Here is a 113362-nt window from a genome sequence, read left to right as displayed (position 1 = left end):
CTCGAACACGCCGCCCCCGCCGTCCAGGACGGCGATGCCGACACCGGCCGGATTGTCGACCGTGCAGCGCCGCACCGTGGGACGCGCGCTGCCGCGCACCTCTATCCCGGAGGCGGAACGCGCGACGACCCTGAGCCCCAGCAGCTCCGGCGTGCCGTCCTCCACCAGGACCGCGGGCGCCGCCGCGTCCTGGCCCTCGACGTGCAGGTCCTGGATCACCGCCGAGGCGCGCACGGTCAGCGGGACACCGTCGGCGGGGGCGATCCGTACCGAACCCTGGGCGCCCTCGGGGCCGCGCAGGGTCACCGCCCGCTGGACGACGAGGTTCTCCCGGTAGGTCCCGGGGGCGACGGTGAGGACGTCGCCGTCGGCCGCGGCCTCCAGGGCGGCGGCGAGCGATGCGTACTCACCCGTGCGGCGCCGCCACCGCGAGGTGCCGGTGTGCGTCACCTGGACCGTGCCCTGTGCCATGGCGTTGCTGTGCCCCCACCTCGTCGTACGCGGGTCGTCGCCGATTCGGTTCGGCCGGTCCACCGTAGCGTGCGCGCAGGTGGTGAGTTGACCGGAGGCCGAAGCCCGTCAACTGCCCGCCCCGGTCCTGCCCCAGTCCGGTCCCGCCCGCTCCCACTCCCGCTCCAGGCGCGCGTACCGGCGGCGGACCATGCGCCAGACCACGATCCGCCGGGCGGCCTCCACCAGCGCCGCGGCCGCCACCGCGGTGCCGACCCCGGCGAGCACGGCGTGCGTGGCCGCGGTCGCGGAGTCCAGCGGGCGGGCCACCTCTCGGCCGCGCACGTCCGTCCACATCGCGAACCGGTCGCCGCTGTCCGGGCGGTCGATGCCCACCAGGACGGGGCCTTCGTGCCGCGAGCCGTCCGGCCCGGTCCAGGCGGCGAGGACCCGGCTGCGCAACTCTTCGCCGGCGGCACCCTCCGGGTCGACGGTCAGGCGCGAACGCTCCAACGCCCGGACCACGGTGGCCGTCACCCGGTGCCGCATCTCGTGCTGTTCGCGCACCGACCGCTGGAGGGCGCTCTGCGCCGCGCCGCCCACGAGCACACCGATCAGGGGCGCCACGCACACGATCAGCAGCAGCGAGGTCAGGGCCAGCCAGGCCTCGGCCAGGTCGCTCGGGCGGCACAGCGGATTGCCTCGCCAACGCCACAGACCTCTGATCGCCCGCACACACGGACCCCCTTCCCGCTCCGCTCCACCCCCGTCGAGCCGTTCACGCGGATCCCGGGCGGACCGGACCACGGGGCGCGCCGTCCCCGCTCGTGGTCCGTCACGGCCGAGTTCTCATGAACCTCTCACGAACCCCAACGCGCGGAACCCGTACCGGGTTCCCGTTACCGGGCCGTTCGTCCGGAAACCGGGCACGGTCCGGGTGAGCGCGGGCGCCTCACTCGACGATCCGCACCGGGTCGCCGACCCGGACCGTGCCGCGGCCGAGGGGGACCAGGTTCTGCCCGAAGACCAGTTTGCCGTCGATGCGTCGGTGCCGGCCGAGGCTGTGCAGGGGCTCGGCGCCGCGGTCCGCGGTGCCCTGGTCGGTGGTCGTCACCACGCACCGCCCGCACGGCTTGGCGACCCGCAGGACGACCTCGCCGACGGCGACGCGCGACCAGGTGTCCTCGGCCCAGGGCTCGGTGCCGGAGACGACCAGGTTCGGCCGGAAGCGGTTCATGGGCAGCGGGCCCTCGTTCGCGTGCTCGCCGCCGGCGATCAGGGAGTTGAGGGCGTCCAGCGAGGCGGTGGTGGTCAGCAGCAGCGGAAAGCCGTCCGCGAACGAGACGGTCTCGCCCGGAGTTGCGTACCGGGGGTCCACGGGGCGGCGGGTGGCGGGATCGTCCAGGTGCACCAGCCGGACATCGGTGCCGAGCAGCGCGCTGCACCAGGCGTGCGCGGCCTCGTCGTCGGCGGGGACCGCCTCCACCTTGTCCCGGAAGATCTGCACCGTCACGGTGCCGACCGCGCGCGGGACCGGCACCGTCAACGGCGCCGTGCCGGGCGCGAACAGCCGTACGCCGCCGCCGGGCAGGAGCTCGGCGGCGGCCAGGGCGAGGCGCGGCTGCCCGCGTTGCGTGACGACCTTTCCCCCGTCGTCGATCAGCATCCAGCGTCGGTCTCCGGCCGGCCCCCAGGGCTCCACCACGGCCTCCTGGAGCGGAAGGCTCCGCAGGGCCTTGACCGGATGGACGTGGATCGACTGCAGTCGCGCGTACTCCATGGGGTCATCGTGCCAGGTGGCACCGACAACCCGGAGGACGGCTCAGTAGCCGCGGTACTGCTGCTGGTTGTACGGATCCTGGTACGGCGCGGGGGCCGGCCGGGGAGCCGCGGGGCGCATCGCCTCGTATCCCGCGGGGCCGGGCGCGGCCGGGCGGGGCTGCTGCGGCTGCTGGGGGCCGGGGTATCCGCGTGGCGCGGTCGCCTGGTGCGGGATGTACGCGGCGGGGGCCTGCTGCAGCGGGGCGGGCTGCGGGGCCTGCTGCGGGTATCCGTAGTTGGGCTGCGAGGGGCCCGCGGGCAGGGCGGGCAGGGCGGACGGCAGCGCGGGCAGATGGCTGCTGCTCGGCATGTCGTACGCGGCGGGGACCCGGATCGGGGCGATCTGCGGTGTGCCCCGTTCGGCCACGAGCGAGTCGTAGATCGGGGTGTCCGGGAAGGAGGCGGAGTAGTAGCCGCCGCCATAAGTGGAGCGGGGGGAGGTCATGGCCATAAGTTAAGCCCACGATGTGCTGGTTGGGGAGACCGATAAGAGGGTTGTTTTCCGTGTCCGCAGTGACCGGGCATCCCCAATGCGAGCGAACTTGGGAAAAAGGGGCGTCGGGGCGCGCGATTTTGCGGTAAAGGCCGAGTTCCGGGCGGGTTACCGGCGGTTGACCGAACCTTCTGCCGGACTCTTCTTCAAGGGCGGGCGGCCCGGAGAATAGGTTGTGCGTCAGGAACTCGACGATTCGCCGGGAGATCACCCGGCTCGGTGACACGTGATGGGGGCGGACATGTCAATGTCGAAAGGATCCAACACCCCGGTGCCGGCCACGGCACTGCGGGTCGAACTGGGCTGGCGGTCCGGACCCGGCGTACCCGACGCGGACGCCTCCGCCCTCCTGCTGGTCGGCGGCAAGGTCCGGTCCGACGCGGACTTCGTTTTCTACAACCAGCCGGCCCACGCCTCCGGAGCGGTCCGCCACGAGGGCAAGCGGGACGCCGGCGGCCGGGTGACCGACAGCCTGCTCGTCGACCTCGCGCGCGTGGAGCCCGCGATCGAGACCGTGATCCTCGCCGCGTCCTCGGACGGCGGACCCTTCGGGCGGGTGCCCGATCTGTACATCGAGGTGCGCGACACCGCGCAGAACACCGTCGTGGCCCGCTTCGACAACCCGGGCGCGAGTGTCGAGACGGCCTTCGTGCTCGGCGAGTTCTACCGCCGCCAGGGCGCCTGGAAGTTCCGCGCCGTCGGACAGGGATACGACAGCGGGCTCGAGGGACTGGCCACGGACTACGGCATCTCGGTGGACGAACCGCAGCACGCACCTCCGGCTACCCCGCCCGCGCCCGCGCCCGCGCCCGCACCGCCCGCGCCCGCCCAGCCGGCGCCGACGGCCCCGCCCGCACCGCCGGCCCACCCCGTCACGGCGCCCCCACCGCCACCGGCGACCGCGCCGCCCGCTCCGTCCGCCGAACCGGTCCGGCTGACCAAGGTCACGCTCACCAAGGCGGCGCCCTCCGTCTCGCTGACCAAGCAGGGCGGCACCTCCGGCGCCATGCGCGTGAACCTCAACTGGCAGGTGCGCAAGCAGTTCTCGGGCTGGGCCCGCAAGCTCGGCCGCCCGGTCGCCATGCACGACGACCTCGACCTCGACCTGTGCTGCCTGTACGAACTGAGCGACGGCAGCAAGGGCGTCGTCCAGGCGCTCGGCAACGCCTTCGGGGCGCTGCACCAGCCGCCGTTCATCCACCTCGACGGCGACGACCGCACCGGCGCCGTGTCGACCGGCGAGAACCTCACCATCAGCCTCGACCACCAGCGGTACTTCAGGCGCATCCTCGTCTTCGTCACCATCTACGAGGGCGCCCGCTCCTTCGCCGACCTGCACGCCACGGTCACCCTCCAGCCGCAGTACGGCGCCCCGGTCGACTTCTCGCTCGACGAGTGCACCGTGCCCTCGACGGTGTGCGCCCTCGCGCTGATCACCAACACCGGAAGCGACCTCGTCGTCCAGCGCGAGGCCCGCTACCTGGTGCCGGACCGCGGCGTGAGCCCGCAGCGGACGGTCGACTACGCCTACGGCTGGGGCATGAACTGGACACCCGGCCGGAAATGACCCGCCCCTTGGGCGCTCAGCCTGCTCGGCCCTCCTCGGGCACGGCGTCCGGACGGGCGTAGGTGCGGCCCTTCCAGGCCGCGCCCCGTCCCCGGTAGTGCTGCACCGCCGAGTCGACCGTCATCAGGAGGTAGAGGAACGCGGTGAACGGCAGCAGCGGCGCGAGCCACAGGGGCTGCCGGTAGTAGCGCAGCATCGGCAGATACGTCCCCGCCATCACCAGCCAGGCGGCGGCGCCCAGCAGGGCGGCCGGGCCCTGCCCCGCCGCCAGGCCGACCAGCACCGCCGCGGGCGGCACCAGGTACACCAGCGCCAGGCCGAGCACCGTACCGGCGAGCACCAGCGGGTTGTGCCGCAACTGCGCGTACGCGCTGCGCGAGACCATCCGCCACAGGTCGTGCAGCCGCGGATACGGACGCACGCTGTCCACCCGTTCGGCCAGGCCCAGCCAGACCCGGCCGCCGGTGCCCTTGACCGCGCGGGCGAGGGCCACGTCGTCGATGACGGCGTGCCGGATGGCGTCCGGGATCCGAGCCCGCTCGGCGGCGTCGGCCCGCAGCAGCACACAACCGCCCGCCGCGGCCGCCGTGCGCGTCGCCTTCCGCTCCTCGCGACCCTTGCTGTCCCCGCTTCGCGCGCGGCCGCCGCCGATCCACCGGAACGGGTACAGCTGGGCGAAGAAGTAGACGAAGGCCGGCACCACGAGCCGCTCCCAGACGCTCTCCACCCGCAGCCGGGCCATCTGCGAGACGACGTCGAAACCTCCGGTGCCGGCTGCCGACACCAAGCCGCGCAGACTGTCCGGAGCGTGCGCGATGTCGGCGTCCGTCAGCAGCAGGTACTCCGGCTCACGCGCGCGTGCCAGACCGATGCCGTGCCGCACCGCCCACAGCTTGCCCGTCCAGCCGGCGGGCGGCTCCCCGGGCGAGGCCACGGTCAGCGGCAGTCCTTCGTGCCGCCGGGCCAGCTCGCACGCCAGCTCACCCGTGCCGTCCGTACTGCCGTCGTCGATCAGGAAGACCTCGGCCCGCCCCGGATAGTCCTGGGCGAGCAGGGACGGCAGGCTCGCGGGCAGCACCGCCGCCTCGTCGCGCGCCGGGACGACCACGCACACCGAGGGCCAGGCTTCGGGCTCCTCCCGGGCCGGAAGTCTGACGTCGGTACGCCAGAAGAAGCCCCGGGCGAGCAGCAGCCACATCCAGGTGGCCAGGGAGAGGGCTGCCACGACGGTCACGACGGAAGTCCACACATCGGCGCTCACGTGCGCAGTCTGCCCCACGGCACCGGCCGGTAACGGCGCATCGTCTATGGTGGCCGGGTGAAGATCGCGCTCATGGACTCCGGAATCGGTCTGCTGGCGGCGACCGCCGCGGTACGGCGGCTGCGACCGGACGCCGATCTCATCCTCTCCCTGGACCCCGACGGAATGCCCTGGGGCCCGCGCACGCCGGAGGACCTGACCCGCCGTGCCCTCGCCGTGGCCGAGGCGGCCGCCGCGCATCGTCCGGACGCCCTGATCGTCGGCTGCAACACCGCCACGGTGCACGCACTGCCCGCCCTGCGCGCCCGGCTGGAGCCCGGGGTGCCCGTCATCGGCACCGTGCCGGCGATCAAGCCCGCGGCGGCCGGCGGTGGCCCCGTGGCGATCTGGGCGACACCGGCCACCACCGGCAGCCCCTACCAACGGCGCCTGATCGAGGACTTCGCCGGCGGCGCGACGGTCACCGAGGTGCCGTGCCCGGGACTCGCCGACGCCGTCGAGCACGCCGACGAGACGGCGATCACCGAGACCGTGGCCGCCGCGGCCGCCCTCACACCCGGCGACGTGACGACCATCGTCCTGGGCTGCACCCATTACGAACTCGTCGCCGAACGCATCCGCGCGGCCGTGCAGCGCCCCGACGCCCCGCGCCTGGCCCTGCACGGTTCCGCCGGGGCGGTGGCCGCCCAGGCGCTGCGCCGGATCGGAGCCCGCCCCGAGCCGGGCGCCCCGGCCGAGGGCACCCTGACCGTCCTGCTGAGCGGACGCGAGGGCACCCTGCCCCCGCCCGCGCTGGCCTACGACGAGGGCCGGCTCCTGCGCGCGGTCACCCCGGCCGGCTGACGCGCCGTTCCGCCCGGTCGGCCCAGTCACCCTGCGCGACGAGGTACCCGCGCAGCGAAACATGAGTAACCTCATAGCCATGAGGCATCGCCACGGCGAGACCGTCCCGCAGCCCAACGTCTGGACCGGCCGTGCCACCAGCCGGGTCCAGTGGTTCCTGGCGCTCATCGGCGCCGCCTGCATGGCGCTCGGCATCGCCCTGGCCGTCGAATCGGCCTGGGAGTCCGGCGTCGCCCCGCTCGCCATGGCCGTGGTCGGCTGCATCGCGGCGGGACTGCTGGTCCTGTTCGGCACGCTCGCGTTCGTGCACGTCGCGCTGAGAGTCGACGAGGAGTGCCTCGAAGTGCGCTGCGGCCACATCGGCGTGCCCCGCCGCCGCATCCCCCTTTCGCACGTCGTCGGCGCCGAGTTCGCGCCGCACGTCACACCGCGCCACTGGGGCGGCTGGGGCTACCGGTGGCGCCCGGAGCGGGGTACGGCCGTCGTCGTGCGCCGCGGTGAGGGCCTGATCCTGCGGCTGGGGGACGGCCACACCTTCACGATCACCGTGGACGACGCGGAGGCGGCCGTCCAGGTCATCAAGGACCGACTGCGTCCGAAGGCGCCGGGCCCGGCCCACTGAACGCCCCGTGGTGGGATCCGGCCGTACGGTCCTCAGCCGGGCAGCCGGCCGTCCCGCGGCCGGGTCTCCGCGCACCGTGCCGGCGGCGCCTCCGCGGTGAAGGGGCGGGCCGTGGCCAGTCCCGCGAGGAGTCCCGCGCCCAGCGGCACCGCGGTGAAGCTCAGCGCGTTGCCGACGGCGGCGATCGCCGCGAGCGCCGTGAGGGCCACACCGGCGGTGAGGACGACCGGTGTGGGACGCGGCGAGCGCCACAGCGCGTACAGCACCCAGCCGAAGGCCGCTGCCAGCAGCACGACACCCACCACCCCCTGTTCCGCCGCCTGCTGCCACACCGCCGAGTGCGGCCGGCCGTCCGGCGACGGGGCCTCGGCGGCCGTGGGGCTCAGCGCCCCGAAGCGTCCCGGTCCCACCCCCAGGGCCGGGTCCCCCCGCAGCAAGTCCAGCGCGTCGCTCCACAACCGGACGCGATGGGAGGTCAGCTGCCCCTCCAGGGACGCGGCGAACCCGTCCGGCCCGAAGCCGCCCGGAACCGCCCAGCTCAGGCCGGTCACCAGGCCCGCGGCCAGACCCAGCCCGGCGATTCCCGCGCCGCGCCGGCGGACGCGCCCCGCGGCGAGCGAGCACAGCAGCACCAGTACACAGGCGACACAACCGACCACCGAGCCCAGTACGGCCGCGGTCACGGCGATCCCCACGGCCAGCAGCCGTAACGCGACCCGCACGGCCGGCACCCCGCCGGCCCATGCCCCGCAGCACGCGGCACCCGCCGACAGCGCGAGCAGAGCGGCCGTCGCACCGGCGTGCCCGAGCGGTGCGGTGATCCGCGGCCCCGGCGCGAGATGCGGGACGGCGACCGTCAGGGCGACCCCGGCCAGCGCCGCCGCACCGGGCGCGGCGACCGGCAGCAGTGCCCCGCCGATCCGTCCCGCGGCGTAACCGGCGGCCACGGCCAGCACCGCGAGCAGCACGCCCTCCGGGCGCCCGTCGCGCGCGGCAGCGGTGATCAGCGACCAGGAGGCGCAGGCCGCGAGGACCACCATCCCCGCCGTGTCCGCGCCGCCGCGTCTCTCGCCGTCCGCGACCGCATCGGCCGCAGACGCCGTCCCCCTCGCACCCACCGTGCCCCCCGCCCGCGTCGCCCCCGACCTGACGGGCCCCCGCCGCCCGGCGGAATCGGGCCGGCGACCGGGGCTCGGCCACACCGTAACGGCTGGTCGGCGGATTGGGGACCGGTCGGCACCCGGTTGTGGCGAAACGATGCGGCACGGGCTCCGCACGGCCCCCGGCGTCCCCGGACCGTCCTGTCCGCGGCCAGGTCACCCGCCGTACACTCCGGGGGGTGACAGCCACCGCAACCTCCGTCGGCGAGTCGGACCGGACACAGCCGCGGACCACGCCCGCCTCCCGGGCCGCCGCACGGCTCGTGCGCCTCGTCCCGGCCGCCGCCGCGGCGCTCTCCGGAGTGCTCCTCTACGTCAGCTTCCCGCCGCGCACCCTGTGGTGGCTCGCGCTGCCGGCCTTCGCCGTCTTCGGCTGGGTGCTGCGCGGCCGTGGCTGGAAGGCGGGCCTCGGCCTCGGCTACCTCTTCGGCCTCGGCTTCCTGCTGCCCCTGCTGGTGTGGACCGGCGTGGAGGTCGGCCCCGGCCCCTGGCTCGCCCTGGCCGCGATCGAGGCACTCTTCGTGGCGGCCGTCGGCGCGGGAGTCGCCGCGGTGTCCAAGCTGCCCGGGTGGCCGGTGTGGGCGGCGGCGCTGTGGACCGCCGGAGAGGCGGCACGCGCGAGGGTGCCCTTCGAGGGCTTCCCCTGGGGCAAGATCGCGTTCGGACAGGCGGACGGCGTGTTCCTCCCGCTCGCCGCGGCCGGCGGCACACCGGTGCTCGGTTTCGCGGTCGTCCTGTGCGGCTTCGGCCTCTGCGAAGCCGTGCGCCTGGCCGTCCGGGCGCGCAGCGGCGGCGAGGTGCGCCGCGGGGCCGCGGCGGTGGCCCTGCTCGCGGTTGCCGTGCCCGTGGTGGGCGCCGTGGCCGCCCGGCCGCTGGTCAGCGACGAGGCGGAGGACGGCACCGCGACCGTCGCCGTGGTCCAGGGCAACGTGCCCCGTGCGGGTCTCGGCTTCAACGCCCAGCGCCGGGCCGTACTCGACTACCACGCGCGCGAGACACTGCGCCTGGCCGCCGACGTGAAGGCGGGCAAGGTGGCACGCCCCGACTTCGTCCTCTGGCCGGAGAACTCCTCGGACATCGATCCCTTCGCCAACGCCGACGCCCGCAGGATCATCGACGGGGCCGCCAAGGCGATCGGCGCACCCATCTCGGTCGGCGGCGTCGTGGAACGCGACGGCAAGCTGCTCAACGAGCAGATCCTGTGGGACCCGGACAAGGGCCCCGTCGACACCTACGACAAGCGGCAGATCCAGCCCTTCGGCGAGTACCTGCCCCTGCGCTCGCTCATCGGGGCGATCAACGACGAGTGGACCTCCATGGTCAGCCGGGACTTCAGCAGGGGTACCGAACCCGGTGTGTTCACCATGGCCGGCACCAAGGTCGGCCTGGTGACCTGCTACGAGGCGGCCTTCGACTGGGCCGTGCGCTCCGAGGTCACCGACGGCGCCCGGATGATCTCCGTGCCCAGCAACAACGCGACCTTCGACCGCAGCGAGATGACCTACCAGCAGCTCGCCATGTCCCGGATCCGCGCGGTCGAGCACAGCCGGACCGTGACCGTCCCGGTGACCAGCGGCGTCAGCGCGATCATCATGCCGGACGGCCGGATCACCCAGAAGACCGGCATGTTCGTGGCGGACTCCCTGGTCCAGGAGGTCCCCCTGCGCTCCTCCGAGACGCCCGCCACCCGCCTCGGCGTGGCGCCCGAGATCGCCCTGGTACTGGTCGCCGCCGGCGGGCTCGGCTGGGCTGTCGGTGTCGGTGTGCGCGGTCGGCGCGCCCGCGACGCGTAGCCGTACGCCCGCCGCACGCCCCGTGACATCGGCGGGAGCGGCCCACCCGTCCCGTTAGGGTCGGGCCCATGGCTACTCCCGATTTCATCCGCGACCTGCGCGCCTCGGCCGGACACCAGCTCCTGTGGCTCCCCGGAGTCACCGCCGTCGTCTTCGACGACGAGGGCAGAGTGCTGCTCGGCCGACGGTCCGACAACGGGCGCTGGTCGTTGATCGGTGGCATCCCGGAGCCGGGGGAGCAGCCCGCGGCCTGTGCCGTGCGCGAGGTCGAGGAGGAGACCGCCGTCCAGTGCGTCGTCGAGCGGCTGGTCCTCGTGCAGGCGCTGCAGCCGGTCACCTACGACAACGGTGACGTCTGCCAGTTCATGGACATCACCTTCCGCTGTCGGGCCGTGGGCGGCGAGGCCCGGGTCAACGACGACGAGTCGCTGGAGGTGGGCTGGTTCGCGGTGGACGCGCTGCCGGACATCAAGGAGTTCGGGCAGACCAGGGTCAAGCAGGCCATGTCCGACGCCCCCACATGGTTCGAACCCACTGGTTCCGTCTGAAGTATGGGGCGTGCCCACATGGGGGACGGGGTGGGCGCTGCCTAGGGTCGGGACATGACCTCGCCCAGCGTCCTCCAGGCCCCCCACGCCGCCTCGCTCGACCTCCACGGCCGCACCGCCCTCGTCACCGGCGCCGCCGGCGGCATTGGCCGCGCCTGCGCGCTGCGGCTGGCCGCCGCCGGGGCCGAGGTCAGAGCGATCGACCGGGACGCCGCCGGTCTCGAGGCGCTCGCCGGAAGCTGCGGGGACCTCGCGGGCAGTGTCGAGCCGCAGGTCCTCGACCTGACCGACCTGGACGCCGCCGAACGCGCCGCGGCCGGCACCGACGTCCTCGTGAACAACGCCGGGCTGCAGTTGGTGCGGCCCCTGGAGGAGTTTCCGCCGGACGTCTTCCACACCGTGCTCACCGTGATGCTGGAGGCCCCCTTCCGGCTGATCCGCGGCGCGCTGCCCCACATGTACGGGCAGGGCTGGGGCCGCATCGTCAACATCTCCTCCGTCCACGGCCTGCGCGCCTCGGCCTACAAGGCGGCCTACGTCTCCGCCAAGCACGGTCTGGAGGGCCTGTCCAAGACGGCCGCCCTCGAAGGCGCCGCCCACGGCGTCACCTCCAACTGCGTGAACCCCGCCTACGTCCGCACCCCGCTGGTGGAGCGGCAGATCGCCGACCAGGCCCGGGCGCACGGGGTCCCCGAGGAGCAGGTGCTTTCCGACGTACTGCTGCGGGACAGCGCCGTACGGCGGCTGATCGAACCCGACGAGGTCGCCGAAGCGGTGGCGTACCTGTGCGGCCCGCACGCGGCCAGCTTCACGGGCACCTCACTCGTCCTGGACGGCGGCTGGACCGCGCACTGAGCCGGGGTTTTCCACAGGGCTGCCGGGACGGACGGGTGATGGGGAATCCTGTGAGCATGTCCCGCGATCATGCGCAGTCCGCCGAGACGCCGTTCCTGGAGCTGCTGGCCCGCGGCGCCTCCGCCGACGCCTACGAGCAGCCCGTGCTGCTCGCCCGTGCCGAGGGCGGACCGGCCGATCGGATCGACGCGCTCGAACGGGCCAAGCACCTCGCGCTGCGGGTGCGCTCGGAGCTGGAGGGCCGACGCAGGCGCGAGGCCGAGCTGTCCGCGCTGTTCGAGACCGCCCACGACCTCGCCGGACTGCGTGACCTGGACGCCGTACTGCGGGCGATCGTGCAGCGGGCCCGCTCCCTGCTCGGCACCGACGTCGCCTACCTCAGCCTCCACGACCCGGAGCGCGGTGACACCTACATGCGGGTCACCGAGGGGTCGGTCGCCGCCCGCTTCCAGCAACTGCGGCTCGGCATGGGGGAGGGCCTCGGCGGCCTGGTCGCCCAGACCGCCCGCCCCTACGTCACCGACGACTACTTCAAGGACGCCCGCTTCCAGCACACCGGCACCATCGACGCGGGCGTGCGCGACGAGGGCCTGGTCGCCATCCTCGGCGTACCCCTCATGCTGGGCCACCACGTCATCGGCGTGCTCTTCGCCGCCGACCGGCGGGCCAGGGTCTTCGAACGCGAGCAGATCGCCCTGCTCGGCTCCTTCGCCGCCCTCGCGTCCGCCGCCATCGACACCGCGAACCTGCTCGCCGAGACCCGCTCCGCCCTCGCCGGCCTGGAACGGGCCAACGAGATCATCCGGGACCGCAGCGGCGTCATCGAGCGCGCCTCCGACGTCCACGACCGGCTCGCCGAGCTCGTCCTGCGCGGCGGCGGGGTGCACGACGTGGCCGCCGCCGTCTCGCAGGTCCTGGACGGCACCGTGGAGTTCACCGACGCCGCCGCGGCACCGGAGTACGCGCTGGAGGCGTCCCGCGCCGACGGACACGTGGTGCGGCACAAGGACGACTGGATCGCCGCCGTCGCCGCGGGCGACGAGCTGTTCGGCGCCCTCGTCCTGCGCGGCCACCCCGGCCTCGACCCCGTCGACCAGCTCACCCTGGAACGCGCCGCGATGGTCACCTCCCTGCTGCTGCTGGCCCGCCGCTCCGCCGCCGAGGCCGAGCAGCGCGTCCGCGGCGAGCTCCTCGACGACCTGCTCGACGCCCGGGACCGCGATCCGCGCCTGCTCGACGACCGGGCCCGACGGCTGCACGCCGACCTTTCCGCCGCCCATGTCGTCCTCGTCGCCCGCCTCGACGCCACCGCGGCCGACGCCGACCAGGAGGCGGTCGCGCGCCGGCGCCTGTGGGCCGCCGCCTCCCACCTCGCCGCGACCCGGCACGGCCTGGCCGCTGCCCGGGACGGCGGCACCGTACTGCTGCTGCCGCTGGAGGACGGGGACGAGGCCACCGACCTGGCCCGCCGCACCGCCCGGCACCTGGGCCGGGCGGTCCACGAGGCCGTCACCGTCGGCGCCTCCGCCCCCGTGCGGGACCTCGCCGCCCGCCCCGACGCCGTGGCCGCCGCCCACACCGAGGCAGGACGCTGTCTGGACGCCCTGCGTCTGCTGGGCCGGTGCGGGGACGGCGCGGCGGCCGAGGACTTCGGCTTCCTGGGCCTGCTGCTGGCCGGAGACCAGAACGTGCCCGGGTTCGTCGAGCGCACCATCGGCCAGGTCGTCGCCTACGACGAGCGGCGCGGCACGGAACTCGTGCGTACCCTCGACGCGTACTTCTCCTGCGGGATGAGCCCGGCCCGCACGAAGGAGGCCCTGCACGTCCATGTGAACACCGTCGCCCAGCGCCTGGAGCGCGTCGGCCGGCTCCTGGGCGAGGACTGGCAGAGCCCCGAGCGTGCGCTGGAGATACAACTGGCCCTGAAGCTGCACCGGTTGTCGGCCCCGACACGGCGCTGACCCCCGCACGCACCGGCGTACGGGGGCCGGAGACCGGGCGGCTCAGACGGTGCGCGCCCGCTGCGCACGGGAGTCGGCCACCGAACCGCTCCCGTCTCCGTCTTCGTCTCCGTCTCCGTCACCGGGAACGGGGTCGACCTCCGCGAGATCCCGGTGCCGGGTCTCACGGGCCACGCCCACGGCGATCAGCGTCAGTACGACCGAGGCGATGACATACAGGGAGATCGGCGTCGAGCTGTCGTACTCGGACAGCAGCGCGGTGGCGATCAGCGGCGCCGGCGCACCCGCCGCCACGGAGGCGAACTGGGCGCCGATCGACGCCCCCGAATAACGCATCCGGGTCGCGAACATCTCGGAGAAGAAGGCCGCCTGGGGCGCGTACATGGCGCCGTGCAGCACCAGTCCCACGGTCACCGCGAGCAGCAGACTGCCGAAGTCGCCGGAGTCGATCAGCATGAAGAACGGGAACATCCACAGCCCGACGCCGGCCGCGCCCAGCAGGTACACCGGGCGCCGGCCGATCCGGTCCGACAGCGCGCCCCACGCCGGGATGACCGCGAAGTGCACGGCCGACGCGATCAGCACCGCGTTGAGCGCGGTCTGCTTGGACACGTCGGCCGCAGACGTGGCGTAGACGAGGATGAAGGCCGTGATGACGTAGTAACTGATGTTCTCCGCCATCCGCGCGCCCATGGCGATCAGCACGTCGCGCCAGTGGTACCGCACCACGGCGACCAGCGGGAGCGGCTCGGCCTTCGCCTTCCGCGACTCCGCCTGCGCCAACGCCTGTTTGAAGACCGGTGATTCATCGACAGACAGACGAATCCACAAACCGACCATGACCAGGACCCCGGAGAGCAGGAACGGGATCCGCCAGCCCCAGCTGTTGAACGCGGCGTCCGACAGCACGGCGGTCAGCAGCGACAGCACACCGGTCGCGAGCAGTTGCCCGGCCGGCGCCCCGGTCTGGGGCCACGACGCCCAGAACCCGCGCCGCCGCGCGTCCCCGTGCTCCGACACCAGCAGCACGGCCCCGCCCCACTCACCGCCGAGGGCGAAACCCTGGACCAGCCGCAGCACGGTCAGCAGCACGGGAGCGGCCGTGCCGACGGTCGCATGGGTGGGGAGCAGCCCGATCGCGAACGTCGCCCCGCCCATCATCAACAGGCTCAGCACCAGCAGCTTCTTGCGCCCGAGCCGGTCACCGTAGTGCCCGAACACCAGGGCCCCGACCGGCCGCGCGGCGAACCCGACGGCATAGGTCAGGAACGACAGCAGCGTGCCGACCAGCGGGTCGGAGTCCGGGAAGAACAACTCGTTGAACACGAGCGCGGCGGCGGAGCCGTAGAGGAAGAAGTCGTACCACTCGATGGTGGTGCCGATGAGGGACGCGGCGACGATGCGCTTGAGGTTGTTCGGGGCTGGTGGAGCGGTTGCGGGCGACGACATCGGCACCACTTCCTGGGGATCTGCGGGGACGTTGGGTGTCGCCACACCGTAGAAACCCCGCAGGTCAGGCGCACATGTGGCGGGGCAACATAGTTCGAGGGTCGGCTATGCGCGCGGCCACCATGCCGGCTCGCGGGACCTGGCATCTGGGGATTGGTCGACTCGAAGTCGTCGTCTGCTGATGGAAGGTCACTTGCGTGCCTCTGATCTTGCGGCCAAGGGGTCCTACCGGGCACTCAGGCGTAGTGCCGGTACACGGCCTCCGCCACACACGCGGGCTTGGCATTGCCCTCGACCTCGACCGTGAAGGTCAGCTGCATCTGCACGCCGTTGCCCTTGACCTCCTTGACCTCCTCGACCGTGCCGTGGAGCCGGATCCTGGAGCCGACCGGTACCGGGCTCGGGAAGCGGACCTTCTCCAGGCCGTAGTTGACGCTCATCGAGACGTCCTGGATCTCCAGCAGGTCACTGAAGAGCGGGATGACGAGGGAGAGCGTGAGGTAGCCGTGGGCGATGGGGCCGCCGAACGGGCCGCTCTTGGCGCGCTCCGGGTCGGTGTGGATCCATTGGTGGTCGTCAGTGGCGTCGGCGAAGGTGTTCACCCGCTCCTGCGTGATCTCCAGCCAGTCGGTACGGCCGAGGTCGCGGCCGGCGAGGGCGATGAGGCCGTTGAGGCCCTGGGCGGTGGTGGTCGTCATGGAACGCTGCCTTTCAAGTGCCGAGTGTCAAACGTCAGGTGTCGGGTGACGGGTGTCAGGTGGTGCGCCGGGGCGCGTAGGTCTCGCGCACGGCGGTTTTGACGATCTTCCCCGAGGCCGTGCGGGGCAGCCCGGGAGCGAAGACGACGGTCTTGGGGATCTTGTACTTGGCGAGTCGGCCCCGCAGGTGCGCGAGGATTTCGGAGGCGTCGGCCCTGGCCCCGCCGGCCAGGACCACGACCGCGTGGCCGACCTCGCCCCACACGGCGTCCGGCACCCCGACGACCGCGCACTCGGCCACCGAAGGATGGCCCAGTAGCGCGTCCTCCACCTCGGCCGGGTACACGTTCTCCCCGCCGGAGACGAACATGTCCTTGACCCGGTCGACGATGTAGGCGTACCCGTCGTCGTCCGTCCGCGCGACGTCGCCGGTGCGCAGCCAGCCGTCGTCGGTGAAGGCCGCCGCGGTTTCCTCGGGCCGGCGCCAGTAGGCGCGCATGACGTTCGGGCCCTGCACGAGGACCTCGCCACGCTCCCCGGGATCGGCGTCACGTCCGTCGGGCAGGGCGATGCGGGTGTCGGTGAAGAAGTGCGGCACCCCGGCGGACCCGGCCTTCGCGGACGACTGCTCCCGGTCCAGGAAGAGCACGCCGGGGGAGGCCTCGGTCATGCCGTACCCCTGGCTGAAGGTAAGGCCGCGCGCCAGGTAGGTCTCGATGGTGCGCGTCGGCACCGGCGCCCCGCCGCAGTTCAGCGAGCGCAGGCTGGAAAGGTCGGCCTCGGCCCAGCGCGGCTGCGCGGCCATCGCGTCGTACATGGTCGGGACGCCGAACATGTACGTCACCCGTCGGTGCTCGATGACGTCGAGAACCTGTGCCGCCTCGAAGCTCTCCAGCAGCACCACGCGACCGCCCTTGAGGAGGGTCGGCAGACAGGTCATGCCCAGTCCGGCGGTGTGGAAGAGCGGGGCGACGACCAACGTCACCTCGTCGCCGCCGAGTTCGGTGTCGACGAGGACGTTGACGCTGTTCCACGTGATGTTGGCGTGGGTGAGCACGGCCCCCTTGGGGCGTCCCGTCGTCCCGGAGGTGTACATGATGATGCACGGGTCGTCCGGGGCGACGGCCTCGTCCAGTCCTCCGGTGCCGCCGTTGGCGAGCAGTTCCTCGTAACCGAGGGCGCCCTCCCCGGCCGCGCCGAGGGTGATGCGGTGCCGGACCGCACCGTCCGCACCTGCCGATGCCTGCGCCGCCGTCGCGGTGTGCCCGGCGCTGTGCACCAGGACGGTGCTGCCGGAGTCGGTGAGCTGGTACGTCAGCTCCGGTGCGGTCAGCCGGCTGTTGAGGGGCACGAAGATCGCGCCGAGCACCCCGGCCGCGAACAGCGTCTCCAGGAACGACGGATGGTTGGGACCGAGGTACGCGACCCGGTCCCCGCGGTCCACCCCGAGTGAGCGCAGGGCGTGGGCCAGCCGCAGGACACGCTCGTACAGCTCCCGGTAGGTCAGCTCCGTGTCCTGGTGCACGATCGCCGTGCGCTCAGGTGTCTTGCGGGCCCGGCGTGCGGGCCAGGAACCGATGCCTTGGTTCAGCACGGCGCCCTCCTTGTGCAGGCTTCAGAATCGTTGGCTTTCAGTCCGTGACCAGGCCGAGCAGCCGGGCGGCGTTGTCCTTGAGGATCTTCGGCCGTACCTCGGGCTTGACGTCGAGCTTCTCGAAGTCGGCGAGCCACCGGTCGGGGGTGATGACCGGGTAGTCCGAGCCGAAGAGCACCTTGTCCTGCAGCAGCGAGTTGGCGTACCGCACGAGTTGCGGCGGGAAGTACTTCGGCGACCAGCCCGAGAGGTCGATGTACACGTGCGGCTTGTGCGTCGCGACGGCCAGCGCCTCGTCCTGCCACGGGAAGGAGGGGTGGGCCAGGATGATCCGCAGTTCGGGGAAGTCCACGGCCACGTCGTCGACGAGCATAGGGTTGGAGTACTTCAGCCGGATGCCTCCGCCTCCGGGGACGCCGGCGCCGATACCGGTCTGCCCGGTGTGGAACAGGGCGGGGACACCGAGTTCCTCGATCGCCTCGTAGAGCGGGTACGCCATCCGGTCGTCGGGGGAGAACGCCTGGATGCTGGGGTGGAACTTGAACCCGCGGACCCCGTGTTCCTCGACCAGGCGGCGGGCCTCGCGCGCTCCCGCCCGGCCCTTGTGCGGGTCGATGCCGGCGAACGGGATGAGCACGTCGCCGTGTTCGGCGCAGCTCTCGGCCACCTCCTCGTTGGCGATGCGCGGGTGTCCGGTGGCGTGCTCGGCGTCCACGGTGAACACCACGGCCGCCATGTTCCGTTCACGGTAGTACGCGGCCATCTCGTCGATGGACGGCTGCCGGTGGCCGTGTGCCTTGAAGTACTCCTCGGAGGCGCCGAAGAGTTCGGGGCTCAGCGCGCCGTGACCGCTCTTGGAGATTTCCGCGTGGGTGTGCACGTCGATCGCGGTCAGCGCGGCGACGTCGATCGCCTGGTCGCTCATCTCAGGCCTCCGGGGCCTTCGGGGCGGGGATGCCGTATGTCTCGGGCTCGGCGCCGACGCCCTCGTGCCACTGCTCGGCGATCGTGTCGGCGCTCCAGCCGCCGTCGGCGAAGGCGACCGCCTTCTCCGCGGGGTGCGACCACAGCGCGAGCCGGTCGCCGCCGATGCCGATGGCCTGGCCGGTGACGTCCTTGGAGCCGTCGGAGGCGAGGAAGGTGATGAGGCTCGCCACGTCCTCCACGGTGCCGAGGCCCTCGTCCTTGCGCAGCCAGTCGGGGAGCGGGGCGCCGGTGCGTTCGGCCTCTTCGATGACCGGCCCGAACGCCGGAACGGTCTTGGTCATCTCGGTGGCCGCGACGGGCACGACCGCGTTCACGGTGATGCCCGCGCGGGACAGCTCCATGGCCCAGGTGCGGGCCATCGCCACGATGCCTGCCTTGGCGGCGGCGTAGTTGGTCTGCCCGAAGTTGCCGCGCTGGCCCGCGGGGGAGGAGATCAGCACGATGCGGCCGCCCTCGCCCTGCTCGCGCATCCGCACCGCGGCGGCGCGGGCGCAGGTGAAGGTGCCGCGCAGGTGCACCTTGACCACGGCGTCGAAGTCGTCGTCGGTCATCTTCCACAGCACCCGGTCGCGCAGGATTCCGGCGTTGGTGACGAGGACGTCGAGGCGTCCGAACTCGCGTACCGCCGTCTCGGTCAGCAGCTCGGCCGCCTCGCTGTCGCCGACCGCGGCCACCGCGCCGGCCGCCTTGCCGCCCGCCTCGGTGATGGCGGCGACGGCCGCGTCGACCACCTCCGCGTCCACGTCGTTGACGACGACGCAGGCACCGGCCGCCGCGAGCGCCTCGGCGTAGGCCCGTCCCAGCCCGCGTCCGCTTCCGGTGACGACGGCGACTTTGCCGTTCAGGTCCATGGCAGCCCCACTCCTTGATTGACAGGAATCCTGTTGGTTGGCTCCAGTGTTCTCATTCATCAGGAATCCTGTCAATGGCTTAGGGTGGATCGTCGTGAGAGACCGAACGGGCGGCGACGGAGGCACGGCATGACCGAGGCGGCACGGCCGGCGGCAGTGGACGAGGCCGAGGCGGGGCCTTCCCTGCTCTACCTGATCAAGCGGGCCGAACTCGTCGTACGGGCCCGCCTGGAGGAGATGCTCAAGCCGGCCGGGGTCACCGCCCTGCAGTACACCGCGCTGACCGTGCTCGAACGGCACGACGGCGTCTCCGCCGCCCAGCTCGCGCGCGACTCCTTCGTCACCGCCCAGTCGATGGCCGACATGGTCCGTGCGCTGGAGAGCCGCGGCCTGGTCCGGCGCGAGCCGCACCCGCGCAACCGGCGCGAGAAGGTCATCCGGCTCGCGGGCCCCGGGCGCAGACTCCTCGCCGACTACGCCGAGCCGGCCCGGCGCCTCGAGGAGCGCATGGTCGGTGAACTGGTGCCCGCCGACGTCGAGCGGTTCCGGGACGCGTTGAAGAGCGCGCACCGGTCACTGTCCTGACGTACCGCCGCGGCGCTCACGGCCCGGAGCGCTTCACCTCGTCCAGCCTGCGCGCCCGCGCGGCCCGCTCGAAGGGGGTGTCGCCGTGGGCCCTGCGGTCGCCCAGGGAGGCGTACAGCTCCGAGACGGCGGCCGAGTCGTGGTGCGAGGCCAGTTCGGCCAGCTCGGGGGAGACCGTGGCGAGGATCTGCCGGAAGCGCAGCTCGGCGAGCGGGCCTAGGCGGTCGTAGATCTGCACGAACACCTGCTGGGCGCGGGGCCGGTCCCACTCCTGCGGCAGCAGCACCGCCGGCAGGTCCGGGTCGCTCTCCGGGAAGTTCCGCCAGGCGACCCGCAGTTCGGTGCGGGTCCGCAGCGCTTCCGCCGGGCTTATCCGGCCCGCGTCCAGGTGGTCGAGGACCGAGGCGTAACGGTCGATGAAGGCGCGGTACTCCTTCGTCAGCGCCGTCAGATCGAAGGCGGACACCGGATCGCCCTCGGCGGGGCCGCCGGGGACGGTGGCACAGCGCAGGACGGTCGCGGTCGCGATGCCGAGGTCGCGCAGCAACTCCTGCGCCTCGGTGCCCAGGTCGTGCGGGGAGACCCACAGCCCGTCGTAGAGGGCGGCGAAACCGAGCACGCGCAGCCGGGAGCGGAGGCTGGTGCGCAGGCTGCGGGCCTGCTCCGGAACGGAGAACGCCACGACCGTCCACTGCCCGTCCCACTCGGGCGCGACGGTGCCGAACGTCAGCATCCGGTGCGTGCGCTCGACGATCACTTCCGAGGTGCGCGGCGGAATGCCGTACGCCGTCGTGCGTCCGTTGCGCGAGGTGTCGAGCAGGCCGCGGGCCACGAGCCGGCGCATGGCCGCCCTGGCACCGTCGGAGGTGACGTCGAAGTCGGCGAGCAGGCGCACCAGCGCGGTGGCCGGAATGTGCTCATTCCGCCAGTACCAGAAGTCGCCCAGCAGGGAGGTGAGCAGGAGCTGGGGCTCCGCCCCGGTCTGAGCCCGGGGCAGCTCGGCCTTCCGCGGGTCCTTCCCCATGGCACCTCGGTTCCTCGATGGCCTTCGCGTCGCACCGAAGTATCGCACGACTCTTGTCATAGGCGACACCTCGTGCGACGCTCGGCAACGATACCGACAATGACGCGGATCTCACTTCATGCAAGGGAACACCTTCATGTACAACTCTCGATCCCACCGACGGTGGCGACCCCATGGCACGCTGAGTGCCGCGCTCGTGGGCGTGCTCGCCCTCGCCGGCTGCGGCGCGTCGGACGAGGAAGGCGCGGGGACCCCGTCCCTCGACGCGGTGCCTGCCCTGCACGACGCTCTGCCCCAGTCCGTCAAGGACGCCGGTGTGCTGCGTTTCGCGGGCGACTCCCACCCGCCCTTCCGCTCGGTGGCCGCCGACGGCTCCGTGACCGGCATCGACGCCGACCTCCAGAAAGCCCTCGGTCAGGTGCTCGGCGTACGCACCGAAGTCAAGATCGTGAACAACCTCCCGGCGGCGCTCCAGGGCATGCTCAGCGGCCGCTACGAGGCGTTCAACGGGCCCGTTCAGGCCACCGCCGAGCGGGAGCGCCAGTTCGACACCATCACCTGGATGACCAGCCGCACCTCCTACGTCCTGCCGAAGGACTCCAAGGCCGGTGTCGCCTCCGCCGACGACCTGTGCGGCAAGAAGGTCGCCGTGGTCAAGTCCAGCGTGGTCGAGGGACAGTTGAAGAAGCTGTCGGCGTACTGCACCGCGAAGGGTGACAAGGCCGCCACGGCGATCGGTCTGGACGACACCAACGCCACCCTCCTCGCCGCGCAGTCCGGCCGCGCCGATGCCGCCGGGATGACCCAGGCCGCCGCCATCGACGTCGCCGAGACCCAGAAGGACAAGTACGGCTACGTCACCCAGACCGAGGCCCAGGGTGCCACCACGGACCACCTCGCCCTCCTCGTGCCCAAGCACAGCGGGCTCGGCCCGGTGCTCCAGAAGGCCTTCGAGAAACTCGTCGACGACGGTGAGTACCAGCGCGTGATGAAGCACTGGGGACTCACGGACGTGATGGTCGACGAGCCCGTCCTGAACATCGCCGGCAAAGAGGGCTGAACCGTGCCCGGATCCCTTTCCCCGACCAAACGCCCCGCCGACGCCGTGACCGACACCATGATTGACGACGTCGCCCGCTCGACGCGGCGCGTCCGCCCGTGGCGAGTGTTGGGCGGCGTGGTTCTCGCCCTCGTCGCCGTGGTCCTCGCCCACTTCCTGGTGACCAACGAGCGCCTTGAATGGGATGTGGTCGGCGAGTACCTCTTCGACCCCTCGGTCCTCTCCGGCCTCGGCACCACCGTCTGGCTCGCGCTCGCCGCCACCGTCATCGGCGCGGTCGTCGGAGCGCTCCTCGCCGCCGCCCAGCTCTCCGACTTCGCGCCCGTCCGCTGGGCCGCCACCCTCTACATCGGCGTCTTCCGCGGCATCCCGCCGCTGGTGCAGCTCATCTTCTGGTTCAACCTGGCCTATCTCCTGCCGCGCATCTCCATCGGCATCCCCTTCGGTCCCGAGTTCGCCTCCTGGGACGCCAACGAAGTGATCACCCCGGTGACGGCCGCCGTGATCGGCCTGTCCCTGGTGGAGTCGGCGTACATGGCCGAGATCATCCGCGGCGGCCTCATCGGCGTGGAGCAGGGACAGCGCGACGCCGCCCGCGCCATGGGCCTCACCCCGGCGCAGACCTTCTTCAGGGTCGTACTGCCGCAGGCCATGCGGGTCATCATCCCGCCGGGCGGCAGCCAGTTCATCAGCGTCCTCAAGGGCACCGCACTGGTCTCGGTGATCGCCATGGCCGACCTGCTCCACTCCGTCCAGGTCATTTACAACCGCACCTACGAGATCGTCCCCATGCTCATCGTGGCCTGCCTCTGGTACCTCGCCGTGGTCACCCTGTTCACCTTCGGACAGCGCTGGCTGGAGCGGCACTTCTCCCGCGGCCACACCACGGGCGGCGGCCGTGCCCGCCGGCCCAAGCCCACCCCCGACGGAGCGACCGCATGACCGGTGAGCCCGCCCTGCGCGTGCGGGGCATACGCAAGAACTTCGGCGACCACGCCGCCCTCGACGGCGTCGACCTGGACGTCGCAGACGGGGAGGTCGTCACCGTCATCGGCCCCTCCGGCTCGGGCAAGTCGACCCTGATCCGCTGCGTGCACCAGCTGGAGACCATCGACTCCGGGGCCATCTACCTGGACGACGAACTCCTCGGCCACGAACGCCACCGCGGCGGCCTGCGCCCGCTGGGCGCCCGCCGGGTCGCCGCCCAGCGCAGCCGGATGTCCATGGTCTTCCAGCAGTTCCACCTCATCCCGCACTTCACGGTCCTGCGCAACATCACCGAGGCCCCGGTCCGCGTCCACGGCCGCTCCCGCGCCGAGGCCGAGACCGAAGCGCGCGAACTCCTCGAACGGGTCGGTCTCGGCGACCGCGCCGACCACTACCCGCGTCAGCTCTCCGGCGGCCAGCAGCAGCGCGTCGCCATCGCCCGCGCCGTCGCCGCACGCCCCCGCGTCATGCTCTTCGACGAGCCCACCAGCGCTCTCGACCCGGAACTGGTCGACGAGGTGCTCAGCGTCATGCGGCAGCTCGCCGCCGAAGGCATGACCATGGTCGTCGTCACCCACGAGATCGCCTTCGCCCGCGAGGTCGCCGACCGCTGCGTCTTCATGGAGGCCGGCCGCATCGTGGAGAGCGGCAGGCCCGACGAGATGCTCACCGCCCCGCGCACCGCGCGCCTGCGCGCCTTCCTCGCCCGGCAGGCCCGGCACGGCGAGGCGGGACAGCGCGAGAACCAGCACGGCCAAAGCCTCCCCACCGCCCAGGAGCACACTTCGTGATCACCGTCGCCTCGGTCGGGGACCTCATCCTCGACGAACCCGACCCCGCCTCCTACCTGGCCCCCTCGGCCGCCCTGCTGAAGGCCGCCGACGTCACCGTCGGCCACGTGGAGGTACCGCACTCGACCACCACCGTCCAGCAGAGCACCGACGTCCCCGCACCCCCGGCCGACCCGGCAGCGCTGGCCGCCCTCGCCGACGCCGGCTTCGACGTCGTGACCCTCGCCGGCAACCACATCCACGACGCCGGAACCGAGGGCATCACCGACACCCTCGCCCACGCCCGCGCCGCGGGGCTCCTCCCGGTCGGCGCGGGCACCAGCCTCACCGAGGCCAGGACCCCGGCGATCGTGGAGCGCGGCGGCCTGCGCGTCGGCGTCCTCTCCTACAACTGCGTGGGCCCCCGCGAGTCCTGGGCCACCTCGGGCAAGGCGGGCTGCGCCTACGTCCACGTCCTCACCCACTACGAACTCGACCACGCCAGCCCCGGCGGCCCGCCGAAGATCTACACCTTCGCGGCCCCCGAGAGCCTCGCCGTCCTGGAGGCGGACGTGGCCCGACTGCGCGAGGAGGCCGACGTGGTCCTCGTAGGGCTGCACAAGGGCGTCGGACACACCCCGGCCGCCGTCGCGATGTACGAGTCGCCGGTGGCGCGCGCCGCCATCGACGCGGGCGCCGACGCGGTCTTCGGTCACCACGCCCACATCATGCGCGGCATCGAGACCTACCGAGGCCGGCCGATCTTCCACGGCCTGGGCAACTTCGTCACCGTCACCCGTGCCCTCACCCCGGACGCGAGCAGCCGCTCCAGCGCCGAACTGACCGAGTGGGCCCGACGCCGCAAGGAGCTGTACGGCTTCTCGCCCGACCCGGACATGCCCGCCTATCCCTTCCATCCCGAGAGCCGCAACACCGCGATCGCCTTCTGCCGGTTCGACGGCGACGGACAGGTCGAGGCGGGCTTCGAACCCTGCTGGATCGACGACGCGGGCCGCCCGGTGCCCTGCGGCGACACCGAGACGGGCCGCCGCGTCACCGACTACATCGAGGACATCACCCGCCGGGCGGGCCTCAACGGCCGGTTCGTCCGCAAGGACGGCCGCGTACTGATCCAGCTGACCACCGAAAGGGCATCATGAGCGACCAGCCACTCGCCGGACGGACCGTCATCGATCTGACCACCGCGCTCGCGGGCCCCTACGCGACACTGCTCCTCGCGGGTCTCGGTGCCACGGTCATCAAGGTCGAGAACCCGGCCACCGGCGGCGACTCCTCGCGCAACAACGCCCCCTACGCGGGCGCCGACGGACTCTCCGTGTCCCGGCAGGGGCCCGACGACATGTCCGTCTCCATGCTGGCCCGCGGCCGCAACAAGCTGAGCGTCACCCTCAACCTCAAGGACAAGCGCTCCCAGCGGGTCTTCGCCGACCTGGTGCGCGACGCCGACATCCTGGTGGAGAACTACAGCCCCGGCGTCACCGGCCGCCTCGGCATCGACTACGCCGCCGTTCACGAGCTCAACCCCCGCCTCGTCTACACCTCGATCACCGGCTTCGGCAGCCAGGGCGGCCCCGGCTCGGGCAAGGCCATGGACTCCATCATCCAGGCACTCTCCGGCGTCATGCTCACCGCCGGCGAACCCGACGAGGGACCGGTCCGCTTCGGGCTGCCCGTCGGCGACATGCTCGCCCCGCTCTTCGCGGTCATCGGCACCCTCTCCGCGCTGATGCAGGCCGACCAGAGCGGCGAGGGCCAGCACGTCGACGTCTCCATGCTCGGTGCGCTGACCTCCCTGGTGGCGTGCGAGCCCTTCGACGCCTTCGCGGCCGTCGGCATGGAGCAGCGCACCGGCGCGATGGTGCCCCGCCTCGCCCCCTTCGGCATCCTGCCGACCAGTGACGGCCACCTCGCGCTGTCCGCGCCCACCGACGCCTTCGCACACGGCGCGCTGCGCGCCGTCGGCCGTCCCGACCTCATCGACGACAGCCGTTTCCACAGCCGCGACCAGCGCGTCCGCAACGCCGACGCCATCCACGCCCTCATCCGGGAGTGGACGTCCCGGCGCACCACCGAGGAGGCGCTGCGCCTGTTCACCGCCGAGGGCGTGCCGGCGGCCGAGGTGCGCGACCCCCGCGAAGCCGTGCACGACCCCCTGGTGCGGGCACGCGAGGAGGTGGTGCCGCTGGCCCACCCCGTCCACGGCACGGTCGAGGGCCTGGCCACCACCGGTGTCCCCATCCGCTTCTCCGGTGCCCGCGCCGGGTTCGACCGGCCCGCCCCCGCCCTGGGCGAGCACAACGACGAGGTCTACCGGGGAAAGCTCGGCTACAGCGCGGACGACGTCGCCGAACTCGCCGCGGATTCGGTGATCTGACCCGCGCCGCACCCTCGCACCATCTGGAGGAACAGTCATGTCCGCTGCCCTGGCGCAGCTCCTCTCCCACCACACCGGCGGCCGGGGGGCCCACCCGGGACCGGTGATCGGGTACGTCGGCGCCGACGTACCCGTGGAGTACCTCACCGCCGCCGGCCTGCTGCCCGTACGGCTCGGCGGCGACCCGCACACCCCGAGCACGACCGGCGACCGCTATCTCGGAACCGGCCTCGACCCGGCCGCCCGCTCGGTCCTCACCCGCCTCCTCGACGGCGGCCACGGCCCCCTGGACGGCGTCGTCGTGTCCCGGGACTGCGAGGCGTCCACCCGTCTGTTCTACGCGTTGCGCGAGCTGCGCCGCGTCGAACCGTCCCGGGCGCTTCCGCCGGTCCACCTCGTCGACGTCCTGCACCTGCCGCACCGCACCACCACCCGCTACGTGCGGGCCAAACTGGCCCAGCTGCGCGCCACCGCGGAGACCTGGGCCGGACGCACGGTCGACGACACCGCGCTCGCGGCGGCGATCACCGCCCACGACCGGCTCAGAGAACTCCTCGCCCGGGTCGCGGACCTGCGCCGCGCCCGCCCGGCCCGCCTCAGCGGCACCGAGATGCTCACCGTGGTGGCCGCGACCACGGCCCTCCCCGTCGACCGCGCCACACGACTCCTCGAACAACTGCTCGCCGAAGCGGACGGGCTGCCCGAACACGAAGGGACGCGCGTGTTCCTCACCGGAAGCCCGCACGACACCGCCCACGTCTACGCGAAGATCGAGAACATGGGCTTCCTCATCGTCGGTGAGGACCACGACCGGGGCGACCTGCTGTACCGGCGCAGGACCGGTACGCCGACCGAGACCGCGCTGGCCGAGCGCTACCAGCACAACGGACCCGCCGCGCCGCGCGCCGCGATCCGCACCCGGGCCGAGCACACCCGCCGGCAGGCCGAGGCATGCGGCGCCGAGGTCCTCGTCGGCTACGCCCGGCTCCGGGACGACGCGCCGGCCTGGGACTACGCCGCCCAGGCGGCCGCGACAGGGCTGCCGTCCGTCTTCCTGTCCCGGCAGCCCTACGGCGGCCTCGACGACGGGGCAACCGAGGCCCTCGCCGCCCTGCGCCCCGCCGCGCCCGCGGAGGCACTGCGATGAGCACCCGCCTCAACTCCGCGTCCACGGCGACCAAGTACCAGCGAGAGTGGTTCGCGCAGCTGCGGCAGGAGGTGGCCGACGGCGCGCCCCTCGCCCTGGTCAACGCCGACGCCCCGCAGGAAATCTTCCGCACCATGGGCATCCCGTACGTCGTCAACCAGTGGTGGTCCTCGGTCGTCACGGCCAAGCGCCGTGCCCAGGACTACCTCGCCCTGCTGCGCGAGCGCGGCCTGCCCGACGACAGCGAGCAGTACAGCTCCATCCCCCTGGCCTCGATCTACGACCCGGCGCCCGCGAACGCGCCCTGGGGCGGCCTGCCCCGTCCGTCGATCGTGCTCGCGGAGACCACCGGTGACACCTCGCGCAAGGTCTTCGACATCTGGGACGACCAGCCGGGTGTCTCCTTCTACCCGCTGGAGAGCGCCGCCGAGAACGACGTCCCCGCCCGCTGGTGGGAGTTGATGCCGCGCAACTGGGAACAGGCCGTCGGCAGCGACCGCCTCGACCTGATGACCGGCGAACTCGAAGGGCTGATCCGCTTCCTGGAGCAGACCACCGGCCGCACCTTCTCCGAAACCCGGTTCGCCGAGGTCATGGAGCTCACCAACGAACAGCAGGAGTGGAACCGCCGTACCCGCGATCTCATCGCACGGGCCCGCCCCTGCCCGCTGCCCGTCAACGACTCCATCCCGAGCGTGATGGTCCCGCAGTGGCACCGCGGCACCGTCTGGGCCCGCGACGCGGCCCACGCCTTCCACGACGAGGTCGCCGAGCGCGTCGAGGCCGGTACCGCGGTCGCGCCCGCCGAACGCGCCCGGCTGATGTGGATCGGCCGTGGCCTCTGGTTCGACCTCGACTTCTACCGGCGGTTCGAGGAGAGCCACGGCGCGGTCTTCGTCTGGTCGATGTACCTCGCCATCGCCGCCGACGGCTACCTGCGCTACGGTGACGACCCGCTGCGCGCCCTCGCCGCCCGGTTCGCCGCCTTCTCCGACCAGCTCTACACCCCGCCCTGGTCGGCGGAGTGGTACGTCAAGGAGGCCCGGCACCACGGGGTGGACGGCGTCGTCCACCTGGTCTCCGACGACGCGCGCGGCAGCTACTTCACCACCCGCGCCCTCGAAGCCGCCGGCATCCCCGTCCTCGAACTGCACGCGGACAACGTGGACGCGCGCGGCGCCGGTCCCGAGGAGCTCACCCGTACCGTCGGCGACTGGCTCGAGGCGCGTGTCCGTCCGGCCGCCTGAGCCGGCACCGTCGATGCCGGCAGTGCTCGCCGGCGCCCTGGCCGCCCTCTTCGTCGGTTCGCTCACCAACACCGTCGTCGGCATCGCCCTGCCGACGATCGCCGGCGAGCTGGGCGGCCAGGACCAGGTGCCGTGGGTGGCGAGCGCCGCCCTGCTCACCATGACGGTGGCGACGCCACTGTGGGGCAAGGCCGCCGACCGGCGCGGACCGAGGGACCTGCTCCTCGCCGCCCTCGGTGTCTTCGTTGCCGGGTCGCTCCTTGCCGGGTGCGCGCCTGCCATGGGCGTCCTGCTGGCCGGCCGCGCCGTACAGGGCGCCGGGGCGGGCGGCATCCTCGCCCTCACCAACGCGCTCGTCGCCGGACTCGTCCCGGCACGCGAACGCGGCCGGTACACCGGCTGGTTCGGGGTCTCCTTTGGCACCGCCTCGGTGGCGGGCCCGCTCGTCGGCGGCCTGCTGGTGGGTGCGCCGGGTCCAGGCTGGCGCTGGTGCTTCCTCGGCGTGATCCCCGTGGCGCTGGGCGCGGCGGCCCTCGTCCGCCTCGCGCCGCACCGTGTTCCGGCCGCGCCCCGCGGGGGCGTCGACCTGCTGGGCGGCGCCCTGCTCACCACGGGCGCCTCCGGGACGGTCGTCCTGCTGTCGGCGGGCGGCCGCACCTGGCCGTGGGCCTCGTGGCCGACCGCTGCCCTCGCCGCCGCCGTCCTGGGCGCGGTCGCCGCGGGGGTACGGCAGGAGCGGCGTGCCGCCGACCCGATCCTGCCGCCCCGGCTGTTCCGCCGCCGCGGCCTCACCGTGGCCTGTGCGACCGGCTTCCTGGGGGGCGCGGTCATGTTCGGTGGCGTCATCTACCTGCCGCAGTACCTCCAGGTGGTCCGCGGCCACGACGCCACCGAGGCCGGTCTCCTGATGCTCCCGCAGGTCGGCACGATGATCGTCGCCTCGACGCTCGCCGGACGACTCATCACCCGTACCGGCCGGTGGAAGGTGTTCCCGGTGACGGGCTGCGCCCTGGTGACGGCCGGCGCCGTGCTGCTCTCACCCCTCGCCCCCGACACCCCGGCGTGGTGGCTCGCCGGGGCGATGGCCGTCCTCGGCGTGGGCACGGGCCTGACCCAGCAGGTGCTCGTGCTGGTGGCGCAGAACGCCGTCGGCCCCGGTGACGTGGGGACGGCAGGAGCGGCGGCCACCTTCAGCCGCACCCTCGGCGGCGCGGTCGGCGTGGCCGCGTTCGGCGCGGTGCTTTCGGCCCGGATGCGCTCCGGGACACCACCCGGCCAGGAGGGCCGCGACCTGCTCGGCACTCCCGAGAGCGTCGCCGCCCTGCCGGCCCACCTCGCCGAGAGCGTGCGGGCCTCCTACACGGACGGCCTCTCCTCGGTGTTCCTGCTGACCGTTCCGCTCGCGGCCGCCGCACTCGTCGCGGTCCTGCTGGTACGGGAGACGCCGCTCGAGGGCCGCGACTAGGACACGGGACCGGGGCCGTACCGGATGATGTGTCCCGTACGGCCCCGGTCCCGCTGTGCGGTGTGTTCAGCCGCCGAAGTAGGGCCGGTTGAAGACGGCCGGCCGATAGTGCGTGTAGCGGCCGGGCGCGTCCTGCGCCGCCCCGGTGAGCCGGTTCAGGCCCTGCGGTGTGGTGCTCGCCGACCAGCGTCCGGTCCTCAGCCGCTCGGTCATGGCGGTGATCGCCGCGACCTGCTCCCCGGGAGTGAAGGTGCAGTGCCCCACCGTGCTGAGGTAACTCTGCCGCAGCAGCGCCCCGTTGCCCGCCCTACGGACCGCGAAGCCGTACGACTGCTGCTGGGCCACCGTGGAGATCTGATCGCCGACCGGGTTGACGGTAAGGACCGGGATGCGCAAGTCGCCGTCGAAGACGATGCCCTTCTCCAGGTATCGCACCGCGTCCGGATCGGCCGTGATCCGGGGTTCCTCGGCCAGCGTCCGCAGGTCGGCGTCGAGGTCGAGCCCGGCGCGCGCGTACATCTCCCGTACCGTACGCCGCTGTTCGGGCTCCGCCGCCGCGTACTGCTCGGCGTAGTCGATCCCGGTGTTCCACGACGGGTTGCCGCCCGCCAGCGTCTCGATGGAACGGCGGCTGCTCATCGCCTGCCCGATGTACGGTTGCCTGCCGCCGGCCAGGGCGAGGAACATCCCCTCCTGGATCGCGTCGGCGTCGCCGGGACGCGGCCGGGGTGTGGCGTCGCCGTCGGCGTCCTGGCCCCATCCGGGAAGCTGCCCGACGGCCGCGGCCAGCGCTATCCGCGCCCGCCCCCGGGGCGTGGCCTGAGCTTCGGTGAGCGCCGCAACCCAGTCCCGGGTGGCCCGCTCGGTGTCGGCGGGAACACCGGTCACCGGCAGGGAGCGATCGGCGAACAGCAGGGACTTGAGTGTGAAGACGGTGTCGAGCTTCTGGTTCCACTGCCCGACCGCGCCGCCGAGACCCCCGCAGAAGGGCACCGCCGCGTCGAAGACATCGGGGTGGACCTGGGCGGTGCCGGCCGAGACGAAACCGCCCATCGAGCGCCCGGAGGCCACCGCCCAGCGGGGCGTGCCGACGGCGTCCTCGAACCGTTCCAGGGCTGCCGCCTGGTTGTCGATGGCGGCCGCGATGTTCCAGCCGGTGACCGTGCGGGTGGTGCCGCCGACCGCGTACCCGCGGTCGGTCAGCTCCCCGGTCAGTGGCTCGTCGGCGGCCCGGCTCGCGAAGTCCAGGTCGACGACGACCACCCCGTTCCAGCGGTTCGGCACCGCGAACCGGTACGGCGTGCCGTCGGCCAGTTCACCGCCGGTGCAGGTCACCCCCGAGGGGGAACCGGCGGGACACGGCCCGGTGTCCCGGCCGCCGGCCGCCGCGCTCGGCGCGGCGAGCGCCGCCGCTCCCGCCACCGCCATGCTCACGGCGATGGTCCGGCGTACTCGTCCTGACGACATGATGCTCCTCTTCGGCCGGTCCATCAGCGCACGACCGGCAGGGTGATCGACGACGGCTGGGCGGACGTGCGCCGCACGGTGTAGACGGGGGCGGGGCCGGTCTCGGCGCGTGCGCTCTCGCGCACATCCGCTCCGGTGACCGTGACCCGCAGCCGGTGTCCGGCCGGGACGACGGAGGACAGCGGCAGCATGTCGAGGTCCACGCGCTGCGTCCTGCCGTACGTCGGCATCGGTGCCGCGTCCCGCTCGTTGCTCCGGTGCCAGGGCGTGCCCAGCACGGCGTACGGGGCGTGCTGGGTGGAGCGCAGCGCCAGGCGGAGCCTGCCGTCGGTGAGGATGCGGACGGTGCCGTCCGGGGCGACGTCGGAGAGGTACACGAAGACGTTGCCGTCCGGAGCGGAGGAGGACATCCTCAGCGAGACGACCGGATGCCCGGTCAGTTCGGTGTCCTTGCCGAGCGGTGCCGTGGTGTAGGTCAGCCCCTTCTCGTCCTGCGGGCAGGTCTGTTCCTGGTCCAGGGGCTCGGGGCAGCTCACCGAGTAGTCCACGGTGTAGTCGTCCGCGCCGCCGTGACCGCGCGGCCGGGTGCCGGTGAGCGTGCCGTCGTTGACCGATTCGACGGTGCCGGTCGCACCGCCGCCCAGGTAGTAACGGGCGCCCTTGGCGCGCGAGTCCACCGGCCACCGCTCGGCGTCGCGCCAGGTGCCGGAACCGCCGGCGACCCCGGTGTAGTAGTGCACCGGTGGCTCCTCCATGACGCCGTTGTCGACGCCCTTGAGCCAGTGGTCGAAGAAGCGGTGGCGCTCCGCCACGATGTCGAACCCGTCGTACTCGCAGTGGTGCCACGGCCCGATGAGCACCTTGCTCGGATTGGACAGGGTCGCGGCGCTGACGAGGGTCTCCTTGCGGAAGTCGTCGTCCCAGCCGTCGAAGCTGTAGATCGGCACACCGGAGCGCTCGATGGCGTCCCGGTAGGTGGCCACGCTGTACTCGTTCCACGGGGCGGTGCCGACCGCGTCGACGTGGCTGTCGCGGAAGGGGGCGGCCTTCCACATGTCCCTCAGGGACGTGTTGGCCCGGTGCTGCTCCACCGCCTGGTTCAGCAGCTCACCGTCGAAGTCCGCGTCGACCGGCAGGTTGCGCAGGTCCTCCTCGCGGGTACGGGTGGGCCCCGCGCCCCAGTTGGCGCGGATTCCGCCGCGGTTGAACGCGTCGTACTTGTGGAACGAGTAGTTGCCCGCGAAGACCGCCTTGAGGTGGGGTGAGCCGGCGGTTGCCGCCTGCATCGCGGCGTCACCGGTGTTGGAGCAGCCGAACACACCGATCTGCCCGTCGCTCCAGGACTGCTCTGCCAGCCAGTCCATGACGTCGTAGGCGTCTTGGGACTCCTGCCGGGAGTGGTAGCCGGTCATGGTGCCGAACGAGGCGCCGTTGCCGCGCCGGTCGACGAAGGCCACCACGTAGCCGTACTTGGTGAGTTCCGCCATGCCGCTGGTGATGCCGCGCAGGCTGACCGAACCGTCGTCGGCGCGCGAGGCCCGGCTGAGCTGGTGCTCCCAGACCACCGGGAACGGCCGCTGTACCGGCTTGCCGTCGACGGCCGGTCGGTACAGGTCCACGGCCAGGCGCGTGCCGTCCCTCGCGGGCAGGTACTGCGAGGTGCGCACCCACTCGTCGTACAGGACAGGGGAGTACCCCGCGTACTCCCCGGGCCGTGAGACCCGTGGCTCGGTGCCGGCCACGGCCGGGGCGGCGGCGGTGCCGGTCATGAGCAGTACCAGGAGCGTGATGAGGATCCGCCTCAGCTTCACCGGTTCCCTCCCGCACCGTTGAGCGGGGTGCTGTGCGGTGCGGTGGTGTCCGGTTGGTTCAGCACGGCGGTGGCGGTGACGACCGGCGTGGTGGCCAGTGCGGCGAGCACGGGAGAACGCACGGAACGTTTCACGGTCTTTGACCTCTCGTCGAACGTGGCATGCCCGCAACACGATGGTCTCTGTGTGATACGACCGTCAATATAAGTGTCGCGTTTATTTTGGACGTGCCGGTCTACGACACCCGAGGTGCGAAGGAGCGCTGCCACACGATGGCCAACTCACGGTCCAGGGAGACGCCCACCGAGGAAGGATCAACCGCATTTCGCTCATGATCGTGCTACCGGCGAAGTCCGCCGGCGTCGGCCCGCGGTCTCAGACGACGAGCCATTCGTCGGCGCGGACGGTGCTCTGTATATGTCCACCCGTGCGAGTGAGCTGTACAGGGATGACTGTCGACCGGGACAGGGGCAGCCTCGGTCACGGCCGGGCACGAGAGCGGGGCTCTCGTCTGTGCAGACCCGAAGTCCGGCGAGCGCGGGCTGTGTTGCAGGCCGACTTCGGTGCGAAGCGACTGCCTCGATCTCTGGGTCTTCGACTTCTGTTACCGCCCCCTCGGCACCGCGCTCCTGCGGGAGGGCAGCGCGCGCGGCTGCCGGGTGATGCACGGGGGCGGGGTCCTGGTGAACCAATCGGCCCGGGCATTCCGGCTCGTCGCCGGTCCGTCCCCGCACACTGCCCGTATGTACGGGGACTTCGCCGACCTGACGGCCGGGCCGCAGGCACACACCTGACCAAGGCGAGCCACATGTGCTCACCGCCCGGTGAGCGACGTCGTCAGCCGCCGGTGGATCCGCGTGCCGCGTGCTGCGCCGCCAGGCGGACCGGTGCGTTCGGGGCGCCGTAGCCGCGGTAGTCGCCGTCCCGCTGGACGAGTTCGAAGAAGACCCGGCCGACGGTGTGCGTGTAGCAGTGCCGGAAGGTGCCGTGGTCGTCGCGGTCGTAGAGGATGCCCAACTCCCGGTACGTCTCCAGCTCGCCGTCGGGGAACTCGAAACGGGCCGCGAGGTCGGCGTAGTAGTTGTCGGGGATCGGCAGCAGTTCGCCCCCGGCCGCCCGGTGGGCGCGGGCCGCGGCGACCACGTCGTCGGTGGCCAGGGCGATGTGCTGGGCGTGCGCGGTGTCGTCGACGGGTGCCGCGCCGACGGTCAGCACGATGCGGACCGCGCCGTCGTCGGTGGTGACGGCGCGGCTGCGCAGCAGGCCGTAGGGGTCGGCGACGTCCACGCTCTCCTGCGGCCGCAGCCCGAGGACGGCGCGGTGGAAGAGTGCCGCCTCGTCGAACTGGTGCCAGGGCTGGGTGAGGGAGAGGTGGTCGACGCGCCAGCCGGCGTCGTCGCCGGGAGTGGGCGCGGATTCCCCGACTTTCTCGAAGTCCGCGCGCCAGTCGGGCAGTTGGGGGTGTCCGGTGGCGCAGAAGAACAGCTCCGTGCCGTCGGGTGCGGCGACCGCCTCCAGCGGTGCGTCCCCGGGACTCCGGCGGCGCGGCAGTACCGGTGCCAGCAGTGCCTCGGCGCGATGGGCAGCGGCGGCGGGGTCGGGTGACTCCAGGCCGACGGCGGCCAGCCGGGTGCCTTCACGGCGCTCGGCCGGTCCGGTGTTGACCAGGATGCGGGCGTCGCCCCGCTGCCACAGGTCGACGGGCTTGCCCCGGTGCCGTGCGGTCCGGGCGAAGCCCAGGGCGCCGAGCACGGCCGAGACGGGGGCGGCGTCGGGCGTGACCAGTTCGGCGAAGGCGACGCCGGTGGGCGCGGTGAGCGGGGGCAGTGCGGCGGTGGCGACCTGTTCCTGGAGGACCAGCAGGGAGCGCCGGGCGTCGACGGCGGTGGGACCGGCATCGGACTGCCGGAAGACGTCGTTGAAGACTTCCAGGGAAAGGGGCCCGGTGTATCCGGCGCGCAGGACGTGCCTCAACAGCCCGGCGAGGTCGAAGCCGCCCTGCCCGGGGAAGCAGCGGTAGTGGCGGCTCCACTGGAGGACGTCCATCGCGAGCAGCGGGGCGTCGGCGAGCTGAAGGAAGAAGATCTTGTCGCCGGGGATGTCCCCGATCCCTTCGAGGTCCTTCGGGTCGCCGTACCGGGAGAGGATGTGGAAGCTGTCCAGGCAGGTGCCGAGCGCCGGGTGCCCGGCGGCCTCGACGACGCGCCAGGCGTGGTCGTAGGTGCTGATGTGCCGGCCCCACGCCAGCGCCTCGTACGCGACCCGGATGCCGTGGTCCTGCGCCAGACCGGCCAGTCGGCCGAGCTGCTCGGCGGCGAGGGCGTCGTCGTCCACGGCGTGCGGCGAGACGCTGGAACACACCAGGACGGTGTCCGCGCCCAGCCTGCGCATCAGCTCGAACTTGTGCCGCGCACGACGCAGGGCGCGGGCGAACTCCCGCTCGGGCAGTGCCTCGACGTCCCGCATGGGTTGGTAGAGGTCGATGGTGAGCCCGAGGTCGGCGCAGCGGGCGCGGATCTCCTCGGGGGCCAGGGAGGAGGCCAGCAGGTCGTTCTCGAAGATCTCCACGCCGTCGAAGCCGGCCCGGGATGCTGCCGTGAGCTTCTCGGTGAGGGAGCCACTCAGTGAGACGGTGGCGATGGACGTGCGCACGTCGTACCTCTTCCTACTTCGGGGCGCCCACGGCCCCGGCCAGGTCGGTGATGTCGGCGAGCATCCGAGCGGCGTCCGGCTCCCGCCCGGTGAACAGCTGGAACGCGTCTGCGGCCTGGAAGACGGCCATGCCGCCGCCGTCGAGCGTCGTGCAGCCCAGGGCGCGTGCGGCGCGCAGCAGTTCGGTCTCCAGCGGGCGGTAGACGACCTCGGCGACCCACAGCCCGCGATGGAGCAGTTCGGCGGGCAGTGGCAGCCCGGGGTGTGCGGCCATGCCGGTCGGGGTGGCATGGATGACGCCGTCGGCGGCCCTCAGCAGCCCGGGCAGCCGGTCGGCGGCGGCGTGGCCGGCCCGACCGTTGCCGAAGTGCCGGTTCAGCGAGGCGGCGAGGCCGGCGGCCCGGTCGGGCACGGCATCGACGACGGTGACCCGGCCGGCGCCGAGGTTGAGCGCGGCGTGGGCCACGGCCGCGCCCGCGCCGCCCGCACCGAGCTGCACGATCCGCTCCAGGGGTGCGTCGGGCAGTCCGCGGGCGAAGGACGCGGCGAAGCCGGTGACGTCCGTGTTGTGTCCGGTGGTGCGGCCGTCGTCGTCGAAGACGACGGTGTTGACGGCTCCGAGCGCCTCCGCCTGCGGAGCGAGGGCGTCCAGGTGCCCGATGACGTGCTGCTTGCACGGGTGCGTGATGTTCAGTCCGTCGAAGCCCAGGTCCCGGGCGGCGCGCAGCAGGTCGCCCACGGCTTCGGGCGGGACGCCGAGGGTGTGGATGTCGATCAGCCGGTACACGTAGCGCAGACCTTGCCGGTCGGCCTCCCGCTCGTGCAGTGCCGGGCTGAGCGACGGGCCGATGCCGGAACCGATCAGTCCGACGAGATACGAGTCCTTGGCCACCGGGGACGACCTCCTGAACGGCTCGGGCTGTCATCCGAGCGGGATAATGTACGAACCAGTACGTTAGTCATAGCAGGAGGTCGGGTCCGACGGGAAGAAGCCAGGTGGAAAAGTGGGAGCCTTCTACAATCACCGACACGCCAGCCCCGAGCCCCGCCCGCAGCCGAAGGAATGTGATGACCAGCGTCGACGAACCGGCACGAAGCGGCGCGCGCACCCGCGACGCCGCCCGCACCCAGGCCGAGATCCTCGACGTCGCGACGCGTGAGTTCGCCCGGGCCGGCTACGACGGAGCCCGTGTCGACGAGATCGCCGCACGGACCCGCACCACGAAGCGGATGATCTATTACTACTTCGGCAACAAGGAACAGCTGTTCACGGCCGTGCTGGAGCGGGCGTACGGCGTGATCCGGGAGGCCGAGCAGGAGCTCGACGTCGACCACCTGGACCCGGTGGCCGCCATCCGGCGCCTCGCCGAGCTGACCTTCGACCACCACGAGCGGCACCCCGACTTCATCCGCCTGGTCAGCATCGAGAACATCCACGACGCGGCGCACATCGCGTCGTCGGAGATGCTGGCCAGCATCGGCTCCCCGGCACTCGACGTGATCCGCCGCATCCTGGAGGAGGGGCAGCGCACCGGCCTCTTCACGGCCGACGTCGATGCCGTCGACCTGCACGCCATGATCAGCTCCTTCTGCTTCTTCCGCGTCGCCAACCGGCACACCTTCGGTGCCCTGTTCGGCCGCGACCTGGTCGCCCCGGAGCAGCGGGAACACTACCGGGCGATGCTGGGCGACATGGTGATCGCGTACCTGACGGCGGAGCGCACGGCGGGCTGAGCGGCACGGCCGCAGGGCGGGGCACCTCTTGACACGCGGGAAACCTACGCGCAACATCCCTTCCCAACCGCGACTAACTACCCAGTGGGTTAATTAGCGTGCGGCAACCCCCTCCGCTCCCTCCGCCCACGGCGGAGTCCCCCGAAGGAGTACGCCGTGTCCGTCCCCGCCCCCGCGTCCCAGAGCGCCGCCTCGCCCGGCCAGCCGAAGAAGGCCGCCACCGCCGCCTGGATCGGCAGCGCGCTGGAGTACTACGACTTCTTCATCTACGGCAGCGCGGCCGCGCTGATCTTCCCCGACGTCTTCTTCGACGAGTCCGACCCGGCCACCGCGACCCTGCTGTCACTGGCCACCTTCGGCGTCGCGTACGCCGCCCGCCCGGTCGGCGCCTTCTTCCTCGGCCACGTCGGCGACCGCACGGGCCGCAAAAAGATCATGGTGTTCACGCTGATCCTCATGGGCGTGTCGACCTTCCTCATCGGCTGTCTGCCCACACGCGACCAGGTCGGCACCCTCGCCCCCGTCCTGCTGGTTGTCTGCCGTGTCCTCCAGGGCATCTCGGCGGCGGGGGAGCAGGCCAGCGCCAACTCCATGACCCTGGAACACGCGCCGCCGCACAAACGCGGCTTCTTCACCAGCTTCACCCTCAGCGGCACCCAGGGCGGCCAGCTGCTCGCCACCCTGGTCTTCCTCCCCGTCGCGGCGCTCCCCGAGGACCAGTTGCTGGCCTGGGGCTGGCGCGTACCGTTCTGGCTGAGCGTGGTGGTGGCCGCCGTCGGCTACGTCATCCGCCGCAAGCTGGACGAGACTCCGGCCTTCGCCCAGCAGGCCGCGACGGAGGGCGTGGCGAAGATGCCGCTGGCCGTACTGGCGCGCGACCACTGGGCGGATGTCCTGCGGGTGGTCGCGGGCGCGCTCATCGCCTCGGTCAGCACCATCTTCACGGTGTGGGCGCTGGCGTACGCCACCAGCGACTCGGTCGGCATGTCCCGTACCGCCATGCTGTGGGTCGGTGCCCTGGCCAACGTCGCCGCGCTCGCCGCGATCCCGCTGTGGGCGACACTGTCCGACCGGATCGGCAGGCGTCCGGTGTTCCTGATCGGCGCGGTCGGCAGCGCGGTGACCATGTTCCTGTACCTGTGGGCCATCTCCACGGGCTCCTACCCGCTGACGTTCCTGATGGGCATCGTCGCATTCGGCGTCGTCTACAGCGCCGCCAACGGCGTGTGGCCCGCCTTCTACGGCGAGATGTTCTCCACTCGGGTCCGGCTGTCGGGCGTGGCGATCGGCACGCAGATCGGCTTCGCGGTGGCCGGCTTCGCGGTCACCTTCGCCGCGCAGATCGCCGGTCCGGACGGCGACGACTGGGTCGCGGTGGCGCTGTTCACGGCGGCGCTGTGCGTCCCGCCGGTGATCGCCGCGCTCTCGGCCCGCGAGACCCACAAGGTCCCGACCGAGGAGCTGGGTGGGCAGGCCCGCCGGGAGGCCGCACGGCCGGAGTCGGTGACGGCCTGACACCGGATGCCCGGGGGCCCGGACGTGTCTCCCCACGCCGCGCCCGCCCGCACTCACCGGTCGGCGAACCCGGTGTGCGTCATGGTGGCGACCACCCCCGCCACCTTCACGTCCACGACGACCTTGCCCCTGGTCCACCTGGTCGACGTGCCGTCCGGCGCGCCCAGCGTCTCGAGGACCGACACGGGAAGGCGCTCCCGGTCGCCGGGCTCGGGATAGAAGGCGATCAGGCACAACCGGCCGCGGGCGTTGAAGGCGTACTGGGCGTCCATCGTGACCCCGCAGAACGTCTCGGGGCCTCGTCCCGTGACCCACCACTCGCCGTTCTCCTGCGCCGCGCCCGGGAACCTCGCCCGGAAGTCGGCGACGCCCGCTCCCCAGGCCAGGCCGTTCCAGCCCTGTGCGAGGGAACGCTCGGGGGCGGTCGTGCCCGCGTGGTCCGGGGTGTCGCGGCCGTCCCTGCGGCGGGTGGGGATCAGTCGCGCCAGCCCGCGGCGCCGCTGCGGAGAAGGGGGCGCCGGCGGGGCGTCGGGTGCGACCCCGGCCTCGTAGGTCTTCGTGTCGCCGTCGGCAGGAGTGCCCGCGAACGTCGTCCCGGCTGCCCCCGGGGTGGTGTCGGTGTCGGTGTCCGCGTCCGTGGCCCCGCCCGGGGCGGTGTCGCCGTCCGTTCCGCCGGTGCCGACGCCGTGCGCGGCCTCGAACTCGCTGATCATGCGGGTGATCGCGGCCGGGACCCAGTGGTCCGTCACGGTGTCGCCGGACAGGGAGTCGAGGATGCCGGCCGCGGTGGGACGGGTGTCCGGGTCCTTGGCCAGACAGGCGGCGACCAGGCCGCGCAGTTCGTGATCGACCAGTGCGAGGTCCGGCTCCTCCTGAACGATCCGGTAGAGCATCGCCGCGGGATGCCCGTCACCGAACGGGGCGCGACCGGTGGCGGCGAACGTCAGCACCGAACCGAGGGCGAACACGTCGCTGGCCGGCCCGATCCCGCGGTCCCCACGCGCCTGTTCGGGCGACATGTAGGCCGGGGTGCCCGCGACGACGCCGCTGACCGTGTGCGACGAGGCTTCCAGCGCCCGCGCGATGCCGAAGTCGATGACGCGCGGTCCGTCGGCCGCCACGATGACGTTGCCCGGTTTGAGGTCGCGGTGCACGAGACCGCAGCGGTGGATGGCGTCGAGCCCCTCGGCCAGACCGGCCGCCAGCACCCGCAGCGCACCGGCCGGCAGTGCGCCGTGCTCGCCCACCACCGTGTACAGCGAGGGTCCGGGTACGAAGGCACTGACCAGCCAGGGGCGTTCCGCGTCCGGATCGGCGTCGACGACCTGCGCGGTGAAGAAGCCGCCGACCCGCCGGGCCGCCTCGACCTCGCGGGCGAAGCTCCGCCGGAACGCGGCATCGGCTCCGTACTCCGGGCGGATCACCTTGACGGCCACGGGTCTTCCGCCCGCCGACCGTCCGAGGAACACCTGGCCCATGCCACCGGCGCCGAGCCGGCCCACGAGTCGGTACGCGCCTATGCGCTCCGGATCCCCTGCCTTCAGTGCCTCCATCGGCCCCCCTGGTCGCCCGACTTCGGAGATCTTCCCAGACAGCGGCCCGATACACAGGCGGTTGGCGCCTTCGTGGCCCGACTCGCGCGTCAGTCGGCCAGATCGGCGGCGCGCCGGCGCAGGGCGTGCACCAGTGCCCCGGTCGGTGCCGTGGCCCGGCCCGGCAGGCAGACCATGTCGATGCGTCGTACCTCCTCGGCGACGCCGGTGACGTCGACGAAGCGCACGCCGCGCGGGACGACGGGCAGCAGTGCCGGCGAGGCCGTGGTGATGCCCGCACCGGCCGCCACCAGGTGGAGCTTGGTCAGCCAGTCGCGGGCGGTGTGGGCGATCCGGGGGCGGCCGGGCAGCCCCGGCCAGACGCCGAGCAGCGGATCGCCCATGCCGCCGGGACCGGCGATCCAGGCTTCGGAGGCGATGTCCGCGACGTCGGCGGTGCCGCGTTCGGCGAAGCGGCTGTCCGCCGGAACGGCCAGGGTCAGGCGCGTCTCCAGCAGGGGTTCGACGTGCAGGGGCGGGTCGTCGGTGTCGGGCGAGCGGTGCGGGGGCCGGGAGGTCAGCAGTGCCAGGTCGAGGGTGCCGCTGCGCAGCGCACGTACCAGTGCGGGGGTACTCCCCTCCCGCGTCGCCACCCGCACGCGGGGGCGTTCGGAGCGCAGCGCCGTCAGGGCGTCGGCCACCACCACCGCGCCCGCCGCGGGGAAGTACCCCAGGCGGACCCGGCTCGTGGCGTCCTCGACCCCGCGCAGTTCCCGGTCGGCCGCCTCCAGTGCGTCCAGGGCGGCGACGGCGTGGCGCAGCAGGGCCCGGCCCTCGCCGGTGGGCCGTACGCCGCCGGGGAAACGGTCGAACAGCCGGGCCCCCGTCGCCTGCTCCAGCGAGGCCACCTGACGGGAGACCGCCGACTGCGTGTACCCGAGACTGTGCGCGGCCGCCGTGAAGGTGCCCCGCTCCGCCACCTCGCGCAGCACCCGCAGCCCGATCAGCGTCACATCGGCCATCCCCATGAGGTCGCAGCATATCCGGCATGCCCAACATTCGCTGTCGGAATGGCCGGTGGGCTCCTAGCGTCGGTGCCATGCCTTTGATCAGCATCTCCCTGCGCCAGGGAACCACGCCCGAGCACCGTCGTCTCGTCTCCGAGGCGCTCCACGAGTCCATGGTCGACGTCCTGAAGATCCCGCGGGACGACCAGTTCCACGTCTTCCACGAGGTCCCGGACGACAACTTCGTCATGCAGCCGGTGGTGTTCGGCATCCGGCGCAGCCGGCGGACCCTGTTCATCCAGCTGTCCTTCAACGAGCGCAGCGCGGAGCAGAAGGCGGAGCTCTTCCGGGCGATCGTCGACAACCTCCGGCTGCGCGCGGGCGTCCCCGAGGAGGACGTGATGCTGATGGCCGTCGAGACGGCGCGGGAGAACTGGTGGGCCGCCGGCCGCGTCGTCGATCCCGTCACCGGCTACGACGAGCGCATGACCGACGGGCCCCACCTGCCCGACGGCCGCGGCGACGCGGGCCGGTAGCTGCAGCGGCCCCCTTCACCCACCGGCGCCGCCGGGCGCCCGCCGTACCGCGCCCGGTGGCGCCGTGCTCTGCCGTACGACGAGATGGGTCGCCAACTCGATGCGGCGGCCGGCCCGGCCGGGGTCGTCCGGGTGGAAGAGCATGCGGGTGGCCTCCTCGGCCATGTGCCGCAGCGGCTGGTGGACGGTGGTCAGCGGCGGGCTCGACCACTGGGCCAGCGGCACGTCGTCGTAACCGACGACCGAGAGGTCCTGAGGGACCCTCAGACCGCGGACGCGGGCCGCCTCCAGCACCCCGAGTGCCTGGAGGTCGCTGCCCGCGAAGACCGCCGTCGGCCGGTCGGGACCGGCGAGCAGGTCCGTGCCGTGTGCGAAGCCGCTCTCCACGCTGTAGTCGCCGTACCGGACCAGGGCCGGGTCGATCGGCAGGCCCGCCATGGTCATCGCCGAGCGGTAGCCGTCGAGCCGGGCCAGTGAGCACAGCATGTCCTCGAACCCGGTGATGATCGCGACGCGTTCGTGCCCGTGGTCGGTGAGGTGCCGGGTCGCCGCCAGCCCCCCGGCCCAGTTGGCGGAGCCGACGGACGGGACGTCGGGGTCGGGGTCGCCGGCCGGGTCGACGATGACGAAGGGGATGTCCCAGGACCGCAGCCGGTGCTTGACCTCTACGGGGAGCGAGGAGAAGACCAGCACGACACCCAGCGGCCTGCGCCTGAGCACGCCCTCGATCCAGTCCGGCGCGGGTGCGTGCCGGGTGCCGCTGCGGGTGAGCACGACCTCGGTCCGGTTGGCCTTGGCGACGTCTTCCACGCCCCGGACGAGTTCCATCGCCCAGACGCTGTCCAACTCGTGGAAGACGAGTTCGACCAGGGGCGAGCGCGGTGGGCTCGCGGTGCGGCGGCGGTAGCCGTGCACCTCGAGGAGCCGCTCCACCTTCGCCCGGGTGGCGCTGGAGACATCCGAACGACCGTTGAGGACCTTCGAAACTGTCGGGGGCGAGACCCCCGCCTCTTTCGCCACCTCGGCCAGGGTGACTCTGGCGCTCACCTCAACTTCATCGTGCATGCAGGCAGGATAGGCCATGCGATCGATAACGTTTTGAGACGGCAGCCGCACGGCCATTGACCAGAAATCCGGTCTCACTTTACTGTCCGACCAGCATGGACTTTCGGTGATGGCGCCGAAACTTTCGAAAGGCGAACGATGAAGACACGTGCGCGCTTGCCCAGACTGGTCGCCACCGGTGCGACGCTCGCCCTGGCGCTGAGCCTGTCGGCCTGCGGTGACGGGAACGGCGGGGCGTCGTCGGACGACGGCAAGATCCATGTCCTGGTCTACGGGGACGCCAGCAACAAGGTCGAACAGCAAGTCATTGATACTTTCAACAAGACGTCCGACGTCAAGGCGGTGCTCGACACCATCCCCGGTGCCGACTACCAGACGAAGCTCCAGACCATCATCAACACCCCGCAGGCCCCGGACGTCTTCTTCAACTGGGGCGGCGGCAGCATCAAGCCGTTCGTCAAGGCGGACCTGCTGCTGCCGCTCGACGACTTCATCAAGAAGAACCCGGACCTGGAGAAGAAGTTCCTGCCGTCCGTCTTCGAGAGCGGCGTCGTCGACGGCAAGCCCTACGGCGTCCCGATGCGCGGCACCCAGCCGGTCCTGCTCTTCCACAACAAGAAGGTCCTCGAGGACGCGGGCGTCCAGCCGCCGAAGACCTGGGACGAGCTGCTCGCCGCGGTGGACAAGCTCAAGGACGCGGGAGTCACCCCGATCGCCCTCGGCGGCGGCGACGTGTGGCCCACCCAGATGTGGTTCCAGTACCTCTACGACCGCATAGCCGGTCCGGAGCTGTTCGCCAAGGCCGTCGGCGGCGACAAGAGCGCCTGGGAGAGCGCGGACAGCAAGAAGGCCCTGGACATGATCAAGGAGCTCGTCGACACCGGCGCCTTCGGCAAGAACTACGACTCCGTCAAGTACACCAACGGCGGCTCGGTCCAGCTGGTGGCCTCCGGCAAGGCCGGCTTCGAGCTGATGGGCTCCTGGTACTACTCCCAGCAGCTCACGGACCACCCGGACTTCGCCGAGAAGGGCCTCGGCTACAGCGCCTTCCCGACCGTCGAGGGCGGCAAGGGCGACGCGGCCAACGTGGCCGGCAACACCAACAACTACTACTCGGTGATGAAGAAGACCAAGCACCCCGAGGCGGTCGCCGAGTTCCTGAAGCTCATGTACTCCGACGAGTTCGTCAAGGCGCAGCTGGACATCGGCAACCTGCCGACCACGACCAACACCGACAAGTTCATCGACGGCTCGGGCACCCCCGAGTACTCGCGCTTCCAGTACGACCTCGTGTCCAAGGCCCCGTCCTTCCAGCTGTCCTGGGACCAGGCGTACCCGCAGAAGGCCAGCTCGGACCTGCACAAGGCCATCCAGCAGTTCTTCAACGGACAGCTCGACACGGACGGCTTCATCAAGGCCATGCAGGCCCTCCCGACCGAGTGACGAACGGCTCATGACCACACACCTCACGAGCGCTCGGCCCGCCGCCGGACCCCGCAAGGAGTCCCGGCGGCGGCCGCCCGCCCCGTCCGCGACGACGGTGGGCCGCCCCGGCTTCGGCTGGGCGGTGCCCGCCGCACTGTTCTTCTTCCTCTTCGCGATCGTCCCGCTGATCATGGTGGCGGTGCTGTCCTTCATGAGCTGGGACGGCATCAGCTCGCCCGAGTTCGTCGGCACCGACAACTGGTCGCGCCTCATCGACGACCCGGTCATGCTCAAGAGCATCTGGCTGACCCTGCTGCTGACCGCGCTCGGCGTGGTCCTGCAGACTCCGCTGAGCATCCTGCTCGGCGTCTGGGCGGCCGGCCACCAGCGCAACCGCGCCGTCCTGTCCGTCATCTACTTCATCCCGCTGCTGCTGTCCGCGACGGCCGTGTCCGTGCTGTGGCGGGCGCTGCTCGACCCGAACTTCGGCATTCCGGCCGAGGCGGGCTGGCTCTTCGGCGACGGCAACCTCTTCGGCGAACAGAACACCGCCATCGGGGTGCTGGCCTTCGTCAGCACCTGGCAGTTCACCCCGTTCCACACGCTGATCTACCAGGGCGCCGCCCGCGCCATCCCGCCGGTGCTCTACCAGGCCGCGGAGATCGACGGGGCGGGCCGCTACCGGCAGTTCTTCCACATCACCCTGCCGCAGCTGCGCACCTCCATGATCACCTCGATGATCCTGATGATCGTCGGCGGACTGACCACGTTCGAGACGGTCCTCATCCTGACCCAGGGCGGTCCCGGCACCGACACCACCATCAGCGCCTACTACATGTACGACAAGGCGTTCAAGAGCTTCGACTACGGCATCGGCTCCGCCATCGCGCTGGCCCTGGTCGTGGCGGCCACGATCATCTCGCTGATCGTCGTCCGGGTCTCCGGCTACGACAAGATGCGCAGCTCCATGGAGGGTGTGTCATGAGGCGCCGACCCAACTACGTGGCCGGCGTCGGCTCGCTCGTCTGGCTCGTCCTGGTCGGACTCCCGCTGTACGTGATGCTCGCCGCGACCCTGCGCACCCGCCAGGACTACGCCGAGAACGGCCCGGTCTCGCTCCCGGACAGCTTCACGCTGGACAACTTCACCGGCGCCTTCGACTCGGGCTTCGGCCAGTACTTCCTCAACACGCTCGTCGTCACCGCCTGCGTGATCGGCATCGTGCTGCTGCTGGTACCGCCGCTCGCCTACGCCATCGTCCGCAGCCGCGGCCGGGCGACGTCGGCGATTTTCCGGCTGTTCCTGCTCGGCCTCGCCATCCCGGCCCAGGCCGTGATCGTGCCGATGTTCTACCTGATCAGCGAAGCAGGGCTGTACGACAACCTGCTCGGCGTCATCCTGCCCACGGCCGCGTTCTGCCTGCCGATGTCCGCGCTCATCCTCAGCGGCGCCATGCGCGACATCTCCCCGGAGCTGTACGAGGCCATGGCGATGGACGGCGCCAGCCCGCGGCGCATGTTCTTCCAGCTCGTCGTGCCGCTGTCCCGCGGGGGGCTGTCCACGATCGTGGTGTTCTCCGCGCTCCAGGCGTGGAACGGCTTCCTGTTCCCGCTCGTGCTGACCCAGTCCGAGTCCACCAAGGTGGTCACCCTGGGCCTGTACAACTTCCAGACCGCGCACGGCATCGACATCCCCGGTCTGCTGGGAGCCGTGGTGCTGTCCATGGTGCCCATCCTGCTCGTCTACCTGTTCGCCCGTCGTGCCCTGGTCCAGGGGCTGATGGGTGTCGGAGGAAAGTGACTGCCGACGTGGCCGTAGAGACCACCCCCGAAATCCCCCTCTGGAACGACCCCACCCACCCCGTCGCCGCCAGAGTCGACGCGCTCGTCGCCGCGATGACCCTCGAGGAGAAGATCGCCCAGCTGTACGGCGTGTGGGTGGGCGCCTCCGACAAGGGCGGCGAAGTCGCCCCCCACCAGCACGACATGGAGGAGGCCGTCGACCTCGACGCGCTGCTCCCCACCGGACTGGGCCAGCTGACCCGCCCGTTCGGCACGGTCCCCGTCGACCCCGCGCTGGGTGCTCTGTCGCTCATGCGCAGCCAGGCCCGCATCACGTCGGCCAACCGGTTCGGCATCCCCGCCCTCGCGCACGACGAGTGCCTGGCCGGCTTCGCCGCCTGGGGCGCCACCGCCTACCCCGTCCCGCTGTCCTGGGGCGCCACCTTCGACCCGGACGCGGTGCGCCGGATGGCCGCCGCCATCGGCCGCGACATGCGCTCCGTCGGCGTCCACCAGGGCCTCGCACCCGTCCTCGACGTGGTCCGCGACGCCCGCTGGGGCCGGGTCGAGGAGACCATCGGCGAGGACCCCTACCTCGTCGGCACCATCGGCACCGCGTACGTGCGGGGCCTGGAGTCCGCCGGGATCGTCGCCACCCTCAAGCACTTCGTCGGCTACTCCGCCTCCCGCGCCGGACGCAACCTCGCGCCCTCGTCCGTGGGCGCCCGCGAGCGGGCCGATGTCCTGCTGCCGCCGTTCGAGATGGCCGTCCGCGAAGGCGGCACCCGCTCCGTGATGCACGCCTACACCGACATCGACGGCGTGCCGGCCGCGGCCGACGAGACGCTGCTGACCGGTCTGCTGCGCGACACCTGGGGCTTCGAGGGAACCGTCGTCGCCGACTACTTCGGCATCGCCTTCCTCAAGACGCTGCACGGCATCGCCGGCGACTGGGCCGGCGCCGCGGGTGCCGCGCTGGGGGCGGGCGTGGACGTCGAGCTGCCCACCGTCAAGACGTTCGGCGCGCCGCTCGTCGAGGCGGTCACGGAGGGCCGGGTCCCCGAGGCGCTCATCGACCGGGCGCTGCGCCGCGTCCTCGCACAGAAGGCGGAACTGGGACTGCTCGATCCGGACTGGAGCCCCGTCCCGCCCGCGCTCGACGGGGTGGACCTCGCGGATCCGGAGGCGCTGCGCGGCAGCATCGACCTGGACCGGTCCGAGAACCGGGAACTGGCCCGCGAGATCGCCGAGAAGGCCGTGGTCCTGCTCAGCAACGACGGCACCCTGCCGCTCGACCGGCCCCGCCGCATCGCCCTGGTCGGCCCCAACGCCACCGAGGCCACCGCCGTACTCGGCTGCTACTCCTTCCCGCGCCACGTCGGGGTGCAGCACCCGGAGGTCCCGGTCGGCATCGACCTGCCCACCCTGCACGACACCCTCACCGCCGAGTTCCCCGAGGCGGACATCACCGTCGCCCGCGGCACCGGAGTCGACGACGGAGAGGTCTCCGGCATCGGCGCGGCGGTGGACGCGGCCCGCGGGGCGGACGTCGTCGTGGCCGTCCTCGGCGACCGCGCGGGCCTGTTCGGGCGCGGCACCAGCGGCGAGGGCTGCGACGCCGAGTCCCTCGCGCTGCCCGGCGCCCAGCAGCAACTCCTCGACGCGCTGCTCGACTCCGGCACGCCGGTGGTCACCGTGCTGCTCGCCGGACGGCCCTACGCGCTGGGCCGCGCCGTGGCGGAGTCCGCCGCGATCGTGCAGTCGTTCTTCCCCGGCGAGGAGGGCACCGCCGCGATCGCCGGCGTGCTCGGCGGACGGACCAGCCCCACCGGCAGGCTGCCCGTCAGCGTGCCCGGCAGCGCGGGTGCCCAGCCGACCACCTACCTCGGGGCGCGGCTCGCCCAGGCCAGCGAGGTGTCCAACATCGACCCGACACCGGCCTTCGGCTTCGGGCACGGGCTCACGTACACCACGTTCGCCTGGAGCGACCTCGTGGCGCACACCAAGGAGGCGCCGACCGACGGCGAGTTCTCGCTGGAACTCACCGTCCGCAACACCGGCGAACGGCACGGCACCGAGGTGGTGCAGCTCTACCTGCACGACCCGGTCGCCTCCGTCGTCCAGCCGGTGCAGCGCCTCGTCGGCTACACGCGGGTGCCACTGGCCCCCGGTGAGGCCCGCCGAGTGCGCGTCGTGGTGCCCGCCGACCTCGCCTCGTTCACCGGCCGCGACGGCCGCCGCGTCGTCGAACCGGGCGACCTGGAGCTGCGGTTCGCGTCCTCCAGCACCGAGCCGCGGCTGACGGCGACGGTCGCGCTCACCGGGCCGCAACGGCCGGTCGACCACACCCGGCGGCTGCACGCGGTGTTCACGCACGAGGCGCAGGAGACACAGGAGGCCGTCGAGGGCGCCTGAGCCGCCGGCTCGGGAGCCGAGCGGTGGTGCCGGGTCCGTGTTCCCGGCGCCACCGCTCGCCGCGCGGTTCAGCGCACGACGTCGAAGACGTTCTTCTGGATGCCGTTGGCGTAGGCCTCGTGCTCGACGAGCCTCAGCTTCTGGGCGTCCTTGTCCGTGTCGCTGAACAGCCGCTTGCCCGCACCGAGGAGGAGCGGGAAGACCAGCAGGTGGTAGCGGTCGATCAGACCGGCGTCCGACAGGCTCCGGTTCAGGGCGGCACTGCCGTGGACGATGATCGGGCCGCCCTCGGTCTCCTTCAGCGCGGCGACCTCGTCGAGCGAGCGCAGGATCGTCGTCTCGCCCCAGTTCGTCACCAGGTCGTCCTCGGTGAGGGTGGTGGAGACGACGTACTTCGGCATCTTGCGGTACTCGGGAAACTCCTCCATGTCCGGCCACACCGGGCTGAACGCCTCGTAGCTGACCCGGCCGAGGAGCAGTGCCGCGGCTTCGCCCTGCTCCCGGCCCTTGATCTCGTACGCCTCGGGGAGGAAGTCCACGAGCTTGAAGGTCCAGCCGGAGTTCCGGTAGCCGGGCTCGCCGCCCGGGGCCTCCACGACACCGTCGAGCGAGACGAAGGCGGTGCTGATCAGAGTACGCATGCGGGGATCCTCAACGTTTCGTGTCCGGTCTGTGTACCCCTACGACCCGGGGCCGGGGAAAAACTCATCGGTCCCCCCTCCGGGGCGGGTGTTCGAGGGTGCTCGCAGCGCGTCGACCGCGTGCAGGGCCACGTGCAGTTCGGTGCGCTGCTCGCCGGACTCGAGGTCACTGCCGAGCAGCCGCTCGATGGTACGCAGCCGTTGGTAGACCGTCTCCCGGGACAGACCGGCCGAACGGGCGGCCACCGTCTTGTTGCCCGCGGCTTCCAGATAGCCGCGCAGGGTCGCCACGAGGTCGGTGCCGTGCCGGGCGTCGTGGTCGAGCAGCGGGCCCAACCGCCGTTCCGCGTACTCCTGGACGCGGAGGTCGTCGCGCAGCGCGTACAGCAGGCGACGCAGCCCGATGTCGGACCGCTCGTGGAAGGAACGGCCGGCCGGGAGGGGACGCCCGGGTTCGGTGGCCTCGGCCACTCGGGCCGCCTCGCGGAACGAGCGCGCCGCGTCGGCGAGGTCCTCGGCCGGCGCGCCCGCGCTCACCGTCGCGCCCGGGACCGCGGCCAGGGCGGTGCGGCTCACCTGCTCGACCGCCTCGCGCCACGGCCGGGACGGGCGCAGCGCCAGCAGTACGCCCAGGCGGGTGGAGGAGAGGAGCCCGACGAGGGCCCGCGCCCCCGTCGCGGTCAGCTCCTCGCAGAGCCGGGTCTCGACCGCCCCGGTGTCCGGTCCGGGCGGCAGGTCGGCGAGGACGGAGACGAACCGGGCGTGCTCCGTCGGCAGCCCCAGGGCCGAGACCCGGGCCCGCGCGTCCGCGGGGGAGCGGTGCCGCCGCTCGACCAGGTCGCGCAGGGCGTTGCGGTGGGCGGTGCGCTCCCAGGGCGTGGCGTGGGTGAGACGGGCGATGGTGAGCGCCATCGCGGTCCGCTCCAGCACCGTGGCGTCCTGCGGTCCGAAGGTCCGGCCGGCGAGCGCGCCGGGGAGCATGACCACCCGGCCCCACCGCTCGCCCCGGTACTCCACCGGGGCCGTGAGCCAGCCCTCGGGGCCGGACACCCCGGCGCGGTCGGTGGCCGGCGTGGTGCGTGAGCGCCGTTCCCAGTCCGCGAGCGCGTCCCGGACCGGGGCCCCGGGCGGCTCGCAGACCAGCGCCAGGTGGACCAGGTTCTCCAGCACGACCGTACGGCCGCTCATCTCCGCCGCGGCGCGCAGCACCTCCTCGGGCCCCGCACCGCGCAGGGTGAGCGCGGTGAACGCCTCGTGGACGCGCTGGGTCCGGCGGATCGCGTCCGCCTGGTGGCCGACGATCAGGGTGTGCACGACCTGGGTGACCTCCAGGAAGTTGACGTCCCTGGCGAGCGTGACGAGCGGCAGCCCGCGCGCACGGCAGGCCCGGACCAGAGCCTCGGGCGGCCGGTGATAGCGGCGTACCAGCTCGATGACGAGGGCGGCGGCACCGACGGCCGCGAGTTCGTCGACGTAGCGGCGGACACCGGCGGGGTCGTCGGGCAGGGGCATGCCGGTGGTGAGGACGAGTTCGCCGCCCTTGAGGAAGGAAGCGGGGTCCGTCAGCTCGGTGACGTGGACCCAGCGGACCGGGCGATCGAGGTGCTCCTCACCGGTCACCACCCGCGGTTCGCCCCCGGCCAGGACCGGCAGGGCCAGCACGTCGGCCACGGTGGGCGGCCGGTCCGACGGGCCCGGCTGCCGGTGCTCGCTCACGCTGCCTCCCTGTGCACCCAGGTTACGCCGAACGCCTGACACATCGTCCGGACACGCTGCCCCGGCCGGACAGATCACGCGTTGCCGCGCCCGCCGGGGCGGGAAGGCTGGCAGGACCGCAGGAGACCGACGAACAGGCCGGGAGACGAGCATGACCGCACTGTCGCCGCACCTTCGCCAGGCCACCCCCGTGGTGGCGGTCCGGGGCGAGGGCGTCCACCTCGACGGCGAGGACGGCCGCCGCTATCTGGACTTCACCGCCGGTATCGGCGTCACCAGCACCGGCCACTGCCACCCCAGGGTCGTGGCCGCCGCCCAGGAGCAGGTCGCCACCCTGGTCCACGGCCAGTACACGACCGTGATGCACCCGCCGCTGCGGCGCCTGGTCGACAAGCTCGGCGAGGTGCTGCCCCAGGACCTGGACAGCCTGTTCTTCACCAACTCCGGCAGCGAGGCGGTCGAGGCCGCGCTGCGCCTGGCCCGGCAGGCCACCGGACGGCCCAACGTGCTGGTCTGCCACGGCGGCTTCCACGGCCGCACGGTCGCCGCCGCCTCCATGACCACCTCCGGCACCCGTTTCCGCTCCGGGTTCTCACCGCTGATGAGCGGCGTCGTCGTCACTCCCTTCCCGACGGCCTTCCGCTACGGCTGGGACGAGGAGACCGCCACCCGCTTCGCCCTCAAGGAGCTCGACTACACCCTCCAGACGATCTCCGCGCCCGCCGACACCGCCGCCGTGATCGTCGAACCGGTCCTCGGCGAGGGCGGCTACGTCCCCGCGAACCGCGCCTTCGTCCAGGGCCTGCGCGAGCGCGCCGACCGGCACGGCTTCCTGCTGATCCTCGACGAGGTGCAGACCGGTGTGGGCCGCACCGGCCGGTTCTGGGGCCACGAGCACTTCGGCGTCACCCCCGACATCCTCGTCACCGCCAAGGGCCTGGCCAGCGGCTTCCCGCTGTCCGGCATCGCCGCCCCGGAGGAGCTGATGCGCAAGGCGTGGGCGGGCTCGCAGGGTGGGACGTACGGCGCCAACGCGGTGGCGTGCGCGGCGGCCTGTGCCACGCTGGACGTCGTACGCGACGAGAAGCTCGTCGAGAACGCCGAGACGATGGGCGCCCGGCTCCGCCGGGGCCTGGAGGCGGTGGCGTCCCGGACCCCGGCCATCGGCGACGTACGGGGCATGGGGCTGATGCTGGCCAGCGAGTTCGTCACCGGGGACGGCGAGCCGGACCCCGAGACCGCCGCCCGGGTGCAGCGGGCCGCCGTCGACGAGGGATTGCTCCTGCTGCTGTGCGGGGCCTGGAACCAGGTGGTCCGGATGATCCCGGCCCTGGTGATCGACGAGGCGGGCGTGGACGAGGGGCTTCGGGCGTGGGCCGCCGCCGTCGAGGCCGGTACGTCGGGAGCGGCGGGACGATGACGGCCGCCGCGCACCGCTTCACGCGCCCCGCGGGGACAACGCACCGGCGATCAGGAGGGACCCCATGACCGACATCCCCGACACCCCCACACAGCTCTTCCTCGGCGGTGCCTGGGTGGACGCCGCGGACGGCGCCGTCATGCCCGTGGACGACCCCGCGACCGGCGAGATCCTGGCCCACGTCGCCGACGCGGGACCCAAGGACGCCCGGCTGGCCGAGGAGGCGGCGGTCCAGGCGCAGCAGGAGTGGGCCCGGACGGCGCCGAGGGCGCGCAGCGAGATCCTGCGCCGCGCCTACGAGATCGTCCTGGAGCGCACGGACGCGCTGGCCCGCCTGATGACCTCCGAGATGGGCAAGCCGCTGGCCGAGGCCCGGGGCGAGGTCGCCTACGCGGCGGAGTTCTTCCGCTGGTTCTCCGAGGAGGCCGTCCGGATCGACGGCGGGCACGGCGTCCTGCCCGACGGCCGCAACCGCATGCTGCTGTCCCGGCGCCCGGTGGGCCCCTGTCTGCTGATCACCCCGTGGAACTTCCCGCTCGCCATGGGCACCCGCAAGATCGGCCCGGCGGTCGCGGCCGGCTGCACCATGGTGCTCAAGCCGGCCCCGCAGACCCCGCTCTCCAGCCTGGCCCTGGCCTCGATCCTCAAGGAGGCCGGGCTGCCCGACGGGGTGCTGAACGTCGTCACGACCTCGCGGGCGGGGGAGGTGTGCGAACCGCTCCTGCGCGGCGGGCGCATCCGCAAGCTGTCCTTCACCGGTTCGACGGCCGTCGGCCGGCTGCTCCTGGCACAGTGCGCGGACACCGTCGTGCGGACCTCGATGGAGCTGGGCGGCAACGCGCCGTTCGTCGTCTTCGACGACGCGAATCTCGACGCGGCCGTGGACGGCGCGATGGTCGCCAAGATGCGCAACATGGGCGAGGCGTGCACCGCCGCCAACCGCTTCTTCGTGCACCGCTCGGTGGCGGGGGAGTTCGCCGACCGGCTCGCCCGCCGGATGGGCGCGCTGGTGGTGGGTCCCGGCACCAGCGACGGCGTCGACGTCGGACCGCTCATCGACGCCGCCGGGCGGGCCAAGGTCGAGGAGCTGGTCGCCGACGCGGTGGAGCGCGGCGCGCGGGTACTCGTCGGCGGCACCACGCCGGAGGGTCCCGGCTGCTTCTACCCGCCCACGGTGCTCACCGACGTCTCCCCGGACAGCCGCCTGACGGCGACGGAGATCTTCGGCCCGGTCGCCGCGATCCTCACCTTCGACGACGAGGACGAGGTGGTCCGCCGGGCCAACGACACCCCGTGGGGGCTCGTCGGTTACGTCTTCACCGAGGGCCTGGACCGTGCCCTGCGGGTCAGCGAGCGCCTGGAGGTCGGCATGGTCGGCCTCAACACCGGCCTGGTCTCCAACCCCGCCGCACCCTTCGGCGGCGTCAAGCAGTCGGGGCTCGGCCGGGAGGGGGGCCGGGTCGGGATCGAGGAGTTCCTGGAGTACCAGTACGTGGCGCTGCCGACCGGGTGACACAGACGATGCGGAGCGGGGCTTTGCATGGTCATGCGTAATCATGCATACTCTTCCTATGTCCAAGGTCCTCACCTCCCTCCCCACCGGCGAGCGCGTCGGTATCGCCTTCTCGGGCGGCCTCGACACCTCGGTCGCGGTCGCGTGGATGCGTGACAAGGGCGCCGTCCCCTGCACGTACACCGCCGACATCGGCCAGTACGACGAGCCCGACATCGCCTCGGTGCCCGACCGCGCGAAGACGTACGGCGCCGAGGTCGCGCGCCTGGTCGACTGCCGCGCGGCGCTGGTCGAGGAGGGGCTGGCCGCGCTCACCTGCGGGGCGTTCCACATCCGCTCGGGCGGGCGCGCGTACTTCAACACCACGCCGCTGGGCCGTGCCGTCACGGGCACCCTCCTCGTCCGGGCGATGCTCGAGGACGACGTCCAGATCTGGGGCGACGGCTCCACGTTCAAGGGCAACGACATCGAGCGGTTCTACCGGTACGGCCTGCTCGCCAACCCGCAGCTCAGGATCTACAAGCCGTGGCTTGACGCGGACTTCGTGACGGAGCTCGGCGGGCGCAAGGAGATGTCGGAGTGGCTGGTCGCCCACGACCTGCCCTACCGGGACTCCACGGAGAAGGCGTACTCCACCGACGCCAACATCTGGGGCGCCACCCACGAGGCCAAGACCCTGGAGCACCTCGACACCGGCGTGGAGACCGTGGAGCCCATCATGGGCGTGCGGTTCTGGGACCCGTCGGTCGAGATCGCGCCCGAGGACGTGACCATCGGCTTCGACCAGGGCCGCCCGGTGACGATCAACGGCAAGGAGTTCGCCTCCGCGGTCGACCTGGTCATGGAGGCCAACGCCGTCGGCGGCCGGCACGGCATGGGCATGTCCGACCAGATCGAGAACCGGATCATCGAGGCCAAGAGCCGCGGCATCTACGAGGCGCCCGGCATGGCCCTGCTGCACGCCGCCTACGAGCGCCTGGTCAACGCCATCCACAACGAGGACACCCTCGCCCAGTACCACACCGAGGGGCGGCGCCTGGGCCGGCTGATGTACGAGGGCCGCTGGCTGGACCCGCAGTCGCTGATGATCCGCGAGTCGCTGCAGCGCTGGGTCGGCTCGGCGGTCACCGGCGAGGTCACCCTCAGGCTGCGGCGCGGCGAGGACTACTCGATCCTCGACACCACCGGCCCGGCCTTCAGCTACCACCCGGACAAGCTGTCCATGGAGCGCACCGAGGACTCCGCGTTCGGCCCGGTGGACCGGATCGGCCAGCTGACCATGCGCAACCTGGACATCGCCGACTCCCGCGCCAAGCTCGAGCAGTACGCCGGGCTCGGCCTCATCGGCACCGGCAGCCCCGCCATCGGCGCCGCGCAGGCCGCCGCGACCGGGCTGATCGGCGCCATGCCGGAGGGCGGCGCGCAGGCCATCGCCTCCCGCGGCGAGGTCTCCGCCGACGACGAGCTGCTGGACCGCGCCGCGATGGAGTCCGGCACCGACTGATCCGGCCGTCCCCGCGACCCGGGGACCCCGCACCGGCGAGGGCCGGCTCGACGCCTGAGGGCGTCGAGCCGGCCCTTCTGCTTGCCCCGTCCGTTGCTGCTCCTCGTACGCGACTTGCGCGACTTGCGAGCCCGGAGCAATCCTTCTGGCATCCCTTGTCTCTTCGTTGCCTGTTCAAGTGCTACGCAAGCGCTTCGCAAGTGGTGTAAGTCGTTTACGCGCCAATTCCCGCCTCAACCGCGACCGTTGACAAACCGGTGACGCGCTAGAAACCTGATGACGCACTTTCCGCAAAGAATCGACTGTCCTGCTCAATTGGCGCGCAGAGTCGGTGCTTCCCCCCAACTGCCGGACCTCCGCGCCCTCCCCGACTCCCCACGGAACAAGAGGACCCCATGAGACGGAGATCTCTCGGCCGACGGACGCTCACGGGCGCCGCCGTCGCCGGGCTGATGACGGTCGGGCTGCTGCCACTGCCCCTCGCCGCCACCGCGCAGGCGGCGACGGCGCCGGTGACGGCCGCCGCCGACGTCAATCTGGCCCTCGGCCGACCCGCCAAGGCAGGCGGCTCGCACGGCGCCTACCCGGCCGGCAACGCCACCGACGGACAGCAGGCCACCTACTGGGAGGGGCCTGCCGGTTCCTTCCCGCAGTGGCTGCAGGTCGACCTCGGCACCGCCCGCGACGTCGACCGGGTGGTGCTCAAGCTGCCGGCCGGCTGGGAGAGCCGGACCCAGACCCTGTCCCTGCGGGGCAGCACCGACGGCTCCACCTTCCACAGCCTCGACGCCTCGGACGGCCGGGCGTTCGGCCCGGCACAGGCCGGCACCGTCGCCATCGACCTCGACTCCCCCTCCGAGGCCCGTTACGTCCGCGTCGACATCACCGGCAACACCGGCTGGAACGCCGCACAACTGGCCGAGCTGGAGGTGTACGGCGACGGCGTCGACACCGGCCCGCCGCCCACCGGCACCAACCTCGCCCGCAACAAGCCGGCCGAGGCCACCTCGACGACCCAGAACTACGTCGCCGCCAACGCCACCGACGACTCCACCTCCACCTACTGGGAGGCCGCCGGCAACCCGGCCGACCTCACCGTCAAGCTCGGCGCCGACGCCGACGTCAGCGGCGTGGTCGTCAAGCTCAACCCGGACCCGGTCTGGTCCGCCCGCACCCAGAGCATCCAGGTGCTCGGCCGGGCGCAGGGCGAGAGCGGCTTCACCTCGCTGCGCGAGCGCGCCGACTACGCCTTCAGCCCGGGGCAGGACAACGCGGTGACCATCCCGGTCAGCGGCCGGGTCTCCGACGTACGGCTCAGGTTCTTCTCCAACACCGGCGCCTCCGGCGGCCAGGTCGCAGAGTTCCAGGTCCTCGGCACCGCCGCACCCGCGCCCGACCTCACCGTCACCGGCCTCGACTGGTCGCCCGCGGCGCCGAACGAGCGCGACGAGGTCACCGTCAACGCCACGGTCCGCAACGCCGGCACCGCGCCCTCGGCCGCGCTCGACTGGTCGCCCGCGGCGCCGAACGAGCGCGACGAGGTCACCGTCAACGCCACGGTCCGCAACGCCGGCACCGCGCCCTCGGCCGCGACCACCACCGAGGTCACCGTGGAGGGCACCACGGCCGGCAGCGCCGCCGTCCCCGCGCTCGACCCCGGCGAGTCCACCGAGGTCGCCGTCTCCACCGGTACCCACGCGGCCGGCAGCTACGCGGTCGCCGCCGTGGCAGACCCGAAGGACACCGTCGCCGAACTGGACGACACCAACAACAGCCGCTCCGCCACCGACCGCCTCGTCGTCGACCGGGCTCCAGGACCGGACCTCGAGGTGCGGTCCATCACCACCAACCCGGCCAACCCGGCGGTGGGCGCCGAGGTCTCCTTCACCGTCGCCGTGCACAACCGCGGCACCAGCGCCGTCGAGGCGGGCACGGTGACCCGGGTCCAGGCCGGCTCCACCACCCTGGACGGCACCACCGGACAGGTCGCGGCGGGCGCCACGGTGAACGTGCCGGTCAGCGGCACCTGGAAGGCGACGAGCGGCGGGGTCACCCTCACCGCCACCGCCGACGCCACCGCCCGGGTCGCCGAGACCAACGAGAACAACAACGTGCTCGCCAAGTCCCTCGTCGTCGGACGCGGCGCCGCCGTGCCGTACACCGAGTACGAGGCGGAGGACGGCCGGTACGACGGCACGCTGCTCAGCACCGACGCCAAGCGGACCTTCGGGCACACCAACTTCGGCACCGAGTCCTCGGGCCGCGAGTCCGTACGGCTCGACTCGACCGGCGAGTACGTCGAGTTCACCTCCACCACACCCACCAACTCCATCGTAGTGCGCAACTCCATCCCCGACGCCCCCGGCGGCGGCGGAGCCGAGGCCACCATCAGCCTCTACGCCGACGGCGAGTTCGTGCAGAAGCTCAACCTGTCGTCCAAGCACAGCTGGCTCTACGGCAGCACCGACGACCCGGAGGGCCTCACCAACCGGCCCGGCGGCGACGCCCGGCGCCTCTTCGACGAGTCCCACGCGCTCCTCGACCGGACCTTCCCGCAGGGCACCGAGTTCCGCCTCCAGCGCGACTTGGGCGACTCGGCCGCCTACTACGTCATCGACCTGATCGACCTGGAGCAGGTCGCGCCCGCCAAGACCAAGCCCGCCGAGTGCACCTCCATCACCGAGTACGGGGCCGTCCCCGGCGACGGACTCGACGACACCGACGCCATCCAGCGCGCCGTAACCGACGACCAGAACGGCAGGATCGACTGCGTGTGGATCCCCGCCGGGCAGTGGCGCCAGGAGCAGAAGATCCTCACCGACGATCCGCTCAACCGCGGCCAGTACAACCAGGTCGGCATCAGCAACGTCACGGTCCGCGGCGCCGGCATGTGGCACTCCCAGCTCTACACCCTGACCCCGCCGCAGGAGGCCGGCGGCATCAACCACCCGCACGAGGGCAACTTCGGCTTCGACATCGACGGCAACACGCAGATCTCCGACATCGCCATCTTCGGCTCGGGCACCATCCGCGGCGGTGACGGCAACGCGGAGGGCGGCGTCGGGCTCAACGGCCGCTTCGGCAAGGACACCAAGATCAGCAACGTGTGGATCGAGCACGCCAACGTCGGTGTCTGGGTCGGCCGCGACTACTCGAACATCCCCGAACTGTGGGGCCCCGCCGACGGCCTGGAGTTCACCGGCATGCGCATCCGCGACACCTACGCGGACGGCATCAACTTCTCCAACGGCACCCGCAACTCCACCGTCTACAACTCCTCCTTCCGCACCACCGGCGACGACTCGCTCGCGGTCTGGGCCAACAAGTACGTCAAGGACCCGTCCGTGGACATCGGCCACGACAACCACTTCCGCAACAACACGATCCAACTGCCGTGGCGGGCCAACGGCATCGCGGTGTACGGCGGTTACGGCAACACCATCGAGAACAACGTCGTCTCCGACACCATGAACTACCCCGGCATCATGCTCGCCACCGACCACGACCCGCTGCCCTTCTCCGGGCAGACCCTGATCGCGGGCAACGCCCTGCACCGCACGGGCGGCGCGTTCTGGGGCGAGGCGCAGGAGTTCGGCGCCATCACCCTCTTCGCGCAGGGTCAGGACATCCCGGGCGTGACCATCCGGGACACCGAGATCCTCGACTCGACCTACGACGGCATCCAGTTCAAGACGGGAGGCGGTGCGATGCCGGACGTGAAGATCCAGAACGTCCGCATCGACAAGTCGAACAACGGCTCCGGCATCCTCGCGATGGGCGGCGCCCGCGGCAGCGCGACCCTGACCGACGTCACGATCACCAACTCGGCCGAGGAGGACATACGGATCGAACCCGGCTCCCAGTTCAAGATCAACCAGTAGGAGCCGCCCAGTAGCAGCCCGACCGGTAACGGCCGACCAGGCCCGAGCCGGTCACCGGGAGGCCGCCCGGCGGCGCGGAGCACCACCGCGCCGCCGGGCTTCCGCCGGGTCCGGGAGCCGGCCGGGAGTGCGCTCGACGGGGACGCGGGCGTCGTCCTTGCGGCGTTCGGCGTTGAGTTCGTTCACCGCGCCCAGCGCGTCGCCGATCGTCGCGTAGTCCACCGCGATGAAGTTGACCGGTCTGCCGCGCTGCCGCTCACAGGTGTGCGCCCGCTCCAGCACCCGCTGCCGGGAGTTGACGACCCCGGCGTCGAGCCGCAGCCCGCCGCCCGCCGTGACGAAGTGGTTCAGCAGGAACAGCCGCTTGTCCGAGCCGCCCCGGTTGGGCAGGCAGGACATCTCGTCCGGGCTGCGGAAGGCGAACGGCGTCTCCATGCCGTACCGGTAGAGGTTCCGGTACCAGGGCGCGGGCCCGTCCGCCTGCTCCGCGAAGACGACCAGCCGCCGACCGCTGTCGATCATGTCCTCGAGCTTCGGCCACGGGCGGTCCGGGTCCCGGTCCGGCTCGTACAGCAGGTCCGAGAGGCCGGCCCTGGCGAAGGCGTCCTGGGTGGTCACCGCGTCCACCCCGTCCTGGAGGATCAGCGTGACGATCTCCGTGGGGTTGTCGCGCAGCCACTCTCCGATCTGCCGCAGCGTCGGCTCCAGTTCGAGGGCCCCGGCGCCGCACACCGAGTGACACAGCCACAGGCCCGGATGGGGCGGGTTGACCTGTTTCAGGATCGTGGTCAGCCGACGGCGCTCGGCGGGGGAGAAGTCCGAGGTGCTCAGCCGCTGGGCCACCTCCTCGGGCCGCTCCCAGCGGTGGGTGTCGAGCAGCAGGACCCGCGAGCCCGCGCCCAGCTGACCGACGATGTCCGGGTCCTGCAGGGGGCCGATGAACCGGTCCGCCGTCGTCGCCATCGCGTTGTGCGACGCGAGCTGGGCGATCTCGTCGTAACGGGCGTCGCACAACTCGGCGCTGCCCTGGCAGATCCGCGGCGAGGAACCGCTGATCGCCACCGGCGCCAGCATCGTCCCGACGAGGGCGACGGCGGTGACGGTGAAGGTCAGCGCCGGAACGTGCCGCGGATCGGTGAGGACCGGCACACTGGGCCGGGTCTGCCACACCCAGCCGACGGTGATCAGCAGGGCGCCCGCGGCGAGCAGGATCACCGCGACGACCACGGCGGTGTTCAGCAGCCGGTCGAGCGCGGCGGCCTGGACGTCGGCGAGCAGTCCCGACGCCGCCGGCGGCCACGACGTCGGGGTGCCGAACAGCGTGTCGCCCAGCGTCAGCCGCAGCAGGAGCACGGTGAGCGCCAGCACGGAGGCGGCCGCCGCCGGCACCCAGCCCAGCGGCATCAGCCGGCGCTTGGCGGGCGACGGCGTCAACAACCACAGCAGGGTGAGCGCGGCGGCGCACAGCACGGCCGCCGCCGGTTCCACCACGTCCTGGAAGAGCCGGGTCACGTTCCGGGCGCGGTCCAGCGGGGCCAGCGCCTCGGTCCCGGGCTCGACGTCGACGGTGACGACCCAGGTGCCCTGCCTCGCCTCCCGCAGCAGTTCCTCGGCGGCGTCCCGGACCTGGTCGGTCAGCGCGACCGGGGCGATCGCGGCCAGGGCCGAGGCCACGTCGCCCCGGTCCAGCGCCGTGCGCACGGTCGATCTGACGCCCTCGTGCGTCGTGCCGTCCGGGACCAGCCGCATCAGCGCGTCCGTGGCGGCGACCGCCTGGCTGTGCGACAGCGGCAGCGTCGGCAGCTCCTCAAGCGGCGCCTCACCGGCCACCACCCGCGCCACCAGCTCGCTCAGGTGCTGCACGAAGGCCTGGAAGTCCGGTTCGGAGCGCTTCTGCAGCGCGGCGACGGCGTCACCGAAGTACGCCTGGCTGAGCCGCTCGACGTTCGCGACGACGGGCTCCAGGTCGACCGTGATCCGCAGCCGGTCGCTGTCGCCCTCCAGGTAGTGGACCATTTCCGCGATCTGGCCCTCGCCCATCGTCCGCAGCGTCTCCGGCGGGATCACCACCTTCAGGTTCGAGGTGATGGTCGACTGCGGAACGGGCAGCCGCTCCAGCAGGTCGCTGGTGAACGGCGTGCTGCCCGGGTCCACCAGCACCTCGTCGTAGAAGCGCTGGTAGGCGCGCTCGTCCTCCAGCACCTGGCCGTAGAACCCGGGGTCCAGCACCGTACTGCGGACGACGGCCGCCGCGGCCAAGACGGTCAGGCTCAGCACCGCCACGCACCAGACCAGCACCTCGACCCAGGGCGGGCGCCGGACCAGTGCGTTCATGGAACCATTCTCGTATCAGCCGGCCGCCGTGCCGCCACGGCGCCCAGTGGGGGAGTGCCAAGACACGCATGCCCCGCCCCGGGCCGGCCGATACCTGTCAGCCTCCGCTCACCACTTCGTCGGGGACCCTGCTCTCCTTGGGGTGGACGCAGTGCCACCGATGTCCCCCGTGCCCCTCCGTCGCCGCCGGGAAGGCGGTGGCGCAGGCGTCGTCCGCCTTCCAGCAGCGGGTCCGGAAAGGGCAGCCGGTGGGCGGGTTGGTGGCCGACGGCACCGGGCCGTGCAGCACGATCCGGTCGGGGCGCTCCAGCAGGCTCGGCGTCGCGGAGAGCAGCGCCTCGGTGTACGGGTGCCGGGAGGCGCCGGAGACCTCGGCGGCCCCGCCCTCCTCGACCACCCGGCCCAGGTACAGCACCGCGATGCGGTCCGCCAGATAGCGCACCGTCTGCACGTCGTGCGAGATGAACACCATGCCGAGGCCCAGCCGGGCCCGCAGGTCCACCAGCAGGTTGAGGATCTGGGCGCGCACCGACACGTCCAGGGCGCTGGTGGGCTCGTCGGCGACGATCAGCTCCGGCTCCAGGGCCAGCGCACGGGCGATGGCCACGCGCTGGCGCTGACCGCCGGACAGCTGGCCCGGCAGCGCGTCCAGGGTGTGGCCGGGCAGCCCGACCAGGTCGAGGAGCTCCTCCACCCGGGCGTCGCGCTCGGCCCGCGTACCGCGTTGGTGCACGTCCAGCGGGTCGCGCAGGATCCGGCGCACGGGCAGCCTCGGGTTCAGCGCGGTGGAGGCGTCCTGGAAGACCACGCCGACCGAGGCCCCGAATCCGGTGCGCCGCTCGGCGGCGCCCATCGTCCACAGGTCCCGGCCCCGGAAGTAGACGTGTCCCTCTGTGGGGCGCTGCAGTCCGGTGACCACGCGGGCCAGAGTGGACTTGCCGCAGCCCGACTCGCCGACGAGTCCCAGGATCTCGCCGCGCCGGACCTCCAGGGAGGCGTCGGTGAGGGCGTGCACGGCGTCCCGGCGCAGGATGCCGCCGCTGCGGGCCCTGTGCCGTACGTGGATGCGGTCGAGCCGGACGAGTGGGTCCATGGTGCTGTCCTCGGTGGCGGTCATCGGGCACTCTCCAGCGACTTCGCCGGGCCGGTCCCCAAGGCCGGTCCGTTTCCGGAGGGCGTCCGGTGCGCGGTCGCCGGGTGATGGCAGGCGAAGAGGTGGTCGAGACCGGCGTCGCGGTCGGTGGCGGGCGGCGGGGTGGTGGCGCACAGGTCGGTGGCGGCGGCGCAGCGGGACGCGAACCGGCAGCCGGCGCCGAACGCCTTCGGGGCCGGTACGACACCGCGGATCTGGTGCAGGCGCTCGGCACCCGACTCCAGCGACACGACCGAGCCGAGCAGCCCCCGGCTGTAGTGGTGCGCCGGATCGGTCAGCAGCGCGCGGGTGTCGCCCGCCTCGGCGACCTGGCCGGCGTACATCACGGCGACCCGGTGGGCGAGGTCGCCGACCAGGGCCAGGTCGTGGGAGACGAGGATCATCGCGAAGCCCAGTTCGTCGCGGAGCTGGACCAGCAGTTCGACGACCTGGGCCTGCACGGTGACGTCGAGGGCGGTGGTCGGCTCGTCGGCGATGAGCAGGCGCGGGCTGCGGGACAGGGCCATGGCGATCAGCACCCGCTGGCGCTGCCCGCCGGACAGCTCGTGCGGGTAGCTGCGCAGAGTGCGCTCGGGGGAGAGGCCGACCAGTTCGAGCAGCTCGGCGGGGGTGCGGGTGCCGCCCCGGGAGGTGAGCCACTTGAGCTGGGTGCCGATCAGCACGGACGGGTTCAGGGACGACATGGCGTCCTGGTAGACCATGGCGATCTCCGGGCCCATCAGCGCCCGGCGCTCCTTCGGCGCCAGCTTCAGCAGATCGCGGCCCCGGTAGCGGATCTCGCCCTCGGCCTCGGCGTTGCGGGCCAGCAGGCCCATGATCGCGAGGCTGGTGATGGACTTGCCGCAGCCCGACTCGCCGACCAGGCCGAGGGTCTCGCCCTCGCGGACGGTGAAGGAGATGCCGTCGACGACGCGGGTGTCGCCGTAGCGGTCCGGGAAGCGGATCGACAGGTCGCGCACGACCAGCAGGTCGGCGGCGTCCTCGGCGACCGGCGGCACCGCGGGTTCCATGGCCTCGAGCCGGGCCGCCAGTTCGGCGAGCGCGGCGTTCACCTCGGTCTCGTCGACCGCCGGCGCGGGCTCGGCGGCGTTGTCGTCGGTGTCGGTGCCGCCGGTGCGGGACGTGTCCGGCGAGGCGGCGGCGTCCGTCATGCCCTCGGAGAGCACGTTCAGCGCGAGCACCGTGACCAGCACGCACAGGCCGGGGAAGAGGGTCGCCCACCAGCCGCCCGACAGCAGGATCTGCCGGCCGTAGGCCAGCACGCTGCCCCAGCTCGGGTCCGGGTCCTGCACACCGGCGCCGATGAAGGACAGGCTCGCCTCGAAGATGATGGAGTCGGCCACCATGACCGTCGCGAACACCAGGATCGGCGCCGCGCAGTTGATGGCGACGTGCCGCGCCACGATGTAGCCGCGGCGGGCGCCGATGACGCGCTCGGCGGCGACGTAGTCCTCGCCGTACTGCTCCAGCACGTTGGCCCGCACCACGCGGGCCAGGGAGGGCGAGTAGACGAAGGCGATGGTGAAGATGATGACCGGCACGCTGGGCCCGAAGACCGCGACGAGCACGGCGGCCAGCGCGATCGGCGGGAAGGACATGACGACGTCGAGCGTGCGCATCACCGACTCGTCGGCGAGCTTGCGCGAGGTGGCCGCCAGAGCGCCCAGGGCGGAGCCGACGACCAGGGCGAGCAGGGTCGCGCCCAGGCCGATGACCAGGGAGTAGCGCGCACCGTGCACGACGCGGGCGAACACGTCCCGCCCGGCCCGGTCGGTGCCGAACCAGTGGTCGGCGCCCGGAGCCTGCGCCGGGATGCCGGTGGCGAGCGGGTCCTGGGTGAGCAGCGGCGCGAAGACCGCGCCCAGCACCACCACGAGGAGGATCCCGAGGGCGATCCGGGAGGGCAGGGGCAGCCGGCGCAGGCGGGTGCCGGGCCGGGCGAGGCGCCCGGCGAGGGAGCGTGGAGCGAACATCACACCGTCCTGATGCGCGGGTTGACGAGCAGGTAGAGCAGGTCGACGACGACGTTGACCACGAGGAAGGCGATCGCGATGGTGAGCACGGTGCCCTGGACAAGGCCGACGTCGCCTCCGTTGACGCCCTCGAGGATCAGCTTGCCCATGCCGGGCAGGTCGAAGATCGCCTCGATGACGACGGCGCCGCTGAGCATGTAGCCGACCTTGACGCCGAGCACGGTCAACGGGGTGACCAGGGCGTTGCGCAGCACCGACCGGATGATCAGGAACGGCGGCAGGCCGCTGCCCCTGGCGGTGCGCACGTAGTCGCGGTCGAGTTCGGTGACCATCGAGGTGCGGACGAGACGGGCCAGCGACGAGGCGACGGGCAGGGCGAGGGAGAGCGCGGGCAGCGTCATGCTCTCGATCCAGCCGGAGAAGGAGTCGGCCGGGTTGACGTAGCCGCCGGTCGGGAAGAGCGGCATGTTCAGCGAGAACTGCTGGATGAGCAGCACACCGATCCAGAACGAGGGCAGCGCGATGCCGGCCATGGACAGCACCCGGAAGACCTGGTCCGGCCAGCGGTCGCGGTAGACGGCGCTGAGGACACCGAAGAGCAGCGCCAGCACCACGGCCAGCGTCAGGCCGAGCAGGGTCAGTTGCAGGGTGAGCGGGAACGCGGTGGCGATCCGGTCGGTGACGGGCTGACTGGGCGACATCGTGACGCCGAGGTCTCCGCGCAGCAGATCGCCCAGGAAGGCGAAGTAGCGCACGGGCAGGGGGTCGTCGAGTCCGTTGGCCTCGGCGAACGCCGCTCGTGCCGCCGGGCTCGCCGACTCGCCCAGCGCGTTGTACGCGGGGTCGGTGGGCGAGAACTGGAGGACCACGAAGACCAGCAGCGCGATGCCGAGGACCATCACCGGCATCATCGCGACGCGGCGCAGCGCGAGCCGGAGAAATGCAACCATCGTGAGGTTCCTAGCGATTGGGGCGGGGGCCGCCGCCCGCGGGGGCGCGGCGGCGGCCGGCGGCCTGGGCGTGCGGAGTCAGCCCCGGCCGACGTCGATGAAGGACAGCCCGGTGGTGGGCAGCGGCTTGAACCCGGTCAGCGGCCCCTCCCGCCAGGCGGTGGGCAGCTTGCGGTGCAGGATCGGGTACAGCGCGGCCTCGTCGGCGACCAGGTCGGTCACCTGGCCCCACAGCTCCTTGCGCTTGGCCCCGTCGGCCTCCGCGGCGGCCTTGTCGAGCAGCGACCTGGTCCGCTTGTAGGCGTCGCTGCCCTTCCAGCCGTAACGGTTCTCCGGCCAGAAGCCGTAGTAGAACCAGCGCAGCAGCAGGTCGGCGTCGTTGCCGAAGACCGACGGGTCGCCCGGCGCGGCCAGCGCCTCGAAGTCGCCGTGGTCGATCTTGGCGTACTGGGCGGCGGACTGCTGGATGTCGAGCCGGGCGTCGACACCGACAGCGGCCCAGCTCTCCTTGATCAGCGGCGCGACGTCCTTGACCCAGCCGGTGTCGGTGAGCATCAGCGTGAAGGAGAGCTTGCCCACGCCCGCCTCGGCGAGCAGCTTCTTCGCCCTGGCGACGTCGTGGGTGTAGACGGTGGCCGCCTTGCGGTAGTCCGGGTGCGTGGCCTGGACGTAACCGGTGGCGGCCTCGGCGTTGCCGAGCAGTGCCGTGGAGATGATCTTCTCGGTGTCCAGCGCGTAGTGCAGGGCCTGCCGCACCCGCTTGTCCCTGAACCGCTCGTCGGCGCAGTTGAACATCAGGAAGAGCAGCCCGAAGGACTGGACCGACTCCACCTTGTCCTTGCCGGTGAAGCCCTTGATGTCGATGTAGGGCACGTCCTCGATGGCCTGCACGCGGCCCGACTTGAGCGCGCTGACCCGGGCGGACGGGTCGGACATCAGCCGCCAGATCATCTTCCTGGCCTTGGCCGGGTGCGGCCCGTTGTACTTGTCGTACGCCTCCATGACGATCTTGTCCTCGCGGACCGCCGACACGAACCTGTACGGGCCCGAGCCCACGGGCCGGGCGTCGAAGGACTTGGCGTCGGCGCCCGCGATCTTCTTCGGCACGATCCGCACCACGGATATGCGCGAGGGGAAGAGCGCGAAGGCGTACTTCAGCTTGAACTCCACCGTCGACCTGTCGACGGCCGTGACCCGGTCGACGAACGGGACGAACTGCGCCATCAGCGAGGCGTTCGCCTCGTCCAGGACCCGCTCGAAGCTGAACACCACGTCGTCCGCGGTGACCGGCGAGCCGTCGTGGAAGGTCGCGCCCTCGCGCAGGGTGGCCCGGTAGGTCGTCGCGTTGATCTTCTGGGGCATCCCGGTCGCCAGTGCAGGCCGCGCCACGAGCGTGGCGGGGTCGAGGTCGACCAGCCCCTCGAAGATGTGCATGTTGGCCGCGTACGGGGTCGCGCCCGAGGTGATCATCGGGTCGAAGCCGGTGGACAGCGCGTAGGAGAGGCCGGCCTCGATGGTGTCGCCGCCGCTGCCCGAGTCACCGGTACCGTCTCCACTGGAGGCAGGCCCTCCGCAGGCCGTCAGGCCGGTGGTGACGGCGGTCGCCACACCGATGGCGCTGGTGTATCTCATGAACGTGCGGCGATCGACGCCGGCTGCACTGCGCGCGGACAAGGAGTCCTCCAGGCGGGAGATGAGAGTCGAGCAAGGTGGAGGAGGCGAGTGTGGTCGGCGCCTCACCGACGGCGCGTCAGACGTCTGATGTCTGATGCTTGATAACGTGGGAACGTAGCCGGGCAAGTGAGAGGGGTCAAGAGGTGGCGGTGGGGCAAAGGGCGATTCGGCGGAGAGAGCCGGAGCCCAAGACGGCACGACAACCGTTGCGGCAGGAGGTCGTCGACGGCATCAAGGCCTACATCCTGCGCAACGACCTGCGCCCGGGGGATCCTCTGCCGACCGAGCCCGCCCTGTGCGAGGCGCTCGGCGCGAGCCGGTCCAGTGTGCGGGAGGCGATCAGGATCCTCACCGCGCTCGACATCGTCGAGGTGCGGCACGGGCACGGCACCTATGTCGGCAGGCTGAGCCTGTCCGCCCTGGTGGAGAGTCTCACCTTCCGCGGTCTGCTCAGCCCCGACGACGACTTCCAGGTGATGAGCGACCTCATCGAGGTTCGCGAGCTGTTCGAGCGGGGCATGGCCGAACGGCTCGTCTCCGCCCTGGACGAGGCGCAGATCGCCCGCCTCGACGCCCACGTCGAGGAGATGCGCCGAGCCGGCGCGGGGGAGGGGCACGGGTTCGTCGAGGCGGACCGCGCCTTCCACACCCTGCTCCTCGCCCCGCTCGGCAACGACCTCATCGGCCAGCTGTCCGCGGCGTTCTGGGACGTCTACGTCATCGTCGCGCCGCACCTCGACGTCTTCACGCGCGAGCACGAGGCGACCACCATCGCCAATCACCAGCGCATCGTGGACGCCGTGCGCGACCGCGACCCGGCCGAGTTCGCGGCGGCCCTCGCCGAGCACTACGCGCCGGTGCGGCTGCGGATCGAGGAGGCCCGCGCCCGGCGCTGACCCGGCAGCGGACCGGTGGACGAGGCGCCCCCGTCGGGGGCGCCTCTTTTGTGCGCGCCGACGCTGCTTACCCCTGTTCGGCGCCGAACCCGGGCACTTGACGGTCGCCGTCCCGATCTCTAATGTCCTCGATCAGCAGACATCAGACGTCTGCTCTTGACGAGAGCGACCGCCCTCCCGTCGGGTCCGGTCCGACCGGTCCCGTCCGTTCCTCCGCGCTGCGCCGCGCGCACGCCTCACCCACCGGGGCCCCTCCATGCCACTGACGGACCTCACCCTCGCCCAGTGCCTGGCACTGCGGCCCGACCTCGACGAGCCCGCCGACCTCGACGCCTTCTGGGAGCAGACACTCCGCGAGGCCCGGGACGCCGGCGGCGCACCCGGCTTCACGCCGGTGGACACCGGACTGACCGAGGTGACCACCTACGACGTCACGGTGCCCGGCTTCGCCGGCGAGCCCCTCCGGGGTTGGCTGCACCTGCCCGCCCGGGCGAGCGGGCCGCTCGGGTGCGTGGTGGAGTTCCTCGGCTACGGACGGGGCCGCGGTCTGCCGCACGAGCAGGTGCTCTGGGCCAACGCCGGCCACGCCCACTTCGTCATGGACACCCGCGGCCAGGGCTGGTCCACCGCCGGCGGCGACACCCCCGACACCGCCGCCCTGAACGGCACCGTCCCCGGCTTCCTCACTCGCGGCGTCGAAAGCCCCCACGACCACTACTACCGGCGGGTGTTCACCGACGCGGTGCGCTTCGTGGAGGCCGCACGCGCGCATCCGGCCGTCGACCCGGGCAAGGTCGTCGTCACCGGCATCAGCCAGGGCGGCGGCATCGCCCTCGCGGTGGCCGGGCTCGTGCCGGGCCTGGCCGGGGTGATGCCCGACGTCCCCTTCCTCTGCGACATCCGGCGCGGCGCCACGATCGCGGCCCGGCCGCCCTACACCGAGGTCGCCGAGTACCTGCGCCTGCACCGGGACCGCACCGAGACCGTCTTCGCCACCCTGTCCTACGTCGACGCCGCCCTGCTGGCCGCCCGCGCCACGGCCCCGTCGCTCTTCTCCATCGCGATGATGGACGACATCTGCCCGCCCTCGACGAGCTTCGCGGCCTATCACCGCTACGGCGGCCCGAAGGACCTGCGCGTCTACGAGTTCAACGGCCACGAGGGCGGCGGCGGCCACCACCGCCGTGAACAACTCGCCTGGGTGCGCGAACTGCTCACCGCACCCCGCCCCGCGGCCCCCACCGTCCCGACCGCACCGCACGACCCCCAACTCGCCTGACCCCTCACCCGAGAAGAGGCCTGTTCATGCAGCGAAGAGTCACCATGGCCGTCGGCACCGCCGCCCTGGTCGTCCTGGGCACCACCGTCCCCGCCGCCCACGGGGCCGATTCCCCCCGCAAGGCCGCCGCGGCCGCCGGCGCCCTCACCTCGCAGGACCTCGCCACCGCCGGCACCGGCTCCCCCTACTACCGCATCCCCGCCCTGACCCGGACCACCGAGGGCACCCTGCTCGCCGCCTACGACGCCCGGCCCACCCTCGGCGACCTGCCGGGCAACATCGGTGTCGTCCTCAGGCGCAGCACCGACGGCGGCACCACCTGGCAGGCCCAGCAGGTCGTGCGCAAGGACGCCGCCCCCAAGGGCTACGGCGACCCCAGCCTCCTCGTCGACCACGAGACCGGCCGCGTCTTCCTCTTCTACGCGGCCTCCGTGAACCAGGGCTTCTTCGGCTCGGCCACCGGCAACGACGAGAGCGATCCCGACGTCCTCCAGGCCGACTACAGCTACTCCGACGACGACGGCCTCACCTGGCAGCACGAGCGGATCACCGCCGACATCAAGGATCCCTCCTGGGCCGGCATGTTCGCCGCCTCCGGCGAAGGCACCCAGCTGCGCCACGGCACCTACAAGGGCCGCCTGATCCAGCAGTACGCCATCCGCAAGGACGGCGCCAACTACGCGGTGAGCGCCTACAGCGACGATCACGGCGCCACCTGGAGGATGGGCACCCCCGTCGGCCCCGGCGGCGACGAGAACAAGACCGTGGAGCTGTCCGACGGCCGCATCATGCTCAACAACCGCTCCAGGCCCTACCGGACGGTCGCCTACTCCACCGACGGCGGCGTCACCTACACCCCCTTCCAGCAGGACACCGAGCTGCCCGACCCGGCCAACAACGGCTCCGTCACGCGGTTCGCGCCGAACGTGGACGCCTCGCACCCGCGCGCCTCGTGGCTGATGTTCAGCAACACCGCGACGACCAACAGCCGCAGCAACCTCACCGTCCGCCTCTCCTGCGACAACGGGCAGACCTGGCCGGTGCGCAGGACGGTCGAGTCCGGCGCCGCCGCCTACTCGACACTTACCCCGCTCAGCGACGGCACGGGCCCCAACCCGAGCATGGGCCTGCTGTGGGAGCGGGGCAACGTCGACCACATCACCTACTCCTCCTTCGACCTCCAGTGGCTCGGAGGAGTCTGCGCGCCGGTCACCGTCACCTCGCCCGCCTCCCTGCCCGCCGGGCGAACCACCACCGTCACCGTCCGCGTCGTCAGCCAGAACGACGTACGGCTCCCCGCCGGCACGGTCTCGCTCGACCTGCCGGACGGCTGGAGCGCACCGGAAGCCTCCGTGCCCGCGCTCGACCCCGGCCAGGGCGCGAACATGAGGATCCCTGTCACGGTCCCCGCGAACGCCACCGCGGGCGACGTGCGGGCGACCGCGACCTACGAGGTCCGCGGTCGCCAGCACTCCTACGGCGACAAGACGTTCGCCGTCACCCAGCCGTAGCCGGCCACGGGCCGCCGGGCGCCGGCACCCCGGTGCCCGGCGGCCCGTTCCACCCGTACCACCACCCGCACAGCCCAGGAGAAACACCATGTCCTCGTCCCAGCCCCTGAGCGGCGTCGTGCCGCCCGTCTGCACTCCTCTGGACGCGTCGGGCGAAGTCGACACCGCCTCGCTCGCCCGGCTTGTCGAGCACCTCGTCGGCGGGGGAGTGCACGGGCTGTTCGCCCTGGGCTCCAGCAGCGAGGTCGCCTTCCTCACCGACCGGCAGCGCGCCGTCGCCCTCGACACAGTCGTCGAGGCCGTCGCGGGCCGCGTCCCGGTCCTCGCCGGGGCCATCGACATGACCACCCCCCGGGTACTCGCCCACGCCGAGGCCGCCCACAAGGCCGGCGCCGACGCCCTGGTGGCCACCGCCCCCTTCTACGCCCGCACCCACCCGCGCGAGATCGCCGCCCACTTCCGCGCGGTCCGCTCCACCGTCGACCTGCCCCTGTACGCCTACGACCTCCCCGTCTCGGTGCACAGCAAGCTCTCCGCCGCCCTGGTGCGCGAACTCGCCGAGGACGGCACGCTGGCCGGGCTCAAGGACAGCAGCGGCGACGAGGGCGGCCTGCGCCGCCTCATGGTCGAACTCGGCGGACGCCATGGCCGCGCCGACGGCCCCGCCCCCTCCTTCAGCATCCTCACCGGCTCCGAACTGACCGTGGACGCCGCCCTGCTGGCCGGCGCCGACGGCGTGGTCCCGGGCCTCGGCAACGTGGACCCGGCCGGTTACGTCCGCCTCTACGACGCCGTGCGCGGCGGCGACCTGGACCGCGCCGTCAAGGAACAGGAGCGGCTCGTCGAGCTGTTCGGCCTGGTCGACGCGGGCCCGGAGGGCGAGATGGGCCGCAACTCCTCGGCCATCGGCGCCTTCAAACACGCCCTGCGGCTGCTCGGCGTGTTCACCCACGGCACCACCGCCGCCCCGCAGATCCAGCTCGGCGAGGACCACATCGCCCACGTCGAGCGGCACCTGCGCGGCGCCGGGCTGCTGCCGGTCCGATGACGGCACCGCACCCGGACGCACCGGTCATCGGCCTCGACCTGGGCGGCACGAAGATCGCCGCCGCCCTGGTCGGGACCGACGGCACGGTGCTCGCCCGGCACACCCTGCCCACCCCGGCGACGGAGGGCGCCGAGGTGGTGCTGGACGCCCTGGCCATCGCCGCCCGCGCGGTACGGGTCCACGGCACCACCGCGATCGGAGTCGCCGCGGCCGGCGTGATAGACCCCGTCACCGGGACCGTCACCAGCGCCACCGACACCATCCGCGGCTGGGCGGGCACCGCCCTCGCGGCCGGCCTCGCCACCCGTACCAGCCTCCCCGTGGCCTGCGACAACGACGTACGCGCCGCCGCCGCGACGGAACTGGACGGCCCGGACGACGACCGTACCCTCCTCTACGCCGCCGTCGGCACCGGTGTCGGCGGCGCCGTCGCCGCGGCGGGACGCGTGCTGCACGGCGTCGCCGGAATCGCCGGACACCTCGGGCACCTGCCCAGCCCGGAGGCCGACGGGCTGCCCTGCACCTGCGGAGCTACCGGCCACCTGGAGGCCGTCGCTGCGGGCCCCGCCATCACCGCCCACTGCGCACGGCTCGGCGGACAACCGGCCGACCGCCTCCAGACGGTCGCCGAACGCGCGGCCCGGGGCGACCCGCACGCCACCACCGCCATCAAGCTCGGCGCCCGTGCGACGGGCCGGGTCCTGGGCGGCCTCGCCAACGCGCTCGGACCGGACCGCGTCGTCGTCGCAGGCGGCGTGCCCCGCATCGGCGCCCTGTACTGGGACGCCCTGTGCGCGGCCTTCACCGCCGAACTCATGCCCCCGCTGCGCGACCTGCGCCCGCGCCCGCCGCGGGGCGGCGCCGACGCAGCGGTTCTCGGGGCGGCCGCGCTGCCCCGCACCCTGCCCCTGCACCAGCCCCCCACCACCGGAGCCACTTCATGACCCCGCCCCCGTCCCTGGCCGAGCGGCTCGAGGGCTGCCTGATCGTGTCCTGCCAGGCGCCTCCCGGCGACCCGATGCGCCACACCGACACCCTGGTCCGTATGGCCCTGGCGGCGCGCTCCGGCGGCGCGGCGGCCGTGCGCGTCAACGGCCCGGAGGTCGTCGCGGCCACCGTCGCGGCCGTCGACCTGCCGGTGATCGGCCTGTGGAAGGACGGCGACAGCGGCGTCTTCATCACCCCTACCGTGCGCCACGCGCTCGCCCTGGTGGAGGCCGGCGCCGCGGTCGTCGCCGCCGACGCCACCGCCCGGCCGCGGCCCGACGGCAGCACCTTCGCCGAGCTGGTCGAGGCCGTCCACGCGGCGGGCGCCCTGGTCATGGCCGACGTGTCCACGCTCGCCGAGGGCCGCGCGGCCGCCGACCAGGGGGCGGACTTCGTCGGCACCACCCTGTCCGGCTACGTGCCGGGCTCCCCGGTGCAGGTCGCCCCTGACCTGGCACTCGTGACCGACCTCGCCGGCGCGCTGGACACCCCGGTGATCGCCGAGGGCCGCATCGCGACGCCCGAGCAGGCTGCCCGGGCCCTGGCCGCCGGTGCGCACGGCGTCGTCGTGGGCACCGCCATCACGGCACCGACCGCGCTGACCCGGCTCTTCGTGGACGCCCTGGCGCCCTGACCCGGAACGCGCGAGGGGCGGTGGGAGACGACCTCCCACCGCCCCATGCCCGTGTGTGCCGCGCTCAGACCGCCGGAGCCGGGTACGTCGGGTACTCCACCCCGGAGACGTGCTGGACGACGCGGACGACCTGGCAGGAGTAGCCGAACTCGTTGTCGTACCAGAGGTAGAGGATCGCGTTGTCGCCCTCCACCTTCAGCGCGCCGGCGTCCACGATCGAGGCGTGCCGCGAGCCGATGAAGTCGCTGGAGACGGCGTCGGGGGCGCCGATGAAGTCGATCTGCCGCTTGAGCGGCGAGGTCAGCGACACCTCGCGCAGGTACTCCAGGACCTCTTCCCGGCTCGCCTCGCGGGCCAGCTGGAGGTTGAGGATCGCGATCGACACGTCCGGCACGGGCACCCGGATCGAGCTGCCGGTGATCCGCGCCTTCAGGTCGGGCAGCGCCTTGGCGACGGCGGAGGCGGCGCCGGTCTCCGTGATGACCATGTTCAGCGGCGCACTGCGGCCGCGGCGTTCCGACTTGTGGTAGTTGTCCAGCAGGTTCTGGTCGTTGGTGAAGGAGTGCACCGTCTCGACGTGACCGCGCAGCACGCCGTACTCGTCCTCCATCGCCTTCAGCGGCGGGACGATCGCGTTGGTGGTGCAGGACGCGCAGGACAGGATCCGCTCGTCCGGCTTGACGGTGTCGTGGTTGACGCCGTGGACGATGTTCGGGACGTCGCCCTTGCCCGGAGCGGTCAGCACCACCTTGTCGATGCCCGGACGCAGGTGCTTCGACAGGCCCTCGCGGTCGCGCCACTTGCCGGTGTTGTCGATGAGGATGGCGTCCTTGATGCCGTACGCCGTGTAGTCGACCTGCGCCGGGTCGTCCGCGTAGATCACCCTGATCGCGTTGCCGTTGGCGAGGATCGTGCTGTTGTCCTCGTCGACGGTGATCGTGCCCTGGAACTGGCCGTGCACGGAGTCGCGGCGCAGCAGCGAGGCACGCTTGACGATGTCTTCGGCGGCCCGCTCCCCACCGCCGCGGACCACGATGGCGCGCAGCCTGAGCCCGTTGCCCGACCCGGCCTTCTCGATGAGCAGCCGGGCGACCAGCCGGCCGATGCGGCCGAAGCCGTACAGGACGACGTCGCGCCCCTCACGCCGGTCGATCTTGTTGGCGCCGGTGGCCCCGGCGACGGCCTCGGCGGTGAACTCCTCGACCGACAGACCCCGGTCGTCGCCGCGGTAGGTCGCGGCGAGCATGCCGAGGTCGATCTGCGAGGGACCGAGGTCGAGCGTGGTGAGCGCGCGCAGGAAGGGCATCGTCTCGGTGACCGAGAGCTCCGCCCCGGCGATCTGGCGGGCGAAGCGGTGGGTCTTGAGGATGCTGACCACCGACTTGTTCACCAGGGAACGGCTGTGCAGCAGGATCGTGACGTCCTGCTCCCGGTGCAGCCTCCCGATCATCGGGATCATCGATTCCGCGGTCTCTTCGCGGTGCTTCCAGTTGGTGAACGAGTCGTCGTTGGCAGTCACGTCTCTATCTTTCGAGCTAGGCGGCGCTCATATGCTAACCCCATCGCGTTGATGATCGATCAAGTGGGCTCCCGGCTGATCAGATGAGTACGGAATCGGGTGCGCGTCTCGAACAGGGTTGCGCCGTGGACGACCGGGTACGCGAGGCTGGACCCGTGTCCGCGCCGATCGTCCGCGCGGGCCGCAACACCGCCGCTACCAGGGAATCTGCCATGGAGACACCCGCGAACGACCACCCCGTGACGCCCGCCCAGCGGGCCCTGGACACGCTCGCCGAGTCCACCGAGACCGCTGACAACACGGCGGCACTCGACACCCTCGCGAGCAGCGACGTCCTCGTGCCGGTGCCCGACGACGCGAACGACCAGGACGCCGCCGACCCCGGGATGCTGGCGCTGCCGGTACTGGAGCAGCAGGGCGGCAACCAGGTGGTGCCCGTGTTCACCTCGGAGCTGGAGATGGCCGACCTGCTGCCGTACGTCTCCCGCTACCGCATGGTGCCGCTGGGCGCCCTCGCCGCGCAGTGGCCGGCCGACGACCTGTCGCTGTCCATCGACGCCGGCTCGGAGCACCGCCTCACCCTCACGTCGGACGGCGTGCGCACCCTGCTGGCCCGTCCCTAGGAACGAGACCGGTGGCGAGGGCCCCCGCTGCCCGTCAGGGGCGGTGGCCCTCGTCGTCGCCCAGCGTGCGGGCCAGCGCGGCCCGCTGCAGCGGCAGTATCTCGGCGTGCAGGTCCCGGCCCCTCGGGGTGAGCGTGACGTACACGCCGCGCCGGTCCTCGGCGCACATGGAGCGGTGCACCAGCCCGTCCTTCTCCAGCCGGGCGATGAGCCGGGACAGCGCGCTCTGGCTCAGGTGGACCCGGCCGACCAGGTTCTGCACCCGGCACCGGTCGCCGGCCTCGGGCCCCTCGGTCACGAGGAGGTCGAGCACCTCGAAGTCGCTCGCGCCCAGGCCGTGCGGATGCAGCGCCCGGTCGATCTCGCACATCGTGCGCGCGTGCACGGACAGGATGTCCCGCCACCGTTCCTCGAGCCGCGCGCCGGCCGTCCTGGCTCCCATGGGTGAACGGTAGCACCGGAACCGATATTGGTTGAATGTGCAAATGGCCCGGTCGCCGGACAACGGGGCCCCGGCTGCGGGAAGGTGGACGGACACGGCAGGGGCGGGCCCGCGCGCAGGGAGGACGAGATGCTCAGGACCCCCGTGCACGGCACGCGTCTCGACATCCTGGAGTGGCTGAAGGATCCGGCCGCGCACTTCCCGTCGCAGCGCCGCGTCGACGCCGCCGAGCACGGTGTCCACGCGGGCCCCGTCGCCGCCAAGCTCGGGGTGCCCCGCCGGGTGGCCGAGACCCACCTGGGCCTCCTCGCCGGACTCGGCCTGCTCCGCACCAGGAGGATCCGGCGCCGCACGTACTACCGGCGCGACGAGGTGCGCATCGCCGAAGTGGCGCGGATGTTCGAGAAGGGCTGGTAGGCGCACGCAGCCTCCCGAGGTGCCCCTGACGCCGCCCCGGCGTTAGGCTGAGCACCAGCCGCGGCCCGCAGGGACGCGGCACGGCGGTGGGGCCCGCCGTACCCGAACCGCGGCTCGGACGCCGCCAACGGTCCCTACTTGACTTGCGCAGGGGGCACCCCCTGCCCGGCGAGTAGGAGACGTACGACCATGACACTCCCGAAGACCGGGCGCCCGGGCGGGATCCCGGCCACCGCCCCGAGGCGGTCCGGGTGGCGCACCCAGGCACCGGTCGTCGCGGTCGTGGCCCTCGGCGGCGGCACCGGCGCCGCCGCCCGCTACGCCGCCTCCCTGTGGTGGCCGACGCAGAGCGGCAGCTTCCCCTGGACGACGTTCGGCGTCAATGCCGTCGGCTGTGCCGTGATCGGCGTGTTCATGGTGGTCATCACCGAGGTCCGGCCGGCCCACCGCCTGGTCCGGCCCTTCTTCGGCACCGGCGTGCTCGGCGGCTTCACCACGTTCTCCACCTACGCGGTCGACACCCGGTACCTGTTCGCCGACGGCCAGGCCCGCACCGGCCTGGCCTACCTCGCCGCGACACCGCTCGCGGCACTCACGTCGGTGTGGCTCGCCGCATGGGCGGCCCGCCGGCTCCTGAAGCGGAGGCAGTCATGACGAGGCTGACCGGCGGCGCCCTGCGCCTGACCGTCTACGTCGGCGAGAACGACACCTGGCACCACCGCCCCCTCTACTCGGAGATCGTCCACCGCGCCCACGCGGCCGGCCTCGCGGGCGCCAGCGTCTTCCGCGGCGTCGAGGGCTTCGGCGCCTCCTCGCTGATCCACACCACCCGGCTGCTGTCCCTGAGCGAGGACCTGCCGGTGGCCGTCGTCGTCGTCGACACCGAGGAGCGGGTGCGGGACTTCCTGCCACTGCTCGACGAACTCGTCACCGAGGGCCTGGTCACCCTCGACCCGTGCGAGGTCGTCAGGTACGAGGGCAGGAGGCCGTCGTGAACTGGCTGCTGGTCGTCGCGGGCGGCATGGTCGGCGCCCCGCTGCGCTACCTCACCGACCGCGCGGTGCAGTCCCGGCACGACTCGGTCTTTCCCTGGGGCACCTTCACGGTGAACGTGATCGGCAGCCTGGTCCTCGGCCTGCTGACCGGTGCCGCCCTGGCCGGGGCGGCCGGCTCCGAGCTGCGGCTGCTGCTCGGGACCGGGCTGTGCGGCGCCCTCACGACGTACTCGACCTTCTCCTACGAGACACTCCGGCTGACCGAGACCGGCGCGCGGCTGCACGCCGCCGTGAACGTGCTGGGGAGCGTGGCGGCCGGCCTCGCGGCGGCGTTCGCGGGGGTGACTCTGGCCGACGCGCTCTGGACCTGACGCCGGCCACACAGCTCGGTGTAGTAGGAACTGGATGCCATGAGCGCCATCAGCATCGGTCAGGCCGTCGTCCTCGGAGCCGTCGAGGGGGTGACCGAGTTCCTGCCGGTCTCCTCCACCGGACACCTCAAGATCGTCGAGGGGCTGATGGGCATCCCGGTCGACGACGACGCCGTCATCGGCTTCTCCGCCGTCATCCAGGTCGGCGCGATCGCCGCCGTGCTCGTCTACTTCTCCAAGGACATCGCGCGGATCGTCTCCGCCTGGGCGCGCGGGCTGCGCGACCGGGAGGAGAGGTACCACCACGACTACAAGTTCGCCTGGTGGGTCATCTTCGCCACCATCCCCATCGTCGTCGTCGGCCTGGCCGCCAAGCCCCTGATCAAGGGCCCCCTCGCCTCGCTGTGGGTGGTCGCGGGCTCGCTGATCGTCGGCAGCGGCGTGATGTGGTGGGCCGACCGCACCGGCCGCCACAAGCGGGGTGAGGACGACACGTCCTTCAAGGACGCGATGCTGGTCGGCGGCTCCCAGATCCTCGCCCTGCTCTTCCCGGGCTTCTCCCGCTCCGGCGCCACCATGTCCACCGCCCTGATGCTCGACCTCGACCGGGTCGCCGCCACCCGGCTGTCCTTCTTCCTCGGCATCCCGGCCCTGACCGGGGCGGGCCTGTACGAGCTGAAGGACGCCCTGGGCACGGGAGCGGGCGCCGCGCCGCTGGCGGTCGGCACCCTCGTCTCCTTCGTCGTGGCGTACGCCTCCATCGCCTGGCTGCTGAAGTTCGTCGCCAAGCACTCCTTCAACGCGTTCGTGATCTACCGGATCGCGGTCGGCGTCCTGCTGTTCGGGCTGCTCGGCGCGGGCGTGCTGCACAGCTGACCGCCGAGCACCGGGCACCGCGCGCCGACCGGTCAGCGGGCGGCGCGCAGCGGCTCGCCGACGCTCCTCATGTGCCGCAGGGCCTCGCGGTGCGAGGCCAGCAGCCCCGTCTGGTGGTACGGCACGCCCAACTCGGCGCAGTACGCCTCGGTGATGGCCTGGGCCCGGCCCAGGGCCGGGGTCGGCATGCTGGGGAAGAGGTGGTGCTCGATCTGGTAGTTGAGGCCGCCCATGAAGGCGTCGACGAGCACACCGCCCCGCACGTTGCGGGAGGTGAGGACCTGACGGCGCAGGAAGTCCAGCCGCATGCCCTCCTCGATCATCGGCATGCCCTTGTGGTTGGGCGCGAAGACCGAGCCCAGGTAGATCCCGAACAGACCCTGGTGCACGGCGAGGAAGACCAGCGCCTTGCCGGGGGAGAGGACCGTGAACAGACCGCCGAAGTACAGCGCGAAGTGGGCCACCAGCAGCGTGCCCTCCAGCACCGGCCGCTTCACGGCCCGGCTGCCCAGCGCCTTGAAGCTGTTGAAGCTCAGGTTGAGGCCCTCCAGCGTCAGCAGCGGGAAGAACAGGGCGGCCTGGTGCCTGCCGACGAACCGCGGCAGCCCGGTCGCCCGGCTCGCCTGACCGCGTGACCACACCAGGATGTCGGGGGAGACGTCCGGGTCCTTCTCCTCGTGGTTCGGGTTCGCGTGGTGGCGGGTGTGCTTGTTCATCCACCAGCCGTAGCTCATGCCCAGCAGCAGGTTGGCCGCCAGCAGGCCGCCCGCCTCGCTGGGGCGCCGGCGCGAGAAGACCTGCCGGTGGGCGAGGTCGTGGGCCGCCAGCCCCAGCTGGCCGAAGACGACGGCGAGCGCGACCGCCACGAACAACTGGCTCCAGCTGTCCCCCAGGGAGACGAACGCCGCCACCCCGCCGGCGAGCGCCAGGGCCACCGCACCGAAGCGGACCGTGTAGTACAGGGGGCGGCGCCGGAGCAGACCCGCGTCGGCTATGCGCCGGGAGAGTTCGGAGAAATCGCTCCCCTTCTCGCGTTCCTTCTCCCGGGCGGGCGTGGGCTGGCTCTCGACGAGCACCGTTGATTCGACCATGTACGTGAGTATGTGAAAGGCGTCGCGCCCGCAGAATGGCGTCCGCCCCCGAAACGGGGGTGAGGCCAGCACCACCCCGGTACGGGGGTCCACCCACCGCCCGCTCTCCGCCGCCCGGAACGTCCCGGGGGGACAATGGCGATCATGAGCACACCGACGACCTTCCGGCCGGTCCTGGAGCGCATCGCCGAGGAGATCGAGCGGACCCCGGGCAGCGGCCGGCCCGCCGACTACATCCCCGCGCTCGCCGCCCGCGACCCGCGCCGCTTCGGCATGGCCGTCGCCGAGTTGGACGGCACGGTGTACGGGGTGGGGGACTGGCGGGAGCCGTTCTCCGCGCAGTCCATCACCAAGGTGTTCACCCTCGCCCTCGACCTGGCCAGGGAGGGTGACGCCCTGTGGGAGCACGTGGGCCGGGAACCGTCCGGCAACCCGTTCAACTCCCTGGTGCAGTTGGAGTACGAGAACGGCATTCCGCGCAACCCGTTCATCAACGCGGGCGCCCTCGTCGTCACCGACCGCCTGCACACCCGTACCGGCGACGCCGCGGGTGAACTGCTCGCCTTCCTGCGGGCGGAGAGCGGCAACCCGGACCTCGCCCACGACGCGGAGGTCGCCGCCTCCGAGGCCGCGCACGGGGACCGGAACGCCGCGCTGGCGCACTTCATGGCGTCGTACGGGAACATCGACAACGCCGTGCCGGTCCTCCTCGACCAGTACTTCCGCCAGTGCTCCGTCGCCGCGTCCTGCGCCGACCTGGCGCTGGCGACCGGGTTCCTGGCCCGGCACGGGATCCGCGCCGACGGCACCCGGCTGCTGAGCCGCAGCCGGGCCAAGCAGATCAACGCGGTGATGCTGACCTGCGGTACCTACGACGCGGCCGGCGACTTCGCGCACCGGGTGGGGCTGCCGGGCAAGAGCGGGGTGGGCGGCGGCATCATCGCGGTCGTGCCGGGGCACTGCACGCTGTGCGTGTGGAGCCCCGGCCTGGACGAGCGCGGCAACTCGGTGGCCGGGGTGGCGGCCCTGGACCGCTTCACCACGCTGACCGGACTGTCGGTGTTCTGAACGTGCGCGACACTCCCGTCAACTCTCAACTCCCGTCGTCCCGCACGAGCTTGAGCCGCAGGGCGAGTGCCATGACACCTGCGCCGAGCCCCGCGACGCCCAGGATCGCGCCGGTCTCCGGCCAGCCCGGCTCGTCCTCGGCCGGCTTCGCGGCGGCCACCGCGGCGGGCGCCGCCTGCGGTCCCTGCCGGGGCCGGGCACGCTCGGAGATCAGCGAGCCCACCGGGTCGACCTCCCCGTCGGCCTCGAAGCCCCAGTCGAGCAGCGAGCGGGCCTCCTCGTAGACGGCGTGGCCGCCGCCCTCCTGAGGATTCATCACCGTGACGACCAGGGTCTGTCCGTCGCGGCGGGCGGCGGCGATGAGCGTGTTGCCGGCGTTGCTGGTGTAGCCGTTCTTGACCCCGATCAGCCCGGGGTACGGTTCCACGCCGTCGGCTCCGGTGAGCAGCCGGTTGGTGTTCATGATCCCGTAGGAGCCGCCGTCGCGGCCGGGGAACAGCGCGTCGACCTTGGCGCAGTACCGGGCGAAGTCGGGGCGCCGCAGCCCCTCCCGGCCGAAGACGGCCAGGTCGTACGCCGACGAGACCTGGCCCGGGGCGTCGTACCCGTCCGGCGAGCGGACGTGGGTGTCGAGGGCGCCGAGCGCGCGGGCCTCGGCCTGCATCCGGGCCGCAGTGGCGCTCCAGCCGCCGGTGAGCGAGGCGAGGACGTGCACGGCGTCGTTCCCGGAGTTGAGGAAGACGCCGTTCCAGAGGTCGGAGACGCGGTACGTCTCGCCCTCCACGACACCGACCAGGCTGCTGCCCGGACCGATGCCGGACAGGTCCTCGGTGCTGACCTCGTGACGGATGCCGCCGGGCAGGGCGGGCAGCACCGTGAGGGCGAACAGGGTCTTGAGGGTGCTGGCCGGCGGCAGTTCGCGGTGCGCGTCGTTCGCCGCCAGCACGTCGCCCGTGCCGGCGTCGGCCACGACCCAGGACAGGGCGGAGACATCGGGAACCCGGGGCGCTCCGGGGTGCGGCCGGACCTGGGTGCCCAAGCGGTGCAGCGGCGACGTCCCGGCCGCCGCGGCACCACCGGGCGGGCCGGGGTCCGGCCGCTCGGTACGGGCGGCCGCGGTGGCCGGCACGAGCGTCAGCAGCCCTGCCACACAGAGCATGCAGGTGGATCGAGCCGCCCGGGATGCCCGGAGTGAGAATCCGATAGTCATACCGCAAACGTAGGAACGGCCCCCCGCACCGCCACCCTGACCGGGCCGGGCCCGCCGCGCAAACACCCGGATGCCGTAGCGGAGGCCCGGGGGTGGGGGCGGGGACGACGGCATGTCACGGCCGGGGTGCGGGTCAGCCGGCGGGCAGCGTCGGCTGCACCTGCCGCAGGAAGGTGGCGTTGTCCGGCGTCCGGCGCAGCCGCTCCAGCAGGGTCTCCAGGCCGGACTGCCCGTCCCGGGTCCCCAGGGCCCGCCGCAGCCCGCGCACGGCGGTCGTCTCCGCGGGGGTGAGAAGGAGCTCCTCGCGCCGGGTGCCCGAGCCGACCGGTTCGACGGCCGGGAAGACCCGTCGGGAGGCCAGCTCCCGGCTCAGCCGCAGTTCCATGTTGCCGGTGCTCTTCAGCTCCTCGAAGTAGAAATCGTCGGCCCGCGAGCCGGTCTCCACCAGGGCGGTGGCGAGGATGGTGAGGGAGCCGCCCTCCTCCGCCTTTCGGGCCGCGCCGAAGAACCGCTTGGGTCCGAGCAGCGCCCCGGCGTCGACACCGCCGCTGAGCGTGCGGCCACCGGAGGAGGCGGCGTTGTTGTGCGCCCTGCACAGCCGGGTGAGGGAGTCGAGGAGGATGACGACGTCCTCCCCGGCCTCGACGAGCCTCTTGGCCCGCTCGATCACCAGCTCGGCGAGCGCGATGTGCTGCTTGGCGCTCTGGTCGAAGGTCGAGGAGTACACCTCGCCCCGCACCGAGCGCCGCATGTCGGTGACCTCCTCGGGGCGTTCGTCGAGCAGCACCACCATCAGCCGGGACTCGGGATGGTTGCCCGCCACGGCGGCGGCGATCTGCTGGAGGAGGACGGTCTTGCCGGTCTTCGGCGGTGCCACGATCAGGCCGCGCTGGCCCTTGCCGAGCGGCGCGATCAGATCGGTGACGCGTCCGGTGAGACCGGCCGCCGGGTGCTCGAGCCGCAGCCGCTCGTGCGGGTGCAGCGGGGTCAGGTCGGCGAAGTGCCGGCGCTTGCTCCCCCGGTGGGGCGTACGGCCGTTGACGCGGACGACCTCGGTCAGGGTGCGCCGGTCGCCGTGCACTCCCTCGACGAGGTCGCCCTTGCGCAGCCCGTGCCGGCGGATCAGCGCGGGGGAGAGGGCGGGGTCGGAGGGCTCGGGCTGCAGGTTCGTGCCCCGCAGGCGCCCCTTCCCGCCCGCTTCGATGTCGAGGACACCGCTCGCGATCTCGGCCGGGGGCTGCTGGGCAGGGGGGTGTTCGAGTGTGGTGGTCATGTGGTCGGTCCTTTCGAGGACACGGGCATGGAACATGCGGAAGGAAGGGGGAAGCCGCGCGAGGGGTCGGACGACACGCCTCCGGACGGCGGGAACAGCACCTCGGGCACGGCGGGGATTGAAGCCCCTGCTCACGAGGTTGTGCTGAGAAGCGGACGCACCGGTCACGCCAGGACGGGCGGATCCGCGAACCGAAGAGAAACTGGCACCGGCGCCCCGTTCACGGGAGCGTACACAAGTGCTGAGAGCACCCTACCACGATTTCACTGCATGGTCCCGACCCGCTCGGTGACGAGCCGCCGGTAGTTCGGGAACCGGGTGACGTCCTCGAACTCGCAGTTCAGGCCGCCCTCGATGAGTTCCAACGAGGCCCGGGCCGCCGCGATCGTCGACCGGAGGTCTTCGGCGGCGGGACGGAGGATCGCGTGCCGGGTGGCGCGGTCGGCACCGGTGGTCAGGCTCCTGATGGTGTGCAGCCCGAGGCCGGCCTCCTTCAGGAGGAGGATCGTCGCCACCTGGGTGAGGTCGTCCGCCCCGTAGCGGCGGCGCCCGCCGGCGTCCCGCCCGGGGTGCAGCAGGCCCATCGCCTCCCAATGCCGCAGCACGTGTGTGGCCAGGCCGAAACGCGCCGCCAGGGCGCCGATGCCCAGGCTCTCGGAGCCGCCGTCGTCGCTTGACTTCATGCCGACATCAAGTCGCAGCATGAGACCCATGTCCATGAATCGGAAAGCACCGGCGGATCACCGCGACACCGAAGCCCTGCTGGCCGTCCTCGACTCCGCGGACCGGATGCCGGGCGCCGCTCGACTGCGGGCCCGCTCCTACGAACTGCTCTCCCTCGTCCCGGGCTCGACGGTCGTGGACGTCGGTTGTGGCGCCGGACGAGCCGTCGCCGAGCTGGCCGAACGCGGCGTCCGCGCGGTGGGCGTGGACCCCGGTCCGGGGATGCTCGAGGCGGCCCGGGAGCGGTGGCCGCGGGCCGAGTTCCGCCAGGCGGGGGCGGAGGACCTGCCCTTCCCCGATGGAAGCCTGCACGGCTACCGCGCGGACAAGGTCTTCCACGTGCTTCGGGAGCCGGCGCGCGCGGTGGCGGAGGCGCGTCGGGTCCTCCGCCCGGGCGGCAGGATCGTCCTGCTCGGTCAGGACTGGGACGCCATCATGATCGACTCGGCCGACCCGGTGCTCACCCGCACGATCGTGCAGGCCCGCGCCGACCTGCTGAACACGCCCCGCGCCGGTCGCCAGTACCGCGGTCTGCTCCTGGCCGGCGGCTTCGAGGACGTCGCGGTCGAGGCGCACACCAGTGTGTTCACCGACTCCGCGATGCTGTCGCTGCTCGTGCGGCTCGCCGAGTCGGCCTGCGCCGGTGGCGCCGTGGACCGCGACCGGGCGGACGAGTGGCTCACCGAGCAGCGCCGACGCGCCGAGGCGGGCCGCTTCCTCGTCGCCATTCCGTTCCTCGTGGCCTCGGCCACCGCATGAGCTCAGCCGGCCCGACGCACCCGTGCCTCCTGCGTCCGCCCCGTCGCCTGCGCCTCCTCGGCGATCCGCTCGAACTGCGCGGCCATGGCCGCCTGGAGGGCCTGTGCGCCGGAGAGCGGGCGCACCATCACCGTCAGTTCGGCGATGCGGCCGGACGCGTCGAGGTGCAGGAAGTCGCAGCCGCTGATCTCGCGGTCGCCCACCCGGGCCGCGAAGACCAGCGCGTGGTCGCGGCCGTCCGCCTCGCCGATGACGCGTTCGTAGCGGAAGTCCTCGAAGACGCGCTCGACCGCGCGCAGGATCGCCGCCGTGATCGCCTTGCCCCGGTAGGGCTTGAAGACGACCGGACTGGAGAACACCACGTCCTCGGCCAGCAGTGCCTCGACGGCGTCCATGTCGTGTGCCTCGACCGCCGCACGGAATGCCCGCATCGCCACTCCCTCATAGTGCGCTATTACTGAACTATTTGAATAGGTGTGGAGTAGAGTAGTCGTTGCGGTGCTCGCTTGCTAGCGTGTCGACATGTCTCTCAAGTACGCCGTCCTGGCCGCCCTGCTGGAGGGCGAGGCATCGGGCTACGAGCTGTCCAAGATCTTCGACGTGTCGCTCGCCAACTTCTGGCCCGCCACGCCGCAGCAGCTCTACCGGGAGCTGGAGCGCCTCGCGGGCGACGGACTCATCGCGGCCCGGACCGTGCCACAGGAACGCCGGCCCACCAAACGGCTGTTCTCGCTCACCGAGGCGGGCCGGGAACAACTCGGCGTGTTCGCCGCCGAGCCGACCCGGCGGCCCACCGCCGTCCGCGACGAGTTCCTGATCAAGATGCAGGCCATGGACGGCGTCGACCCGGCGGCGGTCCGCGCGCTGCTCGAGGAGCGCAGGGCGTGGGCGCTGGGCAAACTCGCCCGCTACGAGCGGGTGCGGGAACGCCTCCTGGACGGCCGCACCGAGGAGGAGCACCTGCGCGAGGCCGACCGCGTCGGGCCCTACCTCACCCTGGCCGCCGGGATCACGTTCGAGCGGGAGAACGCCCGCTGGTGCGAGCGCGTGCTCACCGTGCTCGACGGGCGCCGCGCTCCCATGGGGCCCGCCGGGCAGCCCCTAGGCTGACCGGATGTTCAGCCCCGAAGGCCCCACCCTGCGCGAACTCGCCGTCCAGGCACTGTCGTCGGTCGAGCGCGGCTACGACCTGCTCGCCCCGAAGTTCGACCACACCCCGTACCGGACGCCGGACCGGGTGCTGGAGGCCGCGGCCCGCGCGCTGGAACCGCTGGGCCCCTTCGCCGCCGGACTCGACCTGTGCTGCGGCACCGGCGCGGGCGTCGACGTACTGGCCCGGGTGTGCCAACGGGGCGTGACCGGCGTGGACTTCAGCGCGGGCATGCTGGAGGTCGCGCGCCGGCGCACCCTGCCACCGGGCCCGGCGGTCTCCTGGGTGCGCGCCGACGCCCGCGCGCTGCCGTTCGGCCCCGCCTTCGACCTCGTGGTGAGCTTCGGGGCGTTCGGCCACTTCCTGCCCCGCGAACTGCCGGGCCTGTTCGGCCAGGTGCACTCCGTCCTGCGGCCGGACGGCTGCTTCGCCTTCCCCGTCGTCGCGCCGCCCCGGCCCGGCTCCCCGGGGTACTGGACCCTGCTCGGCTTCGACGCGGCGATGCGGGTGCGCAACGCGCTGTGGCGGCCCCCGTTCGTCATGTACTACCGGACGTTCCGGCTCGGGGACGTGGGCCGCGAGCTGGCGCGGGCCGGATTCCGGACGGGCCTGCACGCCCTGCCCGAGTTCGGCCGCCGCCCCGACGGCAGCCCGCGGGTCCGGCTGGTCGTGGCCCGGCGCGTGACGCAGCGCCGGGTCAGCCCGCCGCCGCCGGCAGGGTGAACTCGTAGACCAGAGCGTCCTGCCGGGTGTCCACCAGGAGGTCGGTGATCTCCAGCGGCCGCGCGTACTGGTCGTGTACCCGCCGCACCACCCGGACCGACGCGGTCTCGGGCTGGAGCGTGATGGTGTCCCGGTGATGCAGCGTCAGGCCCGCCCGGCGCATCCAGTCGTAGGCCCGGCGCAGCTGCGCGCAGGCGACCCCGTCGGCACGGTCGCGATAGCGGGCCAGCTCCTCGACCTCGGCGAGCGCCACGGCGGAAAACGATGTCACGGCCGTGCGCCTGCCGTTGCCCCCGGCCGCCGCCGACGCGTAGTGGTGCATCAGGGTCGGCCGGCCCGGCACCAGCCCCAGCGCCGCGGCGTGCTCCGGCGGCGGCGTCCCCCAGACCACGGTGGCACGGTCGCCGGTGCGCGGCTGAGCCGCCCGGGCGCCGACCGGGAAGACCAAGGGAGCCGGACTCCCGGCGGGCTGTCCCGGCAGGGCGACGTGGGTGCCCCGCCGGTCGGTGCTGAGCAGGCCGTCCCTGCGCAGCACGTCCAGGGCCTGCCGTACCGTCTCCCGGCTGACGCCGAAGTGCTCCGCCAGCCGGCGCTCGCCGGGCAGCCGTTCCCCCGGCGGGACGGTCCCGTCACGCAACTCGCCGAGCAGTTGGTCCGCCACCCGCCGGTACAGGGGCGGCCGGGCCGCGGCGGGGGACGGGTCGGCGGAATACTGGTCGTGCGGAGTGGTGCGGGCCATGCCGCGCCTCCTGTTGATGACGTACGGTAGCCGTGCGGGCTCGGTGCGCCACCAGGATTACCATTGGTCTAAACCAGCTGGGAAGACCGGTCCGCCGGTTCGGCCGAAACACCACCCACGAACCTCAGGCGTAGCGGCTCAGCCAGCGCACCTTGGCGGCCTCCTGGTACGGGCCACCGCCCTCGTGATCGTTGAAGTCGTACACCTCTATCGTCCGGTCCTCGTGCGACCAGGCGTTGAACGCGGCGAAAACGGTCGACGGCGGGCAGGTCTGGTCCTCCAGGGCTGCCGAGAACAGGGCCGGCGCCCGGCCCCGCGCCGCGAAGTGCACGCCGTCGAAGTAGGACAGCGTGCGCAGCGCGTCCCCGGTCCGGCCGCGGTGCGTCTTCAGATACAGGCCGATCTCCCGGTAGGGGTGCCGGTCGGTGAGCGTGACGGCGCGCGGGAAGTCGCACAGGAACGGCACGTCCGGCGCGACGGCGACCAGGTCGGGCACCAGGCCGCCCACCGCTATCGTGATGCCGCCGCCCTGGCTTCCGCCCAGCGCCACCGTGCGCGACGGATCGGTCAGCGGGTGGGAGCGGGCCGCCTCGACGGCGCGCACGGCGTCGGTGAAGACCCGGCGGTAGTAGTAGTTCTCCGGAGCGTCCAGGCCGCGGGTCATGAAGCCCGGGTACGCGGGCGCGCCACCGACCGGGTCCGGGGTCCCGCCGCCGCCGCCCCAGGCGCTGCCCTGGCCGCGGGTGTCCATCACGAAGTGGGCCCGGCCGGTGGACGCCCACAGCAGGTGCCCGTGCGGCAGCCCGCGCCCGCCGCCGTACCCGACGAACTCCACGACCAGCGGCAGCGGCTCGTCCGCCGCGGCCGGCAGGATCAGCCAGCCCTTCACCGGATGGCCGCCGAACCCGGCGAACGTCACGTCGTACACCCGCACCGTGGACAGTCCCGTGTCGACCGGTTCGAAACGGGCGTCCAGATCGTGCTCGCGGGCCTCGGCGAGCGTCTTGCTCCAGAACGCGTCGAAGTCCTCGGGCTCGGTCGACGTGCTGCGGTAGGCGTGGAGTTCGTCGAGCGGAAGGTCGAACAGGGCCATCGATGACCGCCTTTGCGGGGAGACGCGGCAGACCGTACGGATGATCACACGGTACGTGAGCACCTTGAACAGACGCCAGGTCCGGCCCTACACGGCAACGGTGTGGACGGAGTGCCGTCAGGCCCGGCGGTGGGTCCACTGCGGCTCGGTGAGCGCCCAGTCGCGGTCCCACTCCGCCATCCGCCGGCGCAGTGCCACCGCGCGCACGGCACGGTGCGCGAGGAGCACCGTGAGCACCGTCCCGATGGTGGTGAACGAGCCGACGGTCGCGCTGTGCTGCCAGATCTCGGCACCGTCCGACGGCGGGGGCACGCTCCGGCCGTGCGAGTCCAGCCACACGTCGACGCTGTCACCGTGCCGGGCGCCGGCCGGCACCTGTGCCGTGGTGCTCTTCTCCGTGCCGTCCGCCGCCTTCCAGTGGACGGTGGCACGGTACGAGTGCTGTCCGCCGAGCTGTCCCGTCGACAGCGCGCCGGGGGTCCGGTCCTCCACCGTGGCACGGACGTGGTGCCGCTCCGCCCGCTGCTCGGCGACGATCGCCTGCGCCTGTCCGTGGCCCCACCACGCGGTCGCGGCACCCAGCACCGGCGCCGCGACGAACAGCAGGAGGGCGACGACCACCGTGGTCCACGCCTCGACGACGTCCGACCGGCGCCGCAGCGGATTGCGCCGCCAGCGCCAGCCGCGTACCCGGGTTCGCATGTCGACCTCCCCGCGATCACCGCGACCGGAGGGCGGACGGACGGCCGTCGAGCGCGGGGGCCGCCGCGCCTTCGTGTCGCGCCACGTGTGCGAGTGCCCGCACTGGACTGGTACCCAGTCCTGCGGGCCTCGCTCACGAACCGGGCGGATCAGCCGAAGCGCTCGATGCGGATCCGGTCCACCGGCTGTCCGGCCGCCACCAGCAGCCGCGACGCGTGCTCCGCGAACGCGTTGGACCCGCACACGTAGGCCTCCCAGCCACCGGCGGGCGGCTCGGCCAGGAGCGGTGCCAGGTGCGCGGAGGTCAGCCGGCCCACCGGCGTCCCGGCCGGCGCGGTGCGGGTGAACACGGGCGTCGTCTCCGCGCCGAACTCACGGGCGTAGATCAGCTCCTCGGGACCGCGCGCGGACACCAGGAGCCGCAGCGGCACGGTCAGCCCCCGCGCCCGGTGGTGCCGCACCATCGACATCAGCGGTACGACGCCGGATCCGGCACCGAGCAGCAGGGCGGGCCGGTCGCCGGGCCAGGCGAAGAAGCCGCTGAGCGGGCCCCGCACCTCGATCTCGTCACCGGGCCGCGCCTCGGTGTGGAACCAGCCGGACACCTCCCCGTCCGGCACCCGGTCGAGGGTCAGCTCGATGTGCCCGGACTCGTCCGGGGCGGACGCCAGCGAGTAGTGGCGCTGGGCCCGGTAGCCGTCCGCGGCGGTGAGCCGCAGCATCAGGTGCTGGCCGGGCAGGTGGCCCGCCCAGCCGGGCACGGCGAAGCGGAAGGTCGACGCACGGGGCGTCTCGCGGCGGATCTCGGTGAGCGTGGCCGTCTGCCACGTCCCGGCCACCCGGCCGTTCACCTCGATGCGCCCGGGCACGGCGAACCGCGCCGGGGGAGTGAAGGCACCTGCCGTGTGCATGGCTGTCTCAGTCACCGGAGTACCGCTGCTCCTCCCAGGGATTGCCGCGGGCGTGGTAGCCGTTCTGCTCCCAGAAGCCCGGCTCGTCGTGGTCGAGGAGCTCCAGCCCCGCCACCCACTTCACGCTCTTCCAGAAGTACAGGTGCGGCACCACCAGACGTGCCGGGCCGCCGTGCTCGGGGGCGAGCGGCTCCCCGTCGTACTCCCACACGATCCACGCGCGCCCGCCGGTCAGGTCCGCGAGCGGCAGGTTCGCGGTGTAGCCGGTGTGCGCGTGGGCGACCGCGTGCGTGGCCGACGGCAGCGGGCCCGCCGCGTCCAGGAAGGCGTCCAGCGAGACGCCGCCGAACCGCACCCCGAACTTCGACCAGCCGGTGACGCAGTGGATGTCGCCCGCGTACCCGGACGCCGGCAGCAGGCGGGCCTGTGCCAGGTCCCAGGTGCGGGGCTCGGCCACCAGGCCGCCCACCCGGAAGGTCCAGTCGGCGGGCGCGATCTCGGGCGTGACCTCGGCGGACAGCACGGGCCAGTCGTCGCCCGCGTCGTACTGGCCGGGCGGCAGCCCCCGCCGGGCGGCGCGCGGGCGTCCGGTGAAGCCTCGGGTGGTGTTCATGCGGTGGAGCCTTTCGGGCCGCCGGGGCGGGCTGCCCGCGGCCGGCGTCATCGTGCGTACCGGTCAGTGCGTACCGGTCAGTGCGTACCGTCAACCGTACGTGGACCCGGCGCCGCCCGGTCCCGCTCCCCGTCCGGGGCCGCGCCCGGCCACGCGTTGTACCGCTCCAGATACCCGGCGAAGCGGAGCAGGTCCTCCTCCGCCCAGTCGGCGAGCCGCTCCCGGAAGGCCGTCCGGCGGCGCTCGGTGACCCGGTCCAGGGCCTGTCGTCCGGACTCCGTCAGGTGCAGGACCTGGACGCGGTGGTCGTCCGGGTCGACGCGCCGCTCGATCAGCCCGGCGCGCTCCAGCGCGGACACCTGGCGGCTGACGGTGGACTTGTCCAGCGCGTAGTGGGCGGCCAGATCCGTGGCCCGGCGGCCGTCCCGCTCCTCCAGATGCCCGAGCAGCGTGTACGACACCAGGGACAGCTCAGGGTGCATGCGGCCCGCCGAGGCGCGGGCCCGGCGGGCGAAGACCGTCATCTCACGCTGGATGGTCTCCACGGCCGTGTCCGCGGGGCACCCGTCGGGAACGGCGGTCGTCTCGTCCGGTGTCTCGGCAGCCGTCACGGTTCCTCCTCCGCATTGCTGGTTGCACAGTACAACTCCGGAGAAGAGGTTGTATGAGTCAACTACGTGCGCGGGGGCCGTCGGCGTCTGATCACTGGGGTAGTGTGACCGTCGGCCGCGGACCGCCCCGGCCCGCCGTGCGACTGGGAGGTGAGACCGATTACCGCTGTGTCGGCCCGGGTGCTCTCACCTCACGCCAGTGCGGTCACCGGAGACGAGTGACCGGGAGAGTGCCCTTCGGTTCCCGAAAGGCTCTCGGCTTCCATGCCTCACACCTTCCCCGCCTCACCCACCCCCGCGTCCTCCCCGGACCTGTTCTCCGCGTCCCTCCCGACGCCGGACGCCGTCGTGGCCGCGCTGCGCGCCGCCGGCTGCGTCTTCGCCGAGGACGAGGCCGCGCTCATCCTGACCGCCGCCCGCAGCGCCGCCGAACTCACCGAGCTCGTCGACCGCCGCGTCACCGGACTGCCCCTCGAACTCGTCCTGGGCTGGGCAGGGTTCCGCGGCCTGCGCGTCGCGGTCGCCCCCGGTGTCTTCGTGCCCCGCCGCCGGACCGAGTTCATGGTGAGCGAGGCCCTGGCCCACGCGCCGCACGCGAACGTCGTCGTGGACCTGTGCTGCGGGTCCGGGGCCGTCGGCGCGGCCCTGGCGGCCGCCCTCGAACGTCCCGAGGTGCACGCCGCCGACGTCGACCCGGCCGCGGTGCGCTGCGCCCGCGGCAACCTCGCGGACGCGGGCGGCCGGGTGTACGCCGGTGACCTGTTCGACGCGCTGCCCGACGCGCTGCGCGGCCGGGTGGACATCCTCGCGGCCAACGTGCCGTACGTCCCCACCGGTGAGGTCGCCCTGCTCCCCGCCGAGGCCCGCGACCACGAACCGCTGGTCGCCCTCGACGGCGGCACCGACGGCCTCGACGTGCTGCGCAGGGTCGCGGCCGGGGCACCCGGCTGGCTCGCCCCGGGCGGCTGCCTGCTGGTCGAGACGAGCGAACGCCAGGCGCCCGACGCCGTCGACGCCTTCACCCGGGCCGGCCTGACGACCCGCCTCGCGGTCTGCGAGGAGCTGTACGCCCACGTGGTGATCGGCGTCCGGGACTGACGCCACCGCTCGGTACCGCCACCGTCGGCGCTACCGCACCGGCGGCGTGGCCCGGGCGATCAGCAGGGCCACGTCGTCGGAGTTCTCCGGCTCGTGCAGGGTGCGCAGCAGCAGGTCGCAGACCTCCTCCAGCGGGCGGTCCGGGCCCTCCAGCAGGCCGAGGAGCGCGTCCAGCCGCTCGTCCAGCGGATGCCTGCGCGTCTCGACCAGCCCGTCGGTGTAGAAGACCAGCCGGTCGCCCGGCTCCAGGCCGACCTCGGTGGTGGAGAAGGCGACGCCGCCCACCCCGAGCGGCACCCCGGTGGGCAGGTCGAGCAGCTCGGGCGGCCTGCCCGCCCGCAGACGGACCGGGGGCAGGTGCCCGGCGTTGGCGATCAGGCACCGCCGCCGGTGCGGGTCGTGGACGGCGTACAGGCAGGTGGCGATGGCCTGGTCCAGGCCCGCCGTGGTCCGCTCCAGGTGCCCGAGCAACTGCGCGGGGTCCAGCTCGAGGGCGGCCAGGGTGTTCGTCGCGGTGCGCAGCCGCCCCATGGAGGCGGCCGCCGCGATGCCGCTGCCCATCACGTCGCCGACCACGAGCGCGGTCCTGCCGCCCGCCAGCTCGATCACGTCGAACCAGTCGCCGCCGACCTCGCTGGTGCCCCCGGCCGGCTGGTAGCGGGAGGCGACCTCGAGGCCGCCGGTCACCGGCGGATGGCTCGGCAGCAGGCTGCGCTGCAGGGTGAGGGCCGTGTCGCGGGCGTTCTGGTACCAGCGGGCGTTGTCGATCTGCAGCGCCGCCCGCGCGGCCAGCTCCCGGGCCAGCAGCAGGTCGTCCTCGTCGAACGGCAGGGGGTTGGCGATCCGTTTCAGGTCCAGGGCGCCGAGCACCTCGCCCCGCGCGATCAACGGCACGGCCAGGTACGAGTGGACGCCCGCCCGGCGCAGCAGCTCGGCCGCCTCCGGCGAGCGGGCGACGCGCCCCAGGTCCTCCCGGGTCACCCGAGCCACCATCACCGGCCGACCGGTGCGCACGCACTCGGTGACCAGGCGGTCCGGTCCGTACCGGGCGACCCGGCCGGGCGGGTCGGCCGCCCGCAGCGCGTCCCGGGCGTCGTCGTCGGCGCGCACGGCCAGCGCCCTGAGCACCGCCGGTTCGGCGGGGCCCAGCGTGCTGCGCCGGCCCTCGACCACGGCGTCCAGCAGGTCCACGGCGGCGACGTCGGCGAGGCCGGGCACGGCCACGTCGGCCAGCTCGTACGCGGTGCGGTCCAGCCGCAGCGTGGTGCCGATCCGCGCGGAGGCGTCCGCCACGGCGGCCAGCCGGCGCCGCGCGCCCTCGGCCTCGGCGGCCGTCCGGTACTGCTCGGTCACGTCGACGATCGAGACGGCCACCCCCAGCACGGCGCCCAGGGCGTCCTCCAGCCGGTACAGCGACACCGACCAGGCGTGCTCCTCGTCCGGGTCGGCGGGGGTCCGGCCGGTCGCGGGCAGGTCGACCACCGGGCGCCCGGTCTCCAGCACCCCGCGTGCCGCCGCCTCCAGCGGGTCGGCGTCCACCTGCGGCAGCAGCTCGCGGATCGTCCGGCCGAGGTGGTCCTCGGCGGGGATGCCGTTGAGCCGCTCCAGGGCCGGGTTCACCGAGACGTAGCGAAGGTCGGTGTCCAGGACGGCCAGACCGATCGGGGACTGCATGATCACCCTGCTGGACAGGGCCACGTCCCGCTCCAGCCGGCGCACCATCGACTGGTCGGCCGCGAGACCGAGGGCGTAGACGTCCCCTCGGTCGTCCAGCAGGCGCATGTTGCGGAACTCCACCAGCCGGGTGCTGCCGTCCTTGTGCCGGACGGGGAAGGCACCGGCCCAGCTCCGGCCGGTCTTCATGACGTCCCCGAACAGCCTCACGACCAGGTCGAGGTGGCGTTCGTGGACCATGATGCGGGCGGCGTACTGCCCCAGCGCCTCCGGCGCGGAGTAGCCGAACAACTCCTCGGCCTGCGGGCTCCACAGGACGATCCGGCCTTCGGTGTCCAGCACGATCGAGGCCACGTTCAGCAGGTCGAGCAGCCCGCTGGGCCGCACCGGGCCGCGGGACGACGGCTCGCCCTCGAACCCGGCAGACCCCGCTGCACTCATCCCACGCCCCGCCTTCGCCGTTCGACGCGCCACGCCTTCGAGGCCGATCCCCTTGTTCTACCGCGTTCCACCGCGCACAGGGCCGGTTCGTCAAGGCTCCGCCGTCCCCTCCCAGCATCTCCCCGCGGGCCGGGTAGCGCCGCACGGGACGGGCCCGGTGGGGCCAGGGGCGCCGCACGGGGCGTGCCGGGTGGGACCAGGGGCGTCGCAAGGGGGCGTGCCCGGCGGGACCGGGGCCGTCGTAGGGAACGTGCGCGGCGGGACCGGGGGCGGTCATGCCGAGCGCCGAGCGCGTCCAGAGTTGGTCTGTACATGACCCAGTGGACGGTCCAGACTGTGCGCCGAGTGCCCCGACCCCCGCCCCTGCCGCCCGGCCACCCACCCCCACCGAGGAGCCCCCATGCCCCTGCGCGCCCGGCAACGTTGTCACGCCGCCCTGACCGGTCTCGCCGTCCTCGCCCTCTCCCTCGCCCTCGCGGGTCCGGCGGCGGCGGACGCCCATGTCGCCGGTGCCCGGGCCGCCGACACCTGGACCGAGGTGGGCTCCGACCGCGCCGACCCGCTGACCGAGAGCCAGGGCCTGGCCTCGGTGGAGGTCCCGGCCGGCAGCCCCAACCGCTACACCGGCATCGGCACCATCCCGCTCGGCCTCAGCACCCGCGGCTGGAACCACGTCGGCGACCCCGACGCCTCCTACGACGGCCACTACGTCGAGCCGTACCAGCGCGACGACGGGAACACGAAGATGTTCCGCGTGCAGGCACCGGACGGGAGCTGGGCGGAGTACGTGCACACGCTGAGCCCGGGCGAGGCGCTGAACAACTCGTGGTCCGCCCTCTCGCCCGACGGGCAGTGGATGCTGGCGGGGGAGTGGGGCACCATGAACCGGCTGCTGGTCTTCCCGACCCCCGGCGTCAACCCGGCCACCTCGCCCTCGGCGAACCTCCCGCAGGCGGCCACCGTCCACCTGGACCACGCCGTGCGCGACGTCCAGGGCTGCGACTTCCTGGACGCCACCACGCTGCTGTGCTCCTCCGACGACCCGGAGGGCACGCTCTTCGGCATCACCAAGCCGCTGCTGCGCATCGACCTGTCCGCGGCACCGAACGGCACCGCCGACGTGAGCGGACACGTCACCGCGCTGCGGCAGCTCCCCCTGCGCAGCGCCTGCTCCGGCGACTTCGAGGCGGAGGGCATCGACTACGACCGGCGCACCGGCACCCTGCGCGTGATCGTCGTGTCCCCCGGTTTCTGTGTGCTCACCGACAGCAAGACGTACCGGTTCACGCGGAGCTGACCCCGCGGTCCGGCCCCGGCGCCTTCGCGCCGGGCCGCCGGTGGTGCTTTTCTGGTGGTATCGGCGAGAGCCGTTTCGGTCACGACCACGAGAGGGAGCGATCACGATGGACGGTGAGCGACTGCATCCGGAGTCCGTCTCGGTGGAGCTGAGCGGATGCAGCAAGGAGGACGCCCGGACCGTGTTCGACACCCTGTGCGCGTGCTTCTCCTCCGACCGGCACACGGGCGACGTGACCCGGGAGTACGACGAGGTGCGCCCGACCGTGTGGCTCGGCACCTTCGACGTGGCCGACGAGCAGCCGGGCGAGTGCGACCCCGCCCGGCTCGGGGCCTCCGTGGAGGCCGACGCGCAGGGCGGCTACTGGGCGATCGAGAGGCTCCGCACCACCCTGGACTCCCTGTTCACCGTGCACGACCTGAGCCAGGCATCCGGAGACCAGGAGCGCGAGCTGCACGTACGGCTCGAGAGTCGCTGACCCGGGTCCCTCCGTGGGCGGTGAGGTGTGCGCCACCCCATTGTGCAACTAGTTGCACAATGGGGTGGCCGTCCTCTACAACAGAGGCACGTCACCGCGCACGGAGGGCCCGATGAGCCGATACCCGCACCTGCTGAGCCCGCTCGACCTGGGCTTCACCACGCTCCCCAACCGGGTCCTGATGGGCTCCATGCACGTCGGCCTGGAGGAGGCGGAGAACGGCTTCGAGCGCATGGCCGCCTTCTACGCCGCCCGGGCCCGAGGCGGAGTGGGCCTGATCGTCACCGGCGGCATCGCCCCCAACGACGAGGGCCGCCCGTACGAGGGCGGCGCCAAGCTCACCACCGGGGCGGAGGCGGAACAGCACCGGGTCGTCACCGACGCCGTGCACCGCGAGGGCGGCCGCATCGCCCTGCAGGTCCTGCACTTCGGCCGCTACGCCTACCACGCCGACCTGGTCGCCCCGAGCGCGCTCCAGGCCCCGATCAGCCCGCACGTGCCGCGCGAGCTGACCGACGCCGAGGTCGAGCGCACGATCGACGACTACGTCCGCACCGCCCGCCTCGCCCGCGAGGCCGGGTACGACGGCGTCGAGATCATGGGCTCCGAGGGCTACCTCATCAACGAGTTCATCGCCGCGCGCACCAACCACCGCACCGACCGCTGGGGCGGCTCGTACGAGAACCGGATGCGCTTCCCCGTCGAGATCGTCCGCCGGGTGCGCGAGGCCGTCGGCGAGGGCTTCATCGTCGTCTACCGCCTGTCCATGCTCGACCTGGTGCCCGGCGGCTCCACCCTGGACGAGGTGATCACCCTCGCCAAGGCCGTCGAGGCCGCCGGAGCCACGATCATCAACACCGGCATCGGCTGGCACGAGGCCCGCATCCCCACCATCGCCACCTCCGTGCCGCGCGGCGCCTACACCTGGGTGACCAAGCGGCTGATGGGCGAGGTGTCCGTCCCGCTGGTCACCACCAACCGCATCAACACCCCCGAGGTCGCCGAGCGACTGCTCGCCGAGGGCACCGCCGACATGGTCTCGATGGCCCGCCCGATGCTCGCCGACCCCGACTTCGTCGCCAAGGCCGCGGCCGGCCGTCCCGAGGCCATCAACACCTGCATCGGCTGCAACCAGGCATGCCTGGACCACACCTTCAGCGGGCAGATCACCTCCTGCCTGGTCAACCCGCGCGCCTGCCACGAGACCGAGCTGGTCCTGGCCCCGACCCGGCGGCGCAAGCGCGTCGCCGTCGTGGGCGCCGGACCGGCCGGACTGGCCTGCGCGGTGAGCGCCGCCGAACGCGGCCACGACGTCACCCTCTTCGACGCCGCGAGCGAGATCGGCGGGCAGCTCAACGTCGCCCGCAAGGTCCCCGGCAAGCAGGAGTTCGACGAGACACTGCGCTACTTCCGCACCCAGCTCGCGGCCCACGGCGTCGACGTGCGCCTGAACACCCGCGTCGGCGTCGACGACCTCACCGGCCACGACGAGGTCGTCGTCGCCACCGGCGTCACCCCGCGCACCCCCGACATCCCCGGCGCCGACCACCCGTCCGTCGTCGGCTACCTCGACGTCCTGCGCGACGGCGCCCCCGTCGGCGGGCGCGTCGCGATCCTCGGCGCGGGCGGCATCGGCTTCGACGTCGCCGAGTACCTCACCGACGGCGGCGACAAGGCCCACGAGGACCCGGAGACGTACTTCCGCCTCTGGGGCGTCGACACCGACTACCGCGCCCCCGGCGGCCTCGCCGCGCCCGAACGCCCGGCCCCGCCCCGCACCGTCCACCTGCTCCAGCGCAAGACCACCAAGGTCGGCGCCGGACTCGGCAAGACCACCGGCTGGATCCACCGCACCGAGCTGAAGCACCGCGGCGTCACCATGGTCCCCGGCGTGCGCTACGACCGGATCGACGACGCCGGACTGCACATCACCGTCGGCGACGAGTCCACCGTGCTGGAGGTCGACACGGTCGTCCTGTGCACCGGACAGGAGCCGAGCCGCGGCCTCTACGACGAGCTGATCGCGGCCGGTCGCGCCGCGCACCTCATCGGCGGCGCCGACGTGGCCGCCGAACTGGACGCCAAGCGCGCCGTCAAGCAGGGCACCGAGCTGGCGGCGGCGCTGTAGGGGAAGGGCGCGAGCGGCGGGGGGGAGGGAGGCCGGGCAGCGGACCGGGCGGCGGGTGGACGATGACCGGGCGCCGTGTGGACGGAGACAGGGCGGCCGGGCGGGCCGTCCCTAGGATGAGGCCATGTCACTCCCGCACGCGATCCTCACCGCCCTGGTCGAAAAGCCGTCGTCGGGGCTGGAGCTGACCCGCCGGTTCGACAGGTCGATCGGCTACTTCTGGTCGGCGACGCACCAGCAGATCTACCGCGAGCTGGGAAAACTGGAGACACAGGGCCTGATCCGTGCCCTGCCCGACCAGCAGCCGGCCCGCGGGCAGAAGAAGTCGTACGAGGTCCTGCCCGCCGGCCGCGCCGAACTCTCCCGCTGGACCGCGACCCCGCAGGACCCCAAGCCCCTGCGCGACACCATGCTGCTGCGGCTGCGTGCCGCCGCCGTGGTCGGCACCGCCGGTGTCGAGGCGGACCTGCGGCGCCATCTCGAGCTGCACGAGCGGCAGTTGGCCGAGTACGAGGAGATCGAGCGGCGCGACTTCCCGCCCGGCCGGGACAGCACCGAGGACCGGCTGCGGCACCTGGTGCTGCGGGCCGGCATCGACCTGGAGACCTTCTGGACCCAGTGGCTCGGACACGCGCTGGCGGAGTTCGCCGAACTCCCCGGCGACGAACCGGCCTGACCGGCCCGCGGCCAGTGAGGCGTCGGCTCAGAACCGGTACGCCTCAGAACCGGTACGGCTTCGCGCGGCGGCGCAGGAACCAGGCCGCGGCGATGACGCCCGCCCCCACCAGCGCGCCGCCCGCCACCAGGGTGGCCGTGCCGTAGTCCTGGACGGCACCGCCGAGGCCGCCCATGACGCCGCCGGGCGACGCGGACGGGGACGGGGTGGCGGACCGGCTGGGCGAGGGCGAAGGGGAGGGGGCCGAGGAGACGATCACCGTCTGGGTGCCCGCGGTGCTGTTGTTCGAGCACATGACGATCACCGTGTAGGTGCCCGGCGAGATTCCCGACCAGGCCGCGGACTGGTTCGAAGCACTGCCGGACAGCGCCACCTGACGCCCCTGGGCGAAGTCCCGCTGACTGCTGGTCAGCAGCGAGGCCGTGCCCCAACTGCCGTTGAGCTGGGCGCAGGCCGTGGTCGTGACCGACACCGTGGTCCCGGTGGTGCTCACGGAGATCCCCGGTCCCGCCGCGGCCGGTCCGGCGGCCAGGGCGACGGGCAGCGCGGCGGCGGCCGCCACGGTGGCGCCGGAGCGGAGAAGTGGCGATGAGATGCGCATGTGGACTGCCCTCCGGCGGCACGGTCGGCGGTACATCCCTTGCGCCGCCGGGATCGGGAACACCCGTGCCCCCTCTGGCAGCCAACAGGGCACCGGCCACCCCCGCATGCGGAGCGCGACCGGCCAGGTGACGTGTTCCCCCGGGCAGGCCCGGGGCCGACCGGGCGTCAGCTCACCGGTCGGCGCCCGTGGTCACCTTCCGCTCCGCCGAGAAGCCGCCCCAGGTTCCGTCGGCCAGCCTCGCCCGGATCCGCACCCGGTGCACGACCCCGGCCTCGCGCCCGGCGTAGAAGCTGTACTCGGCGCGGTCGCGCGGCGCGTCGGCGCCGTAGACCAGCGAGGTCGCCGCACGGCCGTCCAGGTGGATCTGGTACTCGGTCACCGGCGTCTCGGTGCGCGGCGGGACCCAGGACAGGTCGAGGTAGTAGGCCCCGTCGGCCCGGTGGGAGGCGGCGCGCAGCTCCGTGGGGGCGGTGGCGCGCCCGTCGTCGGTGCCCGGGGTGGTGAGCCGGACGGCGGCGCCCGCGGGGGAGACGTTGTCGGCGGCGTCCCGCGCCCGCACGGTGAACGCGTAGCGGGTGCCCGCCCGCAGTCCCGTGACCACGGCCGCCGTCTGACCGCCGCCGACGCTGTGGACCTTGGTGTCGCCCTGGTAGACGTCGTACGACACCACGCCGCGGTCGTCCTTCGCGGCCGTCCAGGTGAGCTGGACGGCCCGGCTGCCCGCCGCCCGGCCGTGGACGTTCCCCGGGCGGGTCGGAGCGGAGTCGTCGGCCACCTCGGCGGGAGTGGTCGCCCGAACCTCCCGGCTGCGCGGCCCGAGCCGCCCGTCGGCGTCCCGGGCCCGCACGGTGAAGACGTACGACGTCGAGGGGCGCAGCCGGGTGACGTCCACCATCCGCTCGGCCGCCGGCACCTCCTTCACCAGGGTGCCGCCCCGGTACACCTCGTAGGTCCGCACGTCGTCGACCGCGTTCCACATCACGTGCACCGTCGTCGCGCTGCCGGCCTCGGCGGTGACGCCCGTGGGCACCGCGGGCAGCCCTCCGCCGTCCCCGTCACCGTCCTGGGCCGAGCCCCAGCCGCAGGACGTGAGCAGGAGCAGCGCCCCGCAGAGCAGGGCGCACCGGCGCGGGAGGGGGAGAGGAAGCACGGGGACCTCGCGCACGGCTCTGCCTCCCGGGTGGCGCCGGCTTCGACGCGATGACTGTAAAGGTCCGGACCAATATGACGCCTGTGACGCGGTCACATCAAGAGGGCCGTGGGTGACGGTCACTCGGGAGGGTTACGTATGCTGAGTCACCTGACGGCCGAACTCCCGGCGAGAACGGGGGAGTTCCGGCCGATGGCGCGTGGACCGCTGTCGTCGCCATTCCCGCGCCGTCGCGGGCGGCCGGGCGGGCCGGAGCCGGAACAGGCCCCCGCCCGCCCGCCCCCGGTCGCGCACCCCCGAGGCACGGAGCGCACGGCGGGCGTGCACCGTCTGGCCCTGCAAAAGGTGGGCGCGTGGGCGATTCGGGGACAGATGGGGCCGAGTGTCCGTCCATGTCCCCGAGGAGAGGCCACATCGTGCGTGTCCAGTCGCTGACACTGGTCGCGGCCAGCGCCGCCCTGCTCGCCCCCACGACGTTCCCCGACGCTCCGCCGGTGCCGCGTCCCGACCCGTCGGCGCGGATCCTGCTGCCCGGTGCCCCGGACCGGACCGGGGCCCTGCGCGCGGGCCGGTCCGGAGTCCGGATCGGCCCCGTTCCGCGCGTTCCGGCCGGACCGTCCGCGTCCCCCTCGCGCGTCGGGCCCGACGCGCGGGCCGGGGACCCTCCGCGGCGGGACGGCGGCGAGGAGCCCGTCCGCGCCGCCGACCTGCTGGCCGGCGTGCGGGACTGCGACCCCGTCTCGCGCGGGCGCTACCGCAGCGACGCGGGAGCACCGGCGGACATCCCGGTGTGCGGTACACGGGACGCCGTGTACTGGAAGGCGGACCTGGACGTCGACTGCGACGGCCGGCCCGGCGACAAGTGCAATGCCCGCACCGACCCGCACTTCAGCCCCGCCACCGCCTTCACGGACTCGGACGGCCGCCCGCTGGACGCCGAACGCCTGCCCTACGTCGTCGTGCCCGGACCCAGCGACACCTGGGACCACCGCGAAGACGACGTCCGCGGCGGATCGCTCGCGGCCCTCGTCCACGGGGACCGGGTCCGGTACGCGGTCGTCGGCGACGTCGGCCCGAGCGACCTGATCGGCGAGGCCTCCTACGCCGCCGCACGCGCCCTCGACATCCCGGCGGATCCCGAGGGCGGCGGCGTGGCCTCCGACGTCACGTACATCGTCTTCAAGGGCAGCGAGGTCGAACCCATCGAGGACACCGCCGCGGCCGAGAAGGCGGGGGAGCGGCTGGCGCGGCGGTTCGTGGACGGGCACTGAGCGGGCGGGAGCACTGAGCAACAAGGCCGGGGGACTGAGCGGGCCGGGGGACTGAGCGGGCCGGGCGGGGTCTCGCGGCCGGCCCGCCGCCGCGCCCCGCCGCGCGCCCGCCCGGTCAGACCTTCCGGTAGGAGTACGCCTCAGCGGCCGCCGCCTCCACGGCCGCGAGGTCGGCGCCCGTCGAGGCCGTGACGACCGCCGCCACCGCGCCCTCGACGAAGGGCGCGTCCACCAGACGGGTGTTATCCGGCAGTTCGTCGCCCTCGGCGAGCAGCGCCTTCACGGTGAGCACCGCACTGCCCAGGTCGGTGAGGACGGCGACGCCCGCGCCCCGGTCCACGGACGCGGCGGCCGCCGCGACCAGTTCCGAACTGGTCCCGAACTCCCCGGACGCGGTACCGCCCGCCGGGGCGACGGCCACCGCCCCGGCACCGCCCGACAGGGCCTTCGCCAGCTCCGCCACCGACCCGGCGACCTCGGCGCTGTGGGACACCAGCACGATCCCCACCAGCTTGTCATCACTCACCGGCGGTCTCCTCCAGCGCCACGAAGAGCAGGGCGGCCGAGGTCGCCCCAGGGTCCTGGTGTCCGATGCTGCGCTCGCCCAGATAGCTCGCCCTGCCCTTGCGGGCCTGCATGGGCGTGGTCGCCTCGGCCCCCTCCACGGCCGCCGTACGGGCCGCGGTGAAGGAGTCGCCCAGGGCGTCCACGGCGGGCACCAGCGCGTCCACCATCGTCTTGTCCCCCGGGGCGGCACCGCCGAGCGTCCGGACCGCGTCCACGCCCGCCCGGAACGCCTCGGCCAGCTGCTCCGCGCTCACCTCCGCGAAGTCCCCGAGCGCCTTGCCGGTACGGCGCAGCAGCGTCCCGTACAGGGGTCCCGAGGCGCCGCCGACCGTGGAGATGAGCTGCCGCCCGGCGAGGACCAGAACGGCGCCGGGAGTGTCGGGTGCCTCCTTGTCCAGCGTGGCGGCCACGGCCCTGAACCCGCGCTGGAGATTGCTGCCGTGGTCGGCGTCGCCGATGGGTGAGTCGAGGGCGGTGAGCCGTTCCGCCTCGCGGTCGACCAGCGCGGTGGCCGCCGTCATCCAACGGCGGAAGAAGTCGGCGTCGAGCACAGGATCTCCTTGCCTGGTAGGTACGTCGCGATTCTCCCCCGCCCGCCGTCACATGCCCCAGCGCAGGCCCGGGGTGCTGACCGGCGCGTCCCACAGCCCGAGCAGTTCCTCGTCGATCTCGCACAGGGTGACCGAGGCGCCGGCCATGTCGAGGGAGGTGACGTAGTTCCCGACGAGGGTGCGGGCGACGGCGACGCCCCGCTCGCCCAGTACGCGCTGCACCTCGGCGTTGAAGCCGTACAGCTCGAGGAGCGGCGTGGCACCCATGCCGTTGACCAGGACCAGGACGGGGTTGCGCGGGGCGAGGTCGGTCAGTACCGCGTCCACCGCTGCCTCGGCGATCTCGCCCGAGGTCATCATCGGCCGCCGCTCCCGGCCGGGCTCCCCGTGGATGCCGATGCCCAGTTCCAGCTCGCCGGAGGGGAGGTCGAAGGTGGGGCTGCCCTTGGCCGGGGTGGTGACCGCGCTGAGGGCCACCCCGAAACTGCGCGAGCTGTCGTTCACCCGGCGGGCGATCGCCTCCACCTGCTCCAGCGGCCGGCCCTCCCGTGCCGCCGCCCCGGCGATCTTCTCGACGAACAGGGTCGCCCCCGTGCCGCGCCGGCCGGCTGTGTAGAGGCTGTCCGTCACCGCCACGTCGTCGTTGACCAGCACCTTCGCCACCTGGATGCCCTCGTCCTCGGCCAGTTCGGCGGCCATGTCGAAGTTGAGCACGTCACCGGTGTAGTTCTTGACGACGAAGAGCACCCCGGCTCCGCTGTCCACGGCGGCCGCGGCCCTGACCATCTGGTCCGGCACTGGCGAGGTGAATACCTCACCCGGACAGGCGGCCGACAGCATGCCGGGCCCCACGAACCCGCCGTGCAGCGGTTCGTGCCCGGAACCGCCTCCCGAGACCAGGGCGACCTGCCCGGCCACGGGGGCGTCCCGCCGCACGATCACCCGGTTCTCGACGTCCACGGTCAACTCGGGATGGGCGGCCGCCATACCGCGCAACGCGTCCGCGACGACGGTCTCGGGGACGTTGATGAGCATCCTCAAGGGTATCTCCTAGGCAGGTTTGCAGATGGGCCTTTGGCCTGTGTTCTTGCAGGTCAGAGCAGGGTTGGGCAGTTCGCGATCTTGGCGGTCCGGGGCGGTCGTGAGCGGTCTCTGGCGGTACTGATGCTGACTCAATGCCGACTTCGGTGACGTGCCGTCAGGTCTTCGTGGCAAGTCGACTGCAGCCGACAAGAGTCCTCCAGGGCAGTATCGACCTTGCGGCCGCGAAGGTCACGCGAGGCGACGACTGGAGCGGCCAGGTAAACCGATCTGGCAGATACGGCCAGAGCGCAGGATCTGTCGAACGCCGACTCCTGCCTCACGGGGCCGCCGCTCGCCCCTGACGAACACATGCTCGCGCGAGCGTCGGCGCGGTCGCGCCGACGGAGCATTCACCCCTCATGCCGGACGCGGGATGCAGCGGTCACGGCGCCGGGCACCCTGCGCCTGGAAGTGGCCTTCCGGCTCCCGCCGGTCAGAAGCTGGACCTGCGCCACGGGCCCTCGACACGACCCCGGGTCCTGGCCGGGGCCTCAGGTGGTGGACTTCTCTCCGAGTTCCCGGGAGAACGCGGTAGCGGACGCACGCGACGCCTGCTCCACGATGTTGATGCCGACCTCCTGGGTGCTGCAGCCGTTGAGAAGCACCGCCATCAGGTAGACGCGGCCCTCATGCTGTATCCGACCGATGCTGTTGACGTCCCATTTCTTGCTCTGGGTCCGCTTGAGCCACCCGTTCTTCAGTGCCGTCGTGCCGGCGTCGGCTGCCGCGGACACGCCCCAGGTCTGGCTTCCCACGACGTGCAGCATCAAGTCCTGGATGTAGGCCCGCGAAGCCTCGCTCAGGGGCGACTTGTCGCCGAACACGGACTGGAGCAGGCGTATCTGGTCTTCCGCCGTGGTTTGGGTGATGCCCCAGACGGTCCCTGAACCGCCCTGTGTTTGGATCAGGCCGAGCCGTTCGTTGGCCGCGTCGAGCCCCGAGGCGCTGCCTATCCGGGTCCACAGGGCACTGGTCGATTCGTTGTCGCTCTTCTGAATCATGGCGGCGGACTGGCTGCGCTCCTGGGTGCTCAACCTCCGTCCCTGGTCCTGCGCTTGAAGCAGCAGGGCCGCCAGGATGTCCACCTTCACGATGCTGGCGGTGTCGAAGGCGTCGCGTCCGTACGTCGCCATGGCGCCGCTCTCGACATCCAGAACCGCCACGGACATCCGGTTGTCGCCGAAGAGGCCGGTCACGGGCTCCAGAGCCGGTCCGAGATCGAACGGTTTCTGCGTCGAGGTGGGCGACGGCGACGGTTTGGGTGCGTCCGCGGGCGCCTCGCCCGCCTTCGCCCGGGCCGAGGCGGCCGACGGGGACGGAGCCTTCGCCCGGGCGGACGCGGACGACTCACCGGAGTCGCTCCCGGTGATGGCATAGGTGGTGGCACCGCCGATCACGAGCACGACCGACGTCACGGTCCACGTTATGCGGCGTCGCCGGGCCCTGCGACGACGTCGTTGCTCTCGGCGAGTGCGGCGGCGTCGCCGAACAGGTGAGGTCTCATGCACGGGTGGGATGATAATCGAATCAAGGTTCGAGATCATTGGGTATCTCGACGGTGCGTCCACTCCCGGTCGCCACACCACTGGCGGACCCGGGGCGGACCGCCGGCGTCAACGCGGAACACCGGCTGATCCTGGACGCAGTGCGGCGTCGTGAACTCCGGGCGGGCCGCCCAGGCGGCCGCTGTCCGGCCCTCACCGGGTCCTTCCGGTTTTCCGTCCCCGGGCTGTTCCCGGATCACGGCCCGGTCGTCCGCGGCGCGGCCTGATGAAAGCCGCCGCTGATCTCACGCGGCGCCTGTGGCTCCACCTGCGCGCCGACGCCAGGGCGAGGCCCGAGCCCGCGCGCCCTGACCCGGGCCCCTGCCCGACGACCTCACCGGCCGGCCGGACGGGGTTCCAGCAGATGCGGGCAGGACAGTTCCGCTTCGTCACCCCCGTCACCGCTCTCGGCCCGAGGTGATGAAGTGTCCCGAGTGGGGCCCGGACGGATTGACGTCCCGGCCCCACTCGGGACGTGGGTGTCAGCGCTTCATGAGGGCGAAGACGCCCCAGCTGAGGTACTCACGCCCGTATCGGGCGTAGTGGGCGGGCTCGGTGGTGAGTTCTTCCCGTACTTCGGGGGCGAGTTCGTCGTCCGGGTTCTCGTCGAGCCAGCGGCGCATGCTGAGCCACTGGGCCGCGGCGTAACGGTCCCAGCTGCTCTGGTCGGCCAGCATCATCTCCACGACGTCGTACCCGAGTTCCTGGAACTGCTCGATCAGTTCCGGGAGGAGCAGGAAGTCGGCGACGGAGGTGGCGTGGCAGGCCTTGGCGGTCTCCTCGTCCGGAGGGGTCTGCCGCCAGAACGGTTCGCCGATCAGCATCATTCCTCCCGGGCGGAGGCTGCGCCGGAGCAGCTCGGCAGTTCCGGCGACACCGTCGCCGATCCAGGTGGCGCCGACGCAGGCAGCCAGGTCGACCGGCTGGTCGGCGACGTGGCCGGCGGCGTCACCGTGGACGAACTCGACCCGGTCGGCGACGCCGAGTTCGGCGGCGCGGGCCTGGGCCTGCTCGGTGAAGAGCGTGCTGATGTCGACTCCGGTGCCCGTGAAGCCCAGGTCGCGGGCCCAGGTGCACAGCATCTCGCCCGAGCCGCTGGCCAGGTCGAGCACCCGGGTCCCGGCGGGGAGGCGGAGGGATGCGCCCAGGGTGGCGAACTTGTCCGCGGTCAGCGGGTTGTGGATGCGGTGGCCGCTCTCGCGGATGGTGAAGATGCGGGGAAGGTCCATGACCGTGTTCCTTTCCGTCATGCCTTGAAGAGGGGGGACTGCTTGAGGGCGCGCACCTGGCGCGAGATCTGCTTCAGGGGCCGTTCCAGCTCGGCGCGCAGCCGCGCGTCGGTGCGGGAGGCGGCGTAGGTGTTCTCGCGCTGCAGTCGGTGGTAGCTGTCGAGGCGCCGCCGGGTGAGACGGCCCTCCTCGACAGCGGCCAGCACCGCGCAGCCCGGCTCGGTGCTGTGGGCGCAGTCCGCGAAGCGGCAGTCGCGGGCCAGCTCGGTGATCTCCGCGAAGGTGTGCTCCAGGCCGTCGTCGGCGTCGTGCAGCCCGATGCCGCGCAGACCCGGGGTGTCCAGCAGGACTCCGCCGTGGGGCAGTGGCACCAGTTCGCGCCAGGCGGTGGTGTGCCGGCCCTTGCCGTCGCTGCCGCGTACCGCGCCGGTGGCCAGGAGGTCCTCGCCGAGCAGGCGGTTGCCGAGAGTCGACTTGCCCGCGCCCGAGGGCCCGAGCAGGACGACCGTGCCCGACAGGACGGCGGTCAGGACGTCCAGGCCGTCGCCGGTGGTGGCGCTGGTGACCAGCACCTCCACGCCCGGGGCCGCCACGGCCACCTCTGACGCCGCCGAGGCGGGGTCGGTGGACCGGTCTGCCTTGGTGAGCACCACCACGGGCGTGGCGCCGCTCTCCCAGGCCAGGGCGAGCATCCGCTCGATCCGCCCGAGCTTGAGCGGGTCGGCGAGGGAGACGGCCACCGCCACGGTGTCGACGTTCGCGGCCAGTACCTGGGCGTGGGAGGTGCGCGAGGAGCTGGAGCGGACCACGGCACTCCGGCGCTCCAGCACCTCCACCACGGTGGCGGAGGTCGCCGGGCCGGCCGGCCGGACGGTCACCCAGTCGCCGGTGCCCGGCGTCAGCCGGTCACCGGTAACCGAGGAGGGGAGGACCATCGCGCGGACGGGGCCGGTCTCGGCGACGACGTCGCACAGACCGCGCTCGGCCCGCACGACACGGCCCGGCACCAGCCCCTCGTCCCTCGACGGGGAGAAGGACCGCTCACGCTCCGTGTCCCAGCCGTAGTCGACCAGAGTCAGGACACGCGAAGGACGAGAGAGGGGAGATGGATGTGAAGCGTGTGGGTGAAACAATGGAAGAGACCCTTGAGAGGGGGCCTCGCCGGACGGCAGACGTGCCGGAACCACTCCCACGGAGGGGAGGCAGGCAGAGGAAAGGTCAGGCCGAGACCCGAGAGATGCGAACGAGTCGGGCACCGCACACAGCGGTGGTCTCCACGACCGTCATCGCGCATCTCCTCCGATCTCCAAGAGTGGCCCGGTCGCCACTTTCGCAGAAACCGTAGCATCCTCTGGGAACCTCCGCGTCGGCCGGGCAACGCGGGGCTCGCCGGTGAGGTTGTCGCCGGTGTGTCCGACCGAGCCGTCCGGGCTGGTGCTCCCGCTAGTTCCGGGAGTTGCCGAACAGCAGGCGGTAGCCGATCAGCAGAACGAGGGCGCCGACGATGGCGGACCCCCAGGTCGCCGCATCGAAGAACTCCCGCTGGACCGGCCGGTCCAGGAACTCGGACGACAGCCAGCCGCCCAAGAAGGCGCCGGCGATGCCGATCACCGTGGTGCCGACGCAACCGCCCGGGTCCCGTCCGGGCAGGATCAACTTGGCGATCCCTCCGGCGAGGAGTCCCAGAATCAGCCAGGCGATGATGCTCATCTCTCCGGCGCTCCTTTCCACTGCATCTCTTCATGACGGGGTGGGCCCGGACACCATATCTTCTACAGCTGTGTAGAGGATGTGGTTCCGGGCGGGGCGTACCGGCACGGAGAGGTCACTGAAAAGACCCTCGGCTCAGGACCTCTGTCCCTCGGACGGGCTCAGGCGCTCAGCCCTCGTCCTCTTCCTCGTCGTCGCCTTCGAAGAAGTCGCCGACCTCGTCGACGACTTCCGCGGCGACCATGCCACCGACCACGCCGACCGCGAGTCCGGCCGCTCCGGCTGCGACGGCGGTGCCGACGCCGGGGCCTGGGCGGTGGTCGTCGTGGTGGTGACCACCGTGGCCGTGGGGGTCGTGGTGTCCGTGGTCGGTGTATGAAGCGCCGTGCCCGTACGCGCTCCGGGCCCCGTACGCCGCATGGTGCTCGACGAGCTGCCGGACCCAGCCGTCCACCTCTGCCGCCCAGTCGCGGACGTCGTGGTGGCCGACGGTGAAGCGGGTGACGGCGTCATGGCCGGAGGCGAGGAGCCCGCCGCGTTTGTCCGCCTCCAGGACCACTTCGAGCCCGCCGGGACCGGCCAGGAAGGTCAGCTCGATCTCGTTGACCTGGTGTGCGTACTGAGGAGCGGGGACGAGTTCGACCTCCTGGTAGAAGGGCAGCTGCTGACCCGTCCCTGCGATGTGCCCGTACTCCAGGTCGGCCGACTTGAAGCCGAAACCGAGCTGCCCGAAGGCTTCCAGGACGGCCTCCTGGACCGGCAGGGCCGTCACGGTGAGCTGGTCCAGGTCGCCCTTGTCCTTGGCGCCCGCGACCGCCACCTCGGTGCGTACGCCGAGCACGATGCCCAGCGGCTGTCCGTACAGCTCGGTGATCGGCGTCTCCCACGGCAGAGTGACCTGGAAGGGCAGGCTGCGCGGTTCCTCCGTCCCCAGCCGGAAGCCGCCGCCGACGGTGAACCGGTCGAAGACGACGACGCCCTCGCTCTCCCTGTCCTCGTGCTCCGCCTCGACCCGGGCCACCAGCTCGAGTGCGATGTGCTCGATGTCGAAGTCGGCCTGCCCGCCCTTGAGGTGGACCTGACCGGTGAGCGTGCCGCCGGGCAGGACGGGAGCCGGGTCGAGAACCGTGTCGACCGTGGGTGCGCCCACGCCGAGCGAGCCGAGAAGTCGCTTGAACACCATGGTGGCGTCCACTCCTTATGCGTACTTGTGTTCCATGAGGTGGTGCCGTCCCGCCGGGAAGGTGTGAACGGACGGCACCGAAGTGTCGGGATCGATCGAAGCCATGTGATCGCCCCGGGCCTGTTTCTACAAACGAGTAGAAGCATAGAGTTGACCCGAAGGGCGGGGAGCGTGCTCCGGACGGCCGCGTCCGGAAAGGCCGAAAGACGCTCCTGACCTGGCCAGAGAGGCACTCCCGAGAGGTCCCGCCCTCGGTGACTTGCCGGGAGGGAGCAGGCAGCGGCCTCGACACGGGGCCGGCACACGACGGTGCCGGGAACCCGCCCTTCGGCCAGAATCGTTTCCTGTCTGCACATCCAGCGAGGGAGTCAGAGCTTGTCCGCCAGATCGACGGACCCTTCGAGGCACGGTCCCCGACCACTCCGCCCGGTGATCCCTGAGCACGGCACGCGGCGGGGTGGTGCGGTGTGAGCGCCGTGGAAGCCTGGCTGGGGGTGCTGGCCGTCTTCGTGCTGACCGCGGGAACCGGGTACTTCGTCGCCCAGGAGTTCGCCTACGTCTCGGCCGACCGGCTCGCTCTCGCCCGAGCGGCCGAAGAGGGAGACAAGCGGGCCGCCCGCGCCCTGAAGGTGCTGGAGCGGCTGTCGTTCATGCTGTCGGGCGCCCAGCTCGGCATCACGGTGACCGGTCTGGTGGTCGGCTTCATCGCCGAGCCGTCCGTCTCCGCGCTGCTGCGGCCCGTGCTGTCCGGCATCGGCATCCCGGACGGCGCCGTCACCGGCATCTCCGTCGTCCTCGCCTTCGTCCTCGCCACGGTCGTGCAGATGGTGCTGGGAGAGCTGGCCCCGAAGAACCTCGCCATCGCCGTTCCGGAACGGCTCGCGAAGTCGCTCGCGGGCTCGACGCTCGCCTATCTGAAGGTCGTCGGCCCGGTCGTCCGGATCTTCGACGGCGCCGCGAACAAGCTGCTGCGCAAGGTCGGTATCGAACCGGTCGAGGAACTGCACCACGGCGCCACCCTGGAGGAGCTGGGCCACCTGATCGGCGAGTCCCACGAACAGGGCGAACTGCCGCGCGGGACGGCCCGGCTGCTCGACCACGCCCTGGAGTTCTCCGAGCGGACGCTGCACGAGGTGATGGTGCCGCGGGCCGACGCGGTCTTCGTCCGCAAGGACGCCACGGCCGCCGAGGCCGTCACTCTCATCGCCGAGCACGGCCACTCCAACTACCCCGTACTCGGCGACCATCCGGACGACGTCGCGGGCGTACTGGGTGTGCGGGAGCTGATGGGGCTGCCCGCCGAACAGGCCACCGCCGTCACGGCCGGGGCGGCGGCCCGGCGGCCTCTGCTGCTGCCGGACACCCTGCCGCTGCCGGATGCCGTGGCGCGCATGCGCGAGGACGACGACGAGTTCGCCGTCGTCCTGGACGAGCATGGAGGTGTGGCCGGCGTCGTCACCTACGAGGACATCGCCGAGGAACTGGTGGGTGACATCGCCGACGAGTCGGACACCGTCACCGAGGTGGCCGTCGCGGACGGCGAGGGCTGGCTGGTGGACGCCGGGCGCCGGCTGGACGAGGTGGCCGAGGCCACCGGCGTCGAACTGCCCGAGGAGGACGACTACGAAACCGTGGCCGGGCTCATCGTCGACCGGCTCGGCCGCTTCCCGGCGATCGGGGACCGGCTCACCGTGGAGCTGCCTGGAGGCGGCAGCGCCGTGATCGACGTACGCACTCTCGACCGGCACGTGCCCGAACGGATCCGGATCGAGCGGCCGGCCGAGAAGGCGGAGGAGCAGGCATGAGTTTCCCGATGGCCCTTTTCGTCACCGTCCTGCTGCTCGTCGGCAGTGGGTTCTTCGTCGCGGCCGAGTTCGCGCTGGTCGCCGCCAAACGGCACCGTGTGGAGAAGGCCGTGGCCGACGGGCAGCGCGGCGCCAAGGCCGCACTGGCCGGCATGCGGGAGCTCTCGCTGATGCTGGCCGGTGCCCAGCTCGGCATCACCGTGTGCACGCTGGGCCTCGGCTCGGTGTCCAAGCCCGCGATCTCGCACGAACTGGATCCGCTGCTGCACGAGCTGGGCCTGCCCACCGCGCTCAGCTACGGCGTGGCCTTCGCCGTGGCGATGATCGTCGTGGTGTTCCTGCACATGGTCCTCGGCGAGATGGCGCCCAAGTCCTGGGCGATCGCCCACCCCGAGCGCTCCGCGATGCTGCTGGCCCCGCCCTTCCGCGCCGTCGCGACCGCCGTACGGCCGCTCATCTGGATCCTCAACCGCATCAGCAACGCCCTGGTCCGCCTCTGCCGGGTCGCCCCGCGCGACGAACTGGCCTCCGTCCACAACCGGGACCAGCTCACCCACCTGGTCGAGGAGTCCGAACGACTCGGTCTGATCAGCCAGACCGACTCCGATCTGCTGACCCGGTCACTGACCGAGCCCGAGACGCCCGTGCGCGACCTGATGACCCCGGCCGCCGGCATCGTCGCGGTCGACGCCGGTGCCGAGGCGGAGGAGATCCTCGGCCTGGCCGCCGAGCACGACCGCACCCGGCTGCTGGTCCGCCAGGACGACGCTGTCGTCGGCTCCTTGCACGCACGCGACGTCCTGGTCGCGCGAGCACACGGACGATCCACCGGCGCCCGCGCGCTGGCCCGTCCGGTGCCCGAACTGGCGGAGGACGCCACGGTCGCCGACGCGATCGAGGTGCTGCGCCGACGGCGGGTGTCGCTCGCCGTGGTGCGCGACGGCGCGGGGCGGCTCACCGGCATTGTGAGCCTGGACGACCTGCTGGCCCGCTACCTCCAGCCGCAGGCGGCATGACGACCTGGCCGGCTAACGCGGCTGCGCGTTCCGCTGCCGGTCGCCTGCCTGCTCCAAGGCGGCCTCGTAGGCGTGCAGGGCGTTGACGACCGTGGCGCGTTCCGCGGGATCGAGACCGCGCATGACGTTTTCCCAGGCAGAGGCACTGGCCGAAAGCCATGCGCCGATCGGTGCGGCGTAGGCGGGTGCGATGGCGACGATGCGGCGGCGACGGTCGGCGGGATCGGCGGTGCGGTGCAGGACGCCCGGCCGTGACAGCTC

Annotated in this window: 103 protein-coding genes and 1 pseudogene (1 of these 104 cut by a window edge); 52 read left to right on the top strand and 52 right to left on the bottom strand. The window is 72.5% G+C overall.

What is annotated here, in order from left to right; genetic code table 11:
- The 4 genes from IE258_RS15320 to IE258_RS15305 form a co-directional block, all read right to left on the bottom strand.
- A protein-coding gene (locus IE258_RS15320) for a right-handed parallel beta-helix repeat-containing protein (RefSeq protein ID WP_189743791.1) crosses the window boundary here: on the bottom strand, positions 1–471 show its 5' portion. The gene continues 1971 nt to the left of window position 1, outside the view; the window shows 471 of its 2442 coding nt (coding positions 1–471); the start codon lies at positions 469–471; the stop codon falls past the left edge of the window.
- 108 nt (positions 472–579) lie between these two features.
- Positions 580–1185: an Rv1733c family protein gene (locus IE258_RS15315; RefSeq protein WP_189743789.1), complete on the bottom strand. Its 606-nt coding sequence runs from the start codon at positions 1183–1185 to the stop codon at positions 580–582.
- Positions 1186–1402: 217 nt separating this feature from the next.
- Positions 1403–2230 carry an MOSC domain-containing protein gene (locus tag IE258_RS15310; RefSeq protein WP_189743787.1) on the bottom strand — a complete coding sequence of 276 codons (828 nt, stop codon included), beginning with the start codon at positions 2228–2230 and terminating at the stop codon, positions 1403–1405.
- A 42-nt stretch (positions 2231–2272) separates the two neighbouring features.
- Positions 2273–2716, bottom strand: a complete 444-nt coding sequence (locus tag IE258_RS15305) for a DUF6643 family protein (RefSeq protein ID WP_189743785.1) — start codon at positions 2714–2716, stop codon at positions 2273–2275.
- Positions 2717–3011: 295 nt separating this feature from the next.
- Between IE258_RS15305 and IE258_RS15300 the strand changes: the two genes are divergently transcribed.
- Positions 3012–4331, top strand: coding sequence for a TerD family protein (locus IE258_RS15300; RefSeq protein WP_189743783.1), 1320 nt, complete (start codon positions 3012–3014; stop codon positions 4329–4331).
- Between the two features lie 16 nt (positions 4332–4347).
- Here the strand turns inward: IE258_RS15300 and IE258_RS15295 are convergent, their stop codons facing one another.
- Positions 4348–5610 (bottom strand): glycosyltransferase, encoded by a 1263-nt coding sequence (locus IE258_RS15295; protein WP_189743781.1) that lies wholly within the window; start codon positions 5608–5610, stop codon positions 4348–4350.
- 39 nt (positions 5611–5649) lie between these two features.
- On the opposite strand from IE258_RS15295, the gene IE258_RS15290 reads away from it, so the two are divergent.
- Entirely contained in the window at positions 5650–6435 is a 786-nt protein-coding gene (locus IE258_RS15290) for a glutamate racemase (RefSeq protein WP_189743779.1), read from the top strand.
- Positions 6436–6514: 79 nt separating this feature from the next.
- Complete coding sequence (locus IE258_RS15285; RefSeq protein WP_087810825.1) at positions 6515–7057, top strand: hypothetical protein; 543 nt, start codon at positions 6515–6517, stop codon at positions 7055–7057.
- 32 nt (positions 7058–7089) lie between these two features.
- Here IE258_RS15285 and IE258_RS15280 read toward each other — a convergent pair whose 3' ends face one another.
- Complete coding sequence (locus tag IE258_RS15280; protein WP_189743777.1) at positions 7090–8097, bottom strand: O-antigen ligase family protein; 1008 nt, start codon at positions 8095–8097, stop codon at positions 7090–7092.
- Positions 8098–8396: 299 nt separating this feature from the next.
- On the opposite strand from IE258_RS15280, the gene lnt reads away from it, so the two are divergent.
- From lnt to IE258_RS15260, 4 genes are all read left to right on the top strand, one after another.
- Positions 8397–10010, top strand: a complete 1614-nt coding sequence (gene lnt / locus IE258_RS15275; protein WP_189743775.1) for an apolipoprotein N-acyltransferase — start codon at positions 8397–8399, stop codon at positions 10008–10010.
- A gap of 68 nt (positions 10011–10078) precedes the next feature.
- On the top strand, positions 10079–10558 hold the full coding sequence (locus IE258_RS15270) for an NUDIX hydrolase (protein WP_189743773.1): 480 nt from the start codon (positions 10079–10081) through the stop codon (positions 10556–10558).
- Between the two features lie 54 nt (positions 10559–10612).
- Positions 10613–11413, top strand: a complete 801-nt coding sequence (locus IE258_RS15265) for a 3-hydroxybutyrate dehydrogenase (RefSeq protein ID WP_189743771.1) — start codon at positions 10613–10615, stop codon at positions 11411–11413.
- Positions 11414–11469: 56 nt separating this feature from the next.
- Positions 11470–13374, top strand: a complete 1905-nt coding sequence (locus tag IE258_RS15260; protein WP_189743769.1) for a helix-turn-helix domain-containing protein — start codon at positions 11470–11472, stop codon at positions 13372–13374.
- Between the two features lie 42 nt (positions 13375–13416).
- Here the strand turns inward: IE258_RS15260 and IE258_RS15255 are convergent, their stop codons facing one another.
- The 5 genes from IE258_RS15255 to IE258_RS15235 all read right to left on the bottom strand — a co-directional run bounded on the left by IE258_RS15255 (position 13417) and on the right by IE258_RS15235 (position 18953).
- Complete coding sequence (locus tag IE258_RS15255; RefSeq protein WP_189743767.1) at positions 13417–14823, bottom strand: MFS transporter; 1407 nt, start codon at positions 14821–14823, stop codon at positions 13417–13419.
- A 236-nt stretch (positions 14824–15059) separates the two neighbouring features.
- Complete coding sequence (locus IE258_RS15250) at positions 15060–15521, bottom strand: MaoC family dehydratase (RefSeq protein ID WP_189743765.1); 462 nt, start codon at positions 15519–15521, stop codon at positions 15060–15062.
- A 55-nt stretch (positions 15522–15576) separates the two neighbouring features.
- Positions 15577–17115 carry an acyl-CoA synthetase gene (locus IE258_RS15245; RefSeq protein ID WP_189743763.1) on the bottom strand — a complete coding sequence of 513 codons (1539 nt, stop codon included), beginning with the start codon at positions 17113–17115 and terminating at the stop codon, positions 15577–15579.
- A 37-nt stretch (positions 17116–17152) separates the two neighbouring features.
- Entirely contained in the window at positions 17153–18040 is an 888-nt protein-coding gene (locus tag IE258_RS15240; protein ID WP_189743761.1) for an amidohydrolase family protein, read from the bottom strand.
- Between the two features lies 1 nt (position 18041).
- Positions 18042–18953: an SDR family NAD(P)-dependent oxidoreductase gene (locus IE258_RS15235; RefSeq protein ID WP_189743759.1), complete on the bottom strand. Its 912-nt coding sequence runs from the start codon at positions 18951–18953 to the stop codon at positions 18042–18044.
- A 129-nt stretch (positions 18954–19082) separates the two neighbouring features.
- Here IE258_RS15235 and IE258_RS15230 point away from each other — a divergent pair, with 129 nt between their 5' ends.
- Positions 19083–19538 carry a MarR family winged helix-turn-helix transcriptional regulator gene (locus tag IE258_RS15230; protein WP_189743757.1) on the top strand — a complete coding sequence of 152 codons (456 nt, stop codon included), beginning with the start codon at positions 19083–19085 and terminating at the stop codon, positions 19536–19538.
- Between the two features lie 16 nt (positions 19539–19554).
- On the opposite strand, the gene IE258_RS15225 is transcribed toward IE258_RS15230, so the two are convergent.
- Entirely contained in the window at positions 19555–20562 is a 1008-nt protein-coding gene (locus IE258_RS15225; RefSeq protein ID WP_189743755.1) for a PaaX family transcriptional regulator, read from the bottom strand.
- 136 nt (positions 20563–20698) lie between these two features.
- Here IE258_RS15225 and IE258_RS15220 point away from each other — a divergent pair, with 136 nt between their 5' ends.
- From IE258_RS15220 to IE258_RS15185, 8 genes are read left to right on the top strand one after another with little or no spacing between them, the layout of a single operon-like run.
- Entirely contained in the window at positions 20699–21622 is a 924-nt protein-coding gene (locus IE258_RS15220) for a transporter substrate-binding domain-containing protein (protein WP_189743753.1), read from the top strand.
- Between the two features lie 3 nt (positions 21623–21625).
- On the top strand, positions 21626–22564 hold the full coding sequence (locus tag IE258_RS15215) for an amino acid ABC transporter permease (protein ID WP_229892120.1): 939 nt from the start codon (positions 21626–21628) through the stop codon (positions 22562–22564).
- Positions 22561–23400: an amino acid ABC transporter ATP-binding protein gene (locus tag IE258_RS15210; RefSeq protein ID WP_189743751.1), complete on the top strand. Its 840-nt coding sequence runs from the start codon at positions 22561–22563 to the stop codon at positions 23398–23400. Before IE258_RS15215 ends, IE258_RS15210 begins: the two co-directional genes overlap by 4 nt.
- Positions 23397–24539 carry a CapA family protein gene (locus IE258_RS15205; RefSeq protein WP_189743749.1) on the top strand — a complete coding sequence of 381 codons (1143 nt, stop codon included), beginning with the start codon at positions 23397–23399 and terminating at the stop codon, positions 24537–24539. The genes IE258_RS15210 and IE258_RS15205 overlap by 4 nt, the downstream gene beginning before the upstream one ends.
- Entirely contained in the window at positions 24536–25774 is a 1239-nt protein-coding gene (locus tag IE258_RS15200) for a CaiB/BaiF CoA transferase family protein (protein ID WP_189743747.1), read from the top strand. The genes IE258_RS15205 and IE258_RS15200 overlap by 4 nt, the downstream gene beginning before the upstream one ends.
- A gap of 37 nt (positions 25775–25811) precedes the next feature.
- Entirely contained in the window at positions 25812–26921 is a 1110-nt protein-coding gene (locus IE258_RS15195; protein WP_189743746.1) for a 2-hydroxyacyl-CoA dehydratase subunit D, read from the top strand.
- Positions 26918–28168, top strand: coding sequence for a 2-hydroxyacyl-CoA dehydratase family protein (locus IE258_RS15190; RefSeq protein ID WP_189743744.1), 1251 nt, complete (start codon positions 26918–26920; stop codon positions 28166–28168). The genes IE258_RS15195 and IE258_RS15190 overlap by 4 nt, the downstream gene beginning before the upstream one ends.
- 13 nt (positions 28169–28181) lie before the next feature.
- The gene (locus IE258_RS15185; RefSeq protein WP_189743742.1) at positions 28182–29633 is read left to right on the top strand and encodes an MDR family MFS transporter; all 1452 of its coding nucleotides are present in this window, start codon (positions 28182–28184) and stop codon (positions 29631–29633) included.
- A gap of 66 nt (positions 29634–29699) precedes the next feature.
- Here the strand turns inward: IE258_RS15185 and IE258_RS15180 are convergent, their stop codons facing one another.
- Genes IE258_RS15180 through IE258_RS41710 form a run of 3 tightly spaced genes read right to left on the bottom strand, consistent with a single transcriptional unit; the run spans position 29700 to position 33033 of the window.
- Positions 29700–31100, bottom strand: a complete 1401-nt coding sequence (locus tag IE258_RS15180; RefSeq protein ID WP_229892119.1) for a hypothetical protein — start codon at positions 31098–31100, stop codon at positions 29700–29702.
- Positions 31101–31123: 23 nt separating this feature from the next.
- Positions 31124–32911, bottom strand: a complete 1788-nt coding sequence (locus IE258_RS15175; protein WP_189743740.1) for a CocE/NonD family hydrolase — start codon at positions 32909–32911, stop codon at positions 31124–31126.
- On the bottom strand, positions 32908–33033 hold the full coding sequence (locus IE258_RS41710; RefSeq protein ID WP_268256320.1) for a hypothetical protein: 126 nt from the start codon (positions 33031–33033) through the stop codon (positions 32908–32910). The genes IE258_RS15175 and IE258_RS41710 overlap by 4 nt, the downstream gene beginning before the upstream one ends.
- A 441-nt stretch (positions 33034–33474) precedes the next feature.
- Between IE258_RS41710 and IE258_RS15170 the strand changes: the two genes are divergently transcribed.
- Entirely contained in the window at positions 33475–33705 is a 231-nt protein-coding gene (locus IE258_RS15170; protein WP_189743738.1) for a hypothetical protein, read from the top strand.
- A gap of 43 nt (positions 33706–33748) precedes the next feature.
- On the opposite strand, the gene IE258_RS15165 is transcribed toward IE258_RS15170, so the two are convergent.
- Entirely contained in the window at positions 33749–35563 is a 1815-nt protein-coding gene (locus IE258_RS15165) for a bifunctional sugar phosphate isomerase/epimerase/4-hydroxyphenylpyruvate dioxygenase family protein (protein WP_189743736.1), read from the bottom strand.
- 13 nt (positions 35564–35576) lie between these two features.
- The gene (locus IE258_RS15160; RefSeq protein ID WP_189743734.1) at positions 35577–36455 is read right to left on the bottom strand and encodes a shikimate dehydrogenase; all 879 of its coding nucleotides are present in this window, start codon (positions 36453–36455) and stop codon (positions 35577–35579) included.
- A 176-nt stretch (positions 36456–36631) separates the two neighbouring features.
- Between IE258_RS15160 and IE258_RS15155 the strand changes: the two genes are divergently transcribed.
- Together IE258_RS15155 and IE258_RS15150 are read left to right on the top strand one after the other, a co-directional pair.
- Positions 36632–37297 (top strand): TetR/AcrR family transcriptional regulator, encoded by a 666-nt coding sequence (locus IE258_RS15155; RefSeq protein ID WP_189743732.1) that lies wholly within the window; start codon positions 36632–36634, stop codon positions 37295–37297.
- Positions 37298–37453: 156 nt separating this feature from the next.
- Complete coding sequence (locus IE258_RS15150; RefSeq protein ID WP_189743730.1) at positions 37454–38812, top strand: MFS transporter; 1359 nt, start codon at positions 37454–37456, stop codon at positions 38810–38812.
- Positions 38813–38865: 53 nt separating this feature from the next.
- Here the strand turns inward: IE258_RS15150 and IE258_RS15145 are convergent, their stop codons facing one another.
- Entirely contained in the window at positions 38866–40365 is a 1500-nt protein-coding gene (locus tag IE258_RS15145; protein WP_189743728.1) for a serine/threonine-protein kinase, read from the bottom strand.
- 89 nt (positions 40366–40454) lie between these two features.
- Positions 40455–41372 carry a LysR family transcriptional regulator gene (locus IE258_RS15140; RefSeq protein WP_189743727.1) on the bottom strand — a complete coding sequence of 306 codons (918 nt, stop codon included), beginning with the start codon at positions 41370–41372 and terminating at the stop codon, positions 40455–40457.
- 71 nt (positions 41373–41443) lie between these two features.
- On the opposite strand from IE258_RS15140, the gene IE258_RS15135 reads away from it, so the two are divergent.
- Positions 41444–41887 (top strand): tautomerase family protein, encoded by a 444-nt coding sequence (locus tag IE258_RS15135; RefSeq protein WP_189743726.1) that lies wholly within the window; start codon positions 41444–41446, stop codon positions 41885–41887.
- Positions 41888–41902: 15 nt separating this feature from the next.
- Here the strand turns inward: IE258_RS15135 and IE258_RS15130 are convergent, their stop codons facing one another.
- The gene (locus IE258_RS15130; RefSeq protein ID WP_189743725.1) at positions 41903–42952 is read right to left on the bottom strand and encodes a LacI family DNA-binding transcriptional regulator; all 1050 of its coding nucleotides are present in this window, start codon (positions 42950–42952) and stop codon (positions 41903–41905) included.
- 138 nt (positions 42953–43090) lie between these two features.
- Between IE258_RS15130 and IE258_RS15125 the strand changes: the two genes are divergently transcribed.
- The 4 genes from IE258_RS15125 to IE258_RS15110 are packed head-to-tail and all read left to right on the top strand — an operon-like array spanning position 43091 to position 48573.
- A complete protein-coding gene (locus IE258_RS15125) occupies positions 43091–44395 on the top strand; it encodes an ABC transporter substrate-binding protein (RefSeq protein WP_159326214.1) in 1305 nt (434 codons plus the stop codon).
- A gap of 10 nt (positions 44396–44405) precedes the next feature.
- Positions 44406–45362, top strand: coding sequence for a carbohydrate ABC transporter permease (locus IE258_RS15120; protein WP_189743724.1), 957 nt, complete (start codon positions 44406–44408; stop codon positions 45360–45362).
- On the top strand, positions 45359–46177 hold the full coding sequence (locus IE258_RS15115) for a carbohydrate ABC transporter permease (protein ID WP_189743723.1): 819 nt from the start codon (positions 45359–45361) through the stop codon (positions 46175–46177). Before IE258_RS15120 ends, IE258_RS15115 begins: the two co-directional genes overlap by 4 nt.
- On the top strand, positions 46174–48573 hold the full coding sequence (locus IE258_RS15110) for a beta-xylosidase/alpha-l-arabinosidase (protein ID WP_189743722.1): 2400 nt from the start codon (positions 46174–46176) through the stop codon (positions 48571–48573). Before IE258_RS15115 ends, IE258_RS15110 begins: the two co-directional genes overlap by 4 nt.
- Before the next feature lie 68 nt (positions 48574–48641).
- Here IE258_RS15110 and IE258_RS15105 read toward each other — a convergent pair whose 3' ends face one another.
- Together IE258_RS15105 and IE258_RS15100 are read right to left on the bottom strand one after the other, a co-directional pair.
- On the bottom strand, positions 48642–49214 hold the full coding sequence (locus tag IE258_RS15105) for a dihydrofolate reductase family protein (RefSeq protein ID WP_189743721.1): 573 nt from the start codon (positions 49212–49214) through the stop codon (positions 48642–48644).
- 39 nt (positions 49215–49253) lie between these two features.
- On the bottom strand, positions 49254–50930 hold the full coding sequence (locus IE258_RS15100) for a PucR family transcriptional regulator (protein WP_189743720.1): 1677 nt from the start codon (positions 50928–50930) through the stop codon (positions 49254–49256).
- A gap of 151 nt (positions 50931–51081) precedes the next feature.
- Between IE258_RS15100 and IE258_RS15095 the strand changes: the two genes are divergently transcribed.
- From IE258_RS15095 to IE258_RS15080, 4 genes are all read left to right on the top strand, one after another.
- Entirely contained in the window at positions 51082–52350 is a 1269-nt protein-coding gene (locus tag IE258_RS15095) for an aspartate aminotransferase family protein (RefSeq protein ID WP_189743719.1), read from the top strand.
- A gap of 73 nt (positions 52351–52423) precedes the next feature.
- Positions 52424–53863, top strand: a complete 1440-nt coding sequence (locus IE258_RS15090; protein ID WP_189744390.1) for an NAD-dependent succinate-semialdehyde dehydrogenase — start codon at positions 52424–52426, stop codon at positions 53861–53863.
- Between the two features lie 58 nt (positions 53864–53921).
- A complete protein-coding gene (argG, locus tag IE258_RS15085) occupies positions 53922–55367 on the top strand; it encodes an argininosuccinate synthase (RefSeq protein WP_159326220.1) in 1446 nt (481 codons plus the stop codon).
- A 395-nt stretch (positions 55368–55762) separates the two neighbouring features.
- Complete coding sequence (locus tag IE258_RS15080) at positions 55763–59248, top strand: CARDB domain-containing protein (protein WP_189743718.1); 3486 nt, start codon at positions 55763–55765, stop codon at positions 59246–59248.
- A 51-nt stretch (positions 59249–59299) separates the two neighbouring features.
- Here the strand turns inward: IE258_RS15080 and IE258_RS15075 are convergent, their stop codons facing one another.
- The 5 genes from IE258_RS15075 to IE258_RS15055 form a co-directional block, all read right to left on the bottom strand.
- Positions 59300–61582, bottom strand: a complete 2283-nt coding sequence (locus IE258_RS15075; protein ID WP_189743717.1) for a PI-PLC domain-containing protein — start codon at positions 61580–61582, stop codon at positions 59300–59302.
- 97 nt (positions 61583–61679) lie between these two features.
- Positions 61680–62699, bottom strand: coding sequence for an oligopeptide/dipeptide ABC transporter ATP-binding protein (locus IE258_RS15070; RefSeq protein ID WP_189743716.1), 1020 nt, complete (start codon positions 62697–62699; stop codon positions 61680–61682).
- Entirely contained in the window at positions 62696–64708 is a 2013-nt protein-coding gene (locus IE258_RS15065; protein WP_189743715.1) for a dipeptide/oligopeptide/nickel ABC transporter permease/ATP-binding protein, read from the bottom strand. Before IE258_RS15065 ends, IE258_RS15070 begins: the two co-directional genes overlap by 4 nt.
- Positions 64708–65658, bottom strand: a complete 951-nt coding sequence (locus IE258_RS15060; protein WP_189743714.1) for an ABC transporter permease — start codon at positions 65656–65658, stop codon at positions 64708–64710. Before IE258_RS15060 ends, IE258_RS15065 begins: the two co-directional genes overlap by 1 nt.
- 78 nt (positions 65659–65736) lie before the next feature.
- Positions 65737–67290 (bottom strand): ABC transporter substrate-binding protein, encoded by a 1554-nt coding sequence (locus tag IE258_RS15055; RefSeq protein WP_189743712.1) that lies wholly within the window; start codon positions 67288–67290, stop codon positions 65737–65739.
- Between the two features lie 185 nt (positions 67291–67475).
- Here IE258_RS15055 and IE258_RS15050 point away from each other — a divergent pair, with 185 nt between their 5' ends.
- From IE258_RS15050 to IE258_RS15025, 6 genes are all read left to right on the top strand, one after another.
- Positions 67476–68228: a FadR/GntR family transcriptional regulator gene (locus IE258_RS15050; RefSeq protein WP_373309755.1), complete on the top strand. Its 753-nt coding sequence runs from the start codon at positions 67476–67478 to the stop codon at positions 68226–68228.
- 256 nt (positions 68229–68484) lie between these two features.
- Complete coding sequence (locus tag IE258_RS15045; RefSeq protein WP_189743709.1) at positions 68485–69507, top strand: acetylxylan esterase; 1023 nt, start codon at positions 68485–68487, stop codon at positions 69505–69507.
- Positions 69508–69533: 26 nt separating this feature from the next.
- The gene (locus IE258_RS15040; RefSeq protein WP_189743707.1) at positions 69534–71018 is read left to right on the top strand and encodes an exo-alpha-sialidase; all 1485 of its coding nucleotides are present in this window, start codon (positions 69534–69536) and stop codon (positions 71016–71018) included.
- A gap of 88 nt (positions 71019–71106) precedes the next feature.
- Positions 71107–72066 (top strand): dihydrodipicolinate synthase family protein, encoded by a 960-nt coding sequence (locus tag IE258_RS15035; protein ID WP_189743705.1) that lies wholly within the window; start codon positions 71107–71109, stop codon positions 72064–72066.
- Entirely contained in the window at positions 72063–73010 is a 948-nt protein-coding gene (locus IE258_RS15030) for an ROK family protein (RefSeq protein ID WP_189743703.1), read from the top strand. The genes IE258_RS15035 and IE258_RS15030 overlap by 4 nt, the downstream gene beginning before the upstream one ends.
- Entirely contained in the window at positions 73007–73687 is a 681-nt protein-coding gene (locus IE258_RS15025; protein ID WP_189743702.1) for an N-acetylmannosamine-6-phosphate 2-epimerase, read from the top strand. Before IE258_RS15030 ends, IE258_RS15025 begins: the two co-directional genes overlap by 4 nt.
- A gap of 64 nt (positions 73688–73751) precedes the next feature.
- Here IE258_RS15025 and IE258_RS15020 read toward each other — a convergent pair whose 3' ends face one another.
- Positions 73752–75206 (bottom strand): glyceraldehyde-3-phosphate dehydrogenase, encoded by a 1455-nt coding sequence (locus IE258_RS15020; RefSeq protein WP_189743700.1) that lies wholly within the window; start codon positions 75204–75206, stop codon positions 73752–73754.
- 212 nt (positions 75207–75418) lie between these two features.
- Here IE258_RS15020 and IE258_RS15015 point away from each other — a divergent pair, with 212 nt between their 5' ends.
- Positions 75419–75829, top strand: a complete 411-nt coding sequence (locus IE258_RS15015; RefSeq protein ID WP_189743698.1) for an SseB family protein — start codon at positions 75419–75421, stop codon at positions 75827–75829.
- A 34-nt stretch (positions 75830–75863) separates the two neighbouring features.
- Here IE258_RS15015 and IE258_RS15010 read toward each other — a convergent pair whose 3' ends face one another.
- Positions 75864–76271, bottom strand: a complete 408-nt coding sequence (locus tag IE258_RS15010; protein ID WP_189743696.1) for a MarR family winged helix-turn-helix transcriptional regulator — start codon at positions 76269–76271, stop codon at positions 75864–75866.
- 129 nt (positions 76272–76400) lie between these two features.
- Here IE258_RS15010 and IE258_RS15005 point away from each other — a divergent pair, with 129 nt between their 5' ends.
- The 5 genes from IE258_RS15005 (at position 76401) to IE258_RS14985 (ending at position 78930) form a co-directional block, all read left to right on the top strand.
- Positions 76401–76688 carry a helix-turn-helix domain-containing protein gene (locus IE258_RS15005; protein WP_189743694.1) on the top strand — a complete coding sequence of 96 codons (288 nt, stop codon included), beginning with the start codon at positions 76401–76403 and terminating at the stop codon, positions 76686–76688.
- Between the two features lie 189 nt (positions 76689–76877).
- On the top strand, positions 76878–77342 hold the full coding sequence (gene crcB / locus IE258_RS15000; RefSeq protein WP_189743693.1) for a fluoride efflux transporter CrcB: 465 nt from the start codon (positions 76878–76880) through the stop codon (positions 77340–77342).
- On the top strand, positions 77339–77683 hold the full coding sequence (locus tag IE258_RS14995) for a DUF190 domain-containing protein (protein ID WP_127894385.1): 345 nt from the start codon (positions 77339–77341) through the stop codon (positions 77681–77683). The genes crcB (IE258_RS15000) and IE258_RS14995 overlap by 4 nt, the downstream gene beginning before the upstream one ends.
- Complete coding sequence (gene crcB, locus IE258_RS14990; RefSeq protein WP_189743692.1) at positions 77680–78054, top strand: fluoride efflux transporter CrcB; 375 nt, start codon at positions 77680–77682, stop codon at positions 78052–78054. Before IE258_RS14995 ends, crcB (IE258_RS14990) begins: the two co-directional genes overlap by 4 nt.
- Positions 78055–78093: 39 nt before the next feature.
- Positions 78094–78930: an undecaprenyl-diphosphate phosphatase gene (locus IE258_RS14985; protein ID WP_189743691.1), complete on the top strand. Its 837-nt coding sequence runs from the start codon at positions 78094–78096 to the stop codon at positions 78928–78930.
- Positions 78931–78962: 32 nt separating this feature from the next.
- Here the strand turns inward: IE258_RS14985 and IE258_RS14980 are convergent, their stop codons facing one another.
- Entirely contained in the window at positions 78963–80021 is a 1059-nt protein-coding gene (locus tag IE258_RS14980; protein ID WP_189743689.1) for a fatty acid desaturase family protein, read from the bottom strand.
- Between the two features lie 135 nt (positions 80022–80156).
- Between IE258_RS14980 and IE258_RS14975 the strand changes: the two genes are divergently transcribed.
- A complete protein-coding gene (locus IE258_RS14975) occupies positions 80157–81089 on the top strand; it encodes a glutaminase (protein ID WP_189743687.1) in 933 nt (310 codons plus the stop codon).
- Positions 81090–81114: 25 nt separating this feature from the next.
- Here IE258_RS14975 and IE258_RS14970 read toward each other — a convergent pair whose 3' ends face one another.
- From IE258_RS14970 to IE258_RS14960, 3 genes are all read right to left on the bottom strand, one after another.
- The gene (locus IE258_RS14970) at positions 81115–82299 is read right to left on the bottom strand and encodes a D-alanyl-D-alanine carboxypeptidase family protein (RefSeq protein ID WP_189743685.1); all 1185 of its coding nucleotides are present in this window, start codon (positions 82297–82299) and stop codon (positions 81115–81117) included.
- A gap of 133 nt (positions 82300–82432) precedes the next feature.
- Positions 82433–83707: a transcription termination factor Rho gene (gene rho / locus IE258_RS14965; protein WP_189743683.1), complete on the bottom strand. Its 1275-nt coding sequence runs from the start codon at positions 83705–83707 to the stop codon at positions 82433–82435.
- Positions 83708–83835: 128 nt separating this feature from the next.
- Positions 83836–84255 (bottom strand): MerR family transcriptional regulator, encoded by a 420-nt coding sequence (locus IE258_RS14960; protein WP_189743681.1) that lies wholly within the window; start codon positions 84253–84255, stop codon positions 83836–83838.
- Positions 84256–84283: 28 nt separating this feature from the next.
- On the opposite strand from IE258_RS14960, the gene IE258_RS14955 reads away from it, so the two are divergent.
- Positions 84284–85054 carry a methyltransferase domain-containing protein gene (locus IE258_RS14955; RefSeq protein WP_189743679.1) on the top strand — a complete coding sequence of 257 codons (771 nt, stop codon included), beginning with the start codon at positions 84284–84286 and terminating at the stop codon, positions 85052–85054.
- Between the two features lie 2 nt (positions 85055–85056).
- On the opposite strand, the gene IE258_RS14950 is transcribed toward IE258_RS14955, so the two are convergent.
- On the bottom strand, positions 85057–85485 hold the full coding sequence (locus IE258_RS14950) for a nuclear transport factor 2 family protein (protein ID WP_189743677.1): 429 nt from the start codon (positions 85483–85485) through the stop codon (positions 85057–85059).
- A 91-nt stretch (positions 85486–85576) separates the two neighbouring features.
- Between IE258_RS14950 and IE258_RS14945 the strand changes: the two genes are divergently transcribed.
- Entirely contained in the window at positions 85577–86164 is a 588-nt protein-coding gene (locus IE258_RS14945; RefSeq protein ID WP_189743675.1) for a PadR family transcriptional regulator, read from the top strand.
- A 4-nt stretch (positions 86165–86168) separates the two neighbouring features.
- Positions 86169–86927 (top strand): class I SAM-dependent methyltransferase, encoded by a 759-nt coding sequence (locus IE258_RS14940; protein ID WP_189743673.1) that lies wholly within the window; start codon positions 86169–86171, stop codon positions 86925–86927.
- On the opposite strand, the gene IE258_RS14935 is transcribed toward IE258_RS14940, so the two are convergent.
- From IE258_RS14935 to IE258_RS14910, 6 genes are all read right to left on the bottom strand, one after another.
- Positions 86902–87666 (bottom strand): GntR family transcriptional regulator, encoded by a 765-nt coding sequence (locus tag IE258_RS14935; RefSeq protein WP_189743671.1) that lies wholly within the window; start codon positions 87664–87666, stop codon positions 86902–86904. The two genes, IE258_RS14940 and IE258_RS14935, sit on opposite strands and share 26 nt — an antisense overlap.
- A gap of 124 nt (positions 87667–87790) precedes the next feature.
- Positions 87791–88759, bottom strand: coding sequence for an acetylxylan esterase (locus IE258_RS14930; RefSeq protein ID WP_189743669.1), 969 nt, complete (start codon positions 88757–88759; stop codon positions 87791–87793).
- 117 nt (positions 88760–88876) lie between these two features.
- Positions 88877–89461, bottom strand: coding sequence for an Rv1733c family protein (locus IE258_RS14925; RefSeq protein WP_189743667.1), 585 nt, complete (start codon positions 89459–89461; stop codon positions 88877–88879).
- Positions 89462–89610: 149 nt separating this feature from the next.
- The gene (locus tag IE258_RS14920; RefSeq protein WP_159326445.1) at positions 89611–90372 is read right to left on the bottom strand and encodes a ferredoxin reductase; all 762 of its coding nucleotides are present in this window, start codon (positions 90370–90372) and stop codon (positions 89611–89613) included.
- 7 nt (positions 90373–90379) lie between these two features.
- Positions 90380–90985 (bottom strand): sulfite oxidase-like oxidoreductase, encoded by a 606-nt coding sequence (locus IE258_RS14915; protein ID WP_189743665.1) that lies wholly within the window; start codon positions 90983–90985, stop codon positions 90380–90382.
- A 77-nt stretch (positions 90986–91062) separates the two neighbouring features.
- Entirely contained in the window at positions 91063–91596 is a 534-nt protein-coding gene (locus tag IE258_RS14910) for a MarR family winged helix-turn-helix transcriptional regulator (RefSeq protein ID WP_189743663.1), read from the bottom strand.
- 264 nt (positions 91597–91860) lie between these two features.
- Here IE258_RS14910 and IE258_RS14905 point away from each other — a divergent pair, with 264 nt between their 5' ends.
- The gene (locus IE258_RS14905) at positions 91861–92694 is read left to right on the top strand and encodes a putative protein N(5)-glutamine methyltransferase (RefSeq protein ID WP_189743662.1); all 834 of its coding nucleotides are present in this window, start codon (positions 91861–91863) and stop codon (positions 92692–92694) included.
- Positions 92695–92724: 30 nt separating this feature from the next.
- Here the strand turns inward: IE258_RS14905 and IE258_RS14900 are convergent, their stop codons facing one another.
- Positions 92725–94809, bottom strand: coding sequence for a SpoIIE family protein phosphatase (locus IE258_RS14900; RefSeq protein ID WP_189743660.1), 2085 nt, complete (start codon positions 94807–94809; stop codon positions 92725–92727).
- Positions 94810–95209: 400 nt separating this feature from the next.
- Between IE258_RS14900 and IE258_RS14895 the strand changes: the two genes are divergently transcribed.
- From IE258_RS14895 to IE258_RS14880, 4 genes are all read left to right on the top strand, one after another.
- Positions 95210–96106 (top strand): hypothetical protein, encoded by an 897-nt coding sequence (locus IE258_RS14895; RefSeq protein WP_189743658.1) that lies wholly within the window; start codon positions 95210–95212, stop codon positions 96104–96106.
- Positions 96107–96212: 106 nt separating this feature from the next.
- Positions 96213–96584 carry a hypothetical protein gene (locus IE258_RS14890; protein WP_159326252.1) on the top strand — a complete coding sequence of 124 codons (372 nt, stop codon included), beginning with the start codon at positions 96213–96215 and terminating at the stop codon, positions 96582–96584.
- Between the two features lie 112 nt (positions 96585–96696).
- Entirely contained in the window at positions 96697–98712 is a 2016-nt protein-coding gene (locus tag IE258_RS14885; protein ID WP_189743656.1) for an NADPH-dependent 2,4-dienoyl-CoA reductase, read from the top strand.
- A 124-nt stretch (positions 98713–98836) separates the two neighbouring features.
- Entirely contained in the window at positions 98837–99388 is a 552-nt protein-coding gene (locus IE258_RS14880) for a PadR family transcriptional regulator (protein WP_189743654.1), read from the top strand.
- Positions 99389–99431: 43 nt separating this feature from the next.
- Here IE258_RS14880 and IE258_RS14875 read toward each other — a convergent pair whose 3' ends face one another.
- Positions 99432–99989 carry a hypothetical protein gene (locus IE258_RS14875; RefSeq protein WP_189743652.1) on the bottom strand — a complete coding sequence of 186 codons (558 nt, stop codon included), beginning with the start codon at positions 99987–99989 and terminating at the stop codon, positions 99432–99434.
- A gap of 172 nt (positions 99990–100161) precedes the next feature.
- Positions 100162–101157 (bottom strand): fibronectin type III domain-containing protein, encoded by a 996-nt coding sequence (locus IE258_RS14870; RefSeq protein ID WP_189743650.1) that lies wholly within the window; start codon positions 101155–101157, stop codon positions 100162–100164.
- Between the two features lie 401 nt (positions 101158–101558).
- Here IE258_RS14870 and IE258_RS14865 point away from each other — a divergent pair, with 401 nt between their 5' ends.
- Positions 101559–102413, top strand: coding sequence for a glycoside hydrolase family 75 protein (locus tag IE258_RS14865; protein WP_189743648.1), 855 nt, complete (start codon positions 101559–101561; stop codon positions 102411–102413).
- Positions 102414–102528: 115 nt separating this feature from the next.
- On the opposite strand, the gene IE258_RS14860 is transcribed toward IE258_RS14865, so the two are convergent.
- The 8 genes from IE258_RS14860 to IE258_RS14825 all read right to left on the bottom strand — a co-directional run bounded on the left by IE258_RS14860 (position 102529) and on the right by IE258_RS14825 (position 110280).
- Entirely contained in the window at positions 102529–102939 is a 411-nt protein-coding gene (locus tag IE258_RS14860) for a PTS-dependent dihydroxyacetone kinase phosphotransferase subunit DhaM (protein WP_189743646.1), read from the bottom strand.
- The gene (gene dhaL / locus IE258_RS14855; RefSeq protein WP_189743644.1) at positions 102932–103531 is read right to left on the bottom strand and encodes a dihydroxyacetone kinase subunit DhaL; all 600 of its coding nucleotides are present in this window, start codon (positions 103529–103531) and stop codon (positions 102932–102934) included. Before dhaL ends, IE258_RS14860 begins: the two co-directional genes overlap by 8 nt.
- Before the next feature lie 48 nt (positions 103532–103579).
- Positions 103580–104572, bottom strand: coding sequence for a dihydroxyacetone kinase subunit DhaK (dhaK, locus tag IE258_RS14850; RefSeq protein WP_189743642.1), 993 nt, complete (start codon positions 104570–104572; stop codon positions 103580–103582).
- Between the two features lie 533 nt (positions 104573–105105).
- Positions 105106–106122, bottom strand: a complete 1017-nt coding sequence (locus tag IE258_RS14845; protein ID WP_189743640.1) for a serine hydrolase — start codon at positions 106120–106122, stop codon at positions 105106–105108.
- A 518-nt stretch (positions 106123–106640) separates the two neighbouring features.
- Positions 106641–107387 (bottom strand): SAM-dependent methyltransferase, encoded by a 747-nt coding sequence (locus IE258_RS14840; RefSeq protein WP_189743638.1) that lies wholly within the window; start codon positions 107385–107387, stop codon positions 106641–106643.
- Between the two features lie 17 nt (positions 107388–107404).
- Positions 107405–108460, bottom strand: coding sequence for a ribosome small subunit-dependent GTPase A (gene rsgA, locus IE258_RS14835; RefSeq protein WP_189744386.1), 1056 nt, complete (start codon positions 108458–108460; stop codon positions 107405–107407).
- A 370-nt stretch (positions 108461–108830) separates the two neighbouring features.
- Positions 108831–109097 carry a GlsB/YeaQ/YmgE family stress response membrane protein gene (locus tag IE258_RS14830; RefSeq protein ID WP_159326328.1) on the bottom strand — a complete coding sequence of 89 codons (267 nt, stop codon included), beginning with the start codon at positions 109095–109097 and terminating at the stop codon, positions 108831–108833.
- A gap of 169 nt (positions 109098–109266) precedes the next feature.
- A complete protein-coding gene (locus tag IE258_RS14825) occupies positions 109267–110280 on the bottom strand; it encodes a sporulation protein (RefSeq protein WP_189743636.1) in 1014 nt (337 codons plus the stop codon).
- A 467-nt stretch (positions 110281–110747) separates the two neighbouring features.
- Between IE258_RS14825 and IE258_RS14820 the strand changes: the two genes are divergently transcribed.
- Positions 110748–112085 carry a hemolysin family protein gene (locus IE258_RS14820; protein ID WP_189743633.1) on the top strand — a complete coding sequence of 446 codons (1338 nt, stop codon included), beginning with the start codon at positions 110748–110750 and terminating at the stop codon, positions 112083–112085.
- Positions 112082–113101 carry a hemolysin family protein gene (locus IE258_RS14815; protein ID WP_189743631.1) on the top strand — a complete coding sequence of 340 codons (1020 nt, stop codon included), beginning with the start codon at positions 112082–112084 and terminating at the stop codon, positions 113099–113101. Before IE258_RS14820 ends, IE258_RS14815 begins: the two co-directional genes overlap by 4 nt.
- A 12-nt stretch (positions 113102–113113) precedes the next feature.
- Here IE258_RS14815 and IE258_RS14810 read toward each other — a convergent pair.
- Positions 113114–113362, bottom strand: a pseudogene (locus IE258_RS14810) (MarR family transcriptional regulator); the annotation flags it as partial.

This window comes from Streptomyces tendae (assembly GCF_014650435.1).
In the GTDB taxonomy this organism is placed as follows: domain Bacteria; phylum Actinomycetota; class Actinomycetes; order Streptomycetales; family Streptomycetaceae; genus Streptomyces; species Streptomyces tendae.
Note: the sequence above shows the minus strand (reverse complement) of the source record. Positions and strands in the feature narration are given on the sequence as shown.

Bases quoted from the DNA above. Each gene is read 5' to 3' on its own strand.
- IE258_RS14970 (WP_189743685.1), bottom strand. From the start codon at position 82,299: ATGACTATCGGATTCTCACTCCGGGCATCCCGGGCGGCTCGATCCACC.
- IE258_RS14935 (WP_189743671.1), bottom strand. From the start codon at position 87,666: ATGGCCCGCACCACTCCGCACGACCAGTATTCCGCCGACCCGTCCCCC.
- IE258_RS14960 (WP_189743681.1), bottom strand. From the start codon at position 84,255: ATGAAGTCAAGCGACGACGGCGGCTCCGAGAGCCTGGGCATCGGCGCC.
- IE258_RS15190 (WP_189743744.1), top strand. From the start codon at position 26,918: ATGAGCACCCGCCTCAACTCCGCGTCCACGGCGACCAAGTACCAGCGA.
- IE258_RS14830 (WP_159326328.1), bottom strand. From the start codon at position 109,097: ATGAGCATCATCGCCTGGCTGATTCTGGGACTCCTCGCCGGAGGGATC.
- IE258_RS15005 (WP_189743694.1), top strand. From the start codon at position 76,401: ATGCTCAGGACCCCCGTGCACGGCACGCGTCTCGACATCCTGGAGTGG.
- IE258_RS15060 (WP_189743714.1), bottom strand. From the start codon at position 65,658: ATGGTTGCATTTCTCCGGCTCGCGCTGCGCCGCGTCGCGATGATGCCG.
- IE258_RS14955 (WP_189743679.1), top strand. From the start codon at position 84,284: ATGTCCATGAATCGGAAAGCACCGGCGGATCACCGCGACACCGAAGCC.
- IE258_RS14905 (WP_189743662.1), top strand. From the start codon at position 91,861: ATGCCTCACACCTTCCCCGCCTCACCCACCCCCGCGTCCTCCCCGGAC.
- IE258_RS15240 (WP_189743761.1), bottom strand. From the start codon at position 18,040: ATGAGCGACCAGGCGATCGACGTCGCCGCGCTGACCGCGATCGACGTG.
- IE258_RS14915 (WP_189743665.1), bottom strand. From the start codon at position 90,985: ATGAACACCACCCGAGGCTTCACCGGACGCCCGCGCGCCGCCCGGCGG.
- IE258_RS15045 (WP_189743709.1), top strand. From the start codon at position 68,485: ATGCCACTGACGGACCTCACCCTCGCCCAGTGCCTGGCACTGCGGCCC.
- IE258_RS15035 (WP_189743705.1), top strand. From the start codon at position 71,107: ATGTCCTCGTCCCAGCCCCTGAGCGGCGTCGTGCCGCCCGTCTGCACT.
- IE258_RS15075 (WP_189743717.1), bottom strand. From the start codon at position 61,582: ATGAACGCACTGGTCCGGCGCCCGCCCTGGGTCGAGGTGCTGGTCTGG.
- IE258_RS15305 (WP_189743785.1), bottom strand. From the start codon at position 2,716: ATGACCTCCCCCCGCTCCACTTATGGCGGCGGCTACTACTCCGCCTCC.
- IE258_RS14995 (WP_127894385.1), top strand. From the start codon at position 77,339: ATGACGAGGCTGACCGGCGGCGCCCTGCGCCTGACCGTCTACGTCGGC.
- IE258_RS15125 (WP_159326214.1), top strand. From the start codon at position 43,091: ATGAAGACACGTGCGCGCTTGCCCAGACTGGTCGCCACCGGTGCGACG.
- IE258_RS15040 (WP_189743707.1), top strand. From the start codon at position 69,534: ATGCAGCGAAGAGTCACCATGGCCGTCGGCACCGCCGCCCTGGTCGTC.
- IE258_RS14880 (WP_189743654.1), top strand. From the start codon at position 98,837: ATGTCACTCCCGCACGCGATCCTCACCGCCCTGGTCGAAAAGCCGTCG.
- IE258_RS15235 (WP_189743759.1), bottom strand. From the start codon at position 18,953: ATGGACCTGAACGGCAAAGTCGCCGTCGTCACCGGAAGCGGACGCGGG.
- argG (WP_159326220.1), top strand. From the start codon at position 53,922: ATGTCCAAGGTCCTCACCTCCCTCCCCACCGGCGAGCGCGTCGGTATC.
- IE258_RS14980 (WP_189743689.1), bottom strand. From the start codon at position 80,021: ATGGTCGAATCAACGGTGCTCGTCGAGAGCCAGCCCACGCCCGCCCGG.
- IE258_RS15255 (WP_189743767.1), bottom strand. From the start codon at position 14,823: ATGTCGTCGCCCGCAACCGCTCCACCAGCCCCGAACAACCTCAAGCGC.
- IE258_RS15145 (WP_189743728.1), bottom strand. From the start codon at position 40,365: ATGGAGGCACTGAAGGCAGGGGATCCGGAGCGCATAGGCGCGTACCGA.
- IE258_RS15095 (WP_189743719.1), top strand. From the start codon at position 51,082: ATGACCGCACTGTCGCCGCACCTTCGCCAGGCCACCCCCGTGGTGGCG.
- IE258_RS15030 (WP_189743703.1), top strand. From the start codon at position 72,063: ATGACGGCACCGCACCCGGACGCACCGGTCATCGGCCTCGACCTGGGC.
- IE258_RS15055 (WP_189743712.1), bottom strand. From the start codon at position 67,290: ATGAGATACACCAGCGCCATCGGTGTGGCGACCGCCGTCACCACCGGC.
- IE258_RS15120 (WP_189743724.1), top strand. From the start codon at position 44,406: ATGACCACACACCTCACGAGCGCTCGGCCCGCCGCCGGACCCCGCAAG.
- IE258_RS14950 (WP_189743677.1), bottom strand. From the start codon at position 85,485: ATGCGGGCATTCCGTGCGGCGGTCGAGGCACACGACATGGACGCCGTC.
- IE258_RS14815 (WP_189743631.1), top strand. From the start codon at position 112,082: ATGAGTTTCCCGATGGCCCTTTTCGTCACCGTCCTGCTGCTCGTCGGC.
- IE258_RS15080 (WP_189743718.1), top strand. From the start codon at position 55,763: ATGAGACGGAGATCTCTCGGCCGACGGACGCTCACGGGCGCCGCCGTC.
- IE258_RS15285 (WP_087810825.1), top strand. From the start codon at position 6,515: ATGAGGCATCGCCACGGCGAGACCGTCCCGCAGCCCAACGTCTGGACC.
- IE258_RS15155 (WP_189743732.1), top strand. From the start codon at position 36,632: ATGACCAGCGTCGACGAACCGGCACGAAGCGGCGCGCGCACCCGCGAC.
- IE258_RS15130 (WP_189743725.1), bottom strand. From the start codon at position 42,952: ATGCACGATGAAGTTGAGGTGAGCGCCAGAGTCACCCTGGCCGAGGTG.
- IE258_RS15200 (WP_189743747.1), top strand. From the start codon at position 24,536: ATGAGCGACCAGCCACTCGCCGGACGGACCGTCATCGATCTGACCACC.
- IE258_RS15225 (WP_189743755.1), bottom strand. From the start codon at position 20,562: ATGGGGAAGGACCCGCGGAAGGCCGAGCTGCCCCGGGCTCAGACCGGG.
- IE258_RS15210 (WP_189743751.1), top strand. From the start codon at position 22,561: ATGACCGGTGAGCCCGCCCTGCGCGTGCGGGGCATACGCAAGAACTTC.
- IE258_RS15300 (WP_189743783.1), top strand. From the start codon at position 3,012: ATGTCGAAAGGATCCAACACCCCGGTGCCGGCCACGGCACTGCGGGTC.
- IE258_RS15230 (WP_189743757.1), top strand. From the start codon at position 19,083: ATGACCGAGGCGGCACGGCCGGCGGCAGTGGACGAGGCCGAGGCGGGG.
- IE258_RS14825 (WP_189743636.1), bottom strand. From the start codon at position 110,280: ATGGTGTTCAAGCGACTTCTCGGCTCGCTCGGCGTGGGCGCACCCACG.
- IE258_RS15250 (WP_189743765.1), bottom strand. From the start codon at position 15,521: ATGACGACCACCACCGCCCAGGGCCTCAACGGCCTCATCGCCCTCGCC.
- IE258_RS14940 (WP_189743673.1), top strand. From the start codon at position 86,169: ATGTTCAGCCCCGAAGGCCCCACCCTGCGCGAACTCGCCGTCCAGGCA.
- IE258_RS14925 (WP_189743667.1), bottom strand. From the start codon at position 89,461: ATGCGAACCCGGGTACGCGGCTGGCGCTGGCGGCGCAATCCGCTGCGG.
- IE258_RS15015 (WP_189743698.1), top strand. From the start codon at position 75,419: ATGGAGACACCCGCGAACGACCACCCCGTGACGCCCGCCCAGCGGGCC.
- IE258_RS14895 (WP_189743658.1), top strand. From the start codon at position 95,210: ATGCCCCTGCGCGCCCGGCAACGTTGTCACGCCGCCCTGACCGGTCTC.
- IE258_RS14900 (WP_189743660.1), bottom strand. From the start codon at position 94,809: ATGAGTGCAGCGGGGTCTGCCGGGTTCGAGGGCGAGCCGTCGTCCCGC.
- IE258_RS14885 (WP_189743656.1), top strand. From the start codon at position 96,697: ATGAGCCGATACCCGCACCTGCTGAGCCCGCTCGACCTGGGCTTCACC.
- IE258_RS15310 (WP_189743787.1), bottom strand. From the start codon at position 2,230: ATGGAGTACGCGCGACTGCAGTCGATCCACGTCCATCCGGTCAAGGCC.
- IE258_RS14920 (WP_159326445.1), bottom strand. From the start codon at position 90,372: ATGCACACGGCAGGTGCCTTCACTCCCCCGGCGCGGTTCGCCGTGCCC.
- IE258_RS15220 (WP_189743753.1), top strand. From the start codon at position 20,699: ATGTACAACTCTCGATCCCACCGACGGTGGCGACCCCATGGCACGCTG.
- IE258_RS15140 (WP_189743727.1), bottom strand. From the start codon at position 41,372: ATGGGGATGGCCGATGTGACGCTGATCGGGCTGCGGGTGCTGCGCGAG.
- IE258_RS14985 (WP_189743691.1), top strand. From the start codon at position 78,094: ATGAGCGCCATCAGCATCGGTCAGGCCGTCGTCCTCGGAGCCGTCGAG.
- IE258_RS14945 (WP_189743675.1), top strand. From the start codon at position 85,577: ATGTCTCTCAAGTACGCCGTCCTGGCCGCCCTGCTGGAGGGCGAGGCA.
- crcB (WP_189743693.1), top strand. From the start codon at position 76,878: ATGACACTCCCGAAGACCGGGCGCCCGGGCGGGATCCCGGCCACCGCC.
- IE258_RS15010 (WP_189743696.1), bottom strand. From the start codon at position 76,271: ATGGGAGCCAGGACGGCCGGCGCGCGGCTCGAGGAACGGTGGCGGGAC.
- IE258_RS15185 (WP_189743742.1), top strand. From the start codon at position 28,182: ATGCCGGCAGTGCTCGCCGGCGCCCTGGCCGCCCTCTTCGTCGGTTCG.
- IE258_RS15065 (WP_189743715.1), bottom strand. From the start codon at position 64,708: ATGTTCGCTCCACGCTCCCTCGCCGGGCGCCTCGCCCGGCCCGGCACC.
- IE258_RS14975 (WP_189743687.1), top strand. From the start codon at position 80,157: ATGGCGATCATGAGCACACCGACGACCTTCCGGCCGGTCCTGGAGCGC.
- IE258_RS15270 (WP_189743773.1), top strand. From the start codon at position 10,079: ATGGCTACTCCCGATTTCATCCGCGACCTGCGCGCCTCGGCCGGACAC.
- IE258_RS15260 (WP_189743769.1), top strand. From the start codon at position 11,470: ATGTCCCGCGATCATGCGCAGTCCGCCGAGACGCCGTTCCTGGAGCTG.
- IE258_RS15025 (WP_189743702.1), top strand. From the start codon at position 73,007: ATGACCCCGCCCCCGTCCCTGGCCGAGCGGCTCGAGGGCTGCCTGATC.
- IE258_RS15180 (WP_229892119.1), bottom strand. From the start codon at position 31,100: ATGTCGTCAGGACGAGTACGCCGGACCATCGCCGTGAGCATGGCGGTG.
- IE258_RS15135 (WP_189743726.1), top strand. From the start codon at position 41,444: ATGCCTTTGATCAGCATCTCCCTGCGCCAGGGAACCACGCCCGAGCAC.
- IE258_RS15115 (WP_189743723.1), top strand. From the start codon at position 45,359: ATGAGGCGCCGACCCAACTACGTGGCCGGCGTCGGCTCGCTCGTCTGG.
- IE258_RS14890 (WP_159326252.1), top strand. From the start codon at position 96,213: ATGGACGGTGAGCGACTGCATCCGGAGTCCGTCTCGGTGGAGCTGAGC.
- IE258_RS14840 (WP_189743638.1), bottom strand. From the start codon at position 107,387: ATGGACCTTCCCCGCATCTTCACCATCCGCGAGAGCGGCCACCGCATC.
- IE258_RS15070 (WP_189743716.1), bottom strand. From the start codon at position 62,699: ATGACCGCCACCGAGGACAGCACCATGGACCCACTCGTCCGGCTCGAC.
- IE258_RS15265 (WP_189743771.1), top strand. From the start codon at position 10,613: ATGACCTCGCCCAGCGTCCTCCAGGCCCCCCACGCCGCCTCGCTCGAC.
- IE258_RS14930 (WP_189743669.1), bottom strand. From the start codon at position 88,759: ATGGCCCTGTTCGACCTTCCGCTCGACGAACTCCACGCCTACCGCAGC.
- IE258_RS14875 (WP_189743652.1), bottom strand. From the start codon at position 99,989: ATGCGCATCTCATCGCCACTTCTCCGCTCCGGCGCCACCGTGGCGGCC.
- IE258_RS15280 (WP_189743777.1), bottom strand. From the start codon at position 8,097: ATGGTGGTCCTCGCGGCCTGCGCCTCCTGGTCGCTGATCACCGCTGCC.
- IE258_RS15195 (WP_189743746.1), top strand. From the start codon at position 25,812: ATGTCCGCTGCCCTGGCGCAGCTCCTCTCCCACCACACCGGCGGCCGG.
- IE258_RS15105 (WP_189743721.1), bottom strand. From the start codon at position 49,214: ATGCGTACTCTGATCAGCACCGCCTTCGTCTCGCTCGACGGTGTCGTG.